This is a genomic window from Microbacterium sp. NPDC055521, from assembly GCF_053619695.1.
In genome coordinates this window covers 1-114,349 of the sequence record NZ_JBSHJX010000003.1, presented here as the reverse complement: position 1 = coordinate 114,349, position 114,349 = coordinate 1, and the positions used below count along the sequence as shown (strand labels likewise).

The window sequence follows — 114,349 nt, the reverse complement described above, 5'->3', positions numbered from 1 at the left end:
TCATCGGCGACGAGTACGGGGCGATCGCCCTCGCCCTGACGGATGCCGGGATGCGCGGCATCCGGGTGCATCAGGATCTCATCACCGGCCGGCGCGCGCTCGCCGCCAACGCGCGGGCGCTCGACCTGCCGCTGCCGGCGGCGCACGAGCTCGACAGTTCGCTGCTCAGCGGGGCGCGTCTCGTGCTGCTGCAGCTCCCGAAGGGGCTCGCCGAGCTCGAGGAGGTCGCCGACGCCGTCGCCCGATGGGCGGCGCCCGACGTCACGCTCATCGCGGGCGGGCGGGTGAAGCACATGGCGCTCACCCAGAACGAGGTGCTCGCGCGACACTTCACGGACGTGCAGGCGCAGCGTGCCGAGCGCAAGTCGCGGCTGATCGTGGCATCCGGTGCCCTTCCCGTTCCCGACCAGCCGCCGTTCCCGGTCAGCCGCCGGCACGACGGCTTCACCCTGTGCGCGTACGGCGGCGCCTTCGCCGGCGCTCGCCTCGACATCGGCACGCGGGTGCTGATCGACGTGATGTCGACCCTTGCGCCGCCGGCCCCGGCCGCCCGGGTGGTCGATCTCGGGTGCGGAACCGGCGCGCTCGCCGTGGCGTTCGCGCAGCAGCATCCGGATGCCGTGATCACCGCCACCGATCGCTCGGCCGCCGCGGCGCGCTCGGCTCAGGCGTCCGTCGTCGCAAACGGACTGGCCGCACGGGTCACCGTGACCCTTGACGACGCCGGCTCGGAGCTGCCCGACGGTTCGGCTGACCTGATCCTGCTGAACCCGCCGTTCCACCTCGGCACGAGCGTGCACGAGGGTGCCGGTCACCGGCTCATCCAGGCCGCAGCGCGGCTGCTGCGCCCTGGCGGCGAGGTGTGGACGGTGTTCAACTCGCACCTCGATCACCGCGGTGTGCTGACCCGCGACGTCGGGGCGACGGAACAGGTCGCCCGCACCCCGAAGTTCACCGTCACGCGCAGCGTCCGTCGGGGCTGAGCGATTCGAACTGAGGGGGAGAACCCCCGGTGACGCGCGAAATCCAGAACCCGGATTTGCCACCGGATCAGCCATTCAGTAGCGTGGCTGGGTGGCCGCGAGGCCTCAAGACCAGTCCGCGGTCGCGTCCTTCTTTCGACCCGAGCTGTACACGAAGAGGCGTGGGCGTACGGTCGATGTTCTGTCGCGGGGATCCGAAATCCCCGTCTGTGCCGCTGTGCAGCGCTGTCGAAACGGCCTTGAGAACGTCACCCGGGCGTAACCGAAGCGGCCCGCCGAGACCCGAAGATTCGGTGGGCTACGGGGGAAACGTGTCCGAAACCGCTCTTGAAGCGCGCAACATCTACAAGGTCTTCGGTCGGAATCCGCAGCAGGCCGTGAAGCGTCTGAAGGCCGGTGAGAGCCGCACCGAGGTGCAGGATGTCGGCACCGCCGCCGTGATCGACGCGAGCTTCACCGTGAACCGCGGTGAGATCTTCGTCATCATGGGCCTGTCCGGATCCGGCAAGTCGACCATCATCCGCATGCTCAACGGCCTGCACGACGCCACCGCCGGCGAGATCACCATCGGCGGAGACGAGATCACCGGCATCCCGGCCTCGAAGCTGCGCGACATCCGCCGTGACCGTGTCTCGATGGTGTTCCAGCACTTCGCCCTGCTGCCGCACCGCACCGTCGCTGACAACGTCGCCTACCCGCTCGAGCTGAAGGGCATCGGCAAGACCGAGCGCCTGCGCAAGGCCGACGAGATCCTCGCCCTGGTGGGTCTCGACGGCTGGGGCGAGAAGCTGCCCAGCGAGCTCTCCGGCGGCATGCAGCAGCGCGTCGGCATCGCCCGCGCGCTCGCCGCAGACACCGAGATCCTGCTCATGGACGAGGCGTTCAGCGCCCTCGATCCGCTGATCCGCCGCGAGATGCAGGAGCAGCTTGTCGAACTGCAGGCCAAGCTGCAGAAGACCATCGTGTTCATCACGCACGACCTCAACGAGGCGATGTTCCTCGGCGACCGCATCGCGGTGATGCGCGACGGCCGCATCGTGCAGATCGGCACGCCCGAAGACATCCTCACCGACCCCGCCAACGACTACGTCGAGCAGTTCGTGCAGGATGTCGATCGCGCCCGCGTGCTCACCGCCTCGAACGTCATGGAGCGTCCGCGCCCCGTCGTAGCCGAGTCGGCAGGCCCGCGCACGGCGCTGCGCCAGATGCGGGATTCCTACATGTCGGCGACCTATGTGGTCGGCCGCGACCGCAAGCTCGTCGGCATCGTGACCGACCGCGATGCGGTGAAGCTCGTCCGCAAGGGCGAGTCGTCACTGGCATCCATCCTCAAGCCGGCACCGCAGGTGGTCGACGAGAACGAGGTGCTGATGAACCTCTTCATCCCCTCGGTCGAGTCGCCATTGCCGCTCGCCGTGACCGACGGCGAGGGCCGCCTCACCGGCGTGATCCCGCGCGTCACCCTGCTCGCCGCGCTCGGCCCTGGGCCGGGAGCCACCGGTGAGCTGACCCTGCCGCTGAACCCGATGCCGCAGGCCGTGATCGACGAGGTGCTCGCCGAGGCCAGCTCGTTCACCGAGACGGCCGCCGGCTCCCCCGACGCCGGCACCCCTGCCGGTACCCCTGACGCCGAGGAGGTGCGCTGATGGATTTCCGTATTCCGATCGGAACCTGGGTCGCCGGAATCGTCGACTGGGTCAAGGACAACCTCGACGGTCTGCTCGACGGCATCGCCTTCGTCTTCGGGTTCCTCGTCAACGGCCTCACCGCCGGCCTGCTGTCGGTGCACTTCCTCGCGATCATCGCGATCGCCGCGCTCATCGCGTGGCTGGTGCGCTCGTGGCAGCTCGCCATCGGCACGGCCGTGTCGCTGCTGCTGATCGTCGGCATGAACCTGTGGGTGCCCGCGATGCAGACCATGTCGCTGGTGCTCGTCGCGACGGTCGTCGCGGTGCTGATCGCCGTGCCGCTGGGCATCTGGTCGGCTCGCAACGCCACCGTGCGTGCGGTGCTCAAGCCCGTGCTCGACTTCATGCAGACCATGCCGGCCTTCGTCTACCTGATCCCCGCCATCGTGTTCTTCGGCATCGGCGTGGTGCCCGGCATGGTCGCGACGATCATCTTCGCCCTGCCTCCGGGCGTGCGGCTGACCGAGCTCGGCATCCGCGGTGTCGACGCTGAGACGGTCGAGGCCGGTCAGGCGTTCGGCGCGAAGCCCGGGCAGATCCTGCGCGGCATCCAGCTGCCGCTCGCGATGCCGACCATCATGGCCGGCATCAACCAGGTCATCATGCTGGCCCTTTCGATGGCGGTCATCGCCGGTATGGCCGGCGCCGACGGCCTCGGCAAGATGGTGGTCGAGGCGATCTCGACGATCAACATCGCCAAGGGCGTCGAGGCGGGCCTCGGCGTCGTGCTGATCGCCGTCTTCCTCGACCGGGTCACCGCCGCCCTCGGCGCACCGGCCGAGAACCACGCCTCGCTGCTCGGCACCCTGGCCCGTCGCCGCGAGGCGCGGCGCCGCGCCTCGGCATCCGTCCCCGTGCCGGATGCCGCCCTGCAGCCCGCCTGAATCGAACACGCACTCACATACGGAACGCAAGAGAGAAGAGAACATGAAGAAGAAGTTCACAGCACTGCTCGCGCTCACCGCCGTCACCTCGCTCGCCCTCACCGGCTGCGCGTCGGGTGGGGCCGGAGGCACGGGAGGAACGGGTGACTCCGACACCGGCTCGAAGGGCGACAAGGGCACCATCACGCTCGGCTTCCTGCCGTCGTGGACCGACGGCCTCAGCACCGCGTACCTGCTCGAGAACAAGCTCGAGGAGCTCGGATACGACGTCGAGATGAAGACCCTCACCGACGCCGGTCCGCTGTACACCGGCCTCGCCCAGGGCGACGTCGACATCTACCCGTCGGCATGGCCCGAGCTCACCCACGCGAAGTACATGGACAAGTACGGTGACGACATCGAGGATCTCGGCACGTACTACGAGAACGCGAAGCTGACCATCGCGGTGCCCGAGTACTCGGAGCTCACCTCGATCGAGGATCTCAAGGGCAAGGCCGCGACCTACGACGGCAAGATCATCGGCATCGAGCCGGGCGCCGGTCTCACCGAGCAGACCACCACCATGCTCGAGGAGACGGGACTGAACAGCGAGTACGAACTCGTCACCTCGTCGACCGCCGCCATGCTCACCGAGCTGAAGAAGGCAACCGACGCGAATGAAGACATCGTCGTCACGCTGTGGCGTCCGTTCTGGGCCAACGACGCTTTCCCCGTGAAGGACCTCGAAGACCCGAACGGCCTGATGGGCGACGCCGAGGGCCTGCACTTCCTGGGCACGAAGGGCTTCGCCGAGAAGTACCCCGAGGCCGCCGAGCTGATCGAGAGCATCAAGCTCGACGACGAGCAGTACGGCTCGCTCGAGGACCTGGTCGTCAACGAGTACGGCGAGGGCAAGGAGCGCGAGGCCGTCAAGGCGTGGCTCGAGAAGAACCCCGACGCCATCAAGTGACCCGGTAGCCGGTGCGCCGTGCCGGTGCGCCGGTTCGCCGGTTAGCCGGTTACGAAACGGGGGCCGACACTCCAGATGTCGGACGGATCCACGTGTTCTGTCCGACGGGTGGAGTGTCGGCCCCCGTTTCGTCTCGTCGGGGCGGGCTTCCGGATGCCCGTGCGCGCCCCCGCTTCGTCTCGCAGCGCAACCCCCTGCAGAAGGTCCGGCCGCGGTCGTAGCCTGTGCGCATGGACGGGTTCGCCGCCGTCGACTTCGGCTTCGCCCGCGAGGTCCTGCAGCGGGGCATCGCGGCGCTCTACCTGGTCGCGTTCCTCTCGACGCTGAACCACTTCCGTCCGCTGCTGGGCGAACGCGGGCTGCTGCCCGTGCCCGACCTGATCGCGTGGGCGACGTCGTCTCCCACGAGGCGCCGGATGCTGCATCCGACCCTCTTCACCCGCATCCGATACACCGACCGACGTCTGGCCGCCCTGTGCTGGGCAGGCATGGCCATCTCCGCAGCCCTGGTGATCGGCATCCCGCAGCTGGCGCCGCCCTGGGTGCCTATGATCTGCTTCCTCGCACTGTGGTTCGGATACCTCTCGATCACCAGCGTGGGGCAGACGTTCTACGGGTTCGGGTGGGAGATGCTGCTCGTCGAAGCCGGGTTTCTCGCGGCGTTCCTCGGCTCAGCCCACCAGCCGCCGCCCACTGTGATCATCGCGCTGTTCTGGTGGCTGGTGTTCCGGCTGGAGTTCGGCGCCGGCATGATCAAGATCCGCGGCGGCCGGGAGTGGCGCGACCTCACCGCCCTGACCTACCACCACGAGACGCAGCCGATGCCGGGCCCGCTCAGCCGGCAGGCGCACCTGCTGCCGCGGTGGTTCCACAAGGGTGAGGTGCTCGGCAACCACTTCGCGCAGCTGGTGGTGCCGTTCTTCCTGTTCGTGCCGCTCGTGACGCTGTTCACCCCGGATTCGGTCGACGCGATCCTGCTGATGATCGGCGCGATCGCTGCGGCGATCATCATCCTCACCCAGCTCTGGCTCGTGCTCACGGGCAACTTCGCCTGGCTGAACTGGGCGACGATCGTGTTCGCGTTTTCGGGCGTCGGCCTGGCGGGGATCCATTGGCCCTCCTGGGTCCCTGAGCCCTCGTGGCCTCTTGAGCCTGCTTGGGTTCGTGACCCTGTCGAAGGGCCATCCGGCATCCCGCTGTACTGGGTCATCATCACCTCGGCGGTCGGGCTGCTGATGATCGCGCTCAGCTGGCCCGCGCTGCGCAACCTGTTCGCCCATCGGCAGCTGATGAACGCGAGCTTCAACCGGTGGCAGCTCGGCAACGCCTACGGCGCCTTCGGCACCGTCACCAAGCAGCGCATCGAATACGTCGTGGAGGGGACGACGGATGCCGATCCGGATGCCGCGGACTGGCGCGAGTACGAGTTCAAGGGCAAGCCGGGCGCGCTGCGTCGGATCCCGCGGCAGTTCGCGCCGTACCATCTGCGGCTTGACTGGCTGATGTGGTTCCTGCCGCTGGGCCAGTCGCTCGACAACTGGTTCACGATGTTCCTCGTCCGTCTGCTCGAGGCCGACCGCCCCACGCTGCGGATGCTGCGCCACGACCCCTTCGATGGCGAACGGCCGGCGTGGGTGCGCGTCGTCTCGTATCGCTACCGCTTCGCGACCCGCGCGGAGCGCCGGGAGGCGGGCGTCGTGTGGGTGCGCGACCGCCGGCACGTGCTCGTGCGCCCGCTCGGCCTCGGGCGCTGACGCGCGCGCCGGCCGCCCCTTCCGCCGATACACATCGGGGGCCGACACTCCAGATGTCGGACGCTTCCACGGCATCCGTCCGACATCTGGCGTGTCGGCCCCCGGAACGTATCGCCGGTCGCCGGGAGACGCGTGTCGGCCCCCGGAACGTATCGCCGGTCGCCGGCCCCGGTCGCCCGCCGCCGCCCGGCCACGTGCGCACGGTCAGAACGTGATCGGGCGCTTCCCGGCGAGGGATGCGTAGGCGGCATCCACCACGGCGACCGCCGCCAGCCCGTCGGCGGCGGTGACGCGCGCCTCGCCGCCGGTGCGGATCGCCGCGGCGAAGTCGGCCAGCTGGGCGCGGTACGGGTCGGCGCCGGCCGGCTCGACGTCGGTGTCGAAGCGCAGGATGCCGCCCGAGCCTGCCACCTCGACCATCGACCGGAACGGCGTGCCCGGCTCGAGCCAGTCGGCGCGCAGGTGGCTGATCGCGCCGTTCGCGTGGGTGAGGGTGACGTGCGCCGAGATCGGCGGCGAGACGCGATCGCCGACCGCCGGGGGATCCTGCGTGGCCGACACCTCGGCGACGGACCCGGCCAGGCACAGTGCCTGGTCGATGTCGTGGATCATCAGATCGCGGATGACCCCGCCGCCGGCATCCTCGGCATAGAACCACGCCGAGTCCGGAGCCGCGACCGTGCGACGGAACGTCAGCTCGGTGAGCGTGCCGACCGTGCCGACGCGCTCGTGCAGGTCGCGGTACCCCTCGAAGTAGCGCACGACGTGCGCGGGGAACAGGCGCACACCGGCCTGATCGGCGGCCTCGATGAGCGCCCGCGCGTCGGCGGTGCTGCCCGCGAGGGGCTTCTCGCACACGACGTGCCTGCCGCGCGCGAAGGCGGCACGGGCGATGGCGAGGTGCGTCGAAGTGGGGCTGATGATGTCGACGATCTCGACCGCGTCGATCAGTTCGTCGAGACCCCCGATGACCCGGATGCCGTAGCGGTCGGCCAGCACGTCGGCATCCGTCCTGCGCAGGATCGCGACCTCGGCGCCCAGCGCCAGCCAGCCCTCGATGTGCACCGGCGCGATGCCGCCCGCCCCGACGATCCCGACCCGCAGCGTGCTCTCCATGGCCCGACTCTACGCCGCGCCTTCCCAGCCGGTCCCCGCGTCTTTCGCCGCGACCTCACCGGCCCCTCCGGCGACCCTGCCGGCACCCGTGCCGCCGCCGCGACCCCGCCGTCCCTCGGCGAAGGAGACGAGAGAAGTGATCCGCCTCACCCGGCGAACGGCAACGTGGGCAGTCCGCGGATGCCCAGGTCGATCGCGAACAGCGACCCGGCCTCGGTGCCGTGATCGGGGTCGAGGCCCTGCGCCGAGGTCGTGATGAACAGGGTGCTCAGCCCGTGCCCGCCGAAGGTGCAGGCGCTCACCTGCGGGACCGGCAGCTGGATGCTCTCGATCAGCGCTCCCGAGCTGTCGTATCCGTGCACGGCCGACCCGCCCCACAGCGCCACCCAGACGCTGCCGTCGGCGCCGACGCAGAGACCGTCTGGGGCGCCGGAGTCGGCCGGGACCGACACGAACGGCCGCCTGTTCACCAGGTCGCCGTCCGACACGTCGAAGACGTCCACCCGGCCGGTGGCGGTGTCGTTGTAGTAGGCGTGCGACCCGTCTGAGGTGAACGCGATGCCGTTCGAGATGGTCGCCTCCGGCAGCACGACGCTGATCGCCAGGTCGGCGTCGATCCGGCGCAGCGACCCGCCTCCCGGCGCCGCGTCATACGCCATCGAGCCGGCGAGCAGGCGTCCGCCGGGGTCGCAGCATCCGTCGTTCATCCGCACACCTGGGGTGCCCCCGAGCGTTGCGACCGCACGCGTCTCGCCGTCTGCCTCGTCCGCGAGATACAGGGTGCGCGCTCCCACGGCGACGAAGCCGCCGGATCGGCGCGGGCGCACGAAGGCGAGGTACTCGTCGTCGACGTGCTGCCGTATCACGCCGCCGTCGCGCAGCGTGAGCAGGTCGCCGGCGGCGCCGTCAACCCAGCGCAGCCCGCCCCACGCGGCCGCCCAGACCGGCCCCTCGGCGTGCCACGCGATGGGTCCGGTGACGTTCTCGGCTCTCATGCTCGCGGGTCGTCTCGCCGCAGCGGCATCCGCTCCGGCTCGGGTGCCGGGTCGGGCGCCGGCTCGGGCGCCGGCTTGGGCGCGGCGGTCGCAGGCGGCGGGGACGCGGATGCCGGTGGCGCAGGCGCCGGTGCGCCGGATGCCCGGGGGCCGGACGCCTGGGCATCCGACGGCGGGGAAGTGGATGCCGGTGCCGACCCGATCTGCCCGGCCACCTTCTGCTCGAGCACGTCGACCGCCGCGTCGGAGAGCAGGATCAGCCCGTCGAGCTCTTCGCGCACACGCTTGTAGGCGAGGTTGCGCTCGGCCTGCGTCGCCGCGTCGTCGAGGGCGACGGTGAGCATGTGCTGCGCCCGGTCGAGGCGTCTGCGCTCGACCTCGCTGAAGTTCGCGTCGCGCAGCCGGCGGGCATCACGCTCGGCGATGTCGAAGGCGACGGCGTAGTCGCCCACCGCATCGACGTACTCCGCGATCTCCGCCTCGGTGAGCTTGGCATCCGCCGACGCGGGCCGCAGGGCGTCGGCGATCTTCTTCGCACGCAGGAACGCGGCGGTCAACGGCTGGCGTCCGTCGCTCATCGCCGGGAAGGCGATGAGCTTGGCCACGTCGAGCTCGTAGTCGAGCCATCGGGCGGTGACCTCGTCGTGCTCTGCGAAGAGTCTCTCGAGCAGCTGCGCGGTCGACGCGCGCTCCTCGGCGGCGGCCTCGCGCACCAGCTTCCTCGTCGTCGGTGGCGTGCCCCCGCGGGCGGCGAGCTGAGCGGCTTTGATCTCGCCCTTCAGGCGCAGAGTCTCGAGCCGCCGCTCGTGACGTCGTTTCGAGGCGCGCTCCCACGACTTGCCGACGCCGCCGGCGATGCCCATCAGCGGGAAGGCCAGCCACCAGTAGTTGCCGAGCCACCTCAACACCTCATCCATGATGTGCTCAGCCTACTTCCGCGCGCCACGGGCGTGAGAGCCGCATTCAGCCGACATCCAGTTATACCCCCGGGGGTATCCGCTACCATCGATCCGTACCCGAACCGAGGAGGACGACAATGTGCCGCGCAGTGACCTGCCGAACGTGTGGCAAGACGACCTGGGCCGGCTGCGGCCAGCACGTCGACATGGTGATGGCCGGCGTGCGCTCGAGTGACCGTTGCCGCGGGCACGAGAGCGAGCCGCGCACCGGCTTCTTCGCGAAGCTGTTCGGGCGGCGCTGACCATGCGCGTCGTCATCATCGGAGGAGTTGCAGGCGGCATGTCGGCGGCGACTCGGCTGCGACGGCTCGACGAGCACGCCGAGATCATCGTCGTCGAGCAGGGCGATCATGTCAGCTTCGCCAACTGCGGGCTGCCGTACTACGTCGGGGGCGTGATCGCCGAGCGCGAATCGCTGCTGCTGCAGACGCCCGAATCTCTGCGCGCCCGCTTCGCCCTCGACGTGCGCACCGGGTCCGAGGCCGTCGCGATCGATCGGGATGCCCGCACCGTCGGCATCCGGGATGTGCGCATCGGCGCCGTCATCGACGAGCCCTACGACCACATCGTGCTCGCGACCGGCGCGACCTCGCGCGAGGTGTTCGAGCAGACACCCGGCGCCCCCGTCGTGTCGACCCTGCGCACGATCGACGACGTCGACCGCATCACGCTCGCCCTCGAGGATCTCCCCGACGCGGGCCGCGCGGTCGTCGTCGGCGGCGGATTCATCGGCATCGAGGCGGTCGAGAACCTCGTCCACCGCGGCCTCGCGGTCACGCTCGTGCAGCACGGCCCGCACCCGCTCAGCCCCCTCGACGTCGAGATGGCCGCGCTCGTCGTCGACGAGCTGCAGGCGCACGGCGTCGACCTGCGGCTGCGTGCATCGGTCGAGTCGATGAATGCCGAGGGCGTCCACCTCGACGACGGCACCACGGTCGCCGCCGACATCGTCATCGATGCGCGGGGTGTGCGCCCTGCGGCATCCCTCGCCGTCTCCGCCGGGCTCGTTACGGGACCGACCGGCGGGATCGCCGTCGACGCGCTACAGCGCACCAGCGACCCGCGCATCTTCGCGGTGGGAGACGGCGTCGAGAAGGTGGATGCCGTCTCCGCCGAGCCCACGCTCGTCACCATGGCCGGCCTCGCGAACCGGCACGGCCGCACCGCTGCCGACGCGATCGCCGCCGACGCGGGGCTGCTCGACGCCCCGCCCGCCGACGCGCTGCCGGCGCTCGGCACGGCGATCGTCGGCGTGTTCGATCTCGCGGTCGCGATGACGGGGTGGAGCGAGAAGCGCCTGCGGGATGCCGGTCGCGCGCACCGCGTGATCCACGCTCATCCCTCCGACCATGCCGGCTATTACCCCGGTGCCGAGCGGCTGACGATGAAGCTGCTCGTCGACCCCGACACCGACCTCATCCTCGGCGCGCAGGTCATCGGACGCCGCGGCGCCGACAAGCGCATCGACGTGATCGCGACGGCCATGCAGGCCGGGCTCACCGCGCCGCAGCTGAGCCGGCTCGAGCTCGCGTACGCGCCGCAGTTCGCCTCGGCGAAGGATCCGGTGAACATGCTCGGCTACATCGCCGACAACGCCGCGACCGGGCTGACCGAGGGTGTGCAGTGGCACGAGCTCTCCGCCGCGGTGGCCTCCGGTGCGACCGTGCTCGATGTGCGCAGCGCCGGCGAGCACGAGGCCGGGGCGATTCCCGGCAGTGTGAACATCTCGGTCGACGAGCTGCGCGGCCGTCTCGACGAGCTGCCCGCCGGTGAGCTGATCGTGCACTGCCAGGTCGGTCAGCGCGGGCACACCGCCGTGCGCCTGCTGCGTCAGCACGGCCGCGAGGCGCGCAACCTCGACGGCGGGTACCTCACCTGGCAGGCGGGCACCCGGATGCTCGCCGCCGACCGCACTCTCGAGAAGGAGTCCGTATGAGCACCGCACCCGATGATGACATCCGCAAGGTCGTCAACCGGCTCAAGCGCGCCCGCGGGCAGCTGAGCGCCGTGATCGACGCGATGGAGACGGATGCCGACTGCCGTGACGTCGTGATCCAGCTCGCCGCGGTGGGCAAGGCCATCGACCGCGCGGGCTTCGCGGTGATCAGCACCGCGCTGAAGCACTGCGTGATCGACGGAGAGGATGCCGAGGACGGCGCCCCCAGCATGGCGGAGCTCGAGAAGCTGTTCCTCACGCTGGCCTGAGGCGTCGGCGTCAGCGGCTTACGCCTCGGGGTGGGTCGCCAGCGTGCCGGGGCGTCGCCGGCGCTTACGCTTCGGGGGCCGACACGCCAGATGTCGGACGTTCTCGAGGGATCTGGCCGACATCTGGAGTGTCGGCCCCCGTTTCGTCTCGGTTCTGAGGCGGCCGGGCGGCCTGCCCGTACGGCGCGCCGGGTCGCCCGGTGCACGGGGTCACTCGTGCGCTGTCACCCGAGCTTCTCGGCGCACGGCACGCACAACCGTGCGAACGGGCGCACCTCGAGACGACCCTCGGGGATGGGCTGCCCGCAGTTCGCGCAGGTGCCGTAGTCGCCGGCATCCCACCGCTCGAGCGCCTCGTCGTACTGCTGCACCTCGCCGGCAGCCGCGTCGGCCAGCGCCGACAGCCGCGACCACTCCGACGACAGGGTGACGCCCTCGGGGTCGTGCTCGTCGTCGTCGTTCGACCCCTGCCGGTCGTGCACGAGTTCGGCCAGAGCGGATGCCGCATGCTCGGCGCGCGCGACAGCATCCGCCCGCTGCGCGGCGAGCGACTTCCTGCTGATGCCGGCCATCCCGCCACCCTAGCCCCGCTGCCGCACCGCGGCGCCGGCATCCGGCTCCCGACGACGCCAGGACGGGCCCCGGCTTCCCGCGTCCCGCCCCCGCATCACACGTTCGGATGACGCCCGCATCAGTCTTCTCCCGGATGTGGGTTTGCGCGCACTGCGCTCGACTGGAGTGAACTGAGATCGATCCGCCGGGGATTGATACAGTTCTCCCCATCGGAGGCCGCGTGTGAATCTCTCAGCCATTGTGCTCGATGCGCTCCTGATCGTCGGCGTCACGGTGCTCATCATGCTCCTCATCGGCGCGCTCTCGCGGCGTCTGCTGGGGGTGCGCATGAGCAGCGGGCGCATCATTTTCGCCGGCCTCGCCGGACTCGGCGCGGGTGTCGGCTTCGAATCGCAGTTCGTCTGGCGTGCAGCGGAGTACACGCCCGCCGTCATCCCGATTCTGCTCGGAGTGATCGTGCTCGTGGCCATCGCGGTTCTCGTGGCCGCGGAGATCCTCGTGCCGCAGGGCTCGCTGCCTCAGCCGCACCAGTGGCCGGCCCTGACGCGCCAGGCGCTCGAACGCAATCGGCGGTACATGCAGCTGCTGCGGATCGCCGCCCGGCACCGTCTGCTGGCCATCCGATTCGAGTCCAGTGCCGATGAGCAGCACCGTCGGGAGCGGCGGCAGCAGGCGATCGCGTTGAAAGAGGCGCTGCAGGAGGCGGGCGGGGCGTTCGTCAAGCTCGGGCAGCTGCTCTCCACACGTCCCGATGTGCTGCCGCAGGAGTTCCGCGATGCCCTCAGCGCCCTGCAGCAGAGGGTGCCGCCGGCACCGTGGAGCGCCGTCGAAGCGCAGCTGGTCGCCTCACTGGGCGGCCCGCTCGACGACGTGTTCGCCACGTTCTCGCATGAGCCTCTTGCTGCGGCATCCATCGGCCAGGTCCACGCCGCGACGCTGAAGTCGGGCGAACGAGTCGCGGTCAAGGTGCGGCGACCCGGGATCGAAGCGGTGGTCTTGCGGGACATCGACATCGCCCAGCGGCTGGCCCGTCGCTTCGCCCGGTCGAGCGAGTGGGCGAAGAGGTTCGGAGTCGAAGCGCTGGTCGACAGCCTGACTCAGAGCCTGCACGACGAGCTGGACTACAGCCTCGAGGCCATGAACATGGCGGCGCTAGCCGCCGTGCAGCAGAGCCTTCCCGCGGACTCTCGTGTGCACATCCCCCGCTGCCTCTCGGCTCTCAGCAGCGAACGGATGCTCGTGATGGAGCACGTGTCGGGGCGCACGCTCAGTGATCCGCGGGCCGCGGCCGCGCTCGACCCGGCCGAGCGCAGCGAACTGGCTCGGCGACTGCTCGCCGCGGTGCTGGCCCAGATCCTGCAGGCGGGCGTCTTCCACGCCGATCTGCACCCCGGGAACATCGTCATCTCCGAGGGTGCCGCCGGTGCCGAGGCCGATGTCGTCCTTCTCGACTTCGGTTCGATCGGTCGGATCGATTCCGAGACGCGGGCGAGGATCGTCGACGTGCTGTCGGCATTCTCCCGAGGCGACGCCGCCGCGTTCGCGGACTCGCTGCTCGCGTTCGTCACCCTCGACGACGGTCAGGACGAACGCGCGCTGCGTCGAATCGTGTCGTCGTTCATGTCCCGTCGCCTCGGGCCCGGCTCGCGGCTGGATGCTTCGGTGTTCGCCGAGGTGGTCGTGATCCTCTCGGAGCAGGGCCTGACCGTTCCTGCCGAGCTGACCGTGCCGTTCCGCGCGATCGCGACCGTGGAAGGATCGCTGCGCCTGCTCGAGCCGGAGTTCGACCTCATCGCTGAGGCCGGCGATTACGCGCAGCGCCGGATGAGCGACGCGATGCGGCCGCAGGCCGTGCTGCGCTCGCTCGCCGATGAGGCGGTCTCGGTGCTGCCCCTCATCAAGCGCATGCCCCATCGCGTCGATCAGATCACCGGGCACCTCGCCGAGGGCCGGTTCGGCATGAACGTGCGGATGCTGGCGGATGCCCGTGACCGGGCGTTCCTTCGCGAGATCACCGGACTGGTCGTCGTGGCGTTCCTCGCCGGCGTCTTCGGGATCATGTCGGCCGTGCTGCTCACGAGCAGCGTGGGCCCGCAGCTGACCGACACACTCACGCTGTTCCAGGTGTTCGGCTACCTCTTCATGGTGGTCACGGGGGTGCTCACGCTGAAGGTGCTCTTCGACGTGCTGCGGCGGATGCCTTCCCGGTCGAGGTAGCGCCGCAGCGCGGCCCCGGCCCGACTCGACGCGCGACCGCGAAGCATGCCACATCCGCACCCGCCCCGCACGGGCCTTGCCACCACCCATGGCGTGCGTGACGATGGGAACGCCAATCGACGGGAGACATGATGCAGCTGGGAATGATCGGACTCGGACGCATGGGCGCGAACATCGTGCGTCGCCTGATGCGTGACGGACACGAATGCGTCGGGTTCGACGTCAACAGCGACGCGGTCGAGGCGATCGTCGCAGACGGCGCGGTCGGAGCCGCCGACCTGCAGGATTTCGTGTCGAAGCTGCAGACCCCCCGCGTGATCTGGCTGATGGTCCCGGCCGGGCTCACCGGCACCATCCTCGACCAGGTCGCCGACCTGGTCGACGAGGGCGACATCGTCATCGACGGCGGCAACTCCAACTACCGTGACGACGTACGCCGCGCCGCCGCGATGCGCGAGCGCGGCATCGAGTATGTCGATGCCGGCACGAGCGGCGGCGTGTTCGGCCTCGAGCGCGGGTACTGCCTCATGGTCGGCGGATCGGATGCCGCAGTGCAGCACATCGAACCGCTGCTGAAGACCATCTCGCCCGGCGTCGGCGAGATCGAGCGCACTCCCGGCCGCACCGGCGAGCTGGCGCCGGAGGAGCAGGGCTACCTGCACTGCGGCCCGGCCGGAGCGGGACACTTCGTGAAGATGGTGCACAACGGCATCGAATACGGCATCATGGCGGCGATCGCCGAGGGTCTCAACCTGCTCGAGAACGCCGACGCGGGAGTGCGCGAGGCCGAGCACTCCGCCGAGATCGCACCGCTCGAGGAGCCCGAGTTCTACCAGTTCCCCATCGACACCGCGAAGGTCACCGAGCTGTGGCGTCGCGGCTCGGTGATCTCGTCGTGGCTGCTCGATCTCACCGCGACCGCCCTGAACGAGAACCCCACCCTCGACGGCCTCGCCGGCCGGGTCTCCGACTCGGGCGAGGGCCGCTGGACGGTCAAGGCGGCGGTCGACGTGGGCGTGCCCGTGCCGGTGCTCTCGTCGGCCCTGTTCGAGCGCTTCGCCTCGCGCGGTGAGGACCACTTCGCGAACCAGGTGCTCTCGGCGATGCGGCTGCAGTTCGGCGGGCACAAGGAGCTTCCCGCTGGTGACGTTCTCGAGGCCGGTGGCCGCAAGTCGGAGTCGAACGACCGCGGGCAGTCTGACAGCGCGTGATCGATCCCGGCGCTCATTGAAGATGCCGGTCGAGAGGATCTCTCGACCGGCGTCTTCGTGCGGGAATGCGTCCCGTTCGACTTCAGGCGAATCGGTCTCCGTCTTCCGCTGCCCCTTCTTCGTCGGCGTGCTCGCGCACGGACGCGTCGTCGACCTGGGCCGGCGGGGTGTCCTGCAGGTAGGCGCGGTCGTCATTGGGGTCGCCGGTGCCGTCGTCCATGCCGTTCTCGAGCAGTTCTTCGTCGGTGGGCTCGTGTGCGGGTGTGTTGTCGCTCATGCTGACTCCTTCGATCGGTGGAGTCCACGATCGGGGTGCTCTGCGAGGGAGTCGAGAGGCTTGACAGCCCGTGGTGCATCGACGAGGGCCCGCCACCTCCGTCGACTGGGCCCGTATGGTCGCGTCAGGCGCGAGGAGGCGACCCTTCGGGACCTGCGGGATCGCGGGCGGCAGCCGAGGGGACGGTGCTTCCTCGCCGACTGGGCCCTTATGGTCGCGTCAGGCGCAGGGAGGGGACCCTTCGGGACCTGCGGGCGCGAGGGTGGCGGCCGAGGGGCATGCTCCCTCGTCGACTGGGCTCGTGTGGTCGCGCCAGGCAAGAGGAGGCGACCCTTCGGGACCAGCGGATGCCGAGGAACGCGCGAACCCGCGCGTCAGCCGAACAGCAGCGTGAGCGCGGTCACCCCGCCGCCGCCGACGATGAGCGCGACGATGGTGACCCAGGCGACAGCCCGAATGCGGCGGCTGCGGCGTTCACCGAGATCGCCGTAGTCCTCGTCGGTGTGCACGTTGGTCACGCGAGGGGCTCGGTGACGGTCGGGCCGAACACGGCCGGCAGCGTGCCGCGCGAGGTCTCGCGCAGCTCGTCGACCGAGAAGGTGAACACGTCCTGCACCTCGAGGGTCGGCTCGGTGTCGGTGACGCCGATGCGCAGCACGGGGTAGTCGCGTCCCTCGCACAGTCCGCGGAACTTCACGTCCTCCTCGCGGGGCACGGTCACGATCACGCGGCCGGCCGACTCCGAGAAGAGCGCGGTGGCGGCATCCACTCCGTCGCGCTCCATCAGCTCGGTGAGCCAGACGCGCGCGCCGACGCCGAAGCGCATGACGCCCTCGGCGAGGGCCTGGCCGAGGCCGCCCTCCGACAGGTCGTGGGCCGACGAGATCAACCACTCCTCGCGAGCCGCACCGAGCAGACCGGCAAGACGGCGCTCGCCGGCGAGGTCGACCTTGGGCGGCAGCCCGCCGAGGTGGTCGTGCACGACGTCGGCCCAGGCCGAGCCCGACAGCTCGGTCGAGGTCACGCCGAGCAGGTAGATGTTGTCGCCGGCATCCTGCCAGCCCGACGGGATGCGACGCGACACGTCGTCGATGATGCCGAGCACTCCGACCAACGGCGTCGGGTGGATCGGCACGTCGCCGGTCTGGTTGTAGAACGACACGTTGCCGCCGGTGACCGGGGTGCCCAGCTCGTAGCATCCGTCGGCCAGGCCGTCGACGGTCTGCCCGAACTGCCACATCACCTCAGGGTTCTCGGGGGAGCCGAAGTTGAGGCAGTCGGTGATCGCCGTGGGCGTGGCACCGGTGACGGCGACGTTGCGGTACGCCTCGGCGAGGGCGAGCTGCGCACCCGCGTACGGGTCGAGCTGGCAGTAGCGGCCGTTGGCGTCGGTCGAGACGGCGAAGCCGAGGCCCGACTCCTCGTCGACGCGCACCATGCCGGCGTCGTCGGGGAAGGCGAGGGCGGTGTTGCCGCCGACGTAGTAGTCGTACTGGTTGGTGATCCAGCTGGTGTCGGCGAGGTTCGGGGAGCCGAGCAGCTGCAGGAACTGCGCCCGCAGCACCTCGGGCTCGTTCGAGCGGGGAAGGTCTTCAGCGGCATCCGCCTGCAGCGCGTCGAGCCACGTCGGGTAGGCGACCGGGCGGTCGTAGACGGGGCCGTCGACGGCGACGGTCGACGGGTCGACGTCGACGATGCGCTCGCCCTGCCAGTCGATGATCAGCCGGCCGTCGCCGGTGACCTCGCCGAGCACGCTGGTCTCGACCTCCCACTTCGCCACGACCTCGAGGAACGCGTCGAGCTTCTCGGGCGCGACGATCGCCATCATGCGCTCCTGCGACTCGCTCATCAGGATCTCTTCGGCGGTGAGCGACGGGTCGCGCAGCAGCACGTTGTCGAGCGAGACGTGCATGCCGCTGTTGCCGTTGGCGGCCAGCTCGCTGGTGGCGCACGAGATGCCGGCGGCACCGAGGTCTTGAATGGCCTCGACGAGTTCGAGCGCGTACAGCTCGAGGCAGCACTCGATGAGCACCTTCTCGGCGAACGGGTCGCCGACCTGCACCGCGGGTCGTTTGGTCGGGCCGGTCTCGTCGAAGGAGTCGGATGCCAGGATCGACGCGCCACCGATGCCGTCGCCGCCCGTGCGGGCGCCGAACAGCACGACCTTGTTGCCGACGCCGGTGGCGTTGGCGAGCTTGAGGTCTTCGTGGCGGAGCACGCCGACCGCGAGCGCGTTGACGAGCGGGTTGGCCTGGTAGACGGCGTCGAAGACGGTCTCGCCGCCGATGTTCGGCAGGCCCAGGCAGTTGCCGTAGAAGCTGATGCCGCTGGTGACGCCGTGCACCACGCGCGGGGTGTCGGGGTGGTCGATGGCGCCGAAGCGCAGGGCATCCATCACCGCGACCGGGCGGGCGCCCATCGAGATGATGTCGCGCACGATGCCGCCGACGCCGGTCGCGGCGCCTTGGAACGGCTCGATGAAGCTGGGGTGATTGTGCGACTCGGCCTTGAAGGTGACGGCCCAGCCCTCGCCGACGTCGACGACGCCGGCGTTCTGGCCCATGCCGACCATAAGCCGTTCCTTCATCTCGTCGCTGACCTTCTGGCCGAAGCGGCGCAGGTAGTTCTTCGACGACTTGTACGAGCAGTGCTCAGACCACATCACCGAGTACATGGCGAGCTCGCCCGAGGTGGGGCGCCGACCGAGGATGGTCTTGATCTGCTCGTACTCGTCGGGCTTGAGCCCGAGGGCGGCGTAGGGTTGCTCCTTCTCAGGAGTCGCGATGGCGTTCTCGACCGAGTCGGGAACATGTGTGGTGGGGGTGTTCGGGGTGGTCACGCGCACTCCAAGAGAAAGGGGCCGGCGGGCAGGGCCAGTTTAGTTGCTATTTCCCTGTCTCATTTCGTGGCGGTGTCGGATGCCGCCCCCGCCCCCGCCCGCCCCGGCGCGCCGGCGCGCCCCGGCTCACCGGAGGTAGGCGAACGCGCGAGCGACGGATGCACCAGCGTAGTTCCGGCCTACCTCCGCGCGTTCTCCGACCTCCGACGAAGTGGCCGGAAGACGAAGACGAACCGGACTAGAGGTCGACCTTGCCGCTCTCACCGCCGTCGTACTGCTCGCCGGTGATCTTCGACTTCACGAAGCTGAACACGGTCGCGATGCGTCCGCCGGGGGTGTCCCAGTACTCCGCGGATTCCGCCGTGAAGCGCACGAGGCCCACGTCGGGGTCGTCGGGTCCGTCAGGGAACCATGCCTCGACGACCGGGTTCCACAGCTCGTCGATCTTGCTGCGGTCGTCGACCAGCCACGCCGTTCCGGAGAGCGAGACCCATGCGTCGTTCGAGCTCATCGAGACGTTCACGTCGGCATCGGCGGCGAGCTCTTCTGCGGGGGACGAGCTCTTCGAGATCAGGAACCACAGGTCGCCGTCGAACTCGGCCTCCTGCACGGTGAACGGCCGGGCGACGAGCTTGCCGTCGCCCTTGCGCGTCGTCAACATCGCGAAGCGGAAGTCCTTGATCAGCTCGGCGACCTTCTTGCGGTCATCGGTCGTGTCGGTCATCGCCTGCTCCTCCCTGCCGTCCGCGGGGTGCGGATGGCGTGAGACCCTTACGATGCCCGCGGCGCGCACGCGAGACGAGGGGGTTGAGATGCCGAGCGCGCTGGGTTACGCCGTCGTGCTCACAGCCGGATGTACGCCGCGCCCTCGAACTGCGCGTCGGTGAGCGCGACGATCGCGGCGGCGACGGTGCGGATGCCCGGCTGCAGGTCGTCTTCGGTGATCTCGTGCACGCGCATGCCGCCCTCGCACGCCTCGATCACGGCGCCTTCAGGCAGCTTGTCGATCGCGAGAGCGTCGGCGCCGCGCGTGACGCCGGTGATCGCCGGCCCGTTGACGATGATCCGGATGCGGTGCTCGGGCCGGTCCTTATGCAGGATGCGCGCCGAGTTGATCGAACGCGCGACGTCGGCGGGGTCGGCGGTGGCGTGGATGACGACGGTGCGGGATTCGGTCATACCGGCATCCTGCCACCGGATGCCGCCCCGCCGGCCGGCCCGAGAAACCACGTTCTGCATGAGCGACCACGCGTGCGCCGGTTTCTCGCCGGACCTGGTTTCTCAACGGGGTGTGGCCCGCAGGCGCGCCGCCAGGTACGGAGCGGTGCGGCTGCTGGATGCTGCCGCGACGGCATCCGGAGTTCCCGTCGCGACGATCCGCCCGCCCGCGTCGCCCCCCGACGGGCCGAGGTCGATGACCCAGTCGGCGTCCGCGACGACGTCCATGTCGTGCTCGACGACGACCACCGTGTCGCCGGCGTCGACGAGCGCGTGCAGCTGCGCGAGCAGCAGACGCACGTCGGCGGGGTGCAGCCCGGTCGTCGGCTCGTCGAGCAGGTAGAGGGTGTGCCCGCGGCGCACCCGCTGCAGCTCGGTGGCGAGCTTGATGCGCTGCGCCTCACCGCCCGACAGCTCGGTCGCCGGCTGGCCGAGGCGCAGGTACCCGAGGCCCACCTCGAGCAGCGCGCGCAGGCTGCGCGCGGCCGCGGGGATCTCGGAGAGCACCTCGGATGCCTGGGTGACGGTGAGCGCAAGCACGTCGGCGATCGAGTGGCCGTGCCAGCGCACCTCGAGCGTCTCGTCGTTGTACCTGGCACCGTGGCAGGTCGGGCAGCGGCCGTAGCTGCCGGGCAGGAACAGCAGCTCGACGGCGACGAAGCCCTCGCCCTGGCAGGTCTCGCAGCGCCCACCGGGCACGTTGAACGAGAACCGGCCGGCCGAGTACCCGCGCTCGCGGGCGCGGTCGGTGCGCGCGAACGCCGTGCGCACCGCATCGAACAGCCCGGTGTAGGTGGCGAGGTTCGAGCGCGGCGTGCGGCCGATGGGCTTCTGATCGACGCGCACCAGACGGTCGACGAGCTGCAGACCCTCGGTGCCTCCCACGCTGAGCGTGTCGACGTCCGACGGCGCGGTCGCCTCCGCGATCCCCGGCTCGTCGGGGCCAGTCTCGTCTTCTGCGGTGTCGGCGGCATCGGCATCCGGATGCAGGTGATCGCGCACCACCTCGTGCAGCACCCGGCTGACGAGGGTCGACTTGCCCGAGCCCGAGACGCCGGTCACGGCGACGAGCGTCTGCAGCGGGACGGCGACGTCGACGTCGTCGAGGTTGTGCAGCCGGATGCCGTCGACGCGCAGCCACCCGGCCGCATCGCGACGCTCGCGCGGGGCTGCGTGCTCGCCCTGTGCGGAGGGGAAGAGGAAGGGGCGGGTGAGGCTGGCATCCACCTTCTCGAGCCCGTCGACGGGACCGCTGTAGAGCACCTCGCCGCCGCCCTCGCCGGCGGCGGGGCCGACGTCGACGATCCAGTCGGCGCGACGGACGACGTCCATGTTGTGCTCGACGACGAACACCGAGTTGCCCGAGCGCTTGAGCTGTTCGAGCACCTCGAGCAGTGGCTCGGCGTCGGCGGGGTGCAGGCCTGCCGAGGGCTCGTCGAGCACGTAGACGACTCCGAAGAGCCCCGAGCGCAGCTGGGTGGCCAGGCGCAGGCGCTGCATCTCACCGGGCGAGAGGGTGGTGGTCACCCGGCCGAGGCCGAGGTAGCCGAGGCCCAGGTCGCAGAGCACCCCGATGCGGGCGCGAAGGTCGACGGCGATCGCGACGGCCACGTCGGTGCGCTCGCCGCTGGTCGCGGTGGGCAGCGCCGGGCCGGGGTCGGTGATCTCGGTGGTGGGGCGCAGCACCTCGGCCAGCTCGGTCATCGGCAGGGCGTTCAGCTCGGCGATCGAGCGCCCCGCGAAGGTCACCGCGAGCGCTTCGCGGCGCAGGCCGGTGCCGTGGCAGAGCGGGCACGGCCCGGTGCGCATGAAGCGCAGCACCTTGGCGCGCATCATCGCGCTCTGCGAATCGGCGAGGGTGTGGAAGACGTACTTCTTCGCGCTCCAGAAGCGGCCGTTGTAGGGCTTCTCGATGCGGTCGCGCTGCGGGATGATCTGCACCACCGGCTGCTCATCGGTGAACAGCAGCCAGTCGCGGTCAGCGCGCGGCAGGTCGCGCCAGGGGCGGTCGACGTCGTAGCCGAGCGTGATGGCGATGTCGCGCAGGTTCTTGCCCTGCCAGGCGCCGGGCCAGGCGGCGATCGCGCCGCCGCGGATGCTGAGCGTCGGGTCAGGCACGAGCGATTCCTCGGTGACGTCGTGCACGACGCCCACGCCGTGGCAGCGCGGACAGGCTCCGGCGGCGGTGCTGGGTGAGAAGGCGTCGGAGTCGAGGCGCTCGGTGACGCCGTCGGGGTAGGTGCCGGCGCGCGAGAGCAGCATGCGCAGCGAGTTCGACAGCGTGGTGACCGTGCCGACGCTGGAGCGCGAGCTGGGCGCGCCGCGCCGCTGCTGCAGTGCCACTGCCGGCGGCAGGCCGGTGATCGAGTCGACGTGCGGGTCGTGGCCCTGCTGGATCAGGCGCCGGGCGTACGGGGCCACCGACTCGAGGTAGCGGCGCTGCGCCTCGGTGAAGATCGTGCCGAACGCGAGCGATGACTTGCCCGAGCCCGAGACGCCGGTGAAGGCGACGATGCGGTCGCGTGGCATGTCGACGTCGACGCCGCGGAGATTGTTCTCGTGGGCGCCGCGGACGCGGACGAACGGATCGGCGGCCGGTGAGGTGTCGAGCATCCGGCCGAGTCTAGTGACCGGGGATCAGCGCGGCGTTGAGCCGTCAGAACGGGATGGTCAACGAGCCGTCGGCCGCCCGTGTGATGACCTTCTTGTCGATCAGTCGATCGATGACGGCGGGAGCGTCAATGGGCTGGGAGCCATCGTCCATCGGCCCGTCGCGGTCAGGGTCGTACCGGTATGCCGCTTCCAGACGCGCACGAGGCACGGGCCCGCCGAGTTCCCGCGACAGTCGCACGAGCGTGCCCGCGACATCCCCTTCGTCCGGCGCCAAGCGCGTGAACTTCTGCAGTACGCCGCGCAACTGTCCGACCGCGGCAGCCAGAGGCAGAAATGCTTGACCGGTCAAGATCGATGCGAGGCCGACCAGCAGCTGCCAGAGCGCGTCCTTGCGGAGTTCGGTGGTGTTGATGTGCCACCGCTCGTCGGGCGTGACCATCTCCAAGACAGGGGAATCGCCGCGCCAGTATGAGTGCAGAGGGGCCGGTTCTACGGTGATGCCCTCGATGGGCAGCGCACGGGCCTCGCCGAACAGCGCCTCGACATCATGGGACGTGAGTCGGCTCGCCAGGTCGGGGTCGATGAGCTTGAGCGCTGCCGGGAGATCTCGTTTTGAGAAGCTGGTCACGAGCGACACTGTAGCGACGATCCCCGCCGTCAGGTACGGACACGGCAGAATCACGCGCGCCCGAGTGCTGCAGGTGAGGGGGAAGCGCGTGGGTGGCGAGATCAGGCTTCGCGCCGGCCGATGGCCCTCACCGCAGCCCCGCCCGTGCGAACAGACGCAGGTCGTCGGATGCGGTCGCCGGATGCTGGCGCCGCAGCGCTTCCCCCAGCAGGTCGAGCACCCGCTGCGGGTGGAACGTGACGTGCGCGATGTCGCGTTCGGTGAACGCGAGGCGGGTGGAGGACTGCCAGCCGCACACCTCGAGACCGAACGCGATCGCGTGCCAGCGCTCAACGAGTGGCGTGCCGTCGGCGACGGCGAGCAGCAGCAGGGCCGCGGCGTCGGATTCGGCGTCGCTGAGCTTGCGATACAGCCCGCGCGCGATCAGCTGCAGTTGCGCGCGGGCGTCGCCGAGGGCCTTCTTCGCCGCGGCGCTGAGCAGCAGGCGTCCCTTCTGCACGCGCACCAGACCGAGCCGCTGGGCGGCGTCGCGCAGCTCGGAGATCGGCGGGGTGAGATCCTCTCGGTTGCCCGCGCCCATCCAGTCGTCGAGCAGGCCCAGTTCGGTCATGCCGGCGAGCACGGTGGCGGGTGGCATCCATCCCGCGGCGGTGAGGGCGAGGCCGTCGGGGCCGACGGCCTCCATCAGCCAGGTGAAGGGGCGCACGATGCGCGCCGCGGTCTCGTCGTCGAACTCGAGCGGCTCGAGCGGCTCGAGTACGCCGGTGCGGTGCAGGTGCTGGCGCAGCTCGGAGCGGATCGGCGGCGGCAGCTGCGCCGCCAGTTCGACGATCGGCGACGCGTCGGTGACGTCTCCCGGGCGGCGCAACTCGTCGCTCTTCACCAGACCCGACATGTCGTACGGCGAGAGCCCCGACCCCTGTGGGTTGAACATAAGATTCAGCTCACTCTGCACTCCGACCAGGTCGAACGCGCCGGGCGAGAGCGGCGCCCACGGGCCGACGGTCGCGCGCACCCAGCCGGTGACCTCACGGTGCTCCAGATGCTGCGGATCGGCCAGCGCGGCGAGCTTGTCGCGGTATCCGTGCGTGCCGCCGGCGTCTTCGAACGGCCCGCGGTTCGCCCCGTCGAGCAGCACCACGGGCGCGAGCAGCGGGGCATCCGGCCGGCGCTCGACGACATCGAGGCGGTGCACCCAGCCGTCGCCGAAGTCGTACTCGTACCAGAGGGTGCCGAGGTTCGAGAGAACCTGGTCGACGGTGGCCGCGTCTTCCGACAGGGCCCCGTTCTCAGCAGCGAAGTCGGGCGACTCCCAGCGCCGCCCCTGCGTTGACGGCCGGTCGGGGTCGGCATCGGTGAACGCGTGCAGGTGCGATTCGCGCCACCCCATGATCGTCTGCAGGGCGATGTGCAGTGAGCGCTGTGGCATCCGCCCGTCGATGTCGAACTCGCGCCAGATCTCGGGTTCGCTGTCGACGAGGGCGACGCGCCGGCGGTACCGGGTCATGAGGTCAGCGTACGGGCGGGGTACGACAGCGGGCCCCGGCGCGGTGGCCCGCCCGCGAGAAGTGACGTCTCGCCGGGATGGGGTGGTGGCGTCCTCGCAAGGTGGCCTGTCGCGGAGCCGCGCGGCGGAGTAGCATCCGGCGATGTGAGGAGTGCTCCTCGCATCATCTCGATCGTCAGCGTGCGCCCCGCGGGACGCGGATCGGAGACAGCCATGCCTGTCCGTTTTGCAGACCTCGTCCGCGAGTCGAGCCGCGAGCTCAGCCTTCGCGAGCTGCTCGAGCAGCCGGTCACCGAGTTGATCGGTGTGAGTGCGGCGGCAGCATCCGCCCTCTCGTCCCTCACGATCGGATCGATCTTCGACCTCGGCACCTCGTCGGTGTTCGCCCGCGCGTCGGCCGCTCTCGCCGCGGCCGACTCCGATGTGCAGCTCGTGCCGCAGGACATCCTCGGCACGTCGGGAGCGGGAGTGCCGCCCGAGGATGTGCCCGGTCTGCCCCTCGGACGGCTGCACGGGGTGTCGCAGGCCGTCGCCTTGGCCCTCACCGCAGCGCTGTCGGTCAGCACGATCCGCGAGCTCGCGCTGTGGCCGCCACGACGCGTCGCGCACGAGATGGTCGGCGTCGCGCTCGGCACCGATCTCGGCAACACCGAAGAGCGAGCCGCCGAAGAGCTGCGCCCCGCGTTCGGGGACTACCCGACCGAGCGCGTCTACTACGACACGCTCTTCATGCTCGGAACGGATGCCGCCCAGGCTCAGCAGCCGCTCTCCGCGCCTCTCTCGCTCGCGAAACTGGCCGGCGGGGGACTCGCCTTCGGTGCGCCGGCGATCGGGGCGATAGCCACCTACGCGCAGTCGTGGTTCGCGCAGGGACTCACTCTCGGGCACATGGTCCACTCCCTCGCGCTCGCACCCGGCGAGGCGACCCGGCTCGCGGTCATGGACTGGACCCGCAAGACCACGACGACGGCGAGCGAGTCGGTCGACGAGGGGGAGCGCCTGTCGAACGCGACGAACCATGTGCGCGCGATCAGCGAAGTGCAGAACGCGGTGGCCGAAGAGATGCAGGAGGGCGGGTCGATCGCCACCGGATGGTCGAAGTCGTCGAGCAAGTCGAAGGGCTTCGCGGCCAGTGTCGGCGGAGGCATCGCGGGCATGGCCGGTGCGATCGGCGGCGCGCTCGGCTTCGGCGGTGGCGGCTCGTACACGAGCCAGTCATCCGAGACGCAGTCCGAGGCGACGAGCGCATCGTGGTCGGTGGGGTCGCGCTCGGTGCTCGCCGAGATGAATCAGCGGGTCAACGACCGCACCGAGCAGTTCGCGACCTCAGTGCGCAACCGCCGAGCGACAGCCGTGCGAGAGGTCTCGCAGTCCGAGCACGAGCAGGTCAGCACCCGGATCGTCGCGAACTACAACCACATGCACGCGCTCACCGTGCAGTACTACGAGGTCGTGCAGATCTACCGGGTCACGGTGCAGCTGAACCGGTTCGACCGGGCGCTGTTCCTGCCGTTCGAGCTGCTGGATTTCAGCACGGCATCCGATGCTGATCTCGTCGCGCGCTTCCGCGGCGAACTGCTCGCCGGCGCGCTCACGCCGCGCGCGGCGGATCTGCTGATCGACGACCGCGGGCGCATCGAGGTGCACAGTGCCGTGCGGGTGCCGAGGCCGATCACGGTCGCCGACCTGGCGGTGGCGCCGGCGGCGGCCGCCGCGACGGCACGGATGGCGATGCGGCGGGTGGGCGACGACGCTCCCCTTCCCGACGATCCGCCCGACGTGCCGCCGGTGGATGACCCGCGGCAGCCGACGCGCGTGGTGACCCGATTCACCGTCGTGCGTCCCGGGCCGATCGCCGAGGTCATCCCCGGTGACGCGAGCATCACCTCGATCGCGTTCGACGATGTCGTCGTCGATCGCGTGCGACTCGACCAGCCGGGGGTCGCCGCCGAGGCGAGCACGTTCATGGTGGCGGCGGGCACGGGGCAGGTCGACTTTCCGCAGGGTGTCGCCGCGCGCAGCATCGACGCGATCCACGTGGCCCGCGACTCGGCCGCCGCGGGTGAGGGGTCGATGGTCATCCGGTACGAATCCGACGGGCAGCAGTCGCTCGCCGTCGTGCCGATCGCCGTGCTGGCGACGAGCGCGATGCAGAAGGTCTGCTTCCTGCGGGGGGATGCCGTGGGGCGCCGCGCCGAGCTGCTCGCCCACCTGCAGGCGAACCGCAGCCACTACACCCGCGTCGTTCTGGGGCGTCTGGATGCGGCATCCCTCGCTCTGCTGCTCGCCGATGTGTCGTGGCTGGGCAAACCGCTCGCCGATCAGGTCGAGCCGAATCCGATCGCCGTGTCGGGCAACTACCTGGTGCTGCGCGCGCCCGCCGAAGACGGCGACGCCAGCGGGCTCGCGCAGTACGCGACCTGGCGCGATCTGCTGCGCGACCGCGGGATCGACTTCGGCACCCAGTCGACCCGGCTCGTGCCCATCCCCACGGCCGGCGTCTTCGCCGAGGCGGTGCTCGGGCGCTCGAACGCGGCCGAGAAGCTCGACATCACCCGGTTCTGGAACTGGCAGGACTCGCCGATCCCGCTGCAGCCGCCCGAGATCTCTCCGGTCGGGACCGGATCGCGTGGAACGACGGATGATCTGAAGCCCGGGCAGCTGAGTGCACCGGTGCTGGGCATCTCGGCACCCACTGTGCTGCCCGAACCCGCGGGGCTCTCGGCGGCGCTCAGCGCGCTGGCGAACGGAAGCATGTTCCGCGACATGGCCGGCCTCGCCGGCACGCAGGACGTGGCGAAGGATGCATCCGCCGGCACCCTCAACGCCGCCACAGAGGCGGGTCGCATCGCGAGCACGAACTTCCAGGCCGCGACCACCCAGGCCACCGAGATGGGCAAGGCCGCCGCGAACATGTTCACCGCGATCAAGTCGGGCGAGGCAGCCAAGGGGCGTGAGGCGGGCATCTCGGGCGACGGCGCGCGCATCAACCACGGCCGCGACATGGACGAGCGGGGAGTGACGACGCGCGGCGGCTCCGGTGGCGTCTCATCCGGCGCGGGCGGCTCGTCGGCCGAGTCGGGGGCATCCACAGATCCCTCCGCTGGCACGGGCACGGTGGATGCGGCATCCGACGGCTCGGGCGGCACTGATTTCATGCCGGGGCCGAGCGGCTTCGCGCGCGAGCTCGCCTTCGCCGATGACGCCTCGTCGGTCTCCCCCGACCGGCTGGGCGCCACGACCTCCGCACTGGGTGTGCCGATGATGCTGGCCGACTTCAAGACCCGTGGATCGAGCACGTCGATCCGCTCGTCGAAGACGCTGCTGCTGAAGACCCTCCGCGACGATGCGCTGAAGGCCGGGATCGCGCTGCGTGGCGTGACCCTGCGCGATCTCGCGACGCACCCGAACGGCAAGGCCTACGCGGGCGTCGAGTTCGGTGCGTGGACCGACGACCCGAAGAACATCTACGTCAACCTCTCGGCCCTGCAGAAGATGATCGCCGACGCGGTGGCGAACGGCGTTCCTCTCGCCGATGCCGAGGACTTCGTACGCGGTGCGGGGGTGCTCACCCTGCGCCACGAGACTCAACACACCGCCCATTTCGCGACGCTCACCTCTCGGGCGCCGACCTTCGCGCAGATGATCACGTTCGAGGCGGCCGCGTACAAGGGCGATGTCACCTGGCTGAGTGCTCAGGCCAACAAAGACCTGCTCACGAACACGTTCGGCTGGGATGCTGCGGCGCTCGCCGATGCGACCACCTCGAGCGGCACGCGCAAGGCGGCGTTCGACGCGTTCGCGGCCGACGCCGCGTTGAGCGATGAGGCGAAGCGCCGTGATGCGCTCAAGGCCGGAGCGAACGGAGAGGCCTTCCTGCCAGACGAGATCCTGGTGGGAGGCAAGAAGAAGAAGGACTACGTCGCGCGGCAGCTGTATCGCTGAGGGGCGGCATTCTTCTTGGGCTGGCGCCGGATGCCTGACGCCGGCGTCAACGACCGGCCGCGCCCGGACGTGGTGGGGCGGGCGTGGAACCGGCGCGGGCGAGGGAGCGTTCGCGCCGTGTCTGCACGCGGTACTCGAGCGCGACCGGCGACACCGGGCGGTCGACAGCGAACGCGCCGGTGCGCACGATGTCGGCGCCCAGTTCGGTCAGCGCTTCGGCGATCCGGTCGACCCGCTCAGGCGATGACTGCTCGGGGCGGGCGGTGTGCGCCCGCTGCAGCATCGATCCGATCGTGTGCACATCGGCGATCGATGTGCGGGCTCTGCCCTGTACGTCGAAACCCGGGGTGACGACCGTGGCATCCGGATGCGAGTAGAAAACGCACGTGTCGATGTACGGCAGCTCACCCACGCGGGGAGCCAGGTACGCGTGCAGGCGGGAGGCACCGAGGCGAACCTGGCGAGCCGGTGATGCCGGCCCAGCCTCGATCCGCAGGCCGATCGATGCGTCGTCGCGCTGACGAAGATGCACGGCGAACGGCGGAGTCAGCTTCTTCTCGTCGAGCAGCGCCGCGAGCGGAGCGGCCAGCTGCGACGGCCGGGTGCCGTCGAAGACCAAGCCGTTCCAGTACTTGCTGTCTATGACGAGCACGGTGTTGTCGGTGACGACGACGTGGTCGATCTGCGCGCAGAACGCGCGCTCTTCCGAGACGACCGCGAAGACGACGTTGGTCGCGACGATGGCGTTCAGCGACGCGGCCTCGCAGGCCTTCACCAGCGTTTCGCGGGAGTTGAGCTCCCACCGCATGCCGCGCGCGGCGAGGTGCATCGCCCGGTCGCGCAGCGCGTCGCTGGCGGCTTGCCCTGCTTGCAGCGCCAGGACGTGCTGATGGTGCTCGGCGGCGACACCGGCGAGGTGCTGCTGATGCAGCCGCGCATCGTCAGCGCGCTGCGCCTTCCACTTCCGGCGCTGCCGCCGGTGCACGAGCAGCACCAGCACCAGCAGCAGAACGAGGGCCAGTCCCACACCGTACGTCGTCGTCGTATCCACGCCCTGAGTAAAGCAGCAAACGCCGGCGTTCTCCGACCGTTTGTCGACACGCGTAGATCTCGCCCGGTTGACTGCCCTCGTGCATCCCGACACCGCTGTCAATTCTTCTGCCGCGCCGAGGCCCGCCTGGGTCTCTCTGATCGTCGGCGTCGCGATAGCCGTTCTCATGCTCTTCCCGTCGTGGGTGGGCGGCGGCCGGCTGCCGCTGCAGAACCTGTGGCACGAGGAGACTGAGACTTCCGACATGCCGTCCTCGCTGCTGCCGCTGAGCCAGTACGACGCGCTGAGCATCTTCGCCATGGTGTTTGCGCTGGGTGCCCGCCGTGATCGTCGCGGCCGCGCTGATCTGGTGCGGGGTGCGTCCGCTCTCGCGGCTGGTCGTGTGGGCGGTCGGTCTGTTCACGCTCTGGATGCTGCCCGCGGTGTTCACGGCCATCAGCTCTGCCCTCGGGATGCGCGTGCTCGACGGCGACCTGCGCGAGATGGCCCAGGTCGCGGGGCAGATCTTCTTGATGGCGCTGGAGGTGGAGGTGCTGCCGGTGGGGGTGGCGCTGGTGATTGCGGTGGTGGGGACCGTGGTGCGCTGGAAGATCACTGCCTCCCCGATCGTTGAGCGAGCGGAGCAAGTCGAAACGTCGTGGCACTGTCTCTTAGCGGCACCGCCCTGATGCCTCTACCCTCGCGTACTCTCATCCCTATGTCCCGTCGCCCTCGACGTCTCCGAGAGAAGCCGCACCCGTAACGGGCTGCGGCGGCTCTCTTGTTTCGTTCATTCACGACAGGAGACCGTCATGCCCGAAATCAACTGGACCAACGACGAATTGCGCACCTTCCTCACGGCGCTGCGCGCCAGTGGCATCTTCAACGTCGGTGAGGAGGACCTCGACCGCGACGGCTTCCGTCGTCAGGCGCTTCGCTGCATCGTTCCAGAGATCCGACGCCGCGTGCTCGCCGAGGTGGGCGCGCCGATCGATCCGCACGGAGCCGCGGCCGTCGTTCTCGAGGTGGTGAAGGACACCGCGTGGGATGCCGAGCACACCTGGCTCATGGTGACCGAAGACCCGTGGGGCTACCTCACCGACGTCGTCTCGGCGGAGATTCGCCGCGCGTATCGCAAGGCCGTGCAGCCCGCCGGAAACGCGAAGGCGCTTAGGGGCATCGAGGCGGCGAGCTCGCGGCTGGGGATCGACGCGGGAGGGGATGCCTGACCCCGTCTCTCCAACCTCGCGCGGGCTCGACGATGAAAGCTGCTATTCGTATGAGGTGGGGCAGTGCTCTCCAGGTGTTTGATCGTGTTGACCGATCTGCTGGACGAACTACGGCTCTTGGCTGCTCTCGAGGTCGAAGGGAAGCACAGGGATCGCAGACCCACCGTTGGCACTTGAATCTGCGGTCCCCATCAGTGCATCAAGCCAGCCTGAATGATCGTCGAATGTTGCAAAGTGCTCGCCCTCTAGCCATATCACGTAGGGAGCTCCACGATTCGTGAACCAGCTCCATGCCCAGAAGTCAACGGGTGGCTTGTGATTTAGCGCCAGGACGAGTTCAACGGACTCCCCAAGGAGGTATTGGTTTCGATAAGCGTACTCCTCCAGCTGCGCCCAACCAGATCTAACCTGGGACGCGAGGTTCGACGCAGTCCAGGTCTTTGCCTCGAAGAGAAGATGGCGGAACTTACCATCGAACGCATGAAGGTCATATCCGCCGGGCTGTTCATCGACGTCGTAGCCCCTGTGCTTCAGTGCTTTAGCCAATGTGTTAAGCACACGCCGGTGCCCGCGGGTAGCACTTTCGAGCAAACGCCTGCGTTGTTCAGGATCTCCTTCTTTTCCTGCCTGTTGAATGACTATAGTGAGGTCAGCTTCGACATAGTCGAGCGGTGCTGCAAGTGACGCTTTATGGACGAAGTTGAGCGGAAGGATATCTCTTGCGTCTTGTGGGGGTTCCGAGGCAGCGATACTGGCAGTCTGTTGATTGACGGATATTTCGGCAACTGGGGCGCCCTCGAAAATGGTTAGAAAGCGTTCATCATCGAGGGCGAGAAGCTTTTGAAGTCGTACGGCTGAATTGCCGCTTCCCTCCTCCGACCAGTAGGCGCTTCCCCCGAAGAGCACAGTCGCAAAGTCATTGGCAGGCACACGAACACCCGGATCGCGGAGCAGATCAGCGAGACTGTCAACCGTGGGTTCAATCGACCAGTACCCCAGGGAACCGCTCGAGTCTGCTGCCCTTCGCAGCAACTTTGGTCGATGACCCGCGTTGGTTGGGGCCCAAGCGGGAACCCCATTGCCCTTCTTCTCTGGGTTGAAGCACTTCGCATCGACCTGCGATAGCCCGCATTGGCCTGTCAACTGATCACGAAATCTGCAATCAAACCTATGCTCCGCGATATAATCCGCAGATTGAAGATATAGCGGGGTAAGCGGAGCGTTGCATCCGATGCCACCTTGGATATCGAACGAGTTTCGCCAGTTGTTGACTGCAGGCGATCGCCCTTTAAAGCTTTCCGTGAACGGCTTGTAGATCGGTCCGGAGGCCGTGCTCGGAAGGAACTCTTCCTTCTTCTCCCATGTGGGATCACACACCTCCAATTGAAGTTGGCTGGTTGTTGTCGGCTCTCCATCCGAAGTAACCATGAAGCGAGACGGATCATGACGATGGAGCATCACCGCGATCGCTACGCCAAAATTCGGCCCAAGCGGACGAGTTTGCGAATTGCCGAAACTTGCGAGACGCGTGACCGCGTCACGAAAATCGCCAACTTCCTTGGTAGCGAGGCTCATTTCCTATCCTTTAGACGACGCGTGCTCGATCAAGTAGGTATCGGCATCTAGCTCTCCGCTCGCCCAGCGCGAATACGCGGTCCTTGCAGGCAACCTGGGACGGCTCGAGCGTGCAACGATCGATGGTAGGCCGAGAAATGCTTCAGCGCTTGTGACAGGATACGAACCATTTCGACTAACCGACTGATCTTCGCGTCGACCCTTGCACCGATCAAACACGGGAGCGGGCGGAGACACAGGCGCGCCCTTCATCGCTACGAGAAACACTCGTCGCCGCATTTGGGGAACCCCATATTGTTCGGCTGCGAGAAGCCAGGGGCTAGTGACGGGATAGCCGAGATCGTTGAGCGTGCTGATCAGTTCGGCCGCAACGCGGCCACCTTGCGAGGTGAGCAGTCCTTCCACGTTCTCCAGCACAACCGCGTGCGGATTGAGGGCTTCTACAAAATCGAGGAACGCGACCGCCAGGTCACTTCGAGGGTCATTTGGGTCCCTAAAGCCCGCGTACGAAAAGCCTTGACACGGCGGTCCGCCTGCGAGAACACTTGGCTGCCGCCCGGCGAGTTTCTGACGAATCGACTCGTAAACGCCCTCGCGGACGTCCTTGTTCGAAAGGTCGGCCTCGACAAGCAAAGTCCGCGTGGATCCGGGATCTGGAATGGGTTCGGTTGGCCGATTGAACGCATAGGTACGCAATGCGGCCGGGTTATTGTCGGCCGCGACGGCCACATCCATGCCGGCGAGCTCGAACCCGAGGGACAAGCCGCCCGCTCCAGCGAACAGGTCGACGACAGGCCCATCTTCAACGCCAGCTTCGCGCAGACGCTTCGCAACTGCGTGTCCGAGCAATGGAGGTACGGCGTTCCCGATCTGCGTGCGAATCGCGCCGTCACCACCTATGAACCCATATGAGTCGGGGAACGACTGCAGTCTCGCGGCCTCTCGGTGTGACAGGGTCCGGTCTTCGTATGGATGGATGTTGGTTCCATTTCCTGGCCGATTATAGTAAGTCGCGATTGTGTAAGACGGCTGATCTGCACGTAACCGACCGTAGTATGTGGTGCGAACTATGCCTCGTTGGGCAGACATCTCACGAATTTGCGCCAGTCGCTGGGATGGCACCGACTCCGGAATATTTTGCCAATTTCCTCCGGCTGGGACATGCCGAATCATTTCGTAGTCGAGCGCGGAAAGCGTGTTCAATTCATGCTGCATCCAGGTAGATCGTCGCAAAAGGTGGCGAGGTACCCCATGTTTGCGAAACTGTTCCAAGAGGGCGAGGACGTTTTCCTCAGCTACGGTGTTCATCGTCCCTGCGAGCACAGGTCTCGCTGAAGCTGGAGTTAGGCCTGTTCCGTAGCAGATTAGGGCATCAATGATCTGCTCAAGGCGGGTTGATGATCCGATATTCGTTATGTTCGAGTCCAAGCGCAGTGAAGCCGCAGCTGCAACGGCCTCAAGGACCGAGGCGTCAGCGAACGGCCATGGCAATGTCGCGAGCTCGCCGTTCGAGACATGGTTGTTGGAATTGTGAAGCCGGAACCACCATTCGGCCACAGTGCTGTTTAAGTACCCCAGCAGTGCGAAATGTGTTTGCTGGTTGCTCGCCAGGAGATAGTTGCAGGAATTTGCGACAACTTGACCCGAGGGTACCTCCGTGAAGCTCAAGCGCCGAGACTTCCCCATGTAGGCAACCTGGCGGCCAACGATGCGAGGCGCCTGAGTATCCGGCCATTTGGCTCGCTTTCGGAGCGTGGCAAGACCGTCTTGGGAAATGAACCCCGCCTTGGCGGAGCTGCCTGGTTCGAAGAGTCGATAGCGTTCGATCTGGTCTCCGCGAATTACTCGTGTGTTGTTCGGGACGTTCGAGAGCATCCATTTGTCCGCGGTGAGATCCAGCTCACCCCGAGCGTTCTTTATGTTTTGTGATGCAAGTCGTGGGAGCTGAGATGCAACAATGAACGCATTTCGCATCTCGGGCTTCATCAAAGGTACGCTCATCTGTCGATCGGGCGCGTTCAAGATTTCGTGATAGCTTGCGGTGTGCCGTGAGCTATCCTCCGGGGAGCGAGAGCGCATCACGATTTCGATCCCTTCGTGACGCATCGATTGATCGGCGACCACGATTGCGGTGGGCTGATTTACTGTGGGAAAGAGCTTCGCGTCTTCGGGATACAGTACGATCCGTTCGACCCTCTGTCGTGACAGAAGGATTTCGCGAATATCTTTGGATTGGGGACCGCTCATCCAAGTTGAAGGCGCAATACAGACCATGCGTCCACCGTGATTGAGAGAGTTCATCGCTGCCGCCATGAAGACGCGCTGATGGTCAAGCCCCCGTTCGCGGAGACCGAGGTTGGATGCTGCACCCGCGTACCGCGCTTGGGTCGATCTAGCCCAGTCCCTACCGGCGTTAATTGCCGCCGATGTGTTTGCTGCCCTGGTCTCCGCGTTGGTTGCCTCAGATGCAAGGTATTTAACCCGACCATATGGCGGATTCATTATGACCAGATCCGGATATATAGCGTCTTTTGCAAAACGGGCAATTGCGTCGCCTGCCCGAACGGTGATGCGAGTCGAAGAGTTCAGTCGTTCTACAACAGCGTTGAGGACTATTTCGGATAGTTTGGCGAGATATTCGCTCATCTCCCATGCAACGATTTCCTGAATAGACACGCCAGCATGACTGGCGGCTGCGATGAGGCTGACTGAAAGAGCAGCAGTTCCTGACGCCGGTTCGAGGGAAATGCCGATCTCATCGCGGCCCTGAAGGGCATATGTGGCCATCTCCTGTGAAATACGCGGTGGTGTGAAGAAGGTTCCCGCTCGTTTGGACCCGGAGAGGTTTCTGACCGCGCGATCCGTGCGAGGGTCGATGTGGGTATGAAGAGCCTTTTCAGTAAGGAGCGAAACGGCGTGGGCGAGCACAAGGGGCTCGCGAACACTTGACACGATTTGGTGAACGGCGAGATCGTTCACGTCGATTGTGTGGGCGAGGGTCCGTACCTCAGCCTCGTCGTGTGCGATTTTGGCTATCTCGGCGAGCGGCGTGCGGGACAGGCGGACTAGCAGGTCATCCAGTGAGTCATGGAGTGCGCGACGGTCTGTCGTCCGGATTGCGTGGGCGTGGGCGTGAGCCGCGGCACGGCGAGAGGCCGCAACGACTTCGGTTGCGTCCATCGGTCGGGTGGCGGCGCGCTCTACCGCTGCGAGTGTCAACGGATTTCCCATCCCTCTGATCGTATCCTCCTGCTCAGGTGAGAACGGGCACACTTGGCGACGTGTCTCAGGTCTCAGCTGGGTCGTGGCTACTGTAGTTCGTGGGGCGGACGTCAGTTGTCGTTGCGGTTGTTTCCCTGCGGGCTGCTCTTGCGGACAGGTGTTCTGTTTGGCTTTCGGCGAGCCCATCGGACGCGCTCGTTCCCGCCGCTTGTCGCTCTCATCGCCTCATTACCTCGGATGACCCCGTCGTGAGCGCGCCGGCGCCAAGGTCTCAGAGAAGCGCCTTGTCAGGTCAGTGCGCTCACGACCTCGGCTGAGCAGCTGCTCTAACGTCGCTTCCGGTACCGGGTCTATTGCGTGACGCCGACGATCGACGGCCCTCTAACCATCAAGCAGGTGCCTGAAGCGGGCGCGTCGCTCGTTGGTCGGTCAGATGTAGCAACGTCCGCCGGCGGGTTGAACAGTTCTATAAGACGAGCGGGGCGAGAGCACCGCACGCGCGCTGCCGGCCGATCCAGATGATCGACACCGTGATCGTATCTTATATGGGTCATCACGGGCCGACATCAAACCCTGATCATGCGGAGATACTGCTTGCGGAGCGATTTATGAAAGGAATCGGTTCAGAGATCGGCAGGGATTGGCCGACCCCTCCGGCGCATTTCGATTTGCAAATCTTATGGTTCCGAGCGGACCGCGCAAGCGGCATGGATTCAGGGGTGGTAAGGCGCTACAGACCACAGGTTCCAGGTCGAACAGCAGTGAATCCTCCTTGCCATCGCCGCCGTAACTGGGGGCGGCTGCCGACACTCTCGCGCGGCCTCGCTCAACGGTCCACCGCCGGCGCCCCACACAACCGATCACGGCGGCGGATATCAAAGGCGGCCGAGTGCACCCCGTCTGCTTCAATGGACGTCCTGCCGGCCGAGCCTGCTCGCATATCGGTGTACGTGAACGGAGAGTTGATGAATGTGCGATGGAATCCGCGTGATTCGGAAATCGCTCCGAGCTCATCGGGTTCGGGATGCGGACGATGCGTGAGGATTTCGTCCGCGGCGTCCAACGCAGATTCTCGAAGAGAACGGTGTGTACACCATCGGGTAGAAGCGGCGCGCACCCCGATCGTGGAATTTCGTTCCGCGCAGCGCCGAGGAAGTGCACACCCGGAACTTGAGTGTCCAGACGGATTCCCTGCGCTTCTCGGATATAGTTTCGCCGGTTAGTCGCGCATCCGCAGCATGTGCTCGCGCAGATCCTTCAGCCACGCGCCGCTCTCGAGACGCCAGAAGTACCAGGCGTTGCCGCTTCGGCCGCCGCGTACGACCCGCGCGGCGGCCGCCGGACTCGCGTACGTCTTGCCCTCGTAAAGCATCTGCCCACCGGCGAGGATCGTGCCGCGTGCTTCCGGCCGGCGTTCGTCGGTGCACACGAGAGTGGCTCCGACGTCGAGTAGCCCCGCGGTGATCAGGTCTGCGTATGTCGTGGTGGCCTTACTGAAACGCGACGAACGATCCACGGTCTTGCCCTCGTGTCCAGCCGGAACCGGCCAGGTCTCTAACAAAGCGTCGATCATCGCATCCGTTCGCTGCGCGACCTTCACCTCGTACCATCCGTCGACCGAGTCGTCGATGACGGGTCGGTTCATCAGGAACACATCGTGCTTTCGCAGTTCTGCGCGCTTCCCGCCGTCGCCTAACCAGGCCGCGTTCGAAACGGATGCGTTGAGCGAACCCGTCAACAGGGTGAGGTTGCCGAGGCGATGCACGGCGTCGTCTCGTTCGGCCTCGGCGGCGGCATCCGCCACTGGCCAGTGCGTCCGCCAGCCACGGGGCAGAAGATGCTCCACCTGGTGCTTGTCGCGGTGCACGCGGATGCCTGTCTTCGAGCGGCTCGCCGAGGCGTATCCCCGGTACCAATCCTCGATCGCCTGAAGGAAGAGGCGCTGCATCGGCTGTGAGAACCGGCGATAGAAATGCATGGAGCGCAACGTGGTGCGCAGTTCGTCGTCGCCGGGCCAGTAGGTGCTGGCGGCGACCAGTCCGGTCAGGTACCGCTCGACACCCGCGACCAGATCAGATTCCGGGAGGCTGCGTGCATAGGAGATCATCTCTGCAGCCACGCGGCCGAGGTCGCTGCTCTGCAGCCGCAGCAGGCGCCGACGGATGATCCAGCTCTCGACAGAGTCGATCACCGACGCCACGGTTGCGTCGCTGTATCCAGAGTCTGGGGAGAGCAGCCAGAGCACGATCGGCTTAGTCATCTCCACCTGCGCAACGCTCATGCGGTAGAAGTGCAGCTCGACGCGATCCAAGTCGGCGTGTGAGTCGGCCGCGCGCTCGGTGAGGCGCTGATACTCCTTGGCCTGTGCGGTTATCAGCTCGAGGAGATCGGACATCGACCGCTCGGTCTCGTGCTCAGTGAAGAATTTGAATCGTGCGAACGTCGACCGCGGACTGATTTCCTTGCCGACCTGCGCGACGAGCCACTGCCCCAGGAATAACGCACTCCGCGTCGTAGCGAATCGACCGACGCTCACCTCGGCTTCCCAGAACTTCGTTTCGAAGGGCCAGCGAGCGTAGGCCTCAGCGGCATTTGTGCCTTCAGCCCGCAGTCGCTGGAACACGTAGTTCTTGATCAGGTCCGCTGCCGTCAGCGGCGTTCCTCGTGCATTGAGCGTCTCGAAGATCTCCTGAGAGTCCTCATCAGCGGTGAGCCGGATGATCACCAGCTGAAGTGAGAGTTGTAACGACATCGCGAGGGCATCTGCCCGAGCGCTCGCGTTCTGCGGGTCGGCGTCGAGCCAAGCCCCGATATGAGATGCGAAGTACTCGTGGGCCCTGGCGATCAGCGTTTCGCCGTGCTCGAGCTCTCGATACTCGATCGGCGGATCAGCGAGCATGACCTCGTCGAACGCAGATCGGTCGCGGTTCGTGTGCCGGAGCTTGAGGCCGGAGTCGGCGGACGCCATGAACATCGCGCCGTTGTGGGTGAGGAAGCCGAGCTGCCCGGCCAGTGCGGTGAAGCCTCGTTCTTCGAACGCGGCGGCAGCGGCATCCAGCACAAGCTGCAGCGTGGTGAGGCGCTGCTGCCCATCCACGATCTCGAACTCCTGGACACCGACCGGTCCGGCCGCAGCGTCCTGTGTGACGACCGCACCGAGGAAGTGGCTGACCGGCGAGCCGGGAGCCTCGATACGACGCTCGGCGACGCGTCGGATATCCGCCCAGAGCGGCGCCCACTGCTCATCCTCCGACCACACGTACGGGCGCTGGTAGATCGGCACCGTGAGGTGCTGAGGCATTCCGAAGATCCCCTGAGGTGTTGTCAAATCAGTCTTCATCGGGCTCCTGCTTCGAAGTGATGGCGTCAAGGCGCTGGAACTAGCGCGAGTTTTTAGGTCGAGCTCAGCTTCGGATCACGGCTCACCGAGTCCGTAGCTGTACTCCTGGGTGTCCCAGTTCATTGTCGCGTTGTAGTAGTAGCCCGACATCGTTCCGTCGCCATTGTCCTCGTTCGCGACAAAGCACTGGAAGACGGTGGTTCGCTGCCCGAGATCGTCCATCGAGCCCCCGTCGACGGGTGAACAGGTCACCTCGATGATCTCGCCTTCGATCAATCCGCCCTTGACGTGAGTCTCGGCCAACGTCTTGACCGATGCCTCGATCTCTGTGACCGAGCTCTCGCGGCTCGCACGCTCCCGCTGATCCGCTGCCGCTTTGCGTTCGCGTTCGGCTTCTGCCTCTGCGGCCGCTCGCTTCTCGGCCTTCGCATCGGCCTCCGCTTCCGCCAACCTTGCCGCTTCCGCCTGGTCGCTCTGAACCTTCGTCGCCACGGCCACTGCACCGCCGGCAATCAGCAGAATCGCAGCGAGCGCAGCTGCAGTGATCCACAGGCCCCGCCGGTTACCCGACGGTGGCTTCGCCGTCTCGTCGTGAACTGTATGCGCTGGCGGCGGGATATCCAGCCACTGCGTCCCGTCCCAGTACCGCGGCACCCCCGAAGGGTCCGGATACCATCCCGCGGGTGCTGTCGGTGAGTCGTGCGACATCTTGATTGCCCTTCGTTTGCGCTGACGGCGCCGTGGCAGGGAGTTCCGACCCCTCGTGGGAACTCCCCGCCGTAGCGTCCGCTCCCCAGCGGGACTGCGTGTTTACGGCTTGACGAACACCTCGTCGGCGAACATGCCGGGCGTCACGCGCAGCAGCACGGTCTCGCCGTCCGGCACGAGAAACGCCTCGGAGCCCGTAGCCGAGCCGCCCTTGTAGAGCTCGTCGAGGCCGAAGCCGTCTTCGAGGGCGACCATGGCGTCGTAGCTGTTCAGCACGTTGCCCGAGCTGGTGACCGCGGCCATCTGCACTTCACCGGAGAGACCCGACTCAGCGCCGTTGTAAGTGACCGTGTAGTTGACGATCTCGTAGTGCGAGCCGGCCGGAGCCTTCTCGTTGAACATGTTGCCCTTCTCAACGGCGGCGGCGCCGTCGGTCGAGTAGGAGTTCACGACGACGGTCCAGTCCTCATTGCTGATGGTCGACTTCAGCGGGTACGGGTTCTCGCGAGTGCCTTCGGCCGCAGCATCCGCCGCCGGCTCCTCGGCATCCGCGGCGGGCTCGGCGTCCTGCTCGACCGGCTGCGACACGGTGGTGTCTCCGCTGCCGAACGACTGGTCGAACGCCGTCGCGACGACGACGAAGAACACGATGAACCCGACAATCGTGCCGATGATCGACACGACCAGGCCGACGACGCCCATCCACTTGCGCCCGCCCTTAAGGAACAGCGACACGATGCTCAGCACGAAGGCGATCGGCAGCAGAACCCAGCCCACGATCAGCGCACCGGGGACGCACGCGAAGATGAACCCGACGATGGCGACGATCATCGCGATGAGGGCGACGACGTTCTTCTTGCCGGGCACCGCGGCGGCCTGGCCGGCAGCATCCGCGTACGGTGCCGGGGGAGCGGCCGCGTACGGCGCAGGCGCGACCGGAGTCGTGCCGTACGGCGCAGTGGGTGGTACGGGAGGCTGATCGGGTGCGGGAGGGTTGGGGATCGACATGGATGACTCTTTCGGGAGGGTGCGCGCAGCACCGGATTGTCCGACGGCGGCTTGCCGTAGGCGCGCTCTGCATGCACGCCGAGCACCGCCCAGGAGTGATGGGCGCGAGACTCTGAACCCGGGGAGTTCCTGTCGTCCGTGCGGAGCAACTGATCCAGATACTAGCGGTCGGGTGTGACATTCGAAGTCGCGGAATGACAACGATCTACCCGGGTGGCACTACCGCGCCGCGAATCTCGTGCCCCGTATGGATTTCGGGAAGAAGTAGCGCACGTCTCGACGCTACGGTGTCTCAGAGATGGCGATGAAGCCAGACATGAGAGAGGAGCTCGGGTGGCTGAGGCACAGGCGGGCTGGTACGACGACGGATCCGGAACGATGCGGTGGTGGGACGGTCAGCAGTGGACCGACTCCGTGCAGCCGCCTGCTCCGAAAGGACCCGGCCTCGACGGGACGATCAACCGAGCACGCGCCGACGCAGAAGGCGGAGCCCCAAGCCGCGCCCCGCGCCGCAGGGCATGAGCTACGTCGTGCTGCAGGTCGTGCTGAAAGAGAAGTTCTTCGGCAGTGGGTCGGGGAATCTCACCGAGCTCGAGAAGGTGATCAACAAGCAGGCCGCTCTCGGATACCGACTGCACACGATCACCACCTCCTCGTCAGGTAGCACCGGCTTCGGCGGCGGCGGCGATCGCATCCAGGCGACGATGGTGTTCGAACGGCCGCCCTGAGAGCTCGCGCCCGCATATGAGGAGGCAGCAGTGATCGGGAGGAAGCGTTCGATGTCCCCCTCGCGGGGGATCCCAGCCGCTCAGCTACCGCGTACAGTCCCGGTCATGGATATCGCGTCGATGATCATGGGCGGTTCGATCGCTTCGATCATGTGGATCGCCTTCTACCCCTGGGCGAAGCTCCGCCGGCTCCGAGACCTGGAGTCCGAGGCCGACGGTACGGCATCGTAAGAGCATGGCCACCACGGTCCCCACCTTCACCGCCGCCCAGGTGCGCGCGGGGGAGGCGCCGCTGCTCGCCGCCGGTGTGCCGCTCATGCGCCGGGCGGCCACTGCGCTCGCCGAGGTGATCACCGAGCACGAACCCGAACGGATGCTGGTGCTAGCCGGTCCAGGTGACAACGGCGGCGACGCGCTGTTCGCCGCTGCCGACATCGCGGCACGCGGCGTTCCCGTAGACATCCTGCGCACCTCCGACCGGGTGCACACAGAGGCGCTGCGAGCGGCGACGAAGGCCGGCGCGACGGGCATCCGTCTCGACGAACTCGACCCGGCCGCCTACGACGTGATCGTCGACGGCATCCTGGGCATCGGCGCGCGCGGGGTCCTGCGCGGGCAGGCCCGCGACGCGGTGACCGCCCTGCTTTCGGCATCCGCCGTGGTCGTCGCCGTCGACCTGCCCAGCGGACTCGACGCCGACACCGGCGCGGCCGACGAGGTCGTCCTCGCCGCGACGACGACGGTGACGTTCGGCGCGGTCAAGGCCGGTCTCACCCGTGGCGAAGGACCGCGGCTGTGCGGGCGCATCGTGCTGGTCGACATCGGGCTGAGGCTCGACCCGAACGACGCGGTGGGCCAGGCCACCGTGGCCGAGAGGCGGGCCGGTTAGCCGAGGGTCCCACTGATCCGATGGCGCGCGCCCGCCGCGAATTAGGCTCGCGGTCGTGTTCGGTTCATCTGTCGAGGTGCATGTCGATCGTGAGAGTGTCGCCGCGGGCGACGATGTCGTCTCGCACGCTGCGGTGGTGCGCGTGCGGCGGGGCATGCGTCTCAGCGCCGTCATCGAGCAGGTGTCGCCGGATGTGCGAGCGCCCGGATGGTCGTGGGTCGTGAAGGTCGACGGGGCGACCGCCGCGGTATGGTCGGTCGATCACGGCGTGCAGCTGCTCATCGACGACCGCCGGGTGACGCAGAAGTCGGTGACGATCCTGTTCCGCTACTTCCTGCAGATCGACCCGGTATGGCTCTTCCGCCGTCTGGAGCAGGGGGCGCGACCGAACCGCGAGGCGCTGCACGCCGGATATCAGGCGCGCTGACGGCTTTCGCATCGAGGCCAGTCTTTCTGCACAATGGCTGGTTCTGAGAGGTGTTCCACAGGTCCCGGGATGCGGCGCGGTGAGCGTCGGAGCGGATGCCTATCGTCGCCTGCATGAACTATCGCGAGCACCTGTTCGTTCCGTCGGCCGTGCGCATCGATGTGTCGGTTGCGGGTCGCCCGGAGTGGGACAGGACGATCGAGCTTCCGAAGCACTCGCCTGAGACATGGCTGTGGGACGCCTACCTGCTCAGCATCGGCGTCGAAGCGTGTGATGACGACATCGAAGCACTCAGGTATCGCCACCCGGACGTCTACTGCGGCGAGAACTGGGTGGTTCGAGACGAATGGCAGATACCGTTCGCGGCCCGTCCCGTGCGCTACGCGGATGACGACTTCTTCGACAAGCCAACCGCGCTGGCGGAGGCGGCGGTGCGGGTGCCGTCGTTTCCGTACGATGTCGACATCACCGTTGATCGCGCGCCCGACCCGCAGGTGGGAGACGCGAGTGTGTCGATCGTGGGTGCCGGCATCGACAGTTCGCTGCGGCCCTCCAAGGACTGGCAGACGAGCGCGCAGCCGCTGGATCTGGATCAGGCCAACCGCGAGCTTGTCCGTCGCTTCGGCATCGTCTTGCCGTTCGTCCGCGCGGAGGCCCTGCGAACTATTCCCGACGATATCTCCGTCGGCTCGCTCGCCGCTGATCTGCTCGCACCGCTGACCCCGGTTCGGCGGCTCGCCCTTCGAGCTCATCTGAACGCCACCGAGCTGCTCGACGCCAACCAGCTGGACATCGATGCGGTGCGACAGGCGACCCACGCGCTGCGCGCCCTGATCGACGCGGTCGGGCCCGACGGCACCGACCAGGACGCCACCAGTGGGTGGCTGCCGACCAGCGTCGTCGACGGGGTCGTCGCCGGCGTCGAGTGGGATGCCGATGCTGCGGCGGATCTGCTCAGCTCGTTCGCGCGGCGTGCGGGGCTCATCCGGCGGCTGAAAGGACGGGTCGTGGTCACCGCACTCGGGAAGCAGCTGATGGCCGATCCGGTCAAGGCCTTCCCGCGGGTCGTCAGCGCGATCGCGGACGGGGCGCGAACGTACTCGTACTCGTACGACACGAGCCGCTTCTCTCGCGCCGCGGCTCTGCTCGCACTCGCCGATGGATCCGCCGCGTCGTATGACGAGCTCGCCGGATACCTCGAGCAGGCGCACGCGGCGCGCAAGACGAGAAGCTACGACGAGTACGGCGACTGGTACGACTCTGGCCGTTCCCGCGCGGGGTTCGCCCGGGGCGAAGCGGATCGGGTGCTTCGCGAGCTCACCGACGGACTGCTCGCGCTGTCGGCTCGCGGTGCCTTCGGCCTCGTGACGCCGCACATCCGGGCGGCGGCGCGTCTCGCCTTGCAGCGTGGCTGAGCGTTGGGTGCGGGGACTCTTGAGCACCGCGCCCGACGAGAGCGGCTCGCAGATATTCGAACAAAGTTTCGGTAAATGCTTGATCTCTTGATCGAACACAAGTACTATTGATGCATGTCGAAGCTCACGCCGTTGATCGAAGCGATGTCGTCGCTCGATCGATCGTGGGGCGATGCGGAAGATGCCACGGATCTGACCCAGTTGATCGCCATCGACAGCGCTATCGGGATGGTGAAGCGTCGATTGGATGCCGTGCACGCCGACGTCGCCGCGGGGATCTCTCGCGAGTCGCGTCCTGAGCTCGGAGCAGGCAGCCTGGCCAAGCAGCAGGGGTACCGCACGCCGGCGAAACTCATCGCCGCGACCACCGGCGTCTCGACGGGGGATGCGATTCGACTCATCAAGGTTGGGGAGGCGACGGCTCCGCGGGCGGATCTGCTCGGTGATCGGCTTCCCGCGCGCTATCCGCTGGTGCGGGAAGCCCTGTCTGACGGTGCAGTCAGTTCGCAGGTGGCCGGGCTCATCATCAGCCTGCTCGATCGGTGCCGTATCGCTGCAGGGCCTGAGCGGACGAGCGAGGGCGAGCGGATCCTCACCGAGGCCGCGGTCGGGCTGTCTTTGGACGACGTGCGCAAGCTGATCGTCCGTGCCGAGGCGTGGCTGGACCCGGACGGAGTGGAGCCGCGCGCGGAAGAGCAGCGCGCCAAGCGCTCACTGACGATGTTCGAGCGTGACGGGATGGTGCACCTGAACGCGCTGCTCGATCCCGAGAGTGCCGCCCCGGTGATCACCGCGATCCGCGGATACGTCACCGCCGCATTCGCGGCTCGACAGGACGCACCGGATCCCGATGCGCCGGATGCCGATCGCCGCACCGTCCCGATGCTGCAGGCCGACGCCCTGAGCCTGTTCGGATCGCACATGCTCGGCTGCACGACACAGGCGCCCGCGCTTGCAGGCGCGACCGTGGTGGTGCGGATGACTTTGCAGGATCTTCAGGCGGGGACCGGCTCGGCGACGATCGACGGGATCGATCAGCCGATCAGCGTCAGCGCGGCTCGCCGGATGGCTGCCGACGGCGGGATCATCCCGTGCGTGCTCGGCGGAGACAGTGAAGTGCTCGACTGGGGGCGCCGGCGACGATTGTTCACCCCGGCGCAGCGACTCGCTCTCGCCGAACGCGACGGCGGATGCGCCATGTGCGGACTGCCGCCCGGCATGGCCAAGGCGCATCACATCCGATGGTGGCAACGCGACGCCGGGCCCACTGATCTCGCGAACGGGGTCTTGCTCTGCGAGACCTGCCATCATCGCATCCACGACAACGGGTGGGACATCCGCATCGACCCACCCGGCCGCGGCAACACCGTGTGGTTCGTGCCGCCGCCGCACGTCGACCCCGCTCGCACGCCTCGCCGGGGTGGGAGAGCGCGCTTCGACATCGCAGCCTAATCCTGCGCGTCGGTGATCGTCCGCGCGGTCGCGGCGCATCCGCTAGGCGTGGCGCCTGGCCCATGTGGGGCTAGGGGTACTTCGGTACGCTCAGCGCGTCAGGAGGGGCCAGGCGTTGCAGGGCGACGGCGCGCCGGTGCGGGCGGTGGCGTTCGTGCAGGCGTGAGTTCTTCCCTACTCGAACCCGCCGCTCAAGCGCCCGTGAAACACCCCGCTCGCGTCGTTCATCCCCACGATCTCCACCGACTTCCCGTACGCCGCGTACTTCGTCTCGATGGCATCCAGCGCCGCGACGGTCGAGGCATCCCACACGTGCGATCCCGACAGGTCGATGACGACCCGGACGGGATCGGAAGAGTACGAGAACAGCGTCGTCAGGTCGTTGCTCGAGGCGAAGAACAGCTCGCCGGTCACGGTGTAGGTAGCCACGCCATCCGAGACCACGCGGGTGACATCGACCAGATGCGCCACCCGCCGCACGAACAGCACCGACGCGACCAGCACCCCGCCCACGACGCCGACCGCGAGGTTGTGGGTCAGCAGCACGAGCACCACGGTCGAGACCATCACGAAGGTCTCGCTCTTCGGCATCCGCTTCAGGGTCGACGGGCGCACGCTGTGCCAGTCGAAGGCGCCGATCGCGACCATGATCATCACCGCGACCAGCGCCGCCATCGGGATCGTCGCGACGAAGTCGCCGAACACGACCACGAGCAGGAACAGGAAGATTCCGGCGCAGAACGTCGAGATGCGTGTGCGGGCCCCCGACTCCTTCACGTTGATCATCGTCTGGCCGATCACCGCGCAGCCGCCCATGCCGCCGAAGGCGCCCGACAGGATGTTCGCCACTCCCTGCGCCCACGCCTCGCGACCCTTGCGGGAGTGGGTGTCGGTGATCTCGTCGACCAGCTTCGCGGTGAGCAGCGACTCCATCAGCCCGACCAGCGCGACGGCGAGCGCGTACGGCGCGATGATCGTGAACGTCTCCCACGTCAGCGGCACGTTCGGGATGAACAGCGACGGCAGGCTGCGCGGCAGCTCGCCCTGATCGCCCACGGTCGGCACCGCGATCGCGAAGGCGAGCACCACGCCCGTCACGATCACGACCGAGACGAGCGGCGCGGGGATCACTTTCGTGATCCTGGGCATGATGATCATCACCGCGATTCCCAGCGCGACCAGCGGATACACCAGCCACGGCACGTCGATGAGCTGCGGGAACTGCGAGCTGAACACGAAGATCGCCAGCGAGTTCACGAACCCGACCATCACGCTGCGCGGGATGAACCGCATCAGCTTCGCCACCCCCAGCACCCCGAGGATCACCTGGAACACCCCGGCGAGGATCACCGTCGCGATGAAGTAGTCGATGCCGTACGTCGGCGCGACCGGCGCGATGACCAGCGCCACGGCGCCGGTCGCGGCCGTCACCATCGCCGGTCGCCCGCCCAGGAACGCGATCGACACCGCCATGATGAACGACGAGAACAGCCCCACCTTCGGATCGACCCCGGCGATCACCGAGAACGCGATCGCCTCGGGGATCAGCGCCAGGCCCACCACGAGACCCGCGAGCACCTCGCGGGTCAGCATCCGCGGGCTCTTCAGCGCGGTCAGCACCGACGGGTTCGGCCGGTAGCGGGCGGGATCATCGACGGATGCGGTGGACATGAGTGCTCCTGAAGGCGCCTCGAGAGGGGGATGAGGCAGACGTTCCAGCGTAGAGCGGATGCGCCGAGGAGGATGCGGGGCCGTACGCGCGGTGGCGTTCATCGACGATGGGGGCTCTGGCGGCTTCGTCGATCAGTTGACATCGCTCGACGACGCCGATTAGGTGGGTCTACGTGATCAACTATCAGGCAATGTCGGGATGCTCGGCTCGGCTCGGCTCGGCTCGACGGCACCGTGCACGACCGGTGAACGAGGTGCACGAGTGAATGAGCAGCCCCCGCTGATCTGCATCATGGGCGTTTCGGCCTGTGGCAAGTCGACGGTCGGCGGGCGGCTCGCCCGGCATCTGAGCGTGCCGTTCCTCGACGGCGACTCGCTGCATCCCGTCGAGAACACCGCGAAGATGACCGCCGGCGTGCCGCTCACCGACGATGACCGCTGGCTCTGGCTGGACGCCGTCGGTCGGCGCTTCGCGGAAGCGGTCGACAGTGGTCTCGTGGTCGCCTGCAGTGCGCTGCGCCGGGCGTACCGTGACCGGCTGCGTGCAGCGGCTCCGCGCATCCGCTTCGTTCATCTCGATGGACCCGACGCGCTGCTCGCCGAGCGGGCCGCGGCGCGCTCGCACGAGTTCATGCCCGCCTCACTGCTGGCATCGCAGCTCGCGACGCTCGAACGCCTGGGCGCCGACGAGGACGGCATCGTGGTCTCGATCGACGCGGCGCCCGACGACATCGTCGCGGAGATCATCGAGCAGCTGTGACGCCGGCCTTCCGTGTTCGGAAGGGCTCGCGCTCGCCGTCGTGAGCGCGTGCTGCGTGCCCCTTCAGTCGATGTTCGTGTACTTCTCGCCGAAGTCCTGCTGCTCTGCCGCCATGCGGTCACGCATCTGCTCGTCGTGGGTCGGCGCGCGGTCGTCGGGTCGCTCTGCGTCGGTCGCGTCGGATGCCTGGCGCGAATCGTCATCCTTGCTCAGGTCGGGGTCGGTGCCCTCGGCCTTCATCGGGTCGGTGGGGAAAGGCGTGGGGTCTGACATCGTGGCTCCCGTCGGTCGGTGGGGGTACAGCCTGTCATCCCGGTGAGGGCCGCGGATGCCCGTTGACAAACCTCGCGGCCGATGCGGCGGTCAGCGAGCGGAACTGTCGTCGGGTTCCCAGCGCAGCAGGTCGCCGGGCTGGCACTCGAGCGCCTGGCAGAGGGCATCCAGTGTGGTGAAGCGCACCGCCTTCGCACGACCGTTCTTGAGCACCGCGAGGTTGGTCGGGGTGATGCCGATTCGCTCGGCGAGCTCGCCGACGCCCATCTTGCGTCGGGCGAGCATCACGTCGATGTCGACGATGACGGGCACTCAGATCACCTCGCCCAGTTCGTCGCGCAGGGTGCGCGCCTCGTCTTCACGCTCGATAGCCTGGCGCAGCAGGGCCTTCATCACGACGACCAGCAGCGCGAACCCGGCGAGCACCAACCCGGCACCGGCGATCAGCCCGACCATCCCCGGGGGCACCTCGCCCGGCGCCAGCAGCGCAGCCAACGCGAACGCCAATGCCGCTGCCGTCGTGATCGCGCCGATGATCACATCGACGTGCCGGAACGACGATGCCTGGAAGATCGAGCCGCGGCGCACGCGCGTGAGCAGCATCCAGACGCAGACCGCGAAGACCTGCATCGTCAGGACCCCGAGCGCCGCGATGCTCACGAGCGCGATGCGGCCCCACAGCACCTCGCCCTCGAGGTCGCGCCAGACCGCCGGGATGATCATCACCTGCACCACCACCGAGCCCGCGAGGGCGAGCGCGATCACGACCTTCAGCAAGAGGATTGTTCCGTGTCGCATGGGGTCGCCTCTCGTTGATTGACGATGAGAATCTATCGTTAATCGTTCGATGGCGCTAGAGGTGACGCTCGTGTCGGGCGGCGGCAGGGGTCGGGCCGTCGCGGAGGTAGGCGAACGCGCCGAGGACGGAGGAATTCGGGTGCGTACGTCCTGCTCTCGTGTGTTCGCCTACGCTCGCGTGGTGAGGTCACCGGCGACGGGGCTCAGGCGACGGGGCTCAGCCGACGGGGCTCAGGCGACGGGGCTCAGTCGACGGGAACTGCGCTGCCGCGCTCGGCCGCGGCGGTGATGCGCGCGGCCATGCCGGTGAAGATGAAGCCGTGGAACGGCAGCACCGCAAGCCAGTACAACCGGCCGAGCAGGCCCCGCGGGAAGAAGACGGCGCGTTGCTCGTAGCGGGTGCCGTCGGCATCCGGAACTGCCCGCAGCTCCAGCCAGGCCGAACCCGGCACGATCATCTCGGCCCGCAGCCGCAGCAGACCTCCCCGAGAGCCGTCACCCGACTCGAGTACGAGCGGCTCCTCCACGGCCTCCACGCGCCAGAAGTCGACGGCGTCGCCCGGGCGCACGGTCGAGCGGCTGCGCCGGCCCCGGCGCAGCCCGACTCCGCCCATCACACGATCCATGACCCCGCGCACCGCCCAGAGGAACCGCGACGAGTACCAGCCGTTCTCGCCGCCGATGCCGGTGATCACCCGCCACACCTCCGTCACCGGCGCGGTCGTGTGCACCGACCTGTTGTCGGTGAACACCGTGCGTCCGGCCCAATCCGGGTCGCTCGGCAGCGGGTCGCTCGGCGCCCCCGAGACCTCGGCATCCTGCCAGCTGGTCTCGACGCCGTCGGCATCCACCCGGCCCAGAGCCATCGCCACCGCCCGCCGATACGGCGTGAGGCCACCCTCGGGCCGGGGGATCAGCTCGTCGATCATGTGGTTCTTCATCACGCACTCGTTCTGCAGCGACTCGACCAGCGGCCGCGCGATCGACCGCGGCACCGGCGTGACGAGGTTGACCCAGTGCGAGGCCAGCCGCGGAGTCAGCACCGGCAGCGACGCGATCGCGCGCTGCCGCAGCCCCGCCTCGAGGGCGTATCCGTTCATCATCTGGCCGTACCGCAGCACGTCGGGACCGCCGACGTCGACCGCGGTGTTCACCGACGCGTCGACGCGCGCCGCGCCCAGCAGGTAGTGCAGCACGTCACGGATCGCGATCGGCTGAATGTGGTTGCGCACCCACTTCGGCGCGGGCATGTAGGGCAGCACGTCGGTCAGGTGCCGGATCATCTCGAACGACGCCGAACCAGAGCCGATCACGACACCGGCCTGCAGCACCAGCGTCGGCACGCCGGACTCGAGGAAGATCTCGCCCACCCGCACCCGCGAGCGCAAGTGCGGCGAGAGCGCGGCATCGTCCGGATGCAGACCGCCGAGGTACACGATCCGGCTGGCGCCGGCTGCGGCCGCGGCATCCGCCACAGACTCGGCCGCCGCGGTGTCCTGCTGCTCGAAGTCCTTGCCACCGGTCATCGAATGCACGAGGTAGTAGACGACGTCGACGTCGCGCATGGCTGCGGCGACGGCATCCCGATCCTGGGCCTCGCCCTCGACGATCTCCACATCACGACCCCACGAGAACGACTGTGCCCGAGCCGCATCGCGGGCCAGCACGCGCACCCGGTACCCGGCGTTCAGCAGCCGCGGGGTGAGTCGCCCCCCGATGTATCCGGTCGCGCCGAACACGAGCACACGCGGTGCCGAGCCGTCGTCAGGGGGGATGGCGCGCAGCGCCGGTTCGCGCCCGGTCGGGGCGGTGAGCTCGCTCATGAGAGGAGAGTACGACTCGTGGGCGTGCGACGACAGAAGGGTTGACGCCGGCGGCTGCGTCTGGCATCGGGTGTCGCTCGCCCGGGGATGCCACTCTGCCGGGGATGTCGCTCTGCCGGGGCTGCCACTCTGTTGGGGACGCCGCTCACCCGGGGTAGGCGAACAACCCGAGGTAGGACCAATCCGGGCCGTAATCACCGACGCCGGCGTGTTCGCCTACCTCGGCGCGGCGAAGCAGGGCTCAGGCCGACGCCTGCTCGGCCTTCTTCTCGCGGCGCAGGCCGTGCAGCAGCGGCTCGGTGTATCCGCTGGGCTGCGCGGCTCCCTCGACGATCAGGCGACGGGCGGCGGTGTACGCGATGCCCGGATTCTCGCCGTCGCCGAAGGCGAGCTTCTCGTAGTTCGGGTCACCGGCGTTCTGCTCGTCGACCACGACGGCCAGGCGGCGCAGGCTGTCGTCGATCTGGTCTTCGGTGATCACGCCGTGCATCAGCCAGTTGGCCAGCAGCTGGCTCGAGATGCGCAGGGTCGCGCGGTCTTCCATGAGACCGACGTCGTGGATGTCGGGCACCTTCGAGACGCCGATGCCCTGGTCGATCCAGCGCACCACGTAGCCGAGGATCGACTGCACATTGTTGTCGATCTCCTGCGCGACGACCTCGGGGGTGAGGTCGCCCTCACCGGCGAGCGGCGGCACGAGCAGCGCGTCGAGCGCCTCGTCGCCGGTCGGGGTGAGGGTCTGGCGCACGGCCATCGGGTCGACCTGGTGGTAGTGCAGGGCGTGCAGGGTTCCGGCGGTGGGCGACGGCACCCAGGCGGTGGATGCTCCCGACTTCGGGTGCGCGATCTTCTTCTCGAGCATGTCGTGCATGAGGTCGGGCTCGGCCCACATGCCCTTGCCGATCTGCGCGTGCCCGTCGAGGCCGCACTGCAGGCCGATCGAGACGTTGCGGTCTTCGTACGCCTTCATGAACGGCTGCTGCTTGATCAGCGCCTTCGGCAGGAAGGGCCCGGCATGCATCGAGGTGTGGATCTCGTCGCCGGTGCGGTCGAGGAATCCCGTATTGATGAAGGCGACGCGGTCGGATGCCGCGGCGATGCACGCCATGAGGTTCGCGGACGTGCGGCGCTCCTCGTCCATGATGCCGATCTTCATCGTGCGCTCGGGCATGCCCAGCAGCTGCTCGGCGCGGCCGAACAGCTCGACGGCGAAGGCGACCTCTTCGGGGCCGTGCATCTTCGGCTTGACGATGTACATCGAGCCGGTGCGCGAGTTGGTGCCCTTGTTCGCGCCCTCGAGTTCGGGCAGCGATCCCAGGGCGGTCATGATGGCGTCGAGGATGCCCTCGAACACCTCCTCGCCGTCGCGGTCGAGCACGGCGGGCGTGCGCATCAGGTGCCCGACGTTGCGCACGAACAGCACCGCGCGACCGGGCAGGGTAAGCTCGCCCCCGCCGTCGGGGGTGCGGTAGGTGCGGTCGGCGTCGGGCACGCGGGTGAAGGTACGGCCGTTCTTGGTGACCGGCTCGCTGATCGAGCCGTCCATGAATCCGCGCCAGTTGCGGTAGCCGAGCGCCTTGTCCTCGCCGTCGACAGCAGCCACCGAGTCCTCGAGGTCGAGGATCGTCGTGATGGCGGATTCGAGGATGATGTCCTGCACGCCCGCGGCATCCGTCGAGCCGATGCGACCTGCGCGGTCGATGACGATCTCCGCATGCAGGCCGTGGTGCACGAACAGCACCGTGTCGGGAGCATCCGCCTCGCCGGTATATCCGACGAAAGCGGAGGCGTCGGTCAGCCGGCGGTCGCCGCCGACGGTGTGCACGACCAGCCCGTCGGCGTCGACGGCGTAGCCGGTGGCGTCGCGGTGCGAGCCCTCGGTGAGCGGTGCGATCTGGTCGAGCAGCTCGCGGCCGCGCTCGACCACGGCGGCGGCGCGAGTGAGGTTGAACTCCTCGCCCGGCGCCAGCTCGCCGGTCTGATCGATCGCATCGGTGCCGTACAGCGCGTCATAGAGCGATCCCCACCGGGCGTTGGCGGCGTTGATCGCGAAGCGGGCGTTCAACAGCGGCACCACCAGCTGGGGGCCGGCCATCGTGGCGATCTCCGGGTCGACGTTCTCGGTGGTGACGGTGACGTCGGCGGGAACGGGAACCAGGTAGCCGATGTCGGTGAGCAGCGCGCGGTAGGCGTCCTTCTCGGGCACGCCGGGGTAGGCGCGGTGGAACTGGTCGATCTTCTGCTGCAGCTCGTCGCGCTTCGCAAGCAGCTCTGCATTGCGGGGGCCGAGGTCGTGGATGATCGCACTGGCGCCGGCCCAGAACTCGTCGATGTCGCGCCCGCTCTCGGCGAGCGCCGCCTCGGCGAACTCGACGATGGGAGCGGCGACCGAGAGATCGGCGCGACTGAGGTGCGAGGTCATAGTTCCATTCCTTCTGTTCGAGCGCCGATGCGGCGCAGGGTCTCCAGGGCGATCTCCGCGTCCTGCGCGGGGGTGCCGCCGGCGACTCCGAGGCCGCCGGCGTGCTGGTCGCCGAAGTAGATGGGCAGGCCCCCGTCGATCGTCGTCAGCAGGCCGCCCGAGCCGAGGGGCAGGGCGACGGCGAACGCGTCGGGGATGAGGGAGGTGCGGCGGCGGGTGGATGCCGCGGTCGCGGCCTTGCGACGACTGGTCTCGACGCTGTGAGGTGTCGCGCCGTCGGCCATTCCGAAGGCGATCACGGTCATCGACGGGTCGGCGACCGACACGACGGGGCGAACGCCCCGTTCGGCGGCGATCTGCATGGCGAGCTCGACCGCCTGTGCCGCCGTGGCGTAGGTGACGGCGATGATCCGGCGCGTGCTCGTCATGTCATTCCCCTCTGGAGTGCAGTTCCAGGTTAGGTAGACGGGCATGTTTTCGGAGCGGCGATTCCATATGATGGAACTCATGGCGGGAACAGCTGACACCCCAGATCGACGCACTCCGCCGGCCGCGCCGGCCGGCACCGTGCAGTCCGTGACTCGCGCCTTCTCGCTGCTGGAGGCGCTGTCGGCATCCGAAGGTGAGGCGTCACTGGCATCGATCGCCAACCGAACCGGACTCGCGGTGCCGACCGCGCACCGCCTGCTCGGCACGCTCCACCATCTCGGCTACGTGCGCCAGCTGGAAGACCGCCGCTACGCGCTCGGCGCGAGCCTGATCTCGCTCGGCAGGCACGCCGTGCCGCCGCTGGCCGACGCCGCCCAGCCACTGCTGCGCAGACTCGAGGACCGGTTCCACGAGACGGCGAACTTCGCCGTGCTCGACGGCGACCTGGTGCTGTACGCCGGGCAGGTGGCATCGCGCCAGCGCATGCGCATGTTCACCGAGATCGGCCGCCGCGTGCTGCCACACTCCACCGGCGTCGGCAAGGCGATGCTGTCGACCATGCCCGAACGGCAGGTGCGCGCACTGATCGCCCGCACCGGTCTGCCGCGCTTCACGCCGCAGACCATCACCGACGAAGAGGCGTTCATCACCGACCTGCGCCGCGCGCGCGGGCGCGGGTTCGCGGCCGACGACAGCGAGCAGGAGGTCGGCGTGCGCTGCATCGCCGTCTCGGTGCCGGGGCTCGGCCAGCCGGCCGCCGTGTCGGTTTCGGGTCCCGCGGCGCGGATCACCGACGCCACAGTGGTGGAGGTCGTGCGCGCGCTGCGCGAAGCGGCCGACGAGCTGACCGAGCTCGCCGCCGAGCACGCCGGGGCTGACGGCACCTGAACAACCCCTTGCCGAACGACACTCAACGACATATCGTTGAGCATCGTTCAACAACAGGAGGTCATCATGAACGGATCGTTCCCCTCCAGTGGGTTCAACTTCGGCTCCAGCAACGGCGCGGGCAATCCGCTCGCCGGCGTCTGGGAGGCCGTCGAGCAGCTGCGCAGCGGCTTCGAGCAGCGCACCGGCGGCTCGCGCATGGCTCGCGGCGACGTGCGATCGGCGGTCATCTCGCTGCTCGCCGAGCGGCCGATGCACGGCTACCAGATCATCAGCGAGATCGGCGAGCGCTCGGGTGGCGCGTGGAAGCCGAGCGCCGGCTCGGTCTACCCGACCCTGCAGCTGCTCGCCGACGAGGGTCTCATCACGGCCGACGAGCAGGGCGGACGCAAGACGTACTCGCTCACCGACGCCGGCATCGCCGAGTCGGAGGCACTTGCCGCCAAGCCCGCCCCCTGGGAGGGTGCCGGTCAGCGCGGCGGCAGCGCGTCGGGCCCGCTCGGCGGCCTGCCGAAGGCGGGCATGGAGCTCGCCAGTGCGGCCGCGCAGCTCGGCCGCACCGGCACCCCCGAGCAGGTGAAGGAGGGCGTCGAGATCCTCGAAGACGCCCGGCGTAGGCTGTACGCGATCCTCGCCGAGGGGTGATTCCGCCAGAAGGGAGTTCGGCAGTGCACCGGGCTCGCTATCGCCGCATCCTGCGCTTCGCCGCTCGAGCGTTCGCGCAGATCTGGTGGTTCGAGCTCGTGCTGCCGCGCTTCGGGCTCGGTCGCGTCGCCGATCGCACGCGGGATGCCCGGATGCTGCGGCTGGCCCGGCGCTTCCGCGCGCTCGCCGTCGAACTCGGCGGTCTGATGATCAAGGTCGGGCAGTTCATGTCGTCGCGCCTCGACGTGCTGCCGCCCGAGATCACCGCCGAGCTCGCCGACCTGCAGGACGAGGTTCCCGCCGAGCGGTTCGACGACATCCGTGCCGCTGCCGAAGCGGAACTCGGGATGCCACTCGCACAGGCGTTCGCGTCGTTCGACCCGGAGCCGGTGGCCGCGGCATCCCTCGGTCAAGCGCACCGCGCCACCCTGTCGGCGGCCGACGCGGCCGACACCGGCCTCGAGCGCGTGATCGTCAAAGTGCAGCGCCCCGGCATCGACGAGATCGTCGCGGTCGATCTCGCGGCCCTGCGCCGGGTGTCGCGCTGGGCGTCGCGCGTGCGTGCGGTGTCGTCGCGCGTCGACGCTCCGGCGCTCGTCGAGGAGTTCGCTGCGACCTGCCACGAGGAGATCGACTACCTGCACGAGGCGGCCAGCGCCGAGCGCTTCGCTGCGGATTTCGCTGCGGATGCCCGAGTCGGCGCGCCCGCGGTGGTGTGGGAGCGCTCGACGCGAAAGGTGCTCACGCTCGAAGACGTCACCGCGATCAAGATCAGCGACACCGAGGCCCTGCGTGCGGCCGGGATCGTCCCCGCCGAGGTCGCGCACGTGTTCGCGCAGGTGATGCTCGACCAGGTGTTCACGCACTCGTTCGTGCACGCCGACCCCCACCCGGGCAACGTCTTCGTGACACCCCTCGACGGCGGCGACTGGCGCCTCACCTTCATCGACTTCGGGATGATGGCCGAGGTTCCCGACGGCATCCGGGCGGGTCTGCGCACGCTTGTCATCGCCGTCGCCTCCCGCGACAGCCACGGACTCATCGTCGCCGCACAGCAGATCGGCGTGCTGCTGCCCTCGACCGACACCGCTGAGCTCGAGCGCGCGCTCACCGTGCTGTTCGCGCGGTTCGGCGGGATGGGCTTCAACGAGCTGCGCGACGTCGACCCGCGCGAGCTGCAGCGGTTCGGCATGGAATTCGGCGAGACCGTGCGCTCGCTGCCCGTGCAGTTCCCCGAGAAGCTGCTGCTGCTTCTGCGTGCGGTGTCGCTCACCTCGGGCATGTGCAGCGCGCTCGACCCGGCGTTCAACATCTGGGAGCCGGTCGAGCCCTACGCGACCAAGCTGCTGCGCGACGAGAGCGGCGGTATGCTGCGCGACCTCGGGGCGCAGAGCATGACGAACATGTCGACGCTCTGGCGGCTGCCCGGTCGCGTCGATGCGGTGCTGAACCGGCTCGACTCCGGGTCGCTGACGTTCGACATCTCCAGCCTCGAGCTGCGCCTCGACCGCATCATCCGGGTCGCGTATCGCGCCGTGTCGGGCGTGCTGTTCGGCGGGATGCTGATCGGCGGCGTGTTGCTGCTCGAGCCCGCATCGGGGTGGGGCGTCGGGCTGATGTGCGCGTCGGTGGTGCCGTTGCTGCACGCCGTTTTCGGGAAGCGATAGGCGGCCGACTCGTGACGATCTCCACGTCGTGATCGGTGGGGTAGCGTCGGGCACCAACGTGGAACCCGAGCAGGAGGAGGGCGCGATGGCCAGCGGCAGCGATGCGAGCGCGATCAAGTTGGGTGCGGTCAAACGAGCGCTTCGTGAACAGCGGCTCACCGAGCTCGCGAATTGGCTTGCGCCCTTGCGAGCAGCCGAGCTGGTCCGAATCCTAGAGCGACTCTCCACGCCGGAGCGCGCCGTTGCTTACCGACTGTTGCCCAAGGACGTAGCGCTGGAGACTTTCGAGGCCCTTGACCCAGGTTTTCAAGGCGATCTCCTTGACGGATTGCAGGATGAGGAGGTTGCCACTGTCTTTGCGCGGCTTGGACCGGATGACCGGGTGAGGCTGCTGGACGAGCTGCCGGCCGCCGTCGCGAGCCGGCTCCTACAAGGACTGAACGTCAAGGACAGCGACCTCACTGGAGTCGTCCTTGGTTACGCAGCCGGATCAATTGGTCGCCGAATGAGTCCTTGGTACGTCTCTGTCCACCAGGACCTGTCGGCGGAACAGGCGCTGCGTCACGTTGACTCCAAGCTCGACGATGCCGAGACGGTGTACACGCTGCCGGTGGTCGACGATAGTCGGCGCCTCATCGGCGTGGTCAGCCTGCGCGACCTGATGCGGTCGCAGGGAGGGTCGGTTCAGGTCGGGCAGATCATGCGCCGCCCTTACGCGGTGCTTGCGAGTTCGGGTGCTGAGAGTGCAGCGCGACTCTGCGCTGACCTGAAACTGCTGGCACTGATGGTTGTGGACGATGAGCATCGCCTGGTCGGCCTTCTCACTGTCGACGATGCCCTGCGCATCATCGAGGAGGCAGACAGCGAGGACCAGGCTCGAATCGCTGGATCCGAGCCGCTGCGTCGGCCGTACCTGTCCACGCCGGTGCGCTCGCTCGTGAAGTCGCGCGTCGTGTGGCTCACCGTCCTCGCCGTCGGGGCGACTCTCACTGTGCAGGTGCTCGAGTCTTTCGAGTCGACCCTCTCGCAGATGGTGGTCCTCTCCGTCTTCATCCCTTTGCTCATCGGCACCGGTGGCAACACCGGCAATCAAGCGGCCACCACCATCACGAGGGCGCTGGCACTCGGCGACGTCACCCCCGGCGACATAGTCCAGGTCCTCATTCGAGAGGCACGCACCGGGTTCAGTCTCGGGCTCATCCTCGGCACGGTCGGGTTCGGTATCACGGCGCTGGTCTACGGCGTGCCTGTCGGCGCCGTGATCGGGTTGACTCTCGCGGCAGTCTGCACACTCGCAGCCACCGTAGGAGGGCTGATGCCGCTGGCTGCCAAGGCCCTGCGGGCGGATCCAGCAGTGTTCTCGAACCCGTTCATCACGACCTTCGTCGACGCAGCGGGTCTCATCGTCTACTTCCTCATTGCGCGATCCGTTCTGCAGCTGTGACCGATGTATCTGCGTTGCACATCCTCTGGTTTCGGTTCCGGCTCCGGCACGGGAGGTAGTGCGCCGCCTTCACCTGCCCACCTGTGCAGCTGCTTCTCGGGGTGAACACGTGGAGGTTCTTGACACGGGCATCCGCGGGTCGTAACGTACAACCAAATGGTTGTACAAACAGAACTCAGCGAAGCGGAGATCGACCGTGTGTTCCATGCGCTCGCGATCTCGACCCGGCGTGACATCCTGCGCCGGACTGTCGAGCGCGAGCACTCCGTCTCCACCCTCGCGAACGACTACGAGATGTCGTTCGCGGCGGTGCAGAAGCATGTCGCCGTCCTCGAAGAGGCCGGCCTCATCATCAAGCGCGCCGAGGGACGCGAGCGGCTCGTCCGCGCGAACCCCGAGATGATCGCCCGTGCGCGGGCGCTTCTCGCCCGATACGAAGAGCTGTGGCGAGCACGCATCGCCCGGCTCGATGACCTGCTGGCCGAGAAGCCGACTGACTCGGCCGACTCGGACGAATCCAACGAAGGAGACTGACATGCCTGTCACCGACATCATCACCGACCACGAGAACCTGACGATGACCGTCATCGCCGATCTCGCTGCACCCGTCGAGCGCGTCTGGGCCGCCTACAGCGATCCCGAGCAGCTCGGCCGGTTCTGGGGCCCGCCGAGCTGGCCGGCCACCTTCACGTCGTGGGACCACGAGGTCGGGGGTCGCGCCACCTACACGATGCACGGACCGCGCGGCGAGAAGGCATCCGGATACTGGGAGTTCCTCACGATGGAGCAGCCGCACCGCTTCGAGGTGCTCGACGGCTTCGCCGACGAGCAGGGCGACCCGAACGACGACCTTCCCGCGATGCGCATGGAGTTCACCTTCGAGCCCACCGCCACCGGCACCCGCATGCGCAACACCAGCCACTTCGTCTCGCTCGACGCGCTCGAGCAGGTCGTCGCCATGGGCGCCGTCGAGGGCACCCGCATGGCGCTGTCGCAGCTGGATGCCGTGCTGCAAGACCTCCGCGACTACGCGCAGGGCAAGGGCACGCAGGTCGAGATGCTCGATGACACCCACGTGCGCATGACGCGTCTCGTCGAGGGCCCGCGCGATCTGGTCTGGCGAGCGCACACCGAGCCCGAGCTGATCAAGCGGTGGATGCTCGGACCCGACGGATGGGAGATGACCGTCTGCGAGGTCGGCCTGCAGGCCGGCGACCGCTACCGCAACGAGTGGGCACCGGTCGGCGACACCGAGGGCGAGCCGTTCGGCTTCGAGGGCGACGTGCTTCTCGTCGACGCCCCGCGCCGCGCGGTGCAGCTGGAGCGGATGTCGGGAACCGACGGCCCCGATGTTCTCAACGACCTCAATCTCTACGAAGAGGACGGCGCCACCCTGATCACCGTGCTGATGGAGTTCCCCGACAGGGACACCCGCGACATGATCCTCGCCACCGGTATGGCCGACGGCATGGAGGCGTCGTACCAGCGACTCGAAACGGCGGTGCTCACCGTCTGACCGGGCCGGACTCGATCAGCCGCGGCGGGTGCTCCATAGCGCGAGCCACACGAGCACCGGCTGGAAGAACAGCCGCGCGAAGCGCTTCATGTCGGTGTCGAGCGCGAACCCGTCACGATGATGCGTCCACTGCGACACGTTGCCGGGGAAGATCGCGATGAAGAACAGGGCGGTCAGCACCCCGACCATCCGGCGCCGACGCCACGCGAACAGCAGCGCGGTGCCGAGGCCGACCTCGACCAGGCCGGATGCCACGACCGTCGCATCGGGATCGCCCGGCACCCAGTCGGGCACCTGCGCCTGGAACTCCTTGCGCGCGACGGTGAGGTGGCTGACCCCGGCGAAGGTGAGGAAGCCGCCGAGGGCGATACGGGCGAGCATGCGGGCGGGTGACGTCATGCCCCGATGGTACGCGCCGTGAGGATGCCAGGGACAGTGCGCCGATCATCGGCACAGCACCCGGATGCCCGAGCTGCTCGGCGCACGAGACCGTCGAGCAGCTCGTCATACGAGGTGCCGGCCGCGCTGACCAGGCGGGGAAAGTGAGACTCGCGTCGCAGACCCGGCATCGTGTTGATCTCGTTGAGGACGACCCCCTCCGTCGTCACGAAGAAATCGATCCTCGCGAGCCCCGCTACCCCGACCTCGTGCGCCACGCTCAGTGCGGCAGCCTGCAACTCTTCGAGGATGGGCGCGGGGAAGGCGGCGGGAATCTCCAACCACCCGCCGGCGCCGGCGTACTTGTGGTCGTAGCTGAATGCGGACTCTCCCTCGGGGAGGTGCACGAGCGAGCCGCCGGTGGCCCTCAGCATGTGATCGCGGCCGCTCCAGACGCCCACGCTCACCTCCGCGCCACGGATCAACGGCTGCAGCAGAACCACCGGATCCAGCTCGAAGGCGACATCGAGCGCTGCCCGCAGCTCCCGCAGCGACGACACCACGGCGACGCCGACGCTCGATCCGCCCGCATCGGGCTTCACGATCAGCGGCCATTCCGCGACGCGGGCGAGAGCGGAGGCGTGCAGATCCGGATCGGCGAGGAACGACGACCTGTGCAGCACCCGCGTCGGGATCGTCGGCACCCCGCCGCAAACGGCCGCGCGGGCCGTCGCGAGCTTCGACATCCCCACCCGGCAGGCGCCCGAGGAGCATCCGACGTAGCGGATGCTCCTCGCCTCGAGCTCGTGCTGCAGCCCTCCGTTCTCGCCCCACCCGCCGTGCAGCACCGGGAACACGACGTCGTCGGGTTCGAGCTCGTCGAGTATGTCGGCGGCGGTGAAAGAGGTGTCCACGCCGGCCATCCACCACCTGCCCGCGCGATCGATGCGGATCGGCATCACCGGATGCTGCGCCGCGAGCGACTGCGCGACATCGGCGCCCGAGGCCAGCGACACCTCGTGCTCGGTGCTCTCGCCTCCGGAGAGGACGATGACCCGGGTCATGCCCCGACCTCCGTCCGGGCGACGCGCGGACCGATCGCGGTCAGCACCTCCTGAGGGATCGTCCCGACGGCAGATGACCACTCCGCGAGCGACGGCTCTCCGCGAGCCGGGTCACCGAGCAGTACCACGCGGTCGCCTGCGATCACCGGCGCGTCACCCACATCGATCACCGACTGGTCCATCGAGATCGCGCCGATCAGCGGGAAGCGACGCCCATCGACAGCTACCGTCATGGATCGCTCGTCACCGGACGCACGGCGAGAGATGCCGTCGGCGTATCCCACCGGGATCAGTGCCAGCCGGGTCGCGGAGGCGATCGGCGTCTGCCGGTAGCCGACGCTCTCACCCGCACGCACGTCGCGAGTCTGGCTCACCCGGGTCTCCCACCTTGCGACCGGTGCGAGTCCGAGCGGTCGCTCCGGCACGGGTTCGACGCCGAAGAGGCTGGCTCCGAGCCGCAGCAGATCGAGGTGCGTCCGCGGATCCACGGCCGCCGCACGAGACGCGGCGGCGTGCTTGCGCACGCGCAGCCCCGCGGAGCGGGCCAGCTCGACGGCATCCGCGAGCTGGGCCAGAGGCGCGGTGAATTGCGCCGGAGAGGTGCCGGAGAGATGCGTCCACACCCCGACGACGTGGACGAGTCCGGATGCCGAGGCCGCTGCCGCCATATCGAACAGCCGCTCCCAGTCGGCGCGAGGAGCCCCGGAGCGGTTCATGCCGGTCTCCACCTCGATCTCCACCTCGGCCACGACACCCAGCGCCGCCGCGGCTTCGACGATGCTGCGCAGCTGGCCCGGTGACGTCGGCGAGACACGCACGTGCGCGGCGATGGCGGCCCCGATCGGGGCGTCGTCATGCATCATCCACGCCAGGATCGGCGCTTCGATGCCCGCACCACGCAGCTCGATCGCCTCGGCGCAGGTCGCGACGCCGAGCTCTGTGGCGCCGCCCGCGAGAGCCGCACGAGCCGCGCGCGCGGCGCCGAGACCGAACCCGCCGGCCTTCACGACCGCCATGACGGGCGAAGCGCAGAGCCCTCGCATGCGTGACGTGTTCGCTTGGATCGCCGCGGTGGACACCGCGAGCGAAGAGGGGCCCGACCCTGCAGCGCTCGCCGTGGAGAGCGCTGCGGGGTCGGTTTCGAAGAGAACTGCTGCCATGGTTCCAGTCCACGCGAACACCGGTCTCGCTGCATCGGCGCAGCGGCGTAGTGTCGTCATCCGCTCGGATGATCTCGCCCGAGCCGACGGGCCGGTCACCGCGTACTCAGGAACGTCTCGAGGCGCCGCCTACGGTGGAAGGATGCTCGATTGGACCTCGTGGACCGGAACAGCCGTCGCCGTCGGCATCGCCCTGGCGGCCGCGATCGCCGCCGTACTCGCCCCGCGCGCCATCGCATCGGTGCTGGGTCGCAGGGCCGCCTGGATGCGCGACCTGTACCGCCGTGCCGGCCGCCCGTGGGCGGTGGTCGTGCTCATCATCGCGCTCTGGACCGCCGCATCGGTCAGCCAGCCGGCGCGCGAGGAATGGTGGCCGGGCGTCTCGCACCTGCTGCTGATCGCCACGATCCTCGCGGGAGCCTGGCTGCTGGCCACGGTCACGTCGTTCGCGTTCGAGGGGCTGCTCACCCGTGAGAAGGTCACGTTCTCGGGCGCCGACCTTCGTCGCCGGCGCACGCAGATCCTCATCATCCAGCGGCTCACGGTGGTGCTCATCGCGGTGATCGCGGTGGGCATGGCCCTGTTCTCGTTCCCGGCGCTGCGCGTCGTGGGCACGAGCGTGCTGGCATCCGCCGGTATCGTCTCGGTGATCGCGGGACTCGCGGCGCAGTCGATCTTCGGCAACCTCATCGCGGGCATCCAGATCGCCTTCACCGACTCGATCCGCGTCGGCGACGTCGTCGTGATCGACGAGCAGTTCGGCCGGATCGGCGAGCTGAACCTCTCGTACGTGGTCGTGTACCTCTGGGACGAGCGCCGCCTGGTCATCCCGTGCAGTTACTTCACGACGAACGTGATCGAGACATGGACCCGCCGCTCGGATGCCATCCTCGGCACCGTCTTCCTCGACCTCGACTGGCGGGTGCCGATGGATGCCGTACGCGCCGAGTTCGACGCGATGATGGAGGCCTCCGAGGCATGGGATCGTCGCAGCAGCGGGGTGGCCGTCACCGATTCGCAGGGCGGCTTCGTCACCGTGCGCTTCACCGTCTCGGCCAAGGACTCCGATGACCTGTGGATCCTGCGTTGCGCGGTGCGTGAGCACATGATGACCTGGCTGCAGCGCGAGCATCCGGATGCCCTGCCGCGCACGCGCGTCTCGCTCGAGAACTGAGCCGTCAGTCGCACGTCGACCACAGAGCCAGCAGCACGAGGACCGGCTGCAGGAACAGGCGCCCGAACCGCTTCATCTCGGTGTCGAGGCCCGGCGCGCTGCGGTGATGCGTCCACTGCGAGACATTGCCGGGGAAGACGGCGACGAAGAACAGTGCGACGAGCCGGCCGATCCCGCGCCGACGCCGCCGGGCGAGCAGCAGCGCGGAGCCCAGCGCGATCTCGGCCCAGCCGGATGCCACCACCGTCGTGTCCGGGTCACCCGGGACCCAGTCGGGAACCGCGACGCGGAACCCGCGCCGGGCGAACGTGAGATGGGCCACGCCGGTGAAGAGCAGGAGCCCGGCGAGGGCGATGCGGGTGATCGTCTGGGGGACAGATGCCATTCCGCGAGTGTACGCAGGTCACACCCTGTCGAGTGCGTCACTCGTCCCCACTGGAGTGCAGGCCCCGACGTGCGGAGAGCAGGTCGATCTCAGGATGCTGCTCGACCAGCATCCGCTCAGCCTGATCGAGCACATCGCGCACGTGCGAGGCGTGCGTCGCGACGGCTGAGAGGCCGATCATCGTGCGCCGGTACAGATCCTGCGCGCCGACCTCGGCGACTGCGGCCTCAGTGCGACGGCTGAGATCGGCGATGATCGGCCGGACGATGCTGCGCTTCTGCTTCAGCGAATGGACGTCGCCGAGCAGGATGTCGAACTCGATCCAGCCGATCCACATGGCGTCAGTCTGCCACGCGGGCTCAGATCAGGCGGCGCAGCGCGTCTTCGAGCGAGACGCCCTGCGCGTCGGCGCGGTCGCGCAGCCGCGCGTGCTCGGCCGGCGTGAGTGAGACGGTCAGCTCGAGCGGGTCGGATGCCTGGGTTCCTGAGCCCGTCGAAGGATCCTCGAGCCCGTCGAGCAGATCAGCGGGCTCAGCCCAGACCAGAGCGGCCTCGGGCGTGGCCGCGGCGGGAGCCGCCGCCGACACGGCCATCGCGCCGGCGAGGGACGCGCCGGCGTCCGCCGCCGACGTGAAACCGGGGCCCCGGCGCGGTTCCTGCTTCTGCTGATACGCCTTCGCGGCGGCGTTCGCGCGCTCGTCGGCTGCTTCGTTGAGCGGATGCCCGGCATGCCCCTTCACCCACGAGAATTCGACGTCGCGGCCGCGCATCGCCTCGTCGATGCCCTCGAGCAGGTCGCGGTTGAGCACCGGAGCGCCGTCGGCCTTGCGCCACCCGCGGCGCTTCCATCCCGGCATCCACTTCGTCACCGAGTCGATCACATACCGCGAATCGCACTCGATGATGATCTTCTCGTCGACGCCGGCGGTCGCGCGCAGCAGTTCGAGCACCGCCCGCAGCTCGCCCTGGTTGTTCGTGCCGTGCGGGGAGCCGCCCGCAGCCCAGCGGTCGTCGTCGATGTACCAGGCCCAGCCGTTCGGACCCGGGTTGCCGAGGGCGGAGCCGTCGGCGGCGGCGGTGATCGTCATCCTTCAACCGTAGGGCGTCGGTGAGACACCGCCCGCAGTCGGTACTCTCGAGAAGTGACCGGATTCGCGCTGAAGACCGTGATCATCGTGGTCGTGATCGCGCTGGTCGTGATCGTCGTCGCCCGATCGTTCCACCGGCAGCCACCGAGCGCGCCTCGATCGCAGGGGCCGGGGCGACGGATGCCCGTGCTGACCTGGCTGGCCGCAGCCGTGCTGCTCGCGGTCGGATTCCTGCTCGCCCTGGTGTCGTTCACCTCGCGCTACACCGACGAGCTGCTGCCCATGCGGATCGCCGCCGTGGCGGCGCTGCTGGCCGGCGGTGCCGTGCTGCTCGTCGCCTCACGGCTCGCCCGGAAGCGCTGAACTACTCGCCGGTGTCGCCGGTGTCGGCTGCGTCGCTGGTGTCGGCCGCTTCGGGAGCGGGCGCCGTCACCGGGAAGACGATCGTGGAGTACTGGGCGCTGAGCCCGACATCCATCAGATCGAGCGAGCGCGCGTCGTCGAGTTGCTCGATCGGGTTCGTCTCGTCGAGCGGCTCACCGGGCAGAGCTGCCCACGCGCTGGGCTCCTGCGGCTTCTGTGTGAACAGTCCCATGTCTTCATTCTCCTCCGCTCCGGCGCCGGGCAACACGAGGTCAGAAGTCGGCGATCACCAGTTTCTTCATGTCCGGCATCCGCTGATACGCCCCCGGCTTGGCAAGCAGCTCGCCCATGTTCTCGGGCACGACCTGCCAGCTCACGCCGTACCGGTCGACCAGCCAGCCGCACTGCTCGGCGTCGGGCACCGCCGAGAGAGCATCCCAGAAATGATCGATCTCGGCCTGGTCCGCGCAGCGGATCTCGAGCGACACACCGGGGGTGAAGCCGAACTCGTGCCTGACGTTCGAGTCCGTGAACGAGAACCACTGCTCGCCGATGCGGAACTCGCCGAACATCACGCTGCCCGCGGCGGCGGTACCGGTCGCCTCGGGATACTCCGCCACCGTGCCGAACGCGGTGTCGTCGAACAGCGACAGGTAGAAGTCGACCGCCTCGCGAGCCTGGTTCTGCGCATCGCCGGAGAACATCACCTGCACCATCACGAAAGGACGCGCGCCGCCGCCGGGCCCGGTGAGCATGAGCTGCCAGCTGACGCCGTACCTGTCCTGCACCCAGCCGTAGTACGGGCTGAACGGGTACTCGCCGAGCGGCATGAGAGCCTGCCCACCGTCCGACAGGGCGGCCCAGGTGCGATCGAGCTCGGCCCGGGCGGCATCGGCATCGCCGTCGAACAGCAGTGGATCGAAGTTCAGCATGAACGAGATCGACGGCGTCGGCCGGAACGTGTCGTCGGAGTTGATCATCGTGATGCGGAACCCGGCGACATCGAGGTCGACCACCACCGGCTGCCCCTCGAGACCCTTCTGGAAATCCGGCAGTTCGTCGGGGTAGCGCATCGCGACGTTCGCGCTCGTCATCGGCAGGGTTGAGCTGTAGAACTCGCCCGCGTCACCGGCGTCGCCGGCGAACCAGAGGTTGGGGATGATCTTCTGAGTCACGTCGCTCCTTCGTGGAATCGGTCGGGTGTCTATTCCCCGCCTGTGCCGGCGTCGGCTTCGCGCACCGCGTCGACGAGCTCGCGCCACGCGCCCTCGAGCCGCGTGTCGGGAACGACCTGCTCGAGCTGCTGGTCGCGCAGGCGGGCGTGGATGCTCCACACGTAGCGGTCGGCGCCACGGGCATCCGGATCCAGCCGCTCGTCCCACGGACAGCGGTCGACGAGCTCGATCCAGGTCGGTGCCTGCTCGGGCGCCGGTTCCGCCCGCCACCGGCGGCGGAGCCCGGCGATGCCGCCGCTGCGCACCACGGCGATGACGATGCGATCCTGCGCATCGTCCGTTCCCGCACGGTCAGCGGGGGGCTCGTGCTCGTGCATCCTCGATCACTCCGACCGCGATCCACGCGTCGCGGACCGCTGACTCCACGGTAGACCCGATGCCGCTCGCGGCGGCGATCGTCTTCTCGGCGAACTGCGTGAAATCGGCCGTCGACGACAGGTCGCCGGTGAGCGCGCGGTACCAGGCGAGGCCCGCGCCCTCCCACGCGTGGCCGCCGACCGCCGTCGCCGCCAGCGCGAAGGCGCGGTTCGGGATGCCCGAATTGATGTGCACGCCGCCGTTGTCCTCCACGGTGTGCACGTAGTCGCGCATGTGCGCCGGCTGCGGGTCCTTGCCCAGCTCGTCGTCGTCGTAGGCGGTGCCCGGCTCGAGCATCGAGCGCAGGGCCCGGCCCTGCACGGCATCCGTGAAGATGCCCTCGCCGACCAGCCACGATGCCTGATCGGCGGTCTGATCGCGCAGATGCTGCTCGGTCAGGGCGCCCAGCACGTCGGCGATCGACTCGTTCAGCGCGCCGGACTGGTCGCGGTAGACGAGTCCGGCCGTGCTCTGGATCACGCCATGACCGAGTTCATGGCCGATCACCGATACGGAGCGGGTGAAGCCGACGAACACCTCGCCGTCACCGTCGCCGAACACCATGCGCGAGCCGTCCCAGAAGGCGTTGTCGTAGTCCTCGCCGTAGTGCACGGTCGCGTTCAGTGGCGCCCCCTCACCGTCGAGCGAATCGCGCTCGAAAGCGTCGAGCAGCATCTGGAAGGTCGCCCCCAGCCCGTCGAACGCCTCGTTGACCGTGTCATCGGCCACCGGCTCGTCGTCTTCGGTGCGCACGATGACGCCCGGCAGGGTCTCGGTGTTCTGCGCGTCGAAGATCGTGCGGGTGGGCGCCGATGTCACCTCGGCCACGAGCGCGCCGCTCTCGTCGATCGACAGCTGGAGTGCCGCGTGGAAGGTGGGACGGCCGGCGATGAGCGTCTGCCGCGCGGCCCGGGCGGCGTGCGGGTAGCGCTCGGACCTCGCCAGCTGCGCCAGCAGGTAACCGGGCACGATGCCCTGGCGAACGGACGGGTACGCAGCATCGAAGGTGCTCATGTGCAGACCCTACGCCGGGGTGCCGACAACGCCCAGGGGGTCACAGCGGGGCCGCGTAGAATCGGCCCAATGACCGATGCCCCCTCGCTGCCAGCCTCCGGCATCGACCCCGACGACCTCGCCACCACCCTGCGGGTGCTCGCCTCGCTCGACGAGGTCGATCAGCAGCATCCGGACTACCTCGCCGTGCGCCGCGCCACCGCCAACATGTTCAAGGCGGTCAAGCGCGCCAGACGCAAGGAGATCCGGGATGCCATCGCCGACGCCGACAAGGCCGTCGTCGCGCGCACGGCCACCGGGGCGCCCGACCGCATCGACGACGAGACCCGCGGGCTCGACCTGGCATCCAGCGTCGTCGACGCGCCCGTCGCCGGCGAGCTGCTCAAGCCCCGCAACTGCTACATCTGCAAGCAGCCGTACACGCTGGTCGACGCGTTCTACCACCAGCTCTGCCCCGAGTGCGCCCGCTTCAGCCACGGCAAGCGCAACGCCCGCACCGATCTCACCGGCAAGCGCGCGCTGCTCACCGGCGGCCGCGCGAAGATCGGCATGCACATCGCGCTGCGGCTGCTGCGCGACGGCGCGCACCTGACCATCACGACCCGGTTCCCGCGCGACGCGGTGCGCCGCTTCTCGTCGCTGCCCGACGCATCGGACTGGCTGCACCGGCTGCGCGTCGTCGGCATCGACCTGCGCGACCCGGCGCAGGTGATCGGCCTGGCCGACTCGGTCGCGGCCCAGGGGCCGCTCGACATCCTCATCAACAACGCGGCGCAGACCGTGCGCCGCTCGCCCGGTGCGTACTCCCTGCTGGCGGATGCCGAGCTGCAGCCTCTGCCGGACGGCCCGCTGCCCGAGATGGAGACCTTCGGCCACACCGCCGACCCGCACCCGCAGGCGCTGCAGGCGTCGGTCGACGCGCATCCGCTGCTGTCGGTCGCAGCCCTCGGCGGAACCGTCGCCGAGCAGGGCGGTCAGGCTCTCACCGCCGAGGACCTCGCCCGTCTCGCGATGGCCCCCGGTTCGTCGTCGCTGGTCAAGCACGCCGACGGCACGGCGATCGACGCCGGCGGACTCGTGCCCGACGTCAACCGGGTGAACAGCTGGGTGCAATCGGTCGAGCAGGTCGACCCGCTCGAGATGCTCGAGGTGCAGCTGTGCAACACCACGGCGCCCTTCCTGCTGATCAGCCGCCTGCGGGCGTCGATGGCGGCGTCGACCGCGCGGCGCAAGTACATCGTCAACGTCTCGGCGATGGAGGGGCAGTTCTCACGCCGGTACAAGGGTCCTGGGCATCCGCACACCAACATGGCCAAGGCCGCACTCAACATGCTCACCCGCACGAGCGCCGGCGAGATGCTCGAGACCGACGGCATTCTGATGACCGCCGTCGACACCGGCTGGATCACCGACGAGCGGCCGCACTTCACGAAGGTGCGGCTGGCTGAGGAGGGCTTCCACGCGCCGCTCGATCTCGTCGACGGCGCCGCTCGCGTGTACGACCCGATCGTGCAGGGTGAAGCGGGCGTCGACCTGCAGGGCGTGTTTCTGAAGGACTACCGGCCCAGCCCCTGGTGACACGGCCGGAATGACGGCCCGAAGGCCCGACGGCCGGAAGACCCGACGGCTTGACGGGCCCGACGGGCCCGACAGGCGTTACGTTCTGGGGGCCGACACCCCAGATGTCGGACGTTTTCGCGGGATGCGTCCGACATCTGGAGTGTCGGCCCCCGGAATGCATCGCGCGACCGGCGCGCCGGCGGGCGCGGACGCGTCGCCGGTCAGGAAGATTGGGCGAGCACGCGCTGCAGCGGCGCGTAGTGCTCGATCACGGCTCGCCGGTACGCCTCGACGTCTCCGGCGCGCACCGCGTCGAGCATGTCGCCGTGCGCTTTCGCGGTGCTCTCGATGTCGGCCGGGGGAGCGATCTGCAGCTGCGGCAGCACCGCCGTGTGCACGTCCCAGAAAGCGCCGACGAGCTGGCCGACCAGGTGGTTGCCGGTGCGGGCGAACAGCTGCGTGTGGAAGGCGCGGTCGGCTTCGAGGAAGTTCTCGCCGCGGCCGGCCTTGTCGACCATCTCGTCGACGAGATCGGCGAGCGCGGGATGCTCGCTCTCGGCCGTACCGGCTTCGACGACCCGCTCGGCCATCGACAGGTCGAGGGCGAGGCGCACCTCGACGACCTCGCGCAGCGCCCGCAACGACCCCTCGGGCGAGAGCACACCGCGGAACACCAGGGCCTCCACCATCGGGTCGAGCGACATCTCGCCGACGAAGGTGCCGTGTCCGTGGCGCACATCGACGATGTCGAGCGTCGACAGCGTGCGGATCGCCTCCCTCACCGACGAGCGCGAGACGTCGAGCGTCTCGCACAGCTCTGATTCGGTCGGCAGCGGGTCACCGGGCCGCAGGCTGCGGGTGAGGATGAGCTGTTTGATCTGATCCGCAGTCGTAGCGCGGCGCATGCGGGACGCACGAGATCGGGTCGGGATCAACTCGCACTTCCTCTCACATCACGACGATCATCTCATTGCCACGAACGGGTGCCTGCTGTTGAGAACATCGCCCATCTGTGTTTATAGTACATCAGACATCTGATGTCCCGACGATGTCGTCCCTCCCCAAAACTGGAGCATCACATGACCCGTTACATCCCTCGCAGGCGCGGGAGCCGATTCGCGGCGGCGCTGGCCGGCTCGATCGCCGTCGCCGTCGCGCTCTCCGGCTGCGGTGCCGCAGCCACCGACAAGAATGACGCAGCCGCCGAGCCCGGCAAGGTCGATCCCGAGGCGGTCATCGAGGCGGGCATCTCGTATTCGCTGAGCGGCAGCTTCGACCCGATGGTCGCTTCGGGTGCGGTCACCGTCTCGGCCAACTGGCACATCTTCGAGGGCCTGGTCGACCTCGACCCTGTCACCCAGAAGCCCGCGCCGGCGCTCGCCGCGGACCTTCCCAAGAAGGTCGACGACACCACGTACGAGATCGACATCCGCGAGGGTGCGACGTTCCAGAACGGTGACCCGGTCACCTCGGATGACGTCGTCTTCAGCTACCAGCGGGTGCTCGACCCGGCGAACAACTCGCTGTTCCTCTCGTTCATCGACTTCATCGACACGGTCACCGCCGTCGACGAGGACACCGTGCAGATCACCACCGACTACCCGTTCTCGCTGATCAACGACCGCCTCGGCGTCGTGAAGATCGTGCCGAAGGCCGTCGTCGAGGCCGACCCCGAGGCGTTCGCCTCGAAGCCCGTCGGCTCGGGCCCCTACGCCCTCGTCTCGGCCGTGCCCGAGGACAAGATCGTCTTCGAGCGCTACGACGACTACAACGGCCCGCACCCGGCCCTCGCCGCCGGCATGAACTGGAACCTGCTGGCCGACCCGTCCGCCCGCGTGACCGCCATGTCGACGGGCACCATCCAGGCGATGGAGGACGTGCCCTACATCGACGTCGACTCGCTCGCGTCGGCCGCCGAGGTCGAGAGCGTGCAGTCGTTCGGCCTGCTGTTCATGATGTTCAACACCAAGGCCGCGCCGTTCGACGACCCGCGCGTGCGTCAGGCGCTGCACTACGCGGTCGACATGGACAAGATCATCGAGACCGGCATGCTGGGCAACGCCACCGCCGCCACGTCGTTCCTGCCCGAGAACTACGAGAACTACAACAAGGCGTCGACGGTCTACACCTACGACCCCAAGAAGGCCAAGGCCCTGCTGGCCGACGCCGGTGCCTCTGACCTGTCGATCACGCTCCTCACCACCGACACCGGCTGGGTCAAGGAGGTCGCGCCGCTGATCAAGGAGTCGCTGGATGCCGTGGGCGTCAAGACCACGCTCGAGATCGGCCAGTCCGCGGCCATGTACGAGAAGGTCGACTCCGGCGACTACACGGTCGCCGTCGCCCCCGGTGACCCGTCGGTCTTCGGTGTCGACCCCGACCTGCTGATGAACTGGTGGTACGGCGACAACGTGTGGTCGAAGACTCGCACCGCATGGGCCGACTCGCCCGAGTACGCCGAGCTGACCGGTCTGCTCGACCAGGCCGTCCAGCAGACCGGCGACGAGCAGCAGAAGACCTGGAACAAGGCCTTCGACCTGCTCTCCGAGCAGGCCGTGCTCTACCCGCTGTTCCACCGCAAGCTGCCCACCGCGTGGAGCGACCAGGAGCTGGTCGGCTTCAAGCCGGTGCCCACCACCGGCCTGTCGTTCCTCGACGTCGGGGTCGCTGCCAAGTGATCCCCCTCCGGGCGGCGCGCGACCCGCGCCGCCCGGAGATCCTCCTCGAACAAGAAGGCCCCCCGTGTCCAGCACGCTCAGTCTCATCGGCCGCAGGCTCCTGCAGCTGCCCGTGATGATCCTGGGCATCACGTTCCTCGTGTTCTTCGTGATGTCCTTCTCGCCCATCGACCAGGCCAGGGTCGCGCTCGGCGAGACCGCCTCGCCCGAGGCTCTCGAGGCCTACCGTGAGCAGCACGGGCTCAACCTGCCGCTGCTCGCGCGCTACCTCGGCTTCCTCGCCGGGCTTTTCCGGGGCGACCTCGGCACCTACTCCGCGCGCAGCCTCCCCGTCATCGACGAGGTTTCCCGCGCCTTCCCCGTCACCCTCTCGCTGACGTTCTTCGGCCTCATCATCGCCGTGGTGCTCGCCTTCGCGATCGGCATCGTCGCCGCTGTGTACCGCGACCGCTGGCCCGACCAGGTGATCCGCTTCGTCGGCGTGGCGGCGCTCTCGACACCGTCGTTCTGGCTGGCCATCCTGCTCATCCAGGTCTTCACCCTCGGGCTCGGCGTGCTGCCGGCATCCGGACCGCTGCCCGACTTCTGGAGCGACCCCTCCGCGTGGCTCGCCCGCATGACCCTGCCCGCGGTCGCCCTCGCCGTGCCGGTGGTCGGTCAGCTGTCGCGCGTCGTGCGCACCTCGATGGTCGAAGAGCTCGACAAGGACTACGTGCGCACCGCCCTCGGCGCGGGCATCCCCCGCGTGGTCGTGGTCGGCCGCAACGTGCTGCGCAACGCGCTGATCACCCCCGTGACCGTGCTCGGTCTGCGCATTGGCTACCTGCTGGGCGGCGCGGTCGTGATCGAGATCATCTTCGCCATCCCGGGGATGGGCACGCTCATCCTCAACGGTGTGACCAACAACGAGCCCAACCTCGTGCAGGGCGTGACGCTCGCCGTCGCCCTCGCCTTCGTCGTGATCAACATCATCGTCGACCTCCTGTACGTGCTCATCAATCCCCGAATCCGGGCGGTGTGACCCATGCGACGCAAACTCACTGAACGACTGTCCGCTCCCGGCCTGCGCTTCGGCGGCCTCTCGGCCGGATCCCTCATCTGCATCGCCATCCTGGCGATCATCGGGCTGGCGGCCGTGTTCGCCCCGCTCGTCACGGCGTTCGACCCGCTCGCCTCCGGCAGCCCGGTGCAGGCGCCCAGCGGCGAGCACATCTTCGGCACCGACCGACAGGGTCGCGACATCTTCTCGCGTCTCGTCTACGGCGCCCGCTACTCGCTGGTGATCGGTCTGGGTGCGACGCTCGTCGCCCTGGCGGTCGCCTGCGTGCTCGGCACCATCGCCGCCACCGCACCCAAGTGGGTGTCCGAGACGCTGATGCGCGTGATGGATGTCATCATGTCGTTCCCCGGCATCGCCCTCGCGGCCGTGTTCGTCGCCGTGTTCGGCAAGTCACTGCCCGTGCTGGTGCTGACGATCGCGTTCCTGTGCGTGCCGCAGCTCACCCGCATCGTGCGCGCCAACGTGCTCGACCAGTACGGCGAGGACTACGTCTCGTCGGTGCGGGTGATGGGTGCGCGCACCCCGCGCATCATCATCAAGCACGTCGCCCGCAACGCGATGGCGCCGGTGCTCGTCTTCGCCACCGTGCTCGTCGCGGACGCGATCGTCTTCGAAGCCTCGCTGTCTTTCCTGCAGGCGGGTGTTCCCGACCCCGAGCCCAGCTGGGGCAACGTCATCGCGGCCGGGCGCAACCTGCTGATGTCCGGCGCATGGTGGGCGACGTTCTTCCCCGGCATCCTGATCATGATCACGGTGCTGTGCCTGAACATCCTCTCCGAGGGGCTCACCGACGCGATGGTCTCGCCGCGGGCGCGCAAGATCACCGCCGACGCCGCGGGCACCGAGGAGTCGACCACCGACCTCGAGCGCGCCGGCTTCGACGACACGCACGTCGTGCGCACCATCGACACCTCGGTGAACCTGTCGGTGCCCAGCGGGGTGCCCGAGCCGCGTGCGCCGCAGACGCCGGTGGTGCCCCTCAGCGAGCGTCTCGCCGAGCTGCGCGCACGTGAGCTCGCCCGCACCGACCGGATGGTCTACACCGGTGATGACGCGCCGCTGCTCGAGGTGCAGGATCTGTGCATCTCGTTCCCGCGCCACGGTGACGTCGACGTGGTCGATCACGTCAGCTTCACGGTGCGCCCCGGCGAGACCATGTCGCTGGTCGGCGAGTCCGGCTGCGGCAAGTCCATCACGTCGCTCGCGATCATGGGCCTGCTCGACCCGAAGGCAGACGTCCGCGGACGCATCATGTTCGACGGCGAGGATCTGCTGCAGATGGACCCCGCACAGCGCAACGCGCTGCGCGGGCACGACATCGCGATGATCTACCAGGACGCGCTGAGCTCGCTGAACCCGGCGATGCTCATCCGCTCGCAGATGAAGCAGCTCACGCGCCGCGGCGGCACCCGCACGGCCGAGGAGCTGCTCGAGCTGGTCGGCCTCGACCCGACGCGCACCCTCGCCTCGTACCCGCACGAGCTCTCGGGCGGTCAGCGCCAGCGTGTGCTGATCGCGATGGCGCTCACCCGCGACCCGCGTCTGGTGATCGCCGACGAGCCCACGACGGCGCTCGACGTCACCGTGCAGGCGCAGGTGGTCGAGCTGCTCATGCGGCTGCAGCGCGAGCTCGGCTTCGCGATGATCTTCGTCTCGCACGACCTCGCTCTCGTTGCCGAGCTGACCCACCGCATCACCGTCATGTACGCCGGTCAAGTGGTCGAGCAGGGCACGACGCGCGAGGTGCTCACCCAGCCGGTGCACGAGTACACCCAGGGCCTGCTGGGCGCGGTGCTCTCGATCGAGGCCGGTTCCGACCGCCTGCACCAGGTGTCGGGTGTCGTGCCGTCGCCGCGCGACTTCCCCCGCGGAGACCGCTTCGCACCGCGCTCGTCGGATCCCGCGCGCTACGCCGGAGTCACCCCCGTGCGCCGGCAGATCGCCGGCACCGAGCACTTCTACTCCGCGCATCCCGACGATGCGCCCGTCGAGCCGATCGGAGCAGGGCGATGAGCGAACCCGTCATCGAGCTGAAGGACGTGCACGTCCGCTACCGCACGCGCACCTCGACGCTGTTCAAGCCGAACTACGTCGACGCGCTGGCCGGTGTCTCGCTCACCGTCAAGCGCGGTCAGACGCTGGGCATCGTGGGCGAATCCGGATCGGGCAAGTCGACGTCGGCCAAGGTGCTGATCGGGCTCGAGAAGCCCACCAGCGGGCAGGTCGTGTTCGCCGGTGAACCGGTGCGCTCGTTCACCCCCGCGGTGCGCAAGCGGCTGGGCCGCATCCTCTCGGTTGTGTTCCAGGATCCCGCCACCGCGCTGAACGCCCGCATGACCGTACGTGACGCGCTGCTGGATCCGCTGCAGGTGCACGGTCTCGGAGACCCGGCCTCGCGTCAGCGCAAGGTGCGCGATCTGCTCGGGCTGGTCGGCCTGCCGGCATCCGCCCTCGACGCACTGCCCGGTCAGCTCTCCGGCGGCCAGCGGCAGCGCGTGGCGATCGCCCGCGCCCTCGTGCTCGACCCGCAGGTGATCATCGCCGACGAGCCGACCTCGGCGCTCGACGTCTCGGTGCGCGCGCAGATCCTCAACCTGCTCACCGACCTCAAGGACCAGCTCGGCCTGGGCATGGTCTTCATCTCCCACGACATCCAGACCGTGCGCTACCTCTCCGACGAGATCGCCGTGATGAACCGCGGCCGGGTCGTCGAGTTCGGCGATGCGGCGAGCATCTTCGACAGCCCCTCCGACGACTACACCCGAACACTGCTCGGCGCCGCGCCATCGCTCCTCGCGCCTGCATCCCACTGACTAACGAACCGGAACCTCATGTCCTCTGCATCCCCCGCCTTCGCCGGCATCGTCCCCCCTGTCGCCACCCCGCTGCTGCCCGACCACACCGTCGATCACGAGTCGCTCACCCGCCTCGTCGAGTACCTGGTCGACGCCGGCGTCGCCGGCCTGTTCGCGCTGGGCTCCACCGGCGAGACGGCGTACTTCACCGACGACCAGCGCGTGGCCATCCTGAAGACCATCGCCACCGCGAACGCCGGCCGCGTGCCGATCATCGCCGGCGCCATCGAGCTCACCGCGCCGCGGATCATCGAGACCGCCCGCCGGCTCGTGGATGCCGGTGCCGACGCGATCGTCACCACCGCTCCGCTGTACACGCTGAACTCGCAGGACGAGATCGCCGACCACTTCCGGACCATCGCCGCCGCGATCGACGCGCCGCTGTGGGCGTACGACGTGCCCGTCCGCGTGCACAAGAAGCTCGGCCTGGAGCTGCTGATCCAGCTCGGCGCCGAGGGCGTCATCGCGGGCGTCAAGGACTCGTCGGGCGACGACGTCGGCTTCCGCCGCCTGATCGCCGCCAACGAGGCGGCCGGCCGTCCGCTGCAGCTGCTGACCGGCCACGAGATGGTCGTGGATGCCATGCTGCTGGCCGGCGCCGACGGCGTGGTGCCCGGTGCGGCGAACGTCGAGGCAGAGGGCTACGTGCGTCTGTTCGAGGCCGCCCGCCGCGGCGACTGGGACGCCGCCCGCAGCGAGCAGGAGCGCATCAACCGCATGTTCGACATCGTCTTCCAGCCGACCGGCCTCTCGGGCGACGCGACCGGAGTCGGCGCCTTCAAGGCGGCGATGAAGGCACGCGGTCTGATCGAGCACGCGACCATGGCGCACACCGTGACCCCGCTCGACGGCGAGGCCGTCGAGAAGGTCGGCGGCGTGCTCGCCGGCGTGGGACTGCTGCCGGCCGCGTCGCGCTGATGTCAGAGGTCGTCCTGGCCGTCGACGTGGGCGGCACGAAGACCGCAGCCGCGCTCGCCGGCCCGGACGACGCGCCGCTCGCGACGCGCCTCGCGCCGAGTCGCGCCGCAGAGGGACCGGATGCCGTGATCGGCACGATCGTGGCCCTCGCGACGTCGCTGCTCGACGCGGCCGACGCCGCATCCGGCGCGCGGACGCTGCTCGCCGGGGTCGGCATCGGCACCGCCGGTGTCGTGGATGCCCGCACCGGCACGATCGTGTCGTCGACCGACACGTTCGCCGACTGGCCGGGCACCGACGTCTCGGCGCGCGTGCGCGCAGGGCTCGCCGACCGCCTGGTCGAGGGCGCCGTCGTCGCCGTGCAGAACGACGTGGACGCGCACGCCGCCGGCGAATTCCGGCACGGCGCGGCCGCGGGCGCCTCGAGCGCCCTGATCGTCGCCGTCGGAACGGGGATCGGCGCCGGAGTGATCATCGACTCCCGCCCGCTGCGCGGGGCCCACCACGTCGGCGGCGAGCTCGCGCACCTGCCCATCCGAGGCGCCGATCACCTGCGCTGCCCGTGCGGACGCGTCGGCCACCTCGAGGCCATCGGCGCCGGCATCGGACTGCACCGGCACTACCTGTGGCTCGGCGGCGATCCAACCGTGCTCGACTCCCGGGGCGTCGCCGCGGCGGCGACCGCGGGTGACGAACGCGCCCTGCAGGCCATCGCCGACTCGGCCGCAGCGGTGGGGCGCGCGCTCGCGGGCGCCGCGTCGCTGCTCGACCCCGAGCGGATCGTCGTGACCGGCGGCGTTGCGCAGATCGGCGACGCGTGGTGGAATCCCATGCTCGCCGCCTACCGCGCCGAGGCCATCGACGCGCTGCAGACCACACCCATCCTGCCGGGAGCCCTCGGCGACGACGCCCCGCTGCGCGGAGCCGCGGCATCCGCATGGAGGAACTGATGCGATTCACCGATATCCCCGAGCGGCTCGCCGGCCGCCTGATCGTCTCGTGTCAGGCCTACCCCGGCGAGGCGATGCGCGACCCGCGCACCATGTCGCAGGTCGCGCAGGCCTCGATCGTCGGCGGAGCCGCCGGCATCCGGGTGCAGGGTATCGCCGACATCCGTGCGGTCGCCGGTCTCGACGTGCCCGTCGTGGGCCTGTGGAAGGACGGCGACGACGACGTCTTCATCACCCCGACCCTCGATCACGCGCGAGCGGTGATGGATGCCGGGGCCGACATCGTCGCCATCGACGGCACCCGCCGGGCCCGCCCCGACGGGCTGACGCTCGCCGAGACGATCCGTGCCATCCGCGTGCACGGCGACGTGCTGATCATGGCCGACTGCGGCTCGCTCGACGACGCGATCGCCGCCGAAGCCGCCGGCGCCGACTTCCTCGGCACCACGCTGTCGGGGTACACCGGGGAACGGCCGAAGACCGACGGACCCGACCTCGAGCTCATCTCGCTGATCTCCGAGGCGTGCGAGCGTCCGGTCATCGCCGAGGGGCGCCTGCACACGCCCGCCCAGGCCGCCGCGGCCATCGGCGCCGGCGCGTTCGCCGTCTGCGTGGGCACCGCGATCACGCACCCCACCACGATCACCTCCTGGTTCGCCGGCGCGGTCGACGAAGCGACCCGGTCGGCAGGCTGATGCCTCGCCCCGTCGTCGTCAGCGCGTATCCGCTGTCGCCCGCGTTCGCGAACTGGGACTGCGCCGTCGAGCACGAGGTGCTGCACGGACTCGCCGGGCTGCCGGGCGTCGCGGCGCTGGAGGTGCCGTGGATCGACGGCATCCACCCGCACGACCCCGACTGGTTCCTCGCCAACGCGCCCGCCGTCGCGCTCGCCGTCACGCCGCTGCCGTTCGTGATGCGCCGCCTGGCGACCCCCGGATACGGCATCGCCTCGGCCGACGACGACGGCCGCCAGGCGGCGATCGCCGACCTGCGTCGCGTCGCCGCCGACGTCGCGACCATCGGCTCGCACAGCGCCGCGCACGTCGCCGTCGTCGAGCTGCACACCGCGCCGCGCGGTGAGGCGGATGCCGACGCGCTGGCGCGCTCGCTCGCCGAACTGGGCGAGATCGACTGGTCGGGAGCCCGCCTGATGATCGAGCACTGCGATGCGCACGTCCCGGGTCAGACCCCCGAGAAGGGCTTCCTGTCGCTGCACGGCGAGCTCTCGGCGATCCGGGCGTCCGCCGCCGACGTCGGACTCTGGATGAACTGGGGGCGCTCGGCGATCGAGCTGCGCGACCCCGACGCTGTCGCGACGCAGATCACGGCCGCCGCCGACAGCGGACTGCTCGATGCGCTCGTGCTCTCCGGAGCGTCCGACCGTCACGGCCCGTACAGCGGGCCGTGGATCGATGCACACCACCCCCTCGCGTCGATCGACCCCGACGCCGAATCGCTGCTCACCGACGACCGCCTGCACGCAGCCGTGCGCGCGGCCGGCGACGCGCCGACGCTGGGACTCAAGGTGAGCCGGCGCCCCGACGCGACCAGCGCAGCCGAGGTGCTGCGCGTCGCCGAGCGTCACCTGCAGGTGCTCGCGGCCGCCGCGCCCTGACCAGACCCGGTCAAGCAGCGGCTCGGCGGTAGCCGCCGTCGTGGGGTTCGACCGCACCCGCCGCGACGAACTCGTCGATCCAGCCGCCCATCGGCCATGTTCCCCACCGCTCGGCGAAGAGGGCGCCGTTGCGCAGGATGTCGTCGAGGTGACGCCACGGGGGAGTGCCGGCGGGATGCCACTGGTGGTACGCGTGCGCTCCGCCCACCCAGTGCAGCGGGATGCCCAGCGACCGCGCCCGGCGGCCGAGATCGGTGTCTTCGGCGCCGTAGCCCTCGTATCGTTCGTCGAAGCCGCCCAGCCGCTCCCACGTCGCAGGCGTCACCCCGAACGAGAGCGACCAGAACAGGTCGTACGCGGTCGGTCCGGCGGTCTCGACGGCACCGGTTGCCGGGTTCGGGCGCACCGGATGCGGTCGGGTCATCGCCTCGAGCTCGTCGGGGGATGACGGTCGCTGCACGCTCTCGAGGTAGGTGACCGGCCCGCAGAGCAGACCGTCCGGGTGCGAGCGAGCCGCCGCGACATACCGCGCCAGCAACTCGGGCCCGGGCAGGCAGTCCACGTCGAGGAACACGAGCAGATCGACGCCGCGCGCGAGAGCGATCTCGGCCGCGGCGTTGCGCGCCGCGCCGACCCGCATCCCGTCGCGCCCGGGCGGGACGTGCACGTGCTCGGCGCCGTCGAACGGGGGCGGCGGTTCGTCGTCGAGCCACGCCTCGATGCGCACCACGTCGTGATGGGGCGGCAGCACCTCGCGAAGGAACCGGCGCTGGCGCTGCAGGTGGGCGAGACGGTTCTGCGACGCCGGTGTGATCACAGCGATCCGCGTCATGACGCGACCTCCTGAATGACTCGGGCGGCCCGCGCGGCGGCGCCCGCGGCATCCCATCCGCTCCAGTCGGGAGTCGTCGCCGCAGCCCGCTCCACGAGCTCGGCCACTTCCGCCGGTGACGATTCGGCACGCCCGGTGACCGCGCAGCCGCCGGATCGCAGCACGCGTGCGGTGTGCTCCTGCTCGCCGAACGGTCTGTCCTGGGGCAGCACCACCGCGCGCGCCCCGACCGCAGCGAGGTCGGCCACGCCGTTCAGGCCTGCCGCGCTGACCACGACGGTCGCCCGGCACAGCAGGGGCCAGACGTCGTCGACACGATCGTCGTCGCGCGCGCCCGCGGTCTCGACCACCCAGCCACGGGCGCTCAGCAGAGCGGTCGCCTCTGCCAGCCGCGGCGGGTCGAGAGTGCGGCTGAGGAAGAGCACGCGCCGCACGGCGTCGTCAGCCGGGCCGCGGCGTCGGTCGTCGTGCCGCGAGATCGCGCCGACGTGACGTACGCGCCCGCCGTGCTCTCCCAGCCCCGCCGCGCCGAACGCGCCCTCGGACCACGGTGCCAAGATGCGGTCGGCCAGGTCGTGGCCCAGCAGATGCGGGCGGTCCGAGCGATCGCCCGGCTGCGCGAACACGACGGTCGGCACGCCGAGCAGGCGGACGAACGCGGTGACCTCCACGCTGACGTCGACCACGAACGCCGAGACGGGGTGTCGGGCGATCCACTCCGCGATCATCGCCAGCCGGGTCTGGTGGCCGGGATGAGCGATCGGAGCCCAGTGCAGCGCGCCGCCGGCGGTGACATCGCCGAGCTCGTGAGCCGGCCGGCCGACGCCGTCAGGGCCGACCACCGGGTCGGCGTCAGCGGGCAGGCGGATCCACCGGGTGCCATCGCGGAGAGCAGACGGGGCGGGCAGAGACGAGAACACGGTGACGTCGTCGGCGAGGTGCGGCCGGATCGCCTGCATCCGAGTGCGGTGGCCCCAGCCGTGATGGTGCACGTACCAGCCGATCATGCGCCGACCGCCACGGCGTCGGCCGCCCTGACATCGTCGACGGCAGTGGGGGTGCCCTGGGCGGCGACCGAGAGCACGCGCTCCACCTCGCGATGACGGTGGGCGAGCGAATGGCGGGAGTGGGCCGCCGCGCGCACCCGATCCCGGAACACGGGCGACGCCGAACGGGCGGCGAGGGCGAGGGCGGCGTGCGCGAGAGCGCTCACGTCGCGGGCGGGCACGACCGCGCACCCCGGCAGCCCGGCGAGCACCTCGCTCGCTCCCCCGGCGTCGAACGCGACCACCGGGGTGCCCGTCATCAGCGCCTCGGCCAGCACCAGCCCGAACGGCTCCGACCAGACCGGAGTGACCAGCGCGACCGACGACGCGCCGACGAGAGCGCACAGCTCCGGCTGACGCAGCGGGCCGACATACTCCACGTCGTCTCCGAGCAGCGGCTCGACGTCACGGGCGAAGTACTGCGCATCCCCGATCCGCCCCGCGATCCGGAGACGTGCACCGGCCAGACGCGCCGCCCTGATCGCCAGATGGGGAGCCTTCTCGGGCACGATCCGCCCGAACCACACCCAGCTCTCGCCACCCGGCCCTCGACGCCATTCGGCGCTGTCGACGCCGTTGGGGAAGACGAAGGCGTCGACGCCCTCCTCGGACCACGCGCGCGCCGTGTACTGGCTGACGGCGAGGAAGCGATGCGGTGCGGACGACGGCAGGGAGCGCGCGGCGCGCACCATGTCCGGAAGCGGCGGCGTGTGCAGGGTCGTCACCACCGGGACCCCCACGTCTCGGCTCCACAGGATCGGATCGCCGTGCAGGCTGTGGTTGTCGACCACGTCGACGCCGTCGAGCGGGTCGCTCAGTCGGGCGCGCACGCGAGCGAAGGCACCCGCCATCCGTCCCCGATGTCCTGCGGGGTTCCCGGTGTCGGACTCTTCGCGCGGACGTCGCCAGCGCGGGCTCGGCAGGTGCAGATCGGCGCTGGGGCCGAGGAAATCCGATCCGGCGGCGGCGCACAGCTCGACATGGTGTCCGCGGCGCCGCAGCCACCGCACGCGATTCCACACGACCGCCTCCAGCCCGCCCGCGTGCGGCTGCCGCAGGGCGTGCCGTTCGGGGGCGACCACCAGCACGCGCAGCCGCTGACCCCCGCTCACACCGACACCCCGGCGATGGCGTGGGAGTACAGCCGGGCATGGGCGTCGCGGACGGCCTCTCTCTCATCGCAGCGCTGGGCGCGCCGGTCGACGAGCAGCCCGCTCGCCGAAGGCCGAGTGTCGTGGGCCCACATCACGGCGGTCGACAGGGTGCGGGGGTCGTCGAGATCGATCACCCGGAACTCGGACGGATGCTGCGACCGGATGTGTCCGACGTCGGTGCCGGCCACACGCACGCCCAGGTCGTAGCAGAGCTCCACCCAGCCGGAGTGGGTGCCGTGACGATAGGGGAGCACGAACAGGTCGAGCCCGCCGAGCCAGTCCTCGATCTGCGCATCGCTGAGGTAGGCGGTGCGTCGCACGCGCACGGCGGCGTGTCCGGTGGCTGCGGCGACGACTCGGTCGGCGGTGCGATCATCTCGCACGTGCTCGTTCAGCAGCACCTCGATCTCGACCGCGGGTTCCTCGCCCTCGAGCAGACGCGCGGCGTCCACCGCCGCTCGGACCGCGCCCTCCGCGTCGATGTTCGGCCGCAGGTCTCGCAGATGGATGCCGACCCGCACCGTCTGCGTGTCGGCCGCACGGGTGCGCTCGCCGGCCTCATCGAGCAGCGTCGGGTGGGCGAGCACCATGCTCGAGCGACCCCACCGGCGCTCGATCTCCGAAGCCGCCGAGGACGTGAGGGTGACCAGATGATCCGCGGCCGGCACGATCACGTCGAGCAGCGCCCGGTACGGCTCCTGGTCGACGATCTGCGGATTGTCGAGGTCGTGCACCGTGAACACCACCGGCCGGCCCGCCAGGCGTGCGGCCTGCAGTCCCGCACGCACCTCATCCGCGGTGAAGGACTCCAGGCCGAAGTGCACATGCAGCACGTCGTACTCGTCGGCGTTCTCGCTGAGCCATCGGGCGGTCATCGCCACCGGCGGCCACCACTGCTCGGGCGGTGCGCCCGGCACCGGCGGGTCAGCAAGGAGTGCGACCCGGTGCGGATCGGCGATGGCGCGGACATAGGGATGGGCGGAGGGGATGGAGACGACCCGGATGGGCGCGGAGGCTGAGCCGATGGTGTCCTCCTGTAGATGGGCGCTGCGTGCGAGCTGAAGTGGTGAACCTCTGGAAAAGCAACGGGGTCAGGCGGAGGAATCGAGAGGTATACGTTCGAAGCATGAACCCCGCCGCGCAGGACGTCACCACCGTTGCGCCCGCCGAGTCCTCGGTGCTAGGACGGCGCCGGCACTACGGTGAGTTCTACGGAATCGCGCCTCTGCCCGAGAGCTTCGGCGTCGTGCTGGGCAATTGCCAGGCGGAATCGCTGCGCCTGGTGATGGATGCCCCGCAGCGCCGCTTCATTCGGGTTCCACCCGTGCACGAGATGACGGCCGACGATGCGCGGCGCCTCCACGAGGTGGTGGCCGCCGCCCACACGGTGATCACGCAGCCGGTGCGCGACGACTATCACGACCTTCCGCTCGGCACGCGCCAGGTGGCCGCCGCGACCGCGGCCAGGGTGCTCACGGTGCCGCCCGTGCGATTCGCCGGGCTGCATCCGTTCCAGGCCGCCATCCGCGTGCCTGGCGTCGACGAGGACCCACCGCTCGTCGCGTACCACGACGTGCGCACCCTCGCGGCGGCTGCTGGGCTCCCGGTGGCGTCCGCTCTGGCACCGGATGCCGTGCGGGGCATCGGCCGGATGTCGATCGACGTGCTGCGTGAGCGCGAGACGGCGACCGACATCGCGGTGTCCGACCTGTTCGACACTGTCACCGCCGAGCACATGCGCACCGTCAACCACCCCGGCAACGCGATCTGGCTGCCGCTCGGCGCCCGCGTCCTCGACGCGCTGGGCGCGCCCGACGGCCCCGTCGATCCCGGGCGACCGCTGCTCGACTCGGTGCGCGCTCCGCTCGCTCCCGAGGCGGTCGAGGCGTGGGGCCTGCCCGACGAGCCGCGGACGGAGTGGGTCGTGGAGGGTCGGACGGTGAGCGACGCGGCGGTGCGCGAGGCGCACCTGGCCTGGTACACCGCGCATCCCGAGTTCGTCGCTGCGGCGATCGAGCGGCTCGCCCCGCTGCTGGCCGTCTGGCGTGCGGCATGACCCGCACGCCGCTGCTGCTCGTCCATCCCGGCGATCACGGTGTCGCCGTCTGCGCCCGCGACATGGCGGGCGCCGTCGCCGGACTCACCGAGGTGCGCACCGTCGATGCCGTGGATCTCGGCGCGCTGCCGGCAGGGACGGCGGTGCACGCCCACTTCACCGACCGGCTCTGGGGTGCGTCGCCCGAGCTGGCGGCCGGCGCCTTCGCCGAACTCGCGTCGCGCCTGCGGCTGAGCGTCACCCTGCACGACGTGCCGCAGGCATCCGACGGCGCATCGAACCGGCCCCGACGGCGCGCGGCGTATGCGCGCGTGTCGGCTGCGGCGAGCGACGTGGTGGTGAACAGCGAGCACGAGCGCGCGCTGCTGCGCGAAGAGGGCGTCTGGGCGGGCCCGGCCGAGGTCGTCCCGCTGCCCGTGGAGCGGGCCGAGGATGACGCCCGGGGCCGGCCGGACGGGTCGGTCGGAGTGCTCGGGTTCTTCTACCCGGGCAAGGGTCACGACGAGGCGGCGGACGCGGCCGCCGCCGCGGGGATCGGCGCGCTCACGGTGCTGGGACGCGCGTCGGACGGGCATGCGGCCGAGCTCGAGGCGTTCGTGCGGCGCTCGTCCGACCTCGGAGTCGAGGTCGAGGTCACCGGATGGCTGGACGACGTCGAGATCGCTCGACGCGGGCGGGCGGTGAGCGTGCCGGTGATCGCGCACCGGCACATCTCGGCATCCGGATCCCTGGCCTCGTGGATCGGATGGGGCCGGCGCCCGGTCGCCGTGCGCAACCGCTACGTCGACGAGATGGCCGCGTTGCGGCCCGGCACACTCACCCCCGTCGGCGAGGACGACCTGAGCGGTGCACTGCGGCATGCGCTCGCGCACCCCGACGCCACCTGGCACGGACTCGCCCGTCTGCCGCTGTCTCGCGCGGAGGCTGCGAGCGCATACATCCGCCTGTGGGATGAGAGGGATTCGTGACCGCACCGTGGGTCGTGGGCAATCGGTGGGATGCGCACGACGGCATCGATCCCGATCCGCTGCCGACTGTGTCGGTGATCGTCTCGCACTACGACCAGCCCGGCGAGCTCTCCCGTACGCTGCACGGTCTCGCGGCGCAGGACTACCCGCGGGAGCTGCTCGAGGTCATCGTCGCCGACGACGGCTCGCCCGACCGGATCGACGTGCCCGCGGGGGTGATCGTCGTGCGGCAGGAGGATTGCGGGTTCCGGCTCGCCGCCGTGCGCAATCTCGGCGTCCGGGCGAGCAGCGGCGAGGTGCTGTGCTTCCTCGACGCCGACACGTCGCCGGAACCCGGCTACGTGCGGGCGTTGAGCAGGCTCCCCGCGCTCCTGCCGGAGGCGGTCGTCGTCGGGCGGCGCCGGCACGCCGATCTGTCGCAGGTCGCCCCGGAGGTGCCGATCGTGGACGCGGTGGTGGGGCGGGAGCTGCCGGAACCCGGCTGGCTGGCGCAGGAGTACGCGCGCAGCCGGGACCTGCTCGACGCGGATGACCGCTCCTATCGGTTCGTGATCGGCGCGGTGATCGGCTGTTCGCGACGCATGTTCGACGAGGTCGGCGGATTCGACGAGGCGTTCACCTCGTACGGCGGCGAGGACTGGGAGTGGGCGCATCGCATGTGGCAGGCGGGGGCGGTGTTCGCGCACGTCCGAGACGCGGTCGCGTGGCACGACGGCCCGGAGTGGGCCGATCGCGAGGACTCGGGGATGGATCGCGCCAACGCGCAGACGCTGCGGATGCAGTCGGTCATCCCGGTGTCGGGGTCGTCGCCGCGGGCGCTGCTGCACGGCGCCGCGGATCTGGTGGTGCGGGTGCGGGGAGAGCACTCTTCCGCCGCGCTGTTCATCATGGCGGACTCGCTGTTCGCGGCGTTCCCCCGGGCCAGGCTGCAGCTCGACGTCGTGCCGGAGGCGCTCGCCGACGACCCGCGGGTCGTGGATGCGGACGGTGCCGTCGACGCCCGAGTGGTCTGGCACACGCGTCGGCCCGTCGTCGTGCTCGAACCGGGCTGGCTCGTCGATCTCGTCCGCGGCCTCGGGGCGGGAGATGTCGGCGCTGTCGACCTCGTCGACGTCGGCGGCGCACCGGTGGGGTCGCTGCACGCGCGCCGGGCGATGCGGCGGGCTGCACGCTGGGGTCACCACGAGACCTTCGAGCGACAGCGGATGACGGCCGTCGGAGCCCACGTGCTGCGACCCGACCCACGGGTGGAGGCCTGGGTCGGCGGGTGGGGCGGCGTCGAGTCGTTCTGCTGACCGGGAGGCGAGGCTACAGTCGACCGACCCCGGTCACGGTCACGACGGCCTCGCCGGCCGCGTCGGAGGCGGCGAGGTCGACGGTCGCCGAGATCCCCCAGTCGTGGTCTCCGGTGGGGTCGTCGAGGATCTGACGCACCGTCCACTGCTGCGCGCCCTGTTCGATGAGCAGCAGCTGCGGGCTGCGTGCGTCGGCGCCGGTGAGGATCTCGTCGTGCTCGGCGAAGTAGGCGTCGAGCGCGTCGTTCCAGCCGTCGGCGCCGAGATCGCCGTCGAGGGATGCCAGCGACTCGACATCTTCCCGCGCGGCGAGCAGCACGCGGCGGAACATCTCGTTGCGCACCAGCACGCGGAACGCCCGCGTGTTCGAGGTGAGACGCTTCGGGGCGGGCGGCACGACCGGCTCGTCATGCCGGTCGAACGCCCCGTTGTCGACGCCGGCGACCAGCTCTTCCCACTCGTCCAGAAGGCTCGAGTCCACCTGACGCACGAGCTCACCGAGCCACTCGATGAGGTCGCGCAGCTCGTCGGTCTTCAGCTGTTCGGGAATGGTCTGCGACGCCGCGCGATAGGCATCCGACAGGTACCGCAGCACCACACCCTCCGAGCGGGCGACCTTGTAGAAGGCGACGTATTCCCCGAACGACATGGCGCGCTCGTACATGTCGCGCACCACCGACTTCGGTCGCAGCTCGAAGTCGCGGATCCACGGCTGCGACGAGCTGAACGTCTCGAACGCCGCGCCCAGCAGCTCTTCCAGAGGCTTGGGGTAGGTGATCTGCTCGAGCAGCTCCATGCGCTCGTCGTACTCGATGCCCTCGGCCTTCATGGCGCCGACTGCCTCGCCGCGGGCCTGGAACTCCTGCTGGCTGAGGATGGCTCGGGGATCGTCGAGCGTCGCCTCGACGATCGAGATCATGTCGAGCGCGAAGGCCTGGGACTCCGGCTCGAGCAGCTCGAAGGCCGCCAGAGCGAACGGCGACAGGGGCTGGTTGAGTGCGAAGTCGGGCTGCAGGTCGACGGTGAGGCGCACGGTGTCGGATGCCCGCTCCACGACACCCGATTGCAGCAGCGTGCGGTAGATGCCGAGGGCGCGCAGCGCCAGAAGGCGCTGCCGGGAGCGCGGCTCGTGATTGTCGTACACCAGCGAGCGCATGTTCGCGAACACGTCGCCGCCGCGGGCGATCACGTTGAGCATCATGGCGCTGGTGATCTGCATGTGCGAGGTCAGCGTCTCGGGCTCCGACGCGATCAGCTTCTGGAACGACGGCTCGCCCCACGACACGAACCCGTCAGGCGCCTTCTTGCGAATGATCTTGCGCCTCTTCTTCGGGTCATCGCCGGCCTTCTTCACGGCGGCGAGGTTCTCCGTCTCGTGCTCGGGCGCCTGCGCGACCACGGTCCCGGCGGTGTCGTACCCGGCACGGCCTGCGCGACCGGCGATCTGGTGGAACTCGCGGGCGTTCAGCTGTCGCATCCGGCTGCCGTCGAACTTCGTCAGCGCCGTGAGCAGCACGGTGCGGATCGGCACGTTGATGCCGACGCCCAGGGTATCGGTGCCGCAGATGACCCGCAGCATGCCGCGCTGCGCGAGCTGCTCGACCAGACGGCGGTACTTCGGCAGCATGCCCGCGTGATGCACGCCGATGCCGAGCCGCAGCAGCCGCGACAGGGTCTTGCCGAACGCCGTCGTGAAGCGGAAGCCGCCGATGAGCTCGGCGATGGCATCCCGCTGCTCGCGGGTCGCGACCTTGGCGCTGGTGAGCGCCTGCGCGCGCTCCATCGCCGCTGCCTGCGAGAAGTGCACGATGTACACCGGCGCCTGCCCGGTCGTCAGCAGCTCGTCGATCGTCTCGTGGATCGGCGTCGTCTCGTAGTAGAAGTGCAGCGGCACCGGCCGCTCGACCCCGATCACCACGGCCGTCTCGCGCCGGGTGCGGCGGGTGAGATCGGCGGCCAGCTCGGTGACATCGCCCAGGGTGGCCGACATCAGGACGAACTGCGCCTGCGGCAGCTCGAGCAGGGGAACCTGCCATGCCCACCCTCGGTCGGGGTCGCCGTAGAAGTGGAACTCGTCCATCACGACCTGGCCGACATCGGCATCCGCCCCCTCACGCAGCGCGCGGTTCGCGAGGATCTCGGCGGTGCAGCAGATGATCGGGGCGTCGGCGTTCACCGATGAGTCACCGGTGATCATGCCGACGTTCTCGGCCCCGAACACGTCGACCAGGGCGAAGAACTTCTCGCTGACCAGCGCTTTGATCGGTGCGGTGTAGAACGTGCGGCGCCCGTCGGCGAGCGCGGCGAAGTGCGCGCCGACGGCGACGAGCGACTTGCCTGTGCCGGTCGGGGTGCTCAGGATCAGGTTCTTGCCCGACACGATCTCGATGACCGCCTCATCCTGCGCGGGGTACAGGCTGATGCCGGTCGACTCCGCCCACTCGACGAAGGCCAGATAGACGGAATCCGGATCGGCACCGCGCACGAGGGAGGGATCGAGGGCAGTCATCCGTCGATCCTTTCACGCCCTCCGCTCACGCCTCGTCGCTGAGCTCGTCGTGGATGCGCCGCAGATCCTCCATCAGCGACCCGACGAGGATCCAGTGATCGGATGCCGGACGACGCACCACCAGGGGAGTGGTGAGGGCCGGGATGGGCGCGGTGCGGGCATCCGGGACCTGCTCCGACGAGCGCACCGAGAGCCGCACATCGTGCCCCGCCCGATGCAGCTGCTCGGCGATCGCCCGCACCGTCGGGTCGGTCGCGAGCGAATCCTCGTAGTGGTCGATGTACGCCCGCGTCATGCCGATCACCTGCGTGACGACCGGCGAGAGCCGCTCGAACAGCTCCCGCAACCCGTCGAGGTCGTCGCGGTGGCGTCCACGGCGCGGGTTGAGCGAGAGCGACTCGTCTGCGGTCGACAGGGATGCCTCGGCTGCGTCCTTCATGGGGCGCAGCAGGCGTGCCTCGAGCATCAGCTCCTGCAGCTGCGCGGGCGTGCGGGTGGTGGGCAGCGCATCGGCGAGGCGGTCGAGGGATGCGGCGAGCTCGCGTCCGAGCATCCCGATGTCACGCCGGGCCGGCCCCGAGAGAACCGGCGGCACGATCGCGACGTTCGCGACGAAGCCGATGGCCGCTCCGATGAGCGTCTCCAGGATCCGATCGAGCGCGTAGTCGGGATTCGACGACCCGAGGGCCAGCACCAGCACAGCCGAGATCGCCACCTGATTGCCTGTTCCGGTCGAGGCGCGCAGTGCCCACGCGATCAGCAGCGCCACGACCACGGCGGCCAGCACCACCCAGCTCTGCCCGCCGAGCAGCAGGCTCAGCAGTACAGCGATCACGACGCCGAGGATCACGCCTGCGCTGCGCTCGAGCGCTTTCGACAGCGATTGGTTGACGCTCGGCTGCACGACGAGCAGCGCGGCGATGGCAGCGAACACCGGCAGCGGGCCGGGGATCAGCCAGCCGGCGATCAGCCACGCCGCGATCGTCGCCGCAGCCGACTTCAGCACCTGCAGGAGGGGAGCCCGGCGTGCGGCGCGGATCGCGGCGGGAAAGCGCATGGGTCAACGGTAGCGCCGGCGAGGGGTCGGCCGCCGTGTCGGCCACGAGTGGTTCGATGTGGGTATGGAGATCGGGCTGGGCGAGTGGGAGCGGATGCTGTGGGCGACCGCGGTCTGCTTCACCGCGGGTGCTGTCGTCGGCACCGCCGTGCTGTGGGGCGCTGCCCGCCCGTTCAGCGGCGACGGCTCGGTCATCATCCCGATCGCGCTGGTGGCTGCGGTGATCGCGGCGATCGCCTTCACCATCAGCACCCGGATGCACCGGGCCGGCGAGACCGCGCCGATGCCGCCGTGGCAGGCCGCCGTCTCGCACATCAGCGCGGCCGCGATCACCGTCGCACTCGCCGGCGTCACCGGCCTCGGGGTGCTGCTCGTCGGCGAGGTGCTCGCGACCGGGCTGCAAGGACTGACTCTGCCCGCACTCGTGGGCGGACTGTTCAGCGGAGTCGCGTCGGCTCTCGGCGGGCGACTGGCGTTCCGGATGGGCGTGCGCCTGAGCACGCAGGACATCGCGCGGCTGCTGACATCCTTCCTGGTGATCGGAACCCTGTTCGCGATGCTGACCGCCGCCGACTCCGCGTGGTGGGAGCGCAGCTTCTCGGAGCTCGGCATCGGCGCAGGCGGATGGGCGTTCAATGGCACCGTGATCGTGGCGGGGCTGCTGATCGCGACGACCGGCTCGTATCTCGGCCGCGACCTGCACCGGATGCTCGGCGACGGCGCACTGCCGCGCATCGCCGCGGTCTTGCTCACCTGGGCGGGAGCGGGGCTCGCGCTCGCCGCCGTCGGACTGCTGCCGCTCGACCGGGTTCCCCTCGCGCACGCGATCGCGGCGTTCTCGACCCTCGGGCTGATCCTCGCCGCGGTCGTGCTGACGACGCTGCAGCTACGCGACGTCCCGCCGCTGCGGGTGCTGACCATCGTTCTCGTCGTCACGGTGGTGGTCGTCGCGGTGATCGCGTTCGGCTTCCGGGTGCTCTCGGTCACCGCCCTCGAGGGCATCGTCGTCGGCGTCGTGCTGCTCTGGCTGACGACCTTCGTGCAGCTGCTCGCGGTGCTCGCGCCCGAGACGTCGCGCCCGTCCGCTCGCCGCTCGCTGCTTCGGGCCTGAGCCGCGCCGCGCTCGACTGGTCCCATTCGGTCGCCTCGCGGGCGGCGAGGCGACCATTCGGGCCCACCCGACTGTGGGGGGCGCGGAACGGCGGGCTCAGCCCTGGCGACGCACCATCTCGGCGATCCACGCCGGGGCGAAGGGCGAGGTGCAGTTCGGCGGCACGGGATAGTCGGCGAGCACCTGCAGCCGGTCGCCGATCGCGACGACGCGCTCGCGCAGCGCCGGATGATGGATGCCGATGTACGCCAGCGTCTCGTTCATGGCCCACTGCTCGCGGTACGGCGCGTCGCGCAGCTCGCGCTCGATGCGGTCGAGCAGGGCATCCAGGTCCAACCCGTCGGGGCTCTTCTGCACGCGGGTCGAGGTCAGCGACCATGCGGCGGCGCGGGCATCGGCATCCGGGTCGTCCATCCAGCGCATCCGCAGCTCTTCGGCAAGCGGCGACTTCTTCGCGATGTAGCTGACCAGCCAGTCGTGCGCCTTCGCGCTGCGGGTGGAGCGCAGCATGCCGTCGATCTCGTCGGCCGGCAGCTCGCGCGGCTTCGCGACGAGCAGAGCGACCAGCTGACCCGCGACGTCGCCGGTGACCCACAGTGAGCGCGCCAGATCGGTCGACGTGCCGGCCTTCTTCGCCACCGAGCGCAGCTTCGACAGGTTCACGCCGTGCGCATCGCCGTGCCGTTCGTTCACCGCCCGTGCCTTCGGGTCTTCGAGTGCGGCGAGCTCGGCGAGGATGTCGGCGACGGCGGAGATCGGCATCCCGACAGCGTACCCGCGGGCCAGTTCGACAGACGGGGAAGCCGCGTCGTCGCCGAGCTCGGCTGGGCCCATTCCGCTGCTTCGCGGGCGGCGAGGCGACCATTCGGGCCCAGTCGGTCGCGAGGGCTCCGGCGGGCGGCGCCGAATCAACGGCTCAGCCGACGCGCGGGGCGGCAGTGGATGAGCGGATGATGAGTTCCGGATGCAGGTCGGGCTCGGCACCGGCATCCGCGACCTCGATGCGCCAGATGAGCCGCTGCGCGGTCCGAACTGGGGCGACGGGGCGACAGTCCGCAATGATAGCGGTGCGTCCGCGCAAACATTTCCTTCGATCGGGAGCTCATGTCCACCCCTACTCTCACCTGGCGTGATGGCCAGATCCTCCGTGACGGAGCGCCGCACCGCATCCTCTCCGGCGCCGTGCACTACTTCCGCGTGCATCCCGACCAGTGGGAGGACCGCCTGCGCCGGCTGGCGGCCATGGGTGCGAACACTGTGGACACGTACATCGCGTGGAACTTCCACGAGCGGGTGGAGGGTGAGTACGACTTCACCGGCTGGCGCGATGTCGCGCGCTTCATCCGCATCGCGGGCGAGGTGGGCCTGGACGTGTTCGTGCGGCCCAGCCCGTACATCTGCGCGGAGTGGTCGAACGGCGGCATCCCGTTCTGGCTCAGCGGACGCACGCGCGCCCTGCGCACCGTCGACGCCGACTTCCTCGCTGCCGTCGACGCGTGGTACGACCAGCTGATCCCGCAGCTGGCGCCGCTGCAGGCGGCGCACGGCGGCCCGATCCGTCTGGTCCAGGTCGAGAACGAGTACGGCTCGTACGGCACGGATGCCGGGTACCTCGCGCACCTGCGCGACGGACTGCGCTCGCGCGGCATGGTCGAGATGCTCACCACAGCCGACGGCATCACCTCCGACATGATCGAGCACGGCAGCGTGCCCGGAGCGATGGGCACCTTCACCTTCGGCACCGGTGTGGCCCGCGCGATCGAGCTGCAGCGCGACGGCGAGCACCTGATGTGCAGCGAGCTCTGGGGCGGCTGGTTCGATCACTGGGGCGAGCAGCACCACATCCGCTCGGCCGCGAGCATGCTCGGCACGCTCGACGAGCTGCTCGATGCCGGCGGCTCGGTGAGCCTGTACATGGCGCACGGCGGCACCAACTTCGGGCTGTGGAACGGCTCGAACCATGACGGCGTGATCCAGCCCACGGTGACCAGCTACGACTCCGACGCGCCGATCGGCGAGGACGGCACGCTGGGCGAGAAGTTCCACGCGCTGCGCGAGCGCTTCGCCCGCTTCCACGACGGCGACCTGCCGCCGGTCCCGGATGCCCCGCGTCGGCAGTCCGCGGCATCGGCAGATCTGCGTGTCGACGCCGCGCTGCTCGACGTGATCGCCGCGACGCCCGTGCGTGCCGAGGCGCCGCAGCCTCTGAGCTTCGAGGAGCTCGGCGCGGAAGACGGACTGGTCGTCTACGAGAGCGACCTGATCTTCCCGGCGGGCGCCACCCTCGGCATCCTCCAGTTGCACGACCGGGCGACGATCTTCTTCGACGGTGAGCGGCTGGGCACTCTGGAGCACGACGGCGAGCACACGCTTCCGCTGCCCGCCGCGGGTGGCCGGGGGCGAGTGGTGATCGTCGTCGAGAGCCTCGGACGCATCAACTACGGCCCCCTCACCGGACAGGCCAAGGGCATTCTCGGCGGTGTCGTGGTCGACGGACGCCGCTATCAGCACGGCTGGACGCACCGCGTGCTCGGCGACGGCATCCCCGCGGGGGATGGCGAGGCGCACGTCGGCGCGGCGGCCGCAGATCCCACCGGACTCGCCTCAGGCGTGCTCGACGTCGCCGAGCCGCTCGACGCGTGGCTCGCCTTCCCCGAGGGCGCGAAGGGCATGGTGTGGCTGAACGGCTTCCTGCTGGGCCGCTACTGGGAGCGCGGTCCGCAGCAGACGCTGTACGCCCCTGCCCCGCTCTGGCGTGCGGGTGGGAACGAGATCGTCGTGCTCGACACCGACCGTCTGCCCGCGCGCGTCGAGATCCGCGAGCAGCCCGACTTCGGGCCGACCGAGGAGTTCATCGGCACCTGATCGCCCTCCCGTCCCCGTTGCCCGCAGTGAGGGTCTTCCGCTGCTGCTCAGACATTTCGGGAATACCCCTCGGGGGTACTTGGTAGTACTCTGGTGACAGTACCCCTCTGGGGTGCCCGGACGAAGGAGGAATCATGAGCACCACCGAATTCCAGGTCACCGGCATGACATGCGGGCACTGCGAGATGTCCGTGCGTGAAGAGGTCGAGAAGGTCGCGGGCGTCGAGAGCATCGATGTCAGCGCCCAGACCGGTCGCCTCGTCGTGACCGCGGCAGCCCCCGTCGACGCTGACGCGGTCATCGCGGCCGTCGACGAAGCGGGCTACCGCGCGGTCACCGCCTGAGCCCGTCTCGATCCTAGGGGAGCAGATCGTGAGCACCGAGGCGGCGCCGTCAGGCGTCGAGCAGACCCGCGTCGATCTCGACATCGGCGGGATGACCTGCGCATCCTGCGCGATGCGCATCGAGAAGAAGCTCAACAGGCTCGGCGGCGTCAGCGCGACCGTCAACTACGCGACCGAGAAGGCGCAGATCGTCGTCGAGGGTCCGATCGACACCGCGGCGCTCATCGCCGAGGTCGAGAACGCCGGGTACTCGGCGGCGGTGCCTGCGCCACCCGCGCCCGCCGGTGCGGAGCATCCGGATGCCGAGTCGGCGGCCGACCACGAGCTGCGCTCGCTGCGTCAGCGGCTGATCGGCTCGGTCGTGCTGTCGATTCCGGTCATCCTGCTCGCGATGATCCCCGCGCTGCAGTTCACCTACTGGCAGTGGGCATCGCTCGCGCTGGCGGCGCCGGTGGTCGTGTGGGCCGCCTGGCCGTTCCACCGCGCCGCGTGGGTGAATCTGCGTCACGGCGCCGCCACCATGGACACGCTGATCAGCCTCGGCACATCGGCCGCGTTCCTGTGGTCGCTGTACGCGCTGTTCCTCGGCACGGCGGGTCACCCGGGCATGACGCACGGCTTCTCGTTCGCGATCACCCGCAGCGACGGTGCCGGCAACATCTACCTCGAGGTCGCCGCGGGCGTCACGATGTTCGTGCTGGCCGGCCGCTACTTCGAGAAGCGCGCCAAGCGCCAGGCGGGAGCCGCGCTGCGCGCGCTGATGGAGCTGGGCGCCAAGGACGTCGCGACGCTCAGGGACGGCGTCGAGGTGCGCATCCCGATCGGCGAGCTGCGGGTCGGCGACGAGTTCGTCGTGCGACCGGGCGAGAAGATCGCCACCGACGGCGTGGTCGTCTCGGGCACCTCGGCCGTGGATCAGTCGATGATCACCGGCGAAGCCGTGCCCGTCGAGGTGGCGCCGGGAGATGCCGTGACCGGTGCGACGGTGAACGCCGGCGGACGGCTCGTCGTGCGCGCCACACGCGTGGGCGCTGACACCCAGCTCGCCCAGATGGCGCGCATGGTCGAGGACGCACAGGGCGGCAAGGCCGAGGTGCAGCGCCTCGCCGACCGAATCTCCGGGGTCTTCGTGCCGATCGTCATCGCCATCGCGCTCGTCGCGCTGGTCACCTGGCTGGCGCTCGGCTTCCCGGCATCCGCAGCCTTCACCGCCGCCGTCGCGGTGCTCATCATCGCCTGCCCGTGCGCACTGGGTCTCGCGACGCCCACGGCACTGCTGGTGGGAACGGGGCGGGGCGCGCAGATGGGCATCCTGATCAAGGGACCCGAGGTGCTCGAGTCGACCCGCCGGGTCGACACCGTCGTGCTCGACAAGACCGGAACGGTCACCGAGGGTCGCATGTCGGTCGCCGCCGTCGTGCCCGAGCAGGGGGTGGATGCCGATCGGCTGCTGCTGCTCGCGGGAGCCGTCGAGCACGCCAGCGAGCATCCGATCGCCCGCGCCATCGCCGCCGCCGCGTCGGAGATCTCGGATGATCCGGATGCCGCACGGCGAGTCGCCACGCGACCCGCCGGTCCGGATGCTCCGGCGACTCCGACCTCGCGGCGGACGCTGCCGGAGGTCGAATCGTTCCAGAGTCATGACGGGCGGGGTGTCACGGGCGTCGTCGAGGGTCACGCGATGGTGGTCGGACGCCTCTCGCTGCTGGAGGACTGGTCGATCCACCCCTCCGCCCCGCTGCTTGCGGCGAAGGCGGATGCCGAGGCCGCCGGCCAGACGGCCATCCTCGTCGGCCGGGACGGCGCGGCGGCGGGCATGATCGTCGTGGCCGACGAGGTCAAGCAGACGAGCGCCGAGGCGGTGGCGTCGCTCGTGGCGCTCGGGCTGCGCCCGGTGCTGCTGACCGGAGACAACGAGGCCGCGGCTCGGCACATCGCCGCTCACGTCGGCATCGACGAGGTCATCGCCGAGGTGCTGCCGGCCGACAAGGTCGCGGTCGTCTCGCGCCTGCAGAGCGAGGGACGGGTCGTCGCGATGGTCGGCGACGGCGTGAACGACGCCCCGGCGCTGGCTCAGGCCGATCTCGGCATGGCGATGGGCACCGGCACCGACGTCGCGATCGAGGCATCCGACATCACTCTCGTGCGCGGCGACCTGCGCGCGGCGGCCGATGCGATCCGCCTCTCACGACGCACCCTCGCCACCATCAAGGGCAACCTGTTCTGGGCGTTCGCGTACAACGTCGCCGCGATCCCGCTCGCCGCGCTCGGGCTGCTGAACCCCATGCTCGCCGGTGCGGCGATGGCGTTCTCGAGCGTGTTCGTCGTGGGCAACAGCCTGCGGCTGCGCGCGTTCCGCTGAGATGCCGCGCGATCTCTCGCGGATTCAGTGCATGGTGTCGGGGTCGGAGTCGCCCATGTGGCCGGGCAGGGTGCTCGAGAGCACGCGCTCGACGAAGGCCGCGTACTCGTTCATGTAGTGGCGGAGGAATTTCGCCGTCGACTCGTCCTTCACCTCGCCGTCGGGGCCGTATGACTCGGGCTGGAACGTGATGTAGGCCTCGGGGGCGTTCAGCTGCGGCGCATCGAGGAAGCTCAGCACGCTGCGCATGGACGCCTGCATGACCGCGGTGCCGATGGCGCCGGTCGACGCGCCGATGATGCCGGTCGGCTTGCGCGCGAAGGAGTTCTGTCCCCAGGGGCGCGAACCCCAGTCGATCGCGTTCTTCAGCGCGCCGGGGATCGAGCGGTTGTACTCGGGAGAGACGAGCAGTACGCCGTCCGCGCGCTCGATCGCCCGTTTGAACTCGGTGACGGCCGAGACGGGCGAATGCTCGTCGTCGCGGTTGTACAGCGGCAGGTCGCGGATGGGGATCTCGGCGAGTTCGAGGCTCTCGGGCGCCGAGCGCACCAGTGCGCCCGCGAGCACGCGGTTGATCGAGTCGCTCGCGAGACTGCCGACGATGTAGCCGATGCGGTGGACCATGTCGTTCTCCGATCTTCTGAGGTGACTCAGGTCTACCCGTTCGAGACCAGCGGAACAACGGGGGTTGCGCGGCCGGCTCAGCCTGCGTCGGGCGGTCCCGCCGGCCGCTGCGCGCGTCGGCCTCTCGGCGACGATCCGTACAGCGCCACCGGGCGCCCGGCGCGCTCCTGGCCGGGCACCGGGCGCGACCGGCGCCCGTAGATCAGCTCTGACGAGTCGAGCAGCCATGGCACGAGCGTGATCGTCACGCCGTGCACGAGCATCAGCTGTGAGGCGATGCGGCGCGCCCGGCGGTTGTGCAGCAGGCCTTCCCACCAGTGCCCGACGATGTACTGCGGCAGATAGACCGTGACGACCGACGGTCCGTGCTTCTCGCGGTACTGCCGGATGAACTGCTCGACGGGCTGCGCGAAGGTGCGGTACGGCGACTCGAGGATCACCAGCGGAACCGGGATGCCGTGCTGCTCCCACTCGCGCTGCAGCACCTTCCCGTCCTCCGCCGTCAGGGCGATGTGCACGGCGACGATCTTGTCGTGCTGTGCGGCGATCGCGTAGTCGAGTGCCTTGATCACCGGCTTCTGCAGGCGGCTGACGAGCACGATGGCGACGTCGCCCTGTGAGCCGAAGTGCGTCGTGTCGTCGATGGTGATCTCGTGCTCGACGTCACGGTAGTACCGCTTCACGCCCAGCATCAGCAGGGCCAGCAGCGGGATCGCGAAGAACACCATCCACGCGCCGTGCGTGAACTTCGTGATCGTGACGATCACGAGCACCGTGATGGTCATGGTCGCACCCAGAGAGTTGATCACGAGCCCCACGCGAGCCGAGCGCCGCTCGGCGTCGACCTCCGACAGTGGTCGATGGGCCGTCTCGCGCAGCATCCGGCGCCAGTGCCGCACCATGCCGATCTGACCCAGCGAGAACGACACGAAGACGCCGATGATGTACAGCTGGATCAGCGTCGTGAGGTTCGCCTGGAACGCCACGAGCACCGCGACGGCGCCGATGCCGAGCAGGATCATCCCGTTCGAGAACACCAGCCGGTCGCCGCGGATGTTCAGCGCCTTCGGCGCGTAGCCGTCGCGGGCGAGCACCGCACCCAGCAGGGGGAAGCCGTTGAAGGCGGTGTTGGCGGCCAGCAGCAGCACGCAGGCCGTGGCCGCCTGGATGACGAAGAACAGGATGCTGCCGCCGCCGAACGTCGCCGTGGCGATCTGCGCCATCAGGCTCGGCTGCGGACCCGAGCAGTCGAAGCCCTGCAGATCGCATGGGTTCTCGGCGTAGCGCACACCCGCGATCAGCGCCATCGCGGTGAGCCCGGCGAACAGCAGCGCCGCGACCCCGCCCATCATCGTCAAGGTCAGCTGCGCGTTGCGGATCTTCGGACTGCGGAACGCCTGCACGCCGTTTGACACGGCCTCGACGCCGGTCAGGGCCGAGCATCCGCTCGAGAACGCGCGCAGCACGAGCAGCACGATCGCCGCCTGCGAGATGCTCTCGGCCTCGACGGTGTAGCCGGCGCTCGCCGCGACGGGCGCATCGCCCAGCAGGGTGCGGATGAGCCCGGTGGCGATCATCAGCACGACCGAGCCGATGAAGACGTAGGTCGGGATGGCGAACACGGTCGGCGCCTCGCGCACCCCGCGCAGGTTGACGATCACGATGAGGATGACGAAGCCGACGGCCAGCTCGACCCGCAGCGGGTTGAGCTGCGGCACGGCGGAGATGATGTTGTCGACGCCGGATGCGATCGACACGGCCACGGTGAGCACGTAGTCGACGAGCAGGGCGGCAGCCACCACGACGCCCGGGACCTCGCCGAGGTTCGTCGACGCGACCTCGTAGTCGCCGCCTCCCGACGGGTACGCCTTGATCAGCTGACGGTAGCTGAGCACCACGACGATCAGCAGCAGCACGACGGCGGCCGCCACCCAGGGGCTGAGGGTCAGGAACGACACCCCGCCGATGAGCATGATCATCAGCATCTCCTGCGGCCCGTAGGCCACCGAGCTCAGCGCGTCGGATGCGAAGATCGGCAGCGCCATGCGCTTGGGGAGCAGCTGATCGTCGACCTGCTGCGTGGTGAGGGGTTCGCCGAGGAGGATGCGCTTCGCGAGCTGCGGGGCGTCCGCGTTCTCACGCATTTCGTTTGCCACGAGCGGCGACACTACGCCTGCCGACGTGCGGCTGCAACAGACGCGCCGATCGGGGCGTCGCCGCGTGACCGGCTGGTGTTTCCGCGACGCCTGACTCTGCGGCTGAGGCGATGATCCCAGCGGATTCCGAAGGCAGGCGCGTAGCGTCGGGCCATGACCATTCTCCCGATCGGCGACGCTGCGATCGCGGAGGCGAAGCAGCTGCGCGATGCGTTCCAACGCTTCCTGCGCGAGTACGAGTTCGGGATGCGCGAGGTCGAGACGAAGATCTCGATCCTGCGCGACGAGTTCACGCACATGCACGCCTACAACCCGATCGAGCATGTCAAGAGTCGCGTCAAGACGCCTGACAGCATCGTCGAGAAGGTCGCTCGCAAGGGCATCGAGGGGGACTTCGACGTGATTCGTCGCGAGATCACCGACATCGCCGGGGTGCGCGTCACCTGCAGCTTCGTCAGCGACGTGTACCGGCTGTTCGATCTGCTCACCCAGCAGGACGACGTGACCGTGCGCATGGTCAAGGACTACATCGCCGAGCCCAAGCCCAACGGCTACCGCAGCCTGCATGCGATCGTCGAGGTGCCGGTGTTCCTCTCCACCGGCCCGGTGGCGATCCCCGTCGAAGTGCAGTTCCGCACCATCGCGATGGACTTCTGGGCCAGCCTCGAGCACAAGATCCACTACAAGTTCGCCGGGCGCGTGCCCGTGCATCTCGTGCAGAGTCTCACCGACGCTGCCGAGGCGGCCGGCGAGCTCGATGTGCGGATGGAGCGCCTGCACCGCGAGGCCCACGAGAGCAACCAGCGCATCATCGAGGCCTGACGGCGTCGCAGGCGCGGGTTTCAGCCGAGGAACTCCCGGGCTGCCGTGGCCATCGCGGTGACGCCGACCTCGATCGTGGGGTGGATCACCGGGGCGTAGAAGGGCGAATGATTGGTCGGGATGTTCTTGTCGACCGTGCCATTCGCCACGGCATCCGCGTACACCGTCGGGTCGACGCCGCCCCAGAACCAGAACACGAGGGGCACGCCCGCGTCGCGGGCGAACCACGACACGTCCTCGCTGCCGGTGAACAGCCCGGGATCGATCACCGACTGCTCGCCGAAGACGCCATGGAATGCCGAGATGACCCGCTCGGTGGCATCCGCGTCGTTGATCGTTGCCGGGAGTGTGTGCAGCGTCGAGATCTCGGGCTCGCGTTCGGCGCCGGATGCCGTGGCCTCGGCGCGGATGACGCGCTCGACCCTCTCGAGCACCTTCTCGCGCAGATTCTCGTCGGGGTAGCGAAGGCTGAGCTGCAGCGTGGCGTCGGCCGGGATGATGTTGTTCTTCGTGCCCGAGTGGATCGCGCCGACCGTCACGACGGCGAGCTCGCGCGGGTCGACCTCGCGTGACACGACGGTCTGCAGCCGCATGATCGTCGCCGCGGCCATGACGATCGGGTCGATCGTCGAGTGCGGGCGCGATCCGTGCCCGCCGCGACCGTGCAGCACCACCTGGATGCCGTCGGATGCCGACATCTGCGGTCCCGGCCGCACGCCGATCGTGCCGGCGGGCAGGGGAGTGACGTGCTGGCCGAGCACCACGTCCGGGCGCGGGAAGCGGTCGAGCGCCCCGTCGTCGAGCATCGCGCGGGCGCCGGCGCCGTACTCCTCGGCGGGCTGGATCACCACGACGACCGTCCCGCTCCACTGGTCCCGCTCGGCGACCAGCCTCTCGACGGCGCCGATCATGGCAGTCACGTGCATGTCGTGACCGCACGCGTGCATCACCCCGACGGTGTTGCCGTCGGGGTCGACGCCGGTCGCGGTCGACGCGTACGCGAGACCGGTCTCCTCGACGACGGGCAGTGCGTCCATGTCGGCGCGCAGCCACACCACGGGGTCGGTCTGCTCTGAGCTCGTCGACGGGTTGGCGAGCACGCCCACCACGCCGGTGATCCCGACGCCCTCGGTCACCTCGAGCCCGAGCTCGCGCAGGTGAGCGGCGGCGACGCCGGCCGTGCGTGTCTCCTGGAACGACAGCTCGGGATGCCTGTGCAGATCGATGTAGAGAGCCTCGAGGTCGACGGTCATGCGTTGAGCCTAGCCCCGGGTATCCGCCGATCGGGCTGCTGCCGGCTGGGGCGTGATACTGTTCTCATGTCCCTCCGCCGGAGGCTTCACTCTCAACAGCTGCGCGAGTCTCGCTGCAGCCATCACCCAGATCCCGACCCGCGTGTGAGTGCCGCGGACCCGGATCACCCGATCCCGTCGAGTCATGCGCCCCGCGCCACTCGGTCGGCATCGCAGTACCGTGCACGCCGGACAATTCAGCGTGGCACCCCGGTCGCGACAGCGACCAGATCAACAGAAAGCAGAAGCACATGGCCACTGGCACTGTGAAATGGTTCAACTCCGAGAAGGGCTTCGGCTTCATCGCTCCCGATGACGGCTCCGATGACCTGTTCGCGCACTTCTCGGCCATCGAGAGCTCCGGCTACAAGGAGCTCACCGAGAACCAGAAGGTGGAGTTCGAGCCCGAGCGCGGCCCCAAGGGCATGCAGGCGGCGAAGATCCGCCCGCTCTGATCCGAGCGTCTACAGAACCGGCCGGTACCCGTATGGGTGCCGGCCGGTTCTTTTCGTCGGGCCGAGCCGGTCAGGCGGTCTGGTGCTTCCGGTAGCGGCGGTCGCGCACGCCCAGCAGAACGGATGAGGGGCGCTGCGCTCAGCGCTTGCTTCCGGTCACGGGGATGGGACCGGTGACGCTCAGCTCGTCCTCCCAGCACTGGATGCCCGTGACCTCGGGCATCCGCTCTCGGGTGAAGACCGGATTGAGGCCCGCCCGGCGCTGGTCGAGGTAGTCGCGCAGCAGCTTGAACGCGACGCCCGAGAGCAGCGCGATGGCGACGAGGTTCACGATCGCCATGATTCCCATGATGCTGTCGGCGGTGTTCCAGATGAGGTCGGCCGAGGCGATCGAGCCGAGGAAGACGACGAGCACGACCAGCGCGCGGTAGGTCTGCAGCACGCTGCGCTTGGCGCGGATGAACTCGATGTTCGATTCGCCGTAGTAGTAGTTGCCGAGGATCGAGCTGAACGCCAGCAGGAAGATGATCACGCTCAGCACGACGTTCGACCACGAGCCGAGTGAGCTGACCAGCGCGTTCTGGGTGAGCACGATGCCCTGCTCGGCGTTCGCGAGGTCGGGAGTGGCGACGAGCACGATGAACGCCGTGATCGAGCACACCAGGAAGGTGTCGAAGTAGACGCCGAGGGTCTGCACGAGGCCCTGCTTGACCGGGTGGGTGACAGCGGCGGTCGCGCCGGCGTTCGGGGCAGAGCCCAGGCCCGCCTCGTTCGAGAACATGCCGCGCTTCGCGCCGATCATGATGATCGTGCCCAGTGCGCCTCCGGCGACCTCCTGGGTGCCCCACGCCTGCGTGTAGATCGAGGCGAACACCTCGGGCAGCCGCTCGATGTGGATCGCGACGATCACCAGTCCCAGCAGCAGGTACACCAGGGCCATCAGCGGCACGACGGCCGACGACACCGAGGCGATGCGGCGGACTCCGCCGAAGATGACCAGCGCGGTGAGCGTGGCGAGCACGGCGCCGACCACCCACGGGATCCACGCGACCTCACCGCCGAAGCTGCCCGAGACGGTGGCGCTGATGGTGTTGGCCTGCAGCGAGTTGAATGAGAATGGGAAGCACAGGATGAGGATGACCGCGAAGACGATGCCCATCCAGCGGGCCTTCAGCCCGTGCTGCATGTAGTACGCGGGGCCGCCCCGGAACCCGTCGCGGTCGCGCACTTTGAACGTCTGGCCCAGAGTCGACTCGATGAAGCTCGAGGCGCCGCCGATGAACGCCATCGTCCACATCCAGAACACCGCACCCGGGCCGCCGATCGCGATCGCGGTGCCGACGCCGGCGATGTTGCCGACGCCGACCCGGGATGCCGCCGAGATGGTGAACGCCTGGAACGCCGACACCGACTGCGGCCTGCCGTCGGCATCCGTCGGCGTGCGGTCGGTGAGCGTGCGGAACATCTCGGGGATGAGCCGGAACTGCACGACGCCCGAGCGGAAGGTGAAGTAGAGGCCGAGCAGCAGCAGGATCGGCAGAACAGCCCACGTCCAGAGCTTGTCGCCGAAGAAGAGCACGAAGTCGTTGAGGGCGTCCATCCGTCCAGTATTCAGGGGCGAGCCCGCGGAGGACGACAGCGCCGGGCGGAACGGGCTGGATCGACCCCGTGCGGATGCGATGACGGGGCCGGCACGAGGCCAGACGTAACACGGCGGCAGGCCAGCTCGTCGCGGTGTTCGCCCTCACCGCGGCCGTCGTGCTCGCGATGACGCTGCACCTGCACCTGCACCTGCTCGTCTCGCGCGCCACACCGCCCGTTCTCGTCGCCGCCTGATCACAGGAACGCACGACTCGACCGATGCCGGATGGCTACCGGCGCGGGGGCGCTGTCGTGCTGCGCACGATGAGCTCGTACGGCAGGTCGGCGACGGCCCCGGCATCCGGAGCTCCCTCGAGCTGCGCGAGGATCGCCGCCGCCGCCCGCTCGCCCTGCGCGAGCGGGAACTGGTCGACGGTCGTGAGCTCGAAGAACTCCCCGAGCTCGTACCCGTCGATGCCGACGATCGAGAGTTCGTCGGGCACGCGGATGCCGAGGTCGCGCGCGGCCAGCAGCGCGCCGATGGCCATCTCGTCGGACGCGGCGAAGATCGCCGTCGGCCGCGGCGCGGAGCGGCCGAGCAGCCGCGTCGCGGCGCGGTATCCGCCGTCGACGGTGAAGTCGGCCGGCTCGAGAAGCACCGAATCGGGCGCCAGCCCGGCGGCGGCCAGCGCCTGCTCGAAGCCGAGGCGTCGACGCGACGGCACGCGGAAGTCGGCCTCGAACTCGGGCGCCGCGCCGATGTGTGCGATGTCGCGGTGCCCGAGGCCGATCAGATGTCCGGTGGCCAGGCGCGCGACAGCGGTGTCGTCGAAGGTCAGGGTGGGCAGTTGCGGCTTGGGGCCGCCGACGCCGATCACCGGCAGGCCGAGGTCGAGCAGCCGGGCGGTCTCGTCGGCGTCGAGCTCGATCGCAACGGCGATCACGGCATCCACCCGCTGTCGACGCAGGAACGTCGAGAACACCTGACGGCGCACCTCGACGTCGGCGGTGATGTTGTACAGCGTGACGTCGTAGCCCGCCCGCATCAGGGCACTGGTGACGCCCGACAGCACGGCCCCGAAGAACCAGCGGTCGAGGAACGGCACGATCACGCCGACGTTCTGTGTGCGTCCGGATGCCAGGCTCGACGCACGCGACGACACGACGTAGCCGAGCGAGTCCGCCGCCGCGCGCACGCGCTCGCGCGCGCCGTCCGACACATGCCCGCGCCCGCTGAGCGCCCGCGACACGGTCGCGGTGGACACGCCCGCCAGCCGCGCGACCTCGTCGATGCTCACCACGACGTCACCCCCTCCCACCCGGCTGAGAAACCACATCCCGCATGACACACGCCGCGCGGCGTGCTTTCTCACTCGGGATGTGGTTTCTCACGGGCCGGCCCGCTCAGGCGCGTGTGAACCAGGCGGCGGTGTTCGGAGGCAGGGCGGTGCCGGCGAACGGCTCGCTCTGCACGACGAAGGTCACGTCGTCGCCGAGATCGATCGGGGCGTCGCCGAGGTTCGCGACCACGTGCAGCTCGCCGCGGTGGAAGGCCACCGCCGAGTCGTCCACGTCGTCCCAGATGAGCGACCCGCTGCCGAGGCCCCGCGCGGCGCGCTCGCTGAGCAGCTTCTTGTACAGGTTCAGCGTCGAGTCGGGATCGCCCTCCTCCGCGTCGCGGGCGAAGGTCGCCCACTCGGGCGGCTGCGGCAGCCACGAGGCGCCGGTGTCGTTGAACCCGAACGCGGGACCCTCGGCCGTCCACGGCAGCGGCACACGGCAGCCGTCACGGCCGTAGCGCTCGCCGTTCGTGCGGAACCAGGTCGGATCCTGACGGAACTCGTCGGGGATCTCCATCGCCTCCGGAAGGCCCAGCTCCTCGCCCTGGTAGACGTACGCCGAACCGGGCAGCGCGAGCATGAGCGTGCTCGCCGCGCGTCCGCGGGAGAGACCGATCACCGGGTCGGGCTTGCCCTCGGACTTCGGCCCGATGCCGTCGCCCTGCGGGCTGTCGGCGGTCAGCGCGAGGCGCGAGGCGTGCCGGATCACGTCGTGGTTCGAGAGCACCCAGGTGCTCGGGGCGCCGACCTTGCCGAACTCCTCGAGGGATTCGCGGATGACGAGGCGCAGCTCCTGGGCATCCCACGGCGTCATCAGGTAGGGGAAGTTGAAGGTCTGGTGCATCTCGTCGGGGCGCACCCAGAGCGCGGTCTTCTTCAGTGTCGGCAGCCATGCCTCGCCGCACAGGGCGCGGTCGCCGTCGTACTCGGCGAGCACCTTGTTCCAGTCGCGGTAGATGTCGTGCACTTCGTCCTGCCCCCAGTACGGCACGTTCTCCTCGCCGCCGCCCATCGAGTCGGCGTCGGCGACGGGGGCGTAGTCGGGCAGCCCCGCTTCCTTCATCATCCCGTGCGCCACGTCGACGCGGAATCCGTCGACTCCGCGGTCGAGCCAGAAGCGCAGGATGCTGCGGAACTCCTCACGCACCTCTTCGTTGGTCCAGTCGAAGTCCGGCTGCGATGCGTCGAAGATGTGCAGGTACCACTGCCCGGGCGAGCCGTCCGCCTCGACCACGCGCTGCCACATGCCGCCGCCGAACACGCTCTCCCAGTTGTTCGGGGGCAGCTCGCCGTTCTCGCCGCGGCCGTCGCGGAAGACGTAGCGGGCACGCTCGGGGCTGCCGGGGGCCGCCTTCAGCGCCTCCTGGAACCAGACGTGCTGGTCGGAGGAGTGGTTGGGCACGAGATCGACGATCACCCGGATGCCGCGGGCGTGCGCCTCGTTCAGCATCACGTCGAAATCGTCGAGCGTGCCGAACAGCGGGTCGACGTCGCGGTAGTCGGCGACGTCGTAACCGGCGTCCTTCTGCGGGCTGGTCATGAACGGGCTCAGCCAGATGGCGTCGATGCCCAGGCTCTTCAGGTCGTCGAGCCGGCTGGTGACGCCGGGCAGGTCGCCGATGCCGTCGCCCGAGGCGTCGGCGAAAGAGCGGGGATAGATCTGATAGATGACGGCGGTGCGCCACCATTCCGAACCGGGGGCCGCCATCTGCTCACGCTGCTGTTCACGCTGTGCCATGCGACCAGGTTACTGCAAGCGCTTACATCGCGTTCTCGGCCGTGTGTTCAGGATGCCGGGATGACGACGTTCAGCGGGGGCTCGCCGGCCAGCATCCGGTCGATCTGGCTGCGAAGCAGCCGCACAATCCGCGGGTTCATCGCGGTCGACGCGCCCCCGCCGTGCGGGGTGATGAGCAGGTTCGGCGCCGACCACAGCGGATGCCCGGCCGGCAGCGGCTCGTCTTCGAAGACGTCGGATGCGGCGCGGATCGCGCCGGTGTTCAGTGCGTCGACCAGGGCGCCGGTGTCGATCAGCGTCCCGCGGCCGACGTTCACCAGCAGGGCGCCCTCCGCCATGCGCGCGATGCGCCCGCGGTCGAACAGATGGTGCGTGGCGTCGCTTGCCGGCAGGCTCAGCACCACGATCTCGGCATCCGGCAGCAGCTCGTCGAGCCTGTCCATGCCGTGCACGGCGATCTCGCCGGCCCCGTCGACCTGCTCGGTGCGCGCGGTGCGCGCCACGGCCGTCAGCTCGACCTCGAACGGCGCGAGGCGCCGGGCGATCGCCGTGCCCACTCCGCCGAAGCCGATCAGCAGCACCCGCCGGTCGGCGAGACTCTCGGCGAACACGGGTGCCCACTCGCCGCGCTCCTGCGCGGCCGCGAACCGCGGCAGCTGCCGCTGCGCGGCGATCATCATGCCCACCGCGAGCTCGGCGGTCGATGCCTCGTGCACGCTCGCGGCGTTCGCGAACGGGATGCCGGCCGGCAGCGCCTCGGCGACGCCGTCGTATCCGATCGACTGACCCTGCACGAGCCGGACGTCGAGCCCGTCGAGGGCCGACAGCACGCTGCTGCCTCCCATGTACGGCGGCACGACGATGTCGATCCGGTCTGCGGGTGCGGACGAGCGCAGATCCCAGATCTCCAGCTTCACACCGTCGGGCAGATTGCCGAGGCCCGCTGCGAGACGGTCGGTGGGCACGGTGACGAGAAGGCTCACGCTTTGACCCTAGTCGCGGGCGGCCGCAGACGGGATGCTTGCAATCCATACTGAATGCTGTATTCTGCATACAAGAAGCGACGGCGCTTCCGATGGGTCGACGCCGCTGAGACCGCCGAGCGAGAGAGCCGACTTGACCACGACGATCTTCGAGAACGCTCGCGTGCATCTGGATCTGGATGCCGAGGGGGACATGCCGCAGTCGGAGGCGATCGTCGTCGTCGATCAGCGCATCGCTGCGATCGGGTCGGTCGCCGAGTGCCGCGAGGCAGCCCCCGCCGCAGCCGCTCGCGTCGACCTGCAGGGCGGCCACGTCGCTGCAGCGTTCATTGACGCGCACGTGCACGCAGTGCAGCTCGCCACACGCTCTCTCGAGGTCGATCTGTCTGCCGCCGACGGATTCGAGCGCCTCGCGCTGCAGGCGGGGGCAGCGCTGCGCGCCGGCGGACCGGGTTGCACAGGCAACGGCTGGCTGCTCGGTGCCGGGTGGAACGCCGGTGCCTGGGACGACCGCCGTCCGGCGGATCTCTCCGCTCTGGATCACGCCACCGGTGCCACGCCTGTCGCGCTGCACTCCGCCGACCTGCACGCGTACTGGCTGAACACCGCAGCCGTCGACCGCCTCGGGATGGACCGCAGTCTCGCGCCGGACGGGATCGTCACCGAGGCGTCGGCCTTCGCCGTGCAGCATGAGATCGAGCGCAGCATCCGCGGCACGATCGAAGACCGCGTCCTCGGCGTCCTGCACGACCTCACGAGGGCCGGAGTGGCCGGCATCCACGACATCGACGACCGGATCGCCCGCGAGATCTTTCAGCGATCGGCGGCCGAGCGCGCCCTGCCGCTGCGCGTGCACAAGCTCACCATCGACGCCGAGCTAGACGAGGTGTCGGACGCCGGCATCCGCACCGGCAGCGGCGACCAGTGGCTCGACTACGGCGGGGTGAAGCTCTTCTCGGACGGCGCGCTCGGCTCGCACACCTGCCACCTCAGCGAGCCATTCGCCGACCTTCCGGACAGCACAGGCATCGAGGCGATCGACATGGGCGACCTGCGGCGGATCATCGCACGCTGCGCATCCCGAGGATTCTCGACGGCCATCCATGCGATCGGCGACGCCGCGGTGCGCAACACCGCTGACGCGCTGGTCGCATCGCGCGTCCCGTCGGGCAGCGTGGCCGTACCGCACCGCATCGAGCACGCCCAGCATGTGCGCCGCGAGCACCTCGCCCTGCTCGCTCGCAGCGGAGCCGTCGCCGTGATGCAGCCGGAGTCGTGCACGTCAGACATCGACATGGTCGAGCGGCGACTCGGCGCCCGAGACCTCGTCTCATACGGCTGGCGCACTCTCCTCGAGCACGGAGTGCCGGTCGCCTTCAGCTCAGACGCGCCGGTCGAGGGCATCCACCCGCTGCACGGGATCCACTCGGCCATCACGCGCGAGCGAGCCGACGGCACGCCGGCCGGCGGGTGGCAGCCACACGAGCGGCTGACCCGGTCCCAAGCATGGCGCGCGTACACCGTCACCGCAGCCAGGGCGGCCGGGCACGTCGATCGGGGACGGCTCGCGCCCGGTCTGCTCGCGGACTTCATCGTGCTCGACCGCGATCCCCGCAGCGTCGACGCTGCCGCCCTTCGCGATGCCCAGGTGGTGCGCACCGTCGTCGGCGGAGCGACCCGGTGGGATGCGCTCGACCCGCACCAGCCACCCGTCACGCCGTGACGGCCACACAGAGAGATGAAAACATGAACACCACGCAGGCCAGAGTCGTCCTGACCGCCGCCGCCGTCGCCGGCGCCCTCATGCTCGTCGGATGCGGAGGCAAGCCGGTCGGCGGCGCCGAAGCGAATGACGGCGGCGACACCGCCCCGGCGACCGTCGACATCCCCGCCGGCGACCTCGCCGTCGACGTGCTGAAGGGTCTCGAGGTCGACCCCGAGCTGGCCGAGCGCGTTCCGGCCGACATCAAGAAGAACGGGCTCACGGTCGCCACCGCGGACGGATACCCGCCGATGGAGATGTTCGATGAGGACGGCAAGGCGATGATCGGCGTCGACATGTCGTTCGCCCGCGCGCTTGGCGCGCTCTGGGGTGTCGAGGTCACCATCGAGAACTCCGATCCGAACGCGATGGTGCCCGGCGTCGCTTCCGGCCGCTACGACATGGTCATCTCGGGGCTAAACGACACCGAGGTTCGCCGCGAGAAGGTCTCGTTCGTCGACTACGCCAAGTCGGCCGGCGCTTTCGTCGTCGCCAAGGGCAACCCGAAGGGCATCAAGACGCCGGACGACATGTGCGGGAAGACTCTCGCGGTGCTCGACAACGGCTACTACATGCAGCTCGCCGAGACATACAGCGAGGACTGCGTCGCGTCGGGTGCCGAGAAGATCCAGATCCTCGGCTTCGCCAATGATCCCGAGGCGCTGCTGCAGCTGCAGAACGGGCGCGCGGATGCCGGGATGAACGACTTCCCCGTCGCGCAGTACCGCGTGAGCCAGTCGGACGACAAGCTCGAGGCCGTGGAGATCCCCGGGGAGGCGCTGTTCGGCATCGGCATCTCGCCCGACGCGCAGGAGCTGATCAGTCTGACGCAGGACACCATGAACCAGCTCATGGACGACGGCTCCTACGCCGACATCCTGGAGGCCTGGGACCTCGCCGGCATGGGCATCGACGAGGCGACGATCAACAAGGGCAACTGAGATGACCCCCTCGTCTCCTGATGCGATGCGTGCGACCTCCTGGCCTCACGCGGGCAACATCGTGAGTCTGCGGCACCCCGGCCGCATCATCGTCGCACTCGTCTGCATCGCGGTGGTCGCCGGGTTCGCGTACGCGCTGCCGGTGAATCCGCACCTGTCGTGGGCCGATGTCGGCTACTACATCTTCTTCCCGAAGATCCTCGCCGGCGTGGGGGTGACGATAGCGCTGTCGATCATCTCCACGGTGATCGGGCTCGTGATCGGCGTCGTGCTGGCGGTGATGAAGCTGTCGTCGAACCCGGTCGCCCAGCTGCTGAGCACGCTGTACATCTGGTTCTTCCGCGGCACACCCGTGCTGGTGCAGCTGATCTTCTGGTTCAACCTCGCCTTCCTGTTCCCGACGCTGGTGCTCGCGATCCCCGGGACGAGCGTCGGCTACGAGTGGGACACGAACACCGTCATGACCGGGTTCAACGCGGCCGTGCTCGGTCTCGCGCTGAACCTCGGCGCGTACGCCGCCGAGATCGTACGGGCAGGCATCCAGGCCGTCGACATCGGCCAATCCGAGGCCGCGAGCTCACTGGGCATGACCTCGTCGCAGCGACTGCGCATCGTCGTGCTGCCCCAGGCGCTGCGGATCATCATCCCGCCGTTCGGCAACGAGTTCATCGGGATGCTGAAGACGACGTCGCTGGTCTACGTCGTCGCGGGCAACGACCTGATGACCAACGCGAGCCAGATCTACAAGGAGAACAGCAAGATCATGGAGCTGCTCATCGTGGTGAGTCTCTGGTACATGCTGCTGACCGCGATCGCCACCTACCTGCAGAGCAAGCTCGAGAAGAAGTTCGGCAACAGCACGGTCGTGCCTGCGACCAGGCGGCGCACATCGCTTCCGTCCGGCGACGGCGGGCTGTTCAAGACCGGCGTGATCCGGGTGCCGACGGAGGACCTGAAATGACCGAGAAGATCATCGTCGCGGAGGGTGTGCGCAAGTCGTTCGGGCACGCCGAGGTGCTGCGGGGCATCGACTTCACCGTCGACCGGGGCGAGGTGGCCTGCATCATCGGCCCGTCGGGGTCGGGCAAGTCCACCTTCCTGCGCTGCCTGAACGCGCTCGAGCGCATCGACGACGGCGTCATCCGCGTGAACGGCGAAACGGTGGGGTACACCCGACGCGACGACCGGTTCCACGAGTGGCGTCCAAAGGACTTCGCGCGGTTCCGCCGCGAGATCGGCATGGTCTTCCAGCGGTTCAACCTGTTCGGCAACATGAACGCCCTCGAGAACGTGATCTGCGCGCAGGTCAAGGTGAAGGGGATATCGCGCGCGGATGCTGTGGAGAACGCGCATTACCAGCTCGAGCGAGTGGGCATGAGCGATCACGCGCACAAGTACCCGAGCCAGCTCTCGGGTGGGCAGCAGCAGCGCGTCGCCATCGCGCGATCACTCGCGATGCAGCCCGCCGTGATGCTGTTCGACGAGCCGACCTCGGGTCTCGACCCGGAGCTGGTTGACGAGGTGCTCGAGGTGATGAAGTCGCTCGCCGAGGCCGGCATGACGATGGTGCTGGTCACGCACGAGATCGGATTCGCACGCGAGGTCGCTGATTCGCTGACGTTCATCGACGCAGGAGTGGTCGTCGAGACGGGAGTGCCGGGCCAGGTGCTCTCGAGCCCGTCCAGCGACCGCACGCAGCGCTTCCTGTCACGCGTGCTCTGAGGTCGGTGGTCTCGGTATGATCACGGAGATTGACACTGGGTGTGTTCTGTATACAAAATACTAGCGTTCCACTCATCGGCCGGAGTACCGGCTCTTCCAATGACGAAAGAGGTGGCGGCATGTCCCGCTCCAAGTATCGGAAGTACCTCGCCGGCCTCGCCGTCGGCGCGCTGACCATCGGCCTCGCCGCCTGCAGCGGCGGGGGCGGCCGCGGCGGTGGCGTCGATGCGGACGGCAATGCGACCGTGGTCTGGTCGACGTGGGGCACGGCCGACGAGCTGACCCGCTTCGAGGAGTTCAATATGGACTTCATGAAGCGTCACCCCGACATCAAGGTCAAGCTGCAGCCCGTTGCCGGGTACGGGGACTACCACTCGAAGCTGCTCGCGCAGCTGACCAGCAACACCGCGCCCGACGTGATCTACATCGGCGACGACATGATCGGGCAGTTCGTCGACTCCGGCCGTCTGATGCCGCTCAAGGAGCTGATGGACTCGGAGGACAGCAAGACCAAGCACGACGACTTCTTCCCCGGCCTGTTCGGCGCGGCCGAGAAGGACGACGAGGTCTACGCGGCCCCGAACGACTCGAACCCCGACGTGCTCTGGTACGACAAGGAGGCGCTGAAGGCCGCGGGTGTCACCGAGGACCCGGCTACGCTCGCCGAGAACGGGGAGTGGACCACCGACAAGTACCTCGAGATGAACGCCAAGCTGCACGACGCGAAGCTCACCGGCTCGATGTTCTGGAACTACTGGGCGACGCACTGGAGCTGGCTGTCGTCGCAGGGCATCAACGCGCCGTACGACGACAGCGGCGCCTTCGTGGCGAATAAGGACGCCGACGCCGTCGAGGCGATGCAGCAGCTCGGCGATCTGTTCCAGGACGGCACCTTCGTCGTCGCCGACACCCTGCCCGACGGCGCGGGCGCCGACAGCGTCTTTGTCACTCACAAGGCGGGCTTCTTCGTGCAGGGCCGATACACGATCGGCACGCTCACGTCGGCCGGCGTCGAGGACTCGTACGACATCGTGCGCTGGCCCACCCCAGACGGCGAACCCGCTCCCACCGGTGTCGCCGCCTCGTACCTCGCCATCAACGGCAAGACGAAGGTTAAGGACGCGGCGTTCACCTTCTGGACGGAGTTCCTGAGCGCTGAGGGGCAGATCTTCCGCCTGAAGGGCGGCGGCAACGCCGTCCCGTCGATCAAGGGCGCCGACGAGGTCGTGCTCGAAGACGGCTACCCCGCTCACGCCCAGACCTTCCTCGACATGCGCGACGTCGGCTTCGAGGATTACGCCGCCGAAGCGCGCGTTCCGGGCCTGCCGGTCGCCGTCAGCGAGGAGTTCCAGAAGCTCTACGAGGGCAAGACCGACGCTCAGGAGAGCCTCGACACCGTCGCCGAGCTCGTCGAGGAACGGTCCAAGAAGTAACCATGGTTCAGCTCACCGAGGCTGGGCGGGTGCCGCAGGGGTACGCGGGAGTGAGCGGTGAGCGCCCTGCGGATCGCGCTCCTGACCTACCGCGGGAACCCGCGCAGCGGCGGTCAGGGCGTGTACG

Annotated in this window: 102 protein-coding genes (1 of these 102 cut by a window edge); 52 read left to right on the top strand and 50 right to left on the bottom strand. The window is 69.0% G+C overall.

The genetic code is table 11. The features are described from left to right. The 5 genes from ACWGSM_RS04075 to ACWGSM_RS04055 form a co-directional block, all read left to right on the top strand. Positions 1-983, top strand: partial view of a class I SAM-dependent methyltransferase gene (locus ACWGSM_RS04075; protein ID WP_452321692.1) — the 3' portion only. Its footprint begins 136 nt before the window's first position; the window shows 983 of its 1,119 coding nt (coding positions 137-1,119); its start codon lies beyond the left edge, outside the window; the stop codon is at positions 981-983. Positions 984-1,294: 311 nt separating this feature from the next. After that, positions 1,295-2,629 carry a quaternary amine ABC transporter ATP-binding protein gene (locus tag ACWGSM_RS04070; protein WP_452321691.1) on the top strand — a complete coding sequence of 445 codons (1,335 nt, stop codon included), beginning with the start codon at positions 1,295-1,297 and terminating at the stop codon, positions 2,627-2,629. Next, a complete protein-coding gene (locus tag ACWGSM_RS04065) occupies positions 2,626-3,555 on the top strand; it encodes an ABC transporter permease (RefSeq protein WP_452321882.1) in 930 nt (309 codons plus the stop codon). The genes ACWGSM_RS04070 and ACWGSM_RS04065 overlap by 4 nt, the downstream gene beginning before the upstream one ends. A 43-nt stretch (positions 3,556-3,598) precedes the next feature. Then, positions 3,599-4,504, top strand: a complete 906-nt coding sequence (locus ACWGSM_RS04060; RefSeq protein ID WP_452321690.1) for a glycine betaine ABC transporter substrate-binding protein — start codon at positions 3,599-3,601, stop codon at positions 4,502-4,504. Between the two features lie 230 nt (positions 4,505-4,734). Then, on the top strand, positions 4,735-6,258 hold the full coding sequence (locus ACWGSM_RS04055; protein WP_452321689.1) for a lipase maturation factor family protein: 1,524 nt from the start codon (positions 4,735-4,737) through the stop codon (positions 6,256-6,258). 204 nt (positions 6,259-6,462) lie between these two features. On the opposite strand, the gene ACWGSM_RS04050 is transcribed toward ACWGSM_RS04055, so the two are convergent. From ACWGSM_RS04050 to ACWGSM_RS04040, 3 genes are all read right to left on the bottom strand, one after another. After that, the gene (locus ACWGSM_RS04050; protein ID WP_452321688.1) at positions 6,463-7,374 is read right to left on the bottom strand and encodes a Gfo/Idh/MocA family protein; all 912 of its coding nucleotides are present in this window, start codon (positions 7,372-7,374) and stop codon (positions 6,463-6,465) included. A 146-nt stretch (positions 7,375-7,520) separates the two neighbouring features. Next, the gene (locus tag ACWGSM_RS04045) at positions 7,521-8,369 is read right to left on the bottom strand and encodes an SMP-30/gluconolactonase/LRE family protein (protein WP_452321687.1); all 849 of its coding nucleotides are present in this window, start codon (positions 8,367-8,369) and stop codon (positions 7,521-7,523) included. Next, complete coding sequence (locus tag ACWGSM_RS04040) at positions 8,366-9,286, bottom strand: hypothetical protein (protein WP_452321686.1); 921 nt, start codon at positions 9,284-9,286, stop codon at positions 8,366-8,368. The genes ACWGSM_RS04045 and ACWGSM_RS04040 overlap by 4 nt, the downstream gene beginning before the upstream one ends. Positions 9,287-9,417: 131 nt before the next feature. Between ACWGSM_RS04040 and ACWGSM_RS04035 the strand changes: the two genes are divergently transcribed. From ACWGSM_RS04035 to ACWGSM_RS04025, 3 genes are read left to right on the top strand one after another with little or no spacing between them, the layout of a single operon-like run. Then, positions 9,418-9,570, top strand: coding sequence for a hypothetical protein (locus tag ACWGSM_RS04035; RefSeq protein ID WP_452321888.1), 153 nt, complete (start codon positions 9,418-9,420; stop codon positions 9,568-9,570). A 2-nt stretch (positions 9,571-9,572) separates the two neighbouring features. Further along, positions 9,573-11,264, top strand: a complete 1,692-nt coding sequence (locus ACWGSM_RS04030; protein WP_452321685.1) for an FAD-dependent oxidoreductase — start codon at positions 9,573-9,575, stop codon at positions 11,262-11,264. After that, positions 11,261-11,533 (top strand): metal-sensitive transcriptional regulator, encoded by a 273-nt coding sequence (locus ACWGSM_RS04025; RefSeq protein ID WP_452321684.1) that lies wholly within the window; start codon positions 11,261-11,263, stop codon positions 11,531-11,533. The genes ACWGSM_RS04030 and ACWGSM_RS04025 overlap by 4 nt, the downstream gene beginning before the upstream one ends. A gap of 224 nt (positions 11,534-11,757) precedes the next feature. On the opposite strand, the gene ACWGSM_RS04020 is transcribed toward ACWGSM_RS04025, so the two are convergent. Continuing rightward, the gene (locus ACWGSM_RS04020) at positions 11,758-12,105 is read right to left on the bottom strand and encodes a TraR/DksA family transcriptional regulator (RefSeq protein ID WP_452321683.1); all 348 of its coding nucleotides are present in this window, start codon (positions 12,103-12,105) and stop codon (positions 11,758-11,760) included. A gap of 223 nt (positions 12,106-12,328) precedes the next feature. Between ACWGSM_RS04020 and ACWGSM_RS04015 the strand changes: the two genes are divergently transcribed. After that, positions 12,329-14,323: an ABC1 kinase family protein gene (locus ACWGSM_RS04015; RefSeq protein WP_452321682.1), complete on the top strand. Its 1,995-nt coding sequence runs from the start codon at positions 12,329-12,331 to the stop codon at positions 14,321-14,323. Positions 14,324-14,451: 128 nt separating this feature from the next. Next, positions 14,452-15,534, top strand: a complete 1,083-nt coding sequence (gene gnd / locus ACWGSM_RS04010) for a phosphogluconate dehydrogenase (NAD(+)-dependent, decarboxylating) (protein ID WP_452321681.1) — start codon at positions 14,452-14,454, stop codon at positions 15,532-15,534. An 82-nt stretch (positions 15,535-15,616) separates the two neighbouring features. Here the strand turns inward: gnd and ACWGSM_RS04005 are convergent, their stop codons facing one another. The 8 genes from ACWGSM_RS04005 to ACWGSM_RS03970 form a co-directional block, all read right to left on the bottom strand. Beyond that, positions 15,617-15,811, bottom strand: coding sequence for a hypothetical protein (locus ACWGSM_RS04005; RefSeq protein ID WP_452321680.1), 195 nt, complete (start codon positions 15,809-15,811; stop codon positions 15,617-15,619). Positions 15,812-16,185: 374 nt separating this feature from the next. Then, a complete protein-coding gene (locus ACWGSM_RS04000; protein ID WP_452321679.1) occupies positions 16,186-16,329 on the bottom strand; it encodes a hypothetical protein in 144 nt (47 codons plus the stop codon). Next, positions 16,326-18,650, bottom strand: a complete 2,325-nt coding sequence (gene purL / locus ACWGSM_RS03995) for a phosphoribosylformylglycinamidine synthase subunit PurL (protein ID WP_452321678.1) — start codon at positions 18,648-18,650, stop codon at positions 16,326-16,328. Before purL ends, ACWGSM_RS04000 begins: the two co-directional genes overlap by 4 nt. Before the next feature lie 238 nt (positions 18,651-18,888). Next, complete coding sequence (locus ACWGSM_RS03990) at positions 18,889-19,374, bottom strand: pyridoxamine 5'-phosphate oxidase family protein (protein WP_452321677.1); 486 nt, start codon at positions 19,372-19,374, stop codon at positions 18,889-18,891. Between the two features lie 119 nt (positions 19,375-19,493). After that, positions 19,494-19,829: a DsrE family protein gene (locus ACWGSM_RS03985; protein WP_452321676.1), complete on the bottom strand. Its 336-nt coding sequence runs from the start codon at positions 19,827-19,829 to the stop codon at positions 19,494-19,496. Between the two features lie 102 nt (positions 19,830-19,931). Beyond that, positions 19,932-22,481, bottom strand: coding sequence for an ABC transporter (locus tag ACWGSM_RS03980; RefSeq protein WP_452321675.1), 2,550 nt, complete (start codon positions 22,479-22,481; stop codon positions 19,932-19,934). 43 nt (positions 22,482-22,524) lie between these two features. Continuing rightward, a complete protein-coding gene (locus tag ACWGSM_RS03975; protein ID WP_452321674.1) occupies positions 22,525-23,109 on the bottom strand; it encodes a hypothetical protein in 585 nt (194 codons plus the stop codon). 127 nt (positions 23,110-23,236) lie between these two features. Then, positions 23,237-24,616, bottom strand: a complete 1,380-nt coding sequence (locus ACWGSM_RS03970) for a plasmid pRiA4b ORF-3 family protein (RefSeq protein ID WP_452321673.1) — start codon at positions 24,614-24,616, stop codon at positions 23,237-23,239. A 213-nt stretch (positions 24,617-24,829) separates the two neighbouring features. On the opposite strand from ACWGSM_RS03970, the gene ACWGSM_RS03965 reads away from it, so the two are divergent. After that, complete coding sequence (locus ACWGSM_RS03965) at positions 24,830-28,561, top strand: hypothetical protein (protein WP_452321672.1); 3,732 nt, start codon at positions 24,830-24,832, stop codon at positions 28,559-28,561. A 46-nt stretch (positions 28,562-28,607) separates the two neighbouring features. On the opposite strand, the gene ACWGSM_RS03960 is transcribed toward ACWGSM_RS03965, so the two are convergent. Further along, complete coding sequence (locus ACWGSM_RS03960; RefSeq protein ID WP_452321671.1) at positions 28,608-29,612, bottom strand: nuclease-related domain-containing protein; 1,005 nt, start codon at positions 29,610-29,612, stop codon at positions 28,608-28,610. Between the two features lie 323 nt (positions 29,613-29,935). Here ACWGSM_RS03960 and ACWGSM_RS03955 point away from each other — a divergent pair, with 323 nt between their 5' ends. Together ACWGSM_RS03955 and ACWGSM_RS03950 are read left to right on the top strand one after the other, a co-directional pair. Then, positions 29,936-30,280 (top strand): hypothetical protein, encoded by a 345-nt coding sequence (locus ACWGSM_RS03955; protein ID WP_452321670.1) that lies wholly within the window; start codon positions 29,936-29,938, stop codon positions 30,278-30,280. Between the two features lie 123 nt (positions 30,281-30,403). Beyond that, positions 30,404-30,820, top strand: coding sequence for a hypothetical protein (locus ACWGSM_RS03950; RefSeq protein WP_452321669.1), 417 nt, complete (start codon positions 30,404-30,406; stop codon positions 30,818-30,820). 108 nt (positions 30,821-30,928) lie between these two features. Here ACWGSM_RS03950 and ACWGSM_RS03945 read toward each other — a convergent pair whose 3' ends face one another. From ACWGSM_RS03945 to ACWGSM_RS03925, 5 genes are all read right to left on the bottom strand, one after another. After that, positions 30,929-32,395, bottom strand: a complete 1,467-nt coding sequence (locus ACWGSM_RS03945; protein ID WP_452321668.1) for a hypothetical protein — start codon at positions 32,393-32,395, stop codon at positions 30,929-30,931. Positions 32,396-32,398: 3 nt separating this feature from the next. After that, complete coding sequence (gene dcm / locus ACWGSM_RS03940) at positions 32,399-35,374, bottom strand: DNA (cytosine-5-)-methyltransferase (RefSeq protein WP_452321667.1); 2,976 nt, start codon at positions 35,372-35,374, stop codon at positions 32,399-32,401. Positions 35,375-36,836: 1,462 nt separating this feature from the next. Beyond that, the gene (locus tag ACWGSM_RS03935; RefSeq protein ID WP_452321666.1) at positions 36,837-38,918 is read right to left on the bottom strand and encodes a GmrSD restriction endonuclease domain-containing protein; all 2,082 of its coding nucleotides are present in this window, start codon (positions 38,916-38,918) and stop codon (positions 36,837-36,839) included. Between the two features lie 114 nt (positions 38,919-39,032). Beyond that, complete coding sequence (locus tag ACWGSM_RS03930) at positions 39,033-39,665, bottom strand: DUF2510 domain-containing protein (RefSeq protein WP_452321665.1); 633 nt, start codon at positions 39,663-39,665, stop codon at positions 39,033-39,035. A gap of 102 nt (positions 39,666-39,767) precedes the next feature. Further along, positions 39,768-40,673: a hypothetical protein gene (locus tag ACWGSM_RS03925; protein ID WP_452321664.1), complete on the bottom strand. Its 906-nt coding sequence runs from the start codon at positions 40,671-40,673 to the stop codon at positions 39,768-39,770. A gap of 378 nt (positions 40,674-41,051) precedes the next feature. Between ACWGSM_RS03925 and ACWGSM_RS03920 the strand changes: the two genes are divergently transcribed. The 7 genes from ACWGSM_RS03920 (at position 41,052) to ACWGSM_RS03890 (ending at position 45,584) form a co-directional block, all read left to right on the top strand. Beyond that, positions 41,052-41,195: a DUF2510 domain-containing protein gene (locus tag ACWGSM_RS03920; protein ID WP_452321881.1), complete on the top strand. Its 144-nt coding sequence runs from the start codon at positions 41,052-41,054 to the stop codon at positions 41,193-41,195. Further along, positions 41,192-41,401, top strand: a complete 210-nt coding sequence (locus ACWGSM_RS03915) for a DUF4177 domain-containing protein (RefSeq protein WP_452321663.1) — start codon at positions 41,192-41,194, stop codon at positions 41,399-41,401. Before ACWGSM_RS03920 ends, ACWGSM_RS03915 begins: the two co-directional genes overlap by 4 nt. 105 nt (positions 41,402-41,506) lie before the next feature. Then, on the top strand, positions 41,507-41,632 hold the full coding sequence (locus ACWGSM_RS03910; protein ID WP_452321662.1) for a hypothetical protein: 126 nt from the start codon (positions 41,507-41,509) through the stop codon (positions 41,630-41,632). A 4-nt stretch (positions 41,633-41,636) separates the two neighbouring features. Continuing rightward, entirely contained in the window at positions 41,637-42,290 is a 654-nt protein-coding gene (locus ACWGSM_RS03905; RefSeq protein WP_452321661.1) for an NAD(P)H-hydrate epimerase, read from the top strand. Positions 42,291-42,345: 55 nt separating this feature from the next. Beyond that, positions 42,346-42,717 (top strand): hypothetical protein, encoded by a 372-nt coding sequence (locus tag ACWGSM_RS03900; RefSeq protein WP_452321660.1) that lies wholly within the window; start codon positions 42,346-42,348, stop codon positions 42,715-42,717. A 113-nt stretch (positions 42,718-42,830) separates the two neighbouring features. After that, positions 42,831-44,132, top strand: coding sequence for a hypothetical protein (locus tag ACWGSM_RS03895; protein WP_452321659.1), 1,302 nt, complete (start codon positions 42,831-42,833; stop codon positions 44,130-44,132). A 114-nt stretch (positions 44,133-44,246) separates the two neighbouring features. Further along, positions 44,247-45,584: a DUF222 domain-containing protein gene (locus ACWGSM_RS03890; protein WP_452321658.1), complete on the top strand. Its 1,338-nt coding sequence runs from the start codon at positions 44,247-44,249 to the stop codon at positions 45,582-45,584. Positions 45,585-45,758: 174 nt separating this feature from the next. On the opposite strand, the gene ACWGSM_RS03885 is transcribed toward ACWGSM_RS03890, so the two are convergent. Then, positions 45,759-47,255 carry a SulP family inorganic anion transporter gene (locus ACWGSM_RS03885; protein WP_452321657.1) on the bottom strand — a complete coding sequence of 499 codons (1,497 nt, stop codon included), beginning with the start codon at positions 47,253-47,255 and terminating at the stop codon, positions 45,759-45,761. 262 nt (positions 47,256-47,517) lie between these two features. Here ACWGSM_RS03885 and ACWGSM_RS03880 point away from each other — a divergent pair, with 262 nt between their 5' ends. Further along, the gene (locus tag ACWGSM_RS03880) at positions 47,518-48,015 is read left to right on the top strand and encodes a gluconokinase (protein WP_452321656.1); all 498 of its coding nucleotides are present in this window, start codon (positions 47,518-47,520) and stop codon (positions 48,013-48,015) included. Positions 48,016-48,078: 63 nt separating this feature from the next. On the opposite strand, the gene ACWGSM_RS03875 is transcribed toward ACWGSM_RS03880, so the two are convergent. The 6 genes from ACWGSM_RS03875 to ACWGSM_RS03850 all read right to left on the bottom strand — a co-directional run bounded on the left by ACWGSM_RS03875 (position 48,079) and on the right by ACWGSM_RS03850 (position 53,759). Further along, positions 48,079-48,288, bottom strand: a complete 210-nt coding sequence (locus ACWGSM_RS03875; protein WP_452321655.1) for a hypothetical protein — start codon at positions 48,286-48,288, stop codon at positions 48,079-48,081. A 90-nt stretch (positions 48,289-48,378) separates the two neighbouring features. Further along, positions 48,379-48,600 (bottom strand): helix-turn-helix domain-containing protein, encoded by a 222-nt coding sequence (locus tag ACWGSM_RS03870; RefSeq protein WP_452321654.1) that lies wholly within the window; start codon positions 48,598-48,600, stop codon positions 48,379-48,381. Continuing rightward, positions 48,601-49,086 carry a DUF2975 domain-containing protein gene (locus ACWGSM_RS03865; RefSeq protein ID WP_452321653.1) on the bottom strand — a complete coding sequence of 162 codons (486 nt, stop codon included), beginning with the start codon at positions 49,084-49,086 and terminating at the stop codon, positions 48,601-48,603. Between the two features lie 245 nt (positions 49,087-49,331). Next, complete coding sequence (locus ACWGSM_RS03860) at positions 49,332-50,909, bottom strand: SDR family oxidoreductase (RefSeq protein ID WP_452321652.1); 1,578 nt, start codon at positions 50,907-50,909, stop codon at positions 49,332-49,334. 241 nt (positions 50,910-51,150) lie between these two features. Continuing rightward, on the bottom strand, positions 51,151-53,331 hold the full coding sequence (locus tag ACWGSM_RS03855; RefSeq protein WP_452321651.1) for a malate synthase G: 2,181 nt from the start codon (positions 53,329-53,331) through the stop codon (positions 51,151-51,153). Further along, positions 53,328-53,759 (bottom strand): GlcG/HbpS family heme-binding protein, encoded by a 432-nt coding sequence (locus ACWGSM_RS03850; RefSeq protein WP_452321650.1) that lies wholly within the window; start codon positions 53,757-53,759, stop codon positions 53,328-53,330. Before ACWGSM_RS03850 ends, ACWGSM_RS03855 begins: the two co-directional genes overlap by 4 nt. Before the next feature lie 79 nt (positions 53,760-53,838). Here ACWGSM_RS03850 and ACWGSM_RS03845 point away from each other — a divergent pair, with 79 nt between their 5' ends. From ACWGSM_RS03845 to ACWGSM_RS03820, 6 genes are all read left to right on the top strand, one after another. Next, a complete protein-coding gene (locus ACWGSM_RS03845) occupies positions 53,839-54,648 on the top strand; it encodes an IclR family transcriptional regulator (protein ID WP_452321649.1) in 810 nt (269 codons plus the stop codon). A 66-nt stretch (positions 54,649-54,714) separates the two neighbouring features. Then, positions 54,715-55,293, top strand: coding sequence for a PadR family transcriptional regulator (locus ACWGSM_RS03840; RefSeq protein ID WP_452321648.1), 579 nt, complete (start codon positions 54,715-54,717; stop codon positions 55,291-55,293). Between the two features lie 23 nt (positions 55,294-55,316). After that, the gene (locus tag ACWGSM_RS03835) at positions 55,317-56,960 is read left to right on the top strand and encodes an ABC1 kinase family protein (RefSeq protein WP_452321647.1); all 1,644 of its coding nucleotides are present in this window, start codon (positions 55,317-55,319) and stop codon (positions 56,958-56,960) included. Positions 56,961-57,018: 58 nt separating this feature from the next. Next, the gene (mgtE, locus tag ACWGSM_RS03830) at positions 57,019-58,404 is read left to right on the top strand and encodes a magnesium transporter (protein ID WP_452321646.1); all 1,386 of its coding nucleotides are present in this window, start codon (positions 57,019-57,021) and stop codon (positions 58,402-58,404) included. A gap of 156 nt (positions 58,405-58,560) precedes the next feature. Next, positions 58,561-58,938: an ArsR/SmtB family transcription factor gene (locus tag ACWGSM_RS03825; protein ID WP_452321645.1), complete on the top strand. Its 378-nt coding sequence runs from the start codon at positions 58,561-58,563 to the stop codon at positions 58,936-58,938. A 1-nt stretch (position 58,939) separates the two neighbouring features. Beyond that, entirely contained in the window at positions 58,940-59,920 is a 981-nt protein-coding gene (locus tag ACWGSM_RS03820; protein WP_452321644.1) for an SRPBCC family protein, read from the top strand. A gap of 15 nt (positions 59,921-59,935) precedes the next feature. On the opposite strand, the gene ACWGSM_RS03815 is transcribed toward ACWGSM_RS03820, so the two are convergent. From ACWGSM_RS03815 to alr, 3 genes are read right to left on the bottom strand one after another with little or no spacing between them, the layout of a single operon-like run. Further along, positions 59,936-60,319, bottom strand: a complete 384-nt coding sequence (locus ACWGSM_RS03815) for a DoxX family protein (RefSeq protein ID WP_452321643.1) — start codon at positions 60,317-60,319, stop codon at positions 59,936-59,938. Continuing rightward, positions 60,316-61,362: a D-alanine--D-alanine ligase family protein gene (locus tag ACWGSM_RS03810; RefSeq protein WP_452321642.1), complete on the bottom strand. Its 1,047-nt coding sequence runs from the start codon at positions 61,360-61,362 to the stop codon at positions 60,316-60,318. Before ACWGSM_RS03810 ends, ACWGSM_RS03815 begins: the two co-directional genes overlap by 4 nt. Further along, positions 61,359-62,522 carry an alanine racemase gene (gene alr, locus ACWGSM_RS03805; protein WP_452321641.1) on the bottom strand — a complete coding sequence of 388 codons (1,164 nt, stop codon included), beginning with the start codon at positions 62,520-62,522 and terminating at the stop codon, positions 61,359-61,361. The genes ACWGSM_RS03810 and alr overlap by 4 nt, the downstream gene beginning before the upstream one ends. Before the next feature lie 142 nt (positions 62,523-62,664). Here alr and ACWGSM_RS03800 point away from each other — a divergent pair, with 142 nt between their 5' ends. Next, positions 62,665-63,696 carry a mechanosensitive ion channel family protein gene (locus tag ACWGSM_RS03800; protein WP_452321640.1) on the top strand — a complete coding sequence of 344 codons (1,032 nt, stop codon included), beginning with the start codon at positions 62,665-62,667 and terminating at the stop codon, positions 63,694-63,696. 4 nt (positions 63,697-63,700) lie between these two features. Here ACWGSM_RS03800 and ACWGSM_RS03795 read toward each other — a convergent pair whose 3' ends face one another. Genes ACWGSM_RS03795 through ACWGSM_RS03785 form a run of 3 tightly spaced genes read right to left on the bottom strand, consistent with a single transcriptional unit; the run spans position 63,701 to position 65,169 of the window. Beyond that, entirely contained in the window at positions 63,701-64,081 is a 381-nt protein-coding gene (locus ACWGSM_RS03795; RefSeq protein ID WP_452321639.1) for a DoxX family protein, read from the bottom strand. 37 nt (positions 64,082-64,118) lie between these two features. Further along, on the bottom strand, positions 64,119-64,418 hold the full coding sequence (locus ACWGSM_RS03790) for a DUF503 domain-containing protein (protein ID WP_452321638.1): 300 nt from the start codon (positions 64,416-64,418) through the stop codon (positions 64,119-64,121). A 22-nt stretch (positions 64,419-64,440) separates the two neighbouring features. Then, on the bottom strand, positions 64,441-65,169 hold the full coding sequence (locus ACWGSM_RS03785) for a ribonuclease H family protein (RefSeq protein ID WP_452321637.1): 729 nt from the start codon (positions 65,167-65,169) through the stop codon (positions 64,441-64,443). A gap of 54 nt (positions 65,170-65,223) precedes the next feature. Between ACWGSM_RS03785 and ACWGSM_RS03780 the strand changes: the two genes are divergently transcribed. Next, on the top strand, positions 65,224-65,532 hold the full coding sequence (locus tag ACWGSM_RS03780; protein WP_452321636.1) for a hypothetical protein: 309 nt from the start codon (positions 65,224-65,226) through the stop codon (positions 65,530-65,532). 1 nt (position 65,533) lies between these two features. On the opposite strand, the gene ACWGSM_RS03775 is transcribed toward ACWGSM_RS03780, so the two are convergent. The 4 genes from ACWGSM_RS03775 to ACWGSM_RS03760 are packed head-to-tail and all read right to left on the bottom strand — an operon-like array spanning position 65,534 to position 68,138. After that, positions 65,534-65,764, bottom strand: a complete 231-nt coding sequence (locus tag ACWGSM_RS03775; protein ID WP_452321635.1) for a hypothetical protein — start codon at positions 65,762-65,764, stop codon at positions 65,534-65,536. Positions 65,765-65,804: 40 nt separating this feature from the next. Then, positions 65,805-66,707 carry a VOC family protein gene (locus ACWGSM_RS03770; protein ID WP_452321634.1) on the bottom strand — a complete coding sequence of 301 codons (903 nt, stop codon included), beginning with the start codon at positions 66,705-66,707 and terminating at the stop codon, positions 65,805-65,807. A gap of 29 nt (positions 66,708-66,736) precedes the next feature. Next, entirely contained in the window at positions 66,737-67,084 is a 348-nt protein-coding gene (locus ACWGSM_RS03765) for a protealysin inhibitor emfourin (protein ID WP_452321633.1), read from the bottom strand. After that, positions 67,059-68,138 (bottom strand): M4 family metallopeptidase, encoded by a 1,080-nt coding sequence (locus ACWGSM_RS03760; protein WP_452321632.1) that lies wholly within the window; start codon positions 68,136-68,138, stop codon positions 67,059-67,061. Before ACWGSM_RS03760 ends, ACWGSM_RS03765 begins: the two co-directional genes overlap by 26 nt. Before the next feature lie 69 nt (positions 68,139-68,207). Between ACWGSM_RS03760 and ACWGSM_RS03755 the strand changes: the two genes are divergently transcribed. Continuing rightward, the gene (locus tag ACWGSM_RS03755) at positions 68,208-69,716 is read left to right on the top strand and encodes an SDR family NAD(P)-dependent oxidoreductase (protein WP_452321631.1); all 1,509 of its coding nucleotides are present in this window, start codon (positions 68,208-68,210) and stop codon (positions 69,714-69,716) included. Positions 69,717-69,919: 203 nt separating this feature from the next. On the opposite strand, the gene ACWGSM_RS03750 is transcribed toward ACWGSM_RS03755, so the two are convergent. Next, positions 69,920-70,603: a FadR/GntR family transcriptional regulator gene (locus ACWGSM_RS03750; protein ID WP_313357137.1), complete on the bottom strand. Its 684-nt coding sequence runs from the start codon at positions 70,601-70,603 to the stop codon at positions 69,920-69,922. A gap of 174 nt (positions 70,604-70,777) precedes the next feature. On the opposite strand from ACWGSM_RS03750, the gene ACWGSM_RS03745 reads away from it, so the two are divergent. The 8 genes from ACWGSM_RS03745 to ACWGSM_RS03710 all read left to right on the top strand — a co-directional run bounded on the left by ACWGSM_RS03745 (position 70,778) and on the right by ACWGSM_RS03710 (position 79,774). After that, positions 70,778-72,376 carry an ABC transporter substrate-binding protein gene (locus ACWGSM_RS03745; protein WP_452321630.1) on the top strand — a complete coding sequence of 533 codons (1,599 nt, stop codon included), beginning with the start codon at positions 70,778-70,780 and terminating at the stop codon, positions 72,374-72,376. Between the two features lie 64 nt (positions 72,377-72,440). After that, entirely contained in the window at positions 72,441-73,397 is a 957-nt protein-coding gene (locus tag ACWGSM_RS03740; protein ID WP_452321629.1) for an ABC transporter permease, read from the top strand. A gap of 3 nt (positions 73,398-73,400) precedes the next feature. After that, complete coding sequence (locus ACWGSM_RS03735; RefSeq protein ID WP_452321628.1) at positions 73,401-75,449, top strand: dipeptide/oligopeptide/nickel ABC transporter permease/ATP-binding protein; 2,049 nt, start codon at positions 73,401-73,403, stop codon at positions 75,447-75,449. Then, a complete protein-coding gene (locus ACWGSM_RS03730; protein ID WP_452321627.1) occupies positions 75,446-76,249 on the top strand; it encodes an ABC transporter ATP-binding protein in 804 nt (267 codons plus the stop codon). The genes ACWGSM_RS03735 and ACWGSM_RS03730 overlap by 4 nt, the downstream gene beginning before the upstream one ends. 18 nt (positions 76,250-76,267) lie before the next feature. After that, the gene (locus tag ACWGSM_RS03725; RefSeq protein WP_452321626.1) at positions 76,268-77,209 is read left to right on the top strand and encodes a dihydrodipicolinate synthase family protein; all 942 of its coding nucleotides are present in this window, start codon (positions 76,268-76,270) and stop codon (positions 77,207-77,209) included. Continuing rightward, the gene (locus tag ACWGSM_RS03720) at positions 77,209-78,159 is read left to right on the top strand and encodes an ROK family protein (RefSeq protein ID WP_452321625.1); all 951 of its coding nucleotides are present in this window, start codon (positions 77,209-77,211) and stop codon (positions 78,157-78,159) included. The genes ACWGSM_RS03725 and ACWGSM_RS03720 overlap by 1 nt, the downstream gene beginning before the upstream one ends. Then, positions 78,159-78,854, top strand: coding sequence for an N-acetylmannosamine-6-phosphate 2-epimerase (locus ACWGSM_RS03715; RefSeq protein ID WP_452321624.1), 696 nt, complete (start codon positions 78,159-78,161; stop codon positions 78,852-78,854). Before ACWGSM_RS03720 ends, ACWGSM_RS03715 begins: the two co-directional genes overlap by 1 nt. Continuing rightward, the gene (locus tag ACWGSM_RS03710; protein ID WP_452321623.1) at positions 78,854-79,774 is read left to right on the top strand and encodes a DUF4862 family protein; all 921 of its coding nucleotides are present in this window, start codon (positions 78,854-78,856) and stop codon (positions 79,772-79,774) included. Before ACWGSM_RS03715 ends, ACWGSM_RS03710 begins: the two co-directional genes overlap by 1 nt. Before the next feature lie 10 nt (positions 79,775-79,784). Here the strand turns inward: ACWGSM_RS03710 and ACWGSM_RS03705 are convergent, their stop codons facing one another. Genes ACWGSM_RS03705 through ACWGSM_RS03690 form a run of 4 tightly spaced genes read right to left on the bottom strand, consistent with a single transcriptional unit; the run spans position 79,785 to position 83,765 of the window. Continuing rightward, positions 79,785-80,606 (bottom strand): glycosyltransferase family 2 protein, encoded by an 822-nt coding sequence (locus tag ACWGSM_RS03705; protein ID WP_452321622.1) that lies wholly within the window; start codon positions 80,604-80,606, stop codon positions 79,785-79,787. Beyond that, on the bottom strand, positions 80,603-81,613 hold the full coding sequence (locus tag ACWGSM_RS03700) for a glycosyltransferase (RefSeq protein ID WP_452321621.1): 1,011 nt from the start codon (positions 81,611-81,613) through the stop codon (positions 80,603-80,605). Before ACWGSM_RS03700 ends, ACWGSM_RS03705 begins: the two co-directional genes overlap by 4 nt. Beyond that, the gene (locus tag ACWGSM_RS03695; protein WP_452321620.1) at positions 81,610-82,764 is read right to left on the bottom strand and encodes a glycosyltransferase; all 1,155 of its coding nucleotides are present in this window, start codon (positions 82,762-82,764) and stop codon (positions 81,610-81,612) included. Before ACWGSM_RS03695 ends, ACWGSM_RS03700 begins: the two co-directional genes overlap by 4 nt. Then, positions 82,761-83,765: a glycosyltransferase gene (locus tag ACWGSM_RS03690; protein ID WP_452321880.1), complete on the bottom strand. Its 1,005-nt coding sequence runs from the start codon at positions 83,763-83,765 to the stop codon at positions 82,761-82,763. Before ACWGSM_RS03690 ends, ACWGSM_RS03695 begins: the two co-directional genes overlap by 4 nt. 167 nt (positions 83,766-83,932) lie before the next feature. Between ACWGSM_RS03690 and ACWGSM_RS03685 the strand changes: the two genes are divergently transcribed. The 3 genes from ACWGSM_RS03685 to ACWGSM_RS03675 are packed head-to-tail and all read left to right on the top strand — an operon-like array spanning position 83,933 to position 87,125. After that, positions 83,933-84,862 (top strand): WcbI family polysaccharide biosynthesis putative acetyltransferase, encoded by a 930-nt coding sequence (locus ACWGSM_RS03685; protein WP_452321619.1) that lies wholly within the window; start codon positions 83,933-83,935, stop codon positions 84,860-84,862. Further along, the gene (locus ACWGSM_RS03680) at positions 84,859-85,830 is read left to right on the top strand and encodes a hypothetical protein (protein ID WP_452321618.1); all 972 of its coding nucleotides are present in this window, start codon (positions 84,859-84,861) and stop codon (positions 85,828-85,830) included. The genes ACWGSM_RS03685 and ACWGSM_RS03680 overlap by 4 nt, the downstream gene beginning before the upstream one ends. After that, on the top strand, positions 85,827-87,125 hold the full coding sequence (locus ACWGSM_RS03675) for a glycosyltransferase (RefSeq protein WP_452321617.1): 1,299 nt from the start codon (positions 85,827-85,829) through the stop codon (positions 87,123-87,125). The genes ACWGSM_RS03680 and ACWGSM_RS03675 overlap by 4 nt, the downstream gene beginning before the upstream one ends. 13 nt (positions 87,126-87,138) lie before the next feature. Here the strand turns inward: ACWGSM_RS03675 and ACWGSM_RS03670 are convergent, their stop codons facing one another. Both ACWGSM_RS03670 and ACWGSM_RS03665 read right to left on the bottom strand, forming a co-directional pair. After that, complete coding sequence (locus tag ACWGSM_RS03670) at positions 87,139-89,634, bottom strand: DEAD/DEAH box helicase (RefSeq protein WP_452321616.1); 2,496 nt, start codon at positions 89,632-89,634, stop codon at positions 87,139-87,141. A 25-nt stretch (positions 89,635-89,659) separates the two neighbouring features. After that, positions 89,660-90,691, bottom strand: coding sequence for an FUSC family protein (locus ACWGSM_RS03665; protein ID WP_452321615.1), 1,032 nt, complete (start codon positions 90,689-90,691; stop codon positions 89,660-89,662). A gap of 64 nt (positions 90,692-90,755) precedes the next feature. On the opposite strand from ACWGSM_RS03665, the gene ACWGSM_RS03660 reads away from it, so the two are divergent. Beyond that, entirely contained in the window at positions 90,756-91,802 is a 1,047-nt protein-coding gene (locus tag ACWGSM_RS03660; RefSeq protein WP_452321614.1) for a DUF998 domain-containing protein, read from the top strand. A gap of 96 nt (positions 91,803-91,898) precedes the next feature. Here the strand turns inward: ACWGSM_RS03660 and ACWGSM_RS03655 are convergent, their stop codons facing one another. After that, positions 91,899-92,564, bottom strand: coding sequence for a DNA alkylation repair protein (locus ACWGSM_RS03655; RefSeq protein ID WP_452321613.1), 666 nt, complete (start codon positions 92,562-92,564; stop codon positions 91,899-91,901). Between the two features lie 342 nt (positions 92,565-92,906). On the opposite strand from ACWGSM_RS03655, the gene ACWGSM_RS03650 reads away from it, so the two are divergent. The 3 genes from ACWGSM_RS03650 (at position 92,907) to ACWGSM_RS03640 (ending at position 97,373) form a co-directional block, all read left to right on the top strand. Next, positions 92,907-94,667, top strand: coding sequence for a glycoside hydrolase family 35 protein (locus tag ACWGSM_RS03650; protein WP_452321612.1), 1,761 nt, complete (start codon positions 92,907-92,909; stop codon positions 94,665-94,667). Positions 94,668-94,801: 134 nt separating this feature from the next. After that, positions 94,802-95,011 carry a heavy-metal-associated domain-containing protein gene (locus ACWGSM_RS03645; protein ID WP_452321611.1) on the top strand — a complete coding sequence of 70 codons (210 nt, stop codon included), beginning with the start codon at positions 94,802-94,804 and terminating at the stop codon, positions 95,009-95,011. A 91-nt stretch (positions 95,012-95,102) separates the two neighbouring features. Then, positions 95,103-97,373 carry a heavy metal translocating P-type ATPase gene (locus tag ACWGSM_RS03640; RefSeq protein WP_452321879.1) on the top strand — a complete coding sequence of 757 codons (2,271 nt, stop codon included), beginning with the start codon at positions 95,103-95,105 and terminating at the stop codon, positions 97,371-97,373. A 24-nt stretch (positions 97,374-97,397) separates the two neighbouring features. Here the strand turns inward: ACWGSM_RS03640 and ACWGSM_RS03635 are convergent, their stop codons facing one another. Both ACWGSM_RS03635 and ACWGSM_RS03630 read right to left on the bottom strand, forming a co-directional pair. Further along, positions 97,398-97,997: an NADPH-dependent FMN reductase gene (locus ACWGSM_RS03635; RefSeq protein WP_452321610.1), complete on the bottom strand. Its 600-nt coding sequence runs from the start codon at positions 97,995-97,997 to the stop codon at positions 97,398-97,400. A gap of 77 nt (positions 97,998-98,074) precedes the next feature. Further along, positions 98,075-100,141, bottom strand: coding sequence for an APC family permease (locus tag ACWGSM_RS03630; protein ID WP_452321609.1), 2,067 nt, complete (start codon positions 100,139-100,141; stop codon positions 98,075-98,077). A gap of 165 nt (positions 100,142-100,306) precedes the next feature. Between ACWGSM_RS03630 and ACWGSM_RS03625 the strand changes: the two genes are divergently transcribed. Beyond that, complete coding sequence (locus tag ACWGSM_RS03625; protein ID WP_452321608.1) at positions 100,307-100,975, top strand: GTP pyrophosphokinase; 669 nt, start codon at positions 100,307-100,309, stop codon at positions 100,973-100,975. Positions 100,976-100,995: 20 nt separating this feature from the next. On the opposite strand, the gene ACWGSM_RS03620 is transcribed toward ACWGSM_RS03625, so the two are convergent. Further along, a complete protein-coding gene (locus tag ACWGSM_RS03620; RefSeq protein ID WP_452321607.1) occupies positions 100,996-102,228 on the bottom strand; it encodes an amidohydrolase in 1,233 nt (410 codons plus the stop codon). 290 nt (positions 102,229-102,518) lie between these two features. On the opposite strand from ACWGSM_RS03620, the gene ACWGSM_RS03615 reads away from it, so the two are divergent. Next, positions 102,519-102,722, top strand: a complete 204-nt coding sequence (locus ACWGSM_RS03615) for a cold-shock protein (RefSeq protein ID WP_313356889.1) — start codon at positions 102,519-102,521, stop codon at positions 102,720-102,722. A 139-nt stretch (positions 102,723-102,861) separates the two neighbouring features. Here ACWGSM_RS03615 and ACWGSM_RS03610 read toward each other — a convergent pair whose 3' ends face one another. The 4 genes from ACWGSM_RS03610 to ACWGSM_RS03595 form a co-directional block, all read right to left on the bottom strand. Continuing rightward, entirely contained in the window at positions 102,862-104,322 is a 1,461-nt protein-coding gene (locus ACWGSM_RS03610; protein ID WP_452321606.1) for an alanine/glycine:cation symporter family protein, read from the bottom strand. Between the two features lie 271 nt (positions 104,323-104,593). Then, the gene (locus ACWGSM_RS03605) at positions 104,594-105,604 is read right to left on the bottom strand and encodes a LacI family DNA-binding transcriptional regulator (protein WP_452321605.1); all 1,011 of its coding nucleotides are present in this window, start codon (positions 105,602-105,604) and stop codon (positions 104,594-104,596) included. A gap of 103 nt (positions 105,605-105,707) precedes the next feature. After that, the gene (locus tag ACWGSM_RS03600) at positions 105,708-107,381 is read right to left on the bottom strand and encodes a glycoside hydrolase family 13 protein (protein ID WP_452321604.1); all 1,674 of its coding nucleotides are present in this window, start codon (positions 107,379-107,381) and stop codon (positions 105,708-105,710) included. A gap of 47 nt (positions 107,382-107,428) precedes the next feature. After that, entirely contained in the window at positions 107,429-108,364 is a 936-nt protein-coding gene (locus tag ACWGSM_RS03595; protein ID WP_452321603.1) for a 2-hydroxyacid dehydrogenase, read from the bottom strand. A gap of 133 nt (positions 108,365-108,497) precedes the next feature. Here ACWGSM_RS03595 and ACWGSM_RS03590 point away from each other — a divergent pair, with 133 nt between their 5' ends. From ACWGSM_RS03590 to ACWGSM_RS03570, 5 genes are all read left to right on the top strand, one after another. Further along, complete coding sequence (locus ACWGSM_RS03590) at positions 108,498-110,087, top strand: amidohydrolase (protein WP_452321602.1); 1,590 nt, start codon at positions 108,498-108,500, stop codon at positions 110,085-110,087. Between the two features lie 23 nt (positions 110,088-110,110). Continuing rightward, complete coding sequence (locus ACWGSM_RS03585) at positions 110,111-111,067, top strand: ABC transporter substrate-binding protein (RefSeq protein WP_452321601.1); 957 nt, start codon at positions 110,111-110,113, stop codon at positions 111,065-111,067. 25 nt (positions 111,068-111,092) lie between these two features. Then, positions 111,093-112,028, top strand: coding sequence for an amino acid ABC transporter permease (locus ACWGSM_RS03580; protein WP_452321600.1), 936 nt, complete (start codon positions 111,093-111,095; stop codon positions 112,026-112,028). Continuing rightward, positions 112,025-112,789, top strand: coding sequence for an amino acid ABC transporter ATP-binding protein (locus ACWGSM_RS03575; protein WP_452321599.1), 765 nt, complete (start codon positions 112,025-112,027; stop codon positions 112,787-112,789). The genes ACWGSM_RS03580 and ACWGSM_RS03575 overlap by 4 nt, the downstream gene beginning before the upstream one ends. A 119-nt stretch (positions 112,790-112,908) precedes the next feature. Next, positions 112,909-114,222: an ABC transporter substrate-binding protein gene (locus ACWGSM_RS03570; RefSeq protein ID WP_452321598.1), complete on the top strand. Its 1,314-nt coding sequence runs from the start codon at positions 112,909-112,911 to the stop codon at positions 114,220-114,222. Positions 114,223-114,349: the final 127 nt, after the last annotated feature.

Excerpts from the sequence above, each read along its gene's own strand:
- ACWGSM_RS03655 (WP_452321613.1), bottom strand. The coding sequence starts at position 92,564 with ATGCCGATCTCCGCCGTCGCCGACATCCTCGCCGAGCTCGCCGCACTC.
- ACWGSM_RS03920 (WP_452321881.1), top strand. The coding sequence starts at position 41,052 with ATGCGGTGGTGGGACGGTCAGCAGTGGACCGACTCCGTGCAGCCGCCT.
- ACWGSM_RS03620 (WP_452321607.1), bottom strand. The coding sequence starts at position 102,228 with ATGACCGTCGACCTCGAGGCTCTCTACATCGATCTGCACAGGCATCCC.
- ACWGSM_RS03745 (WP_452321630.1), top strand. The coding sequence starts at position 70,778 with ATGACCCGTTACATCCCTCGCAGGCGCGGGAGCCGATTCGCGGCGGCG.
- ACWGSM_RS03750 (WP_313357137.1), bottom strand. The coding sequence starts at position 70,603 with ATGCGCCGCGCTACGACTGCGGATCAGATCAAACAGCTCATCCTCACC.
- gnd (WP_452321681.1), top strand. The coding sequence starts at position 14,452 with ATGATGCAGCTGGGAATGATCGGACTCGGACGCATGGGCGCGAACATC.
- ACWGSM_RS03645 (WP_452321611.1), top strand. The coding sequence starts at position 94,802 with ATGAGCACCACCGAATTCCAGGTCACCGGCATGACATGCGGGCACTGC.
- ACWGSM_RS03905 (WP_452321661.1), top strand. The coding sequence starts at position 41,637 with ATGGCCACCACGGTCCCCACCTTCACCGCCGCCCAGGTGCGCGCGGGG.
- ACWGSM_RS03720 (WP_452321625.1), top strand. The coding sequence starts at position 77,209 with ATGTCAGAGGTCGTCCTGGCCGTCGACGTGGGCGGCACGAAGACCGCA.
- ACWGSM_RS03575 (WP_452321599.1), top strand. The coding sequence starts at position 112,025 with ATGACCGAGAAGATCATCGTCGCGGAGGGTGTGCGCAAGTCGTTCGGG.
- ACWGSM_RS04005 (WP_452321680.1), bottom strand. The coding sequence starts at position 15,811 with ATGAGCGACAACACACCCGCACACGAGCCCACCGACGAAGAACTGCTC.
- ACWGSM_RS03850 (WP_452321650.1), bottom strand. The coding sequence starts at position 53,759 with ATGACGAGCACGCGCCGGATCATCGCCGTCACCTACGCCACGGCGGCA.
- ACWGSM_RS03635 (WP_452321610.1), bottom strand. The coding sequence starts at position 97,997 with ATGGTCCACCGCATCGGCTACATCGTCGGCAGTCTCGCGAGCGACTCG.
- ACWGSM_RS03935 (WP_452321666.1), bottom strand. The coding sequence starts at position 38,918 with ATGCCTCAGCACCTCACGGTGCCGATCTACCAGCGCCCGTACGTGTGG.
- ACWGSM_RS03810 (WP_452321642.1), bottom strand. The coding sequence starts at position 61,362 with ATGACCCGGGTCATCGTCCTCTCCGGAGGCGAGAGCACCGAGCACGAG.
- ACWGSM_RS03615 (WP_313356889.1), top strand. The coding sequence starts at position 102,519 with ATGGCCACTGGCACTGTGAAATGGTTCAACTCCGAGAAGGGCTTCGGC.
- ACWGSM_RS03735 (WP_452321628.1), top strand. The coding sequence starts at position 73,401 with ATGCGACGCAAACTCACTGAACGACTGTCCGCTCCCGGCCTGCGCTTC.
- ACWGSM_RS03775 (WP_452321635.1), bottom strand. The coding sequence starts at position 65,764 with ATGGGACTGTTCACACAGAAGCCGCAGGAGCCCAGCGCGTGGGCAGCT.
- ACWGSM_RS03785 (WP_452321637.1), bottom strand. The coding sequence starts at position 65,169 with ATGACGATCACCGCCGCCGCCGACGGCTCCGCCCTCGGCAACCCGGGT.
- ACWGSM_RS03885 (WP_452321657.1), bottom strand. The coding sequence starts at position 47,255 with ATGTCCACCGCATCCGTCGATGATCCCGCCCGCTACCGGCCGAACCCG.
- ACWGSM_RS03790 (WP_452321638.1), bottom strand. The coding sequence starts at position 64,418 with ATGTGGATCGGCTGGATCGAGTTCGACATCCTGCTCGGCGACGTCCAT.
- ACWGSM_RS03825 (WP_452321645.1), top strand. The coding sequence starts at position 58,561 with ATGGTTGTACAAACAGAACTCAGCGAAGCGGAGATCGACCGTGTGTTC.
- ACWGSM_RS03815 (WP_452321643.1), bottom strand. The coding sequence starts at position 60,319 with ATGACGTCACCCGCCCGCATGCTCGCCCGTATCGCCCTCGGCGGCTTC.
- ACWGSM_RS04030 (WP_452321685.1), top strand. The coding sequence starts at position 9,573 with ATGCGCGTCGTCATCATCGGAGGAGTTGCAGGCGGCATGTCGGCGGCG.
- ACWGSM_RS04040 (WP_452321686.1), bottom strand. The coding sequence starts at position 9,286 with ATGGATGAGGTGTTGAGGTGGCTCGGCAACTACTGGTGGCTGGCCTTC.
- ACWGSM_RS03705 (WP_452321622.1), bottom strand. The coding sequence starts at position 80,606 with ATGACGCGGATCGCTGTGATCACACCGGCGTCGCAGAACCGTCTCGCC.
- ACWGSM_RS03640 (WP_452321879.1), top strand. The coding sequence starts at position 95,103 with ATGACCTGCGCATCCTGCGCGATGCGCATCGAGAAGAAGCTCAACAGG.
- ACWGSM_RS03860 (WP_452321652.1), bottom strand. The coding sequence starts at position 50,909 with ATGAGCGAGCTCACCGCCCCGACCGGGCGCGAACCGGCGCTGCGCGCC.
- ACWGSM_RS03725 (WP_452321626.1), top strand. The coding sequence starts at position 76,268 with ATGTCCTCTGCATCCCCCGCCTTCGCCGGCATCGTCCCCCCTGTCGCC.
- ACWGSM_RS03910 (WP_452321662.1), top strand. The coding sequence starts at position 41,507 with ATGGATATCGCGTCGATGATCATGGGCGGTTCGATCGCTTCGATCATG.
- ACWGSM_RS03840 (WP_452321648.1), top strand. The coding sequence starts at position 54,715 with ATGAACGGATCGTTCCCCTCCAGTGGGTTCAACTTCGGCTCCAGCAAC.
- ACWGSM_RS03865 (WP_452321653.1), bottom strand. The coding sequence starts at position 49,086 with ATGCGACACGGAACAATCCTCTTGCTGAAGGTCGTGATCGCGCTCGCC.
- ACWGSM_RS03820 (WP_452321644.1), top strand. The coding sequence starts at position 58,940 with ATGCCTGTCACCGACATCATCACCGACCACGAGAACCTGACGATGACC.
- ACWGSM_RS03980 (WP_452321675.1), bottom strand. The coding sequence starts at position 22,481 with ATGCTCGACACCTCACCGGCCGCCGATCCGTTCGTCCGCGTCCGCGGC.
- ACWGSM_RS03990 (WP_452321677.1), bottom strand. The coding sequence starts at position 19,374 with ATGACCGACACGACCGATGACCGCAAGAAGGTCGCCGAGCTGATCAAG.
- ACWGSM_RS03795 (WP_452321639.1), bottom strand. The coding sequence starts at position 64,081 with ATGGCATCTGTCCCCCAGACGATCACCCGCATCGCCCTCGCCGGGCTC.
- ACWGSM_RS04020 (WP_452321683.1), bottom strand. The coding sequence starts at position 12,105 with ATGGCCGGCATCAGCAGGAAGTCGCTCGCCGCGCAGCGGGCGGATGCT.
- ACWGSM_RS03845 (WP_452321649.1), top strand. The coding sequence starts at position 53,839 with ATGGCGGGAACAGCTGACACCCCAGATCGACGCACTCCGCCGGCCGCG.
- ACWGSM_RS03665 (WP_452321615.1), bottom strand. The coding sequence starts at position 90,691 with ATGCGCTTTCCCGCCGCGATCCGCGCCGCACGCCGGGCTCCCCTCCTG.
- ACWGSM_RS03570 (WP_452321598.1), top strand. The coding sequence starts at position 112,909 with ATGTCCCGCTCCAAGTATCGGAAGTACCTCGCCGGCCTCGCCGTCGGC.
- ACWGSM_RS03670 (WP_452321616.1), bottom strand. The coding sequence starts at position 89,634 with ATGACTGCCCTCGATCCCTCCCTCGTGCGCGGTGCCGATCCGGATTCC.
- ACWGSM_RS03895 (WP_452321659.1), top strand. The coding sequence starts at position 42,831 with ATGAACTATCGCGAGCACCTGTTCGTTCCGTCGGCCGTGCGCATCGAT.
- ACWGSM_RS03950 (WP_452321669.1), top strand. The coding sequence starts at position 30,404 with ATGCCCGAAATCAACTGGACCAACGACGAATTGCGCACCTTCCTCACG.
- ACWGSM_RS03600 (WP_452321604.1), bottom strand. The coding sequence starts at position 107,381 with ATGGCACAGCGTGAACAGCAGCGTGAGCAGATGGCGGCCCCCGGTTCG.
- ACWGSM_RS03965 (WP_452321672.1), top strand. The coding sequence starts at position 24,830 with ATGCCTGTCCGTTTTGCAGACCTCGTCCGCGAGTCGAGCCGCGAGCTC.
- ACWGSM_RS03855 (WP_452321651.1), bottom strand. The coding sequence starts at position 53,331 with ATGACCTCGCACCTCAGTCGCGCCGATCTCTCGGTCGCCGCTCCCATC.
- ACWGSM_RS03755 (WP_452321631.1), top strand. The coding sequence starts at position 68,208 with ATGACCGATGCCCCCTCGCTGCCAGCCTCCGGCATCGACCCCGACGAC.
- ACWGSM_RS03685 (WP_452321619.1), top strand. The coding sequence starts at position 83,933 with ATGAACCCCGCCGCGCAGGACGTCACCACCGTTGCGCCCGCCGAGTCC.
- ACWGSM_RS03585 (WP_452321601.1), top strand. The coding sequence starts at position 110,111 with ATGAACACCACGCAGGCCAGAGTCGTCCTGACCGCCGCCGCCGTCGCC.
- ACWGSM_RS04050 (WP_452321688.1), bottom strand. The coding sequence starts at position 7,374 with ATGGAGAGCACGCTGCGGGTCGGGATCGTCGGGGCGGGCGGCATCGCG.
- ACWGSM_RS03930 (WP_452321665.1), bottom strand. The coding sequence starts at position 39,665 with ATGTCGCACGACTCACCGACAGCACCCGCGGGATGGTATCCGGACCCT.
- ACWGSM_RS04060 (WP_452321690.1), top strand. The coding sequence starts at position 3,599 with ATGAAGAAGAAGTTCACAGCACTGCTCGCGCTCACCGCCGTCACCTCG.
- ACWGSM_RS03945 (WP_452321668.1), bottom strand. The coding sequence starts at position 32,395 with ATGAGCCTCGCTACCAAGGAAGTTGGCGATTTTCGTGACGCGGTCACG.
- ACWGSM_RS03970 (WP_452321673.1), bottom strand. The coding sequence starts at position 24,616 with ATGACCCGGTACCGCCGGCGCGTCGCCCTCGTCGACAGCGAACCCGAG.
- ACWGSM_RS03680 (WP_452321618.1), top strand. The coding sequence starts at position 84,859 with ATGACCCGCACGCCGCTGCTGCTCGTCCATCCCGGCGATCACGGTGTC.
- ACWGSM_RS03730 (WP_452321627.1), top strand. The coding sequence starts at position 75,446 with ATGAGCGAACCCGTCATCGAGCTGAAGGACGTGCACGTCCGCTACCGC.
- ACWGSM_RS03925 (WP_452321664.1), bottom strand. The coding sequence starts at position 40,673 with ATGTCGATCCCCAACCCTCCCGCACCCGATCAGCCTCCCGTACCACCC.
- ACWGSM_RS03610 (WP_452321606.1), bottom strand. The coding sequence starts at position 104,322 with ATGGACGCCCTCAACGACTTCGTGCTCTTCTTCGGCGACAAGCTCTGG.
- ACWGSM_RS03890 (WP_452321658.1), top strand. The coding sequence starts at position 44,247 with ATGTCGAAGCTCACGCCGTTGATCGAAGCGATGTCGTCGCTCGATCGA.
- ACWGSM_RS03875 (WP_452321655.1), bottom strand. The coding sequence starts at position 48,288 with ATGTCAGACCCCACGCCTTTCCCCACCGACCCGATGAAGGCCGAGGGC.
- ACWGSM_RS03715 (WP_452321624.1), top strand. The coding sequence starts at position 78,159 with ATGCGATTCACCGATATCCCCGAGCGGCTCGCCGGCCGCCTGATCGTC.
- ACWGSM_RS03660 (WP_452321614.1), top strand. The coding sequence starts at position 90,756 with ATGGAGATCGGGCTGGGCGAGTGGGAGCGGATGCTGTGGGCGACCGCG.
- ACWGSM_RS03625 (WP_452321608.1), top strand. The coding sequence starts at position 100,307 with ATGACCATTCTCCCGATCGGCGACGCTGCGATCGCGGAGGCGAAGCAG.
- ACWGSM_RS03630 (WP_452321609.1), bottom strand. The coding sequence starts at position 100,141 with ATGCGTGAGAACGCGGACGCCCCGCAGCTCGCGAAGCGCATCCTCCTC.
- ACWGSM_RS04045 (WP_452321687.1), bottom strand. The coding sequence starts at position 8,369 with ATGAGAGCCGAGAACGTCACCGGACCCATCGCGTGGCACGCCGAGGGG.
- ACWGSM_RS03915 (WP_452321663.1), top strand. The coding sequence starts at position 41,192 with ATGAGCTACGTCGTGCTGCAGGTCGTGCTGAAAGAGAAGTTCTTCGGC.
- ACWGSM_RS03985 (WP_452321676.1), bottom strand. The coding sequence starts at position 19,829 with ATGACCGAATCCCGCACCGTCGTCATCCACGCCACCGCCGACCCCGCC.
- ACWGSM_RS03700 (WP_452321621.1), bottom strand. The coding sequence starts at position 81,613 with ATGATCGGCTGGTACGTGCACCATCACGGCTGGGGCCACCGCACTCGG.
- ACWGSM_RS03800 (WP_452321640.1), top strand. The coding sequence starts at position 62,665 with ATGCTCGATTGGACCTCGTGGACCGGAACAGCCGTCGCCGTCGGCATC.
- ACWGSM_RS03650 (WP_452321612.1), top strand. The coding sequence starts at position 92,907 with ATGTCCACCCCTACTCTCACCTGGCGTGATGGCCAGATCCTCCGTGAC.
- ACWGSM_RS03760 (WP_452321632.1), bottom strand. The coding sequence starts at position 68,138 with ATGAGCACCTTCGATGCTGCGTACCCGTCCGTTCGCCAGGGCATCGTG.
- ACWGSM_RS03710 (WP_452321623.1), top strand. The coding sequence starts at position 78,854 with ATGCCTCGCCCCGTCGTCGTCAGCGCGTATCCGCTGTCGCCCGCGTTC.
- ACWGSM_RS03580 (WP_452321600.1), top strand. The coding sequence starts at position 111,093 with ATGCGTGCGACCTCCTGGCCTCACGCGGGCAACATCGTGAGTCTGCGG.
- ACWGSM_RS03765 (WP_452321633.1), bottom strand. The coding sequence starts at position 67,084 with ATGCACGAGCACGAGCCCCCCGCTGACCGTGCGGGAACGGACGATGCG.
- ACWGSM_RS04025 (WP_452321684.1), top strand. The coding sequence starts at position 11,261 with ATGAGCACCGCACCCGATGATGACATCCGCAAGGTCGTCAACCGGCTC.
- ACWGSM_RS04055 (WP_452321689.1), top strand. The coding sequence starts at position 4,735 with ATGGACGGGTTCGCCGCCGTCGACTTCGGCTTCGCCCGCGAGGTCCTG.
- alr (WP_452321641.1), bottom strand. The coding sequence starts at position 62,522 with ATGGCAGCAGTTCTCTTCGAAACCGACCCCGCAGCGCTCTCCACGGCG.